The 85,481-nt window shown below is 29.6% G+C and carries 95 protein-coding genes, 1 tRNA gene and 5 pseudogenes; 62 read left to right on the top strand and 39 right to left on the bottom strand.

Annotation, left to right across the window (positions count from 1 at the left end; all coding sequences use genetic code 11):
* Together ELQ05_RS08570 and ELQ05_RS06530 are read left to right on the top strand one after the other, a co-directional pair.
* Positions 1-76, top strand: a pseudogene (locus ELQ05_RS08570) (methyl-accepting chemotaxis protein); the annotation flags it as partial.
* A 79-nt stretch (positions 77-155) separates the two neighbouring features.
* A complete protein-coding gene (locus tag ELQ05_RS06530; RefSeq protein WP_070316631.1) occupies positions 156-866 on the top strand; it encodes a class I SAM-dependent methyltransferase in 711 nt (236 codons plus the stop codon).
* A 6-nt stretch (positions 867-872) separates the two neighbouring features.
* Here the strand turns inward: ELQ05_RS06530 and ELQ05_RS06525 are convergent, their stop codons facing one another.
* The 5 genes from ELQ05_RS06525 to eptC are packed head-to-tail and all read right to left on the bottom strand — an operon-like array spanning position 873 to position 7,282.
* On the bottom strand, positions 873-4,157 hold the full coding sequence (locus ELQ05_RS06525) for a type ISP restriction/modification enzyme (protein ID WP_134240031.1): 3,285 nt from the start codon (positions 4,155-4,157) through the stop codon (positions 873-875).
* Positions 4,158-4,166: 9 nt separating this feature from the next.
* Positions 4,167-5,162: a dihydroorotase gene (gene pyrC, locus ELQ05_RS06520; protein ID WP_096702692.1), complete on the bottom strand. Its 996-nt coding sequence runs from the start codon at positions 5,160-5,162 to the stop codon at positions 4,167-4,169.
* The gene (locus ELQ05_RS06515; RefSeq protein WP_134240030.1) at positions 5,152-5,397 is read right to left on the bottom strand and encodes a replication/maintenance protein RepL; all 246 of its coding nucleotides are present in this window, start codon (positions 5,395-5,397) and stop codon (positions 5,152-5,154) included. The genes pyrC and ELQ05_RS06515 overlap by 11 nt, the downstream gene beginning before the upstream one ends.
* Positions 5,394-5,750, bottom strand: coding sequence for a diacylglycerol kinase (locus ELQ05_RS06510; protein ID WP_002933902.1), 357 nt, complete (start codon positions 5,748-5,750; stop codon positions 5,394-5,396). The genes ELQ05_RS06515 and ELQ05_RS06510 overlap by 4 nt, the downstream gene beginning before the upstream one ends.
* Positions 5,747-7,282, bottom strand: a complete 1,536-nt coding sequence (eptC, locus tag ELQ05_RS06505; protein WP_134240029.1) for a lipid A/FlgG phosphoethanolamine transferase EptC — start codon at positions 7,280-7,282, stop codon at positions 5,747-5,749. The genes ELQ05_RS06510 and eptC overlap by 4 nt, the downstream gene beginning before the upstream one ends.
* A 117-nt stretch (positions 7,283-7,399) precedes the next feature.
* Here eptC and ELQ05_RS06500 point away from each other — a divergent pair, with 117 nt between their 5' ends.
* Positions 7,400-8,158 carry an exodeoxyribonuclease III gene (locus ELQ05_RS06500; RefSeq protein ID WP_052791911.1) on the top strand — a complete coding sequence of 253 codons (759 nt, stop codon included), beginning with the start codon at positions 7,400-7,402 and terminating at the stop codon, positions 8,156-8,158.
* 19 nt (positions 8,159-8,177) lie between these two features.
* On the opposite strand, the gene ELQ05_RS06495 is transcribed toward ELQ05_RS06500, so the two are convergent.
* The 3 genes from ELQ05_RS06495 to moaC are packed head-to-tail and all read right to left on the bottom strand — an operon-like array spanning position 8,178 to position 10,042.
* Positions 8,178-9,338, bottom strand: coding sequence for a hypothetical protein (locus tag ELQ05_RS06495; RefSeq protein ID WP_010891847.1), 1,161 nt, complete (start codon positions 9,336-9,338; stop codon positions 8,178-8,180).
* Complete coding sequence (locus tag ELQ05_RS06490; protein ID WP_002889304.1) at positions 9,328-9,591, bottom strand: DUF493 family protein; 264 nt, start codon at positions 9,589-9,591, stop codon at positions 9,328-9,330. Before ELQ05_RS06490 ends, ELQ05_RS06495 begins: the two co-directional genes overlap by 11 nt.
* Positions 9,569-10,042 carry a cyclic pyranopterin monophosphate synthase MoaC gene (gene moaC / locus ELQ05_RS06485; protein WP_070316637.1) on the bottom strand — a complete coding sequence of 158 codons (474 nt, stop codon included), beginning with the start codon at positions 10,040-10,042 and terminating at the stop codon, positions 9,569-9,571. Before moaC ends, ELQ05_RS06490 begins: the two co-directional genes overlap by 23 nt.
* Positions 10,043-10,134: 92 nt before the next feature.
* Here moaC and ELQ05_RS06480 point away from each other — a divergent pair, with 92 nt between their 5' ends.
* Entirely contained in the window at positions 10,135-10,290 is a 156-nt protein-coding gene (locus ELQ05_RS06480; RefSeq protein WP_002851965.1) for a highly acidic protein, read from the top strand.
* 2 nt (positions 10,291-10,292) lie between these two features.
* The gene (locus ELQ05_RS06475) at positions 10,293-11,603 is read left to right on the top strand and encodes an MFS transporter (RefSeq protein WP_070316638.1); all 1,311 of its coding nucleotides are present in this window, start codon (positions 10,293-10,295) and stop codon (positions 11,601-11,603) included.
* On the opposite strand, the gene cheQ is transcribed toward ELQ05_RS06475, so the two are convergent.
* Positions 11,572-12,051, bottom strand: coding sequence for a cheVAW transcriptional regulator CheQ (gene cheQ, locus ELQ05_RS06470; RefSeq protein WP_079264939.1), 480 nt, complete (start codon positions 12,049-12,051; stop codon positions 11,572-11,574). The genes ELQ05_RS06475 and cheQ overlap by 32 nt on opposite strands.
* A 24-nt stretch (positions 12,052-12,075) precedes the next feature.
* The gene (gene cheP / locus ELQ05_RS06465; RefSeq protein WP_002933722.1) at positions 12,076-12,933 is read right to left on the bottom strand and encodes a cheVAW transcriptional regulator CheP; all 858 of its coding nucleotides are present in this window, start codon (positions 12,931-12,933) and stop codon (positions 12,076-12,078) included.
* A gap of 193 nt (positions 12,934-13,126) precedes the next feature.
* Between cheP and ELQ05_RS08565 the strand changes: the two genes are divergently transcribed.
* Positions 13,127-15,103, top strand: coding sequence for a methyl-accepting chemotaxis protein (locus tag ELQ05_RS08565; RefSeq protein ID WP_079862125.1), 1,977 nt, complete (start codon positions 13,127-13,129; stop codon positions 15,101-15,103).
* A gap of 53 nt (positions 15,104-15,156) precedes the next feature.
* Here the strand turns inward: ELQ05_RS08565 and rplT are convergent, their stop codons facing one another.
* Complete coding sequence (gene rplT, locus ELQ05_RS06455; protein ID WP_002880898.1) at positions 15,157-15,510, bottom strand: 50S ribosomal protein L20; 354 nt, start codon at positions 15,508-15,510, stop codon at positions 15,157-15,159.
* 93 nt (positions 15,511-15,603) lie between these two features.
* Complete coding sequence (gene rpmI / locus ELQ05_RS06450; protein ID WP_070233469.1) at positions 15,604-15,795, bottom strand: 50S ribosomal protein L35; 192 nt, start codon at positions 15,793-15,795, stop codon at positions 15,604-15,606.
* Positions 15,796-15,953: 158 nt separating this feature from the next.
* Here rpmI and ELQ05_RS06445 point away from each other — a divergent pair, with 158 nt between their 5' ends.
* From ELQ05_RS06445 to ELQ05_RS06430, 4 genes are all read left to right on the top strand, one after another.
* On the top strand, positions 15,954-17,120 hold the full coding sequence (locus ELQ05_RS06445; protein ID WP_070316640.1) for a hypothetical protein: 1,167 nt from the start codon (positions 15,954-15,956) through the stop codon (positions 17,118-17,120).
* 136 nt (positions 17,121-17,256) lie between these two features.
* Positions 17,257-17,658, top strand: coding sequence for a hemerythrin domain-containing protein (locus ELQ05_RS06440; protein ID WP_002851900.1), 402 nt, complete (start codon positions 17,257-17,259; stop codon positions 17,656-17,658).
* A 177-nt stretch (positions 17,659-17,835) separates the two neighbouring features.
* A complete protein-coding gene (locus tag ELQ05_RS06435; protein ID WP_002858709.1) occupies positions 17,836-19,017 on the top strand; it encodes a NifS family cysteine desulfurase in 1,182 nt (393 codons plus the stop codon).
* A 9-nt stretch (positions 19,018-19,026) separates the two neighbouring features.
* On the top strand, positions 19,027-19,998 hold the full coding sequence (locus ELQ05_RS06430) for an iron-sulfur cluster assembly scaffold protein (RefSeq protein ID WP_070316642.1): 972 nt from the start codon (positions 19,027-19,029) through the stop codon (positions 19,996-19,998).
* Between the two features lie 22 nt (positions 19,999-20,020).
* Here the strand turns inward: ELQ05_RS06430 and ELQ05_RS06425 are convergent, their stop codons facing one another.
* Together ELQ05_RS06425 and ELQ05_RS06420 are read right to left on the bottom strand one after the other, a co-directional pair.
* Positions 20,021-21,904, bottom strand: coding sequence for a mechanosensitive ion channel family protein (locus ELQ05_RS06425; RefSeq protein WP_002861027.1), 1,884 nt, complete (start codon positions 21,902-21,904; stop codon positions 20,021-20,023).
* Entirely contained in the window at positions 21,901-22,536 is a 636-nt protein-coding gene (locus ELQ05_RS06420) for a carbonic anhydrase (protein ID WP_002851887.1), read from the bottom strand. The genes ELQ05_RS06425 and ELQ05_RS06420 overlap by 4 nt, the downstream gene beginning before the upstream one ends.
* 159 nt (positions 22,537-22,695) lie before the next feature.
* Here ELQ05_RS06420 and ELQ05_RS06415 point away from each other — a divergent pair, with 159 nt between their 5' ends.
* The 7 genes from ELQ05_RS06415 (at position 22,696) to ELQ05_RS06385 (ending at position 27,858) form a co-directional block, all read left to right on the top strand.
* Entirely contained in the window at positions 22,696-23,391 is a 696-nt protein-coding gene (locus tag ELQ05_RS06415; RefSeq protein WP_002851668.1) for a Bax inhibitor-1/YccA family protein, read from the top strand.
* 104 nt (positions 23,392-23,495) lie between these two features.
* Positions 23,496-23,867: a preprotein translocase subunit SecG gene (gene secG, locus ELQ05_RS06410; RefSeq protein ID WP_070316644.1), complete on the top strand. Its 372-nt coding sequence runs from the start codon at positions 23,496-23,498 to the stop codon at positions 23,865-23,867.
* Positions 23,868-23,876: 9 nt separating this feature from the next.
* Entirely contained in the window at positions 23,877-24,440 is a 564-nt protein-coding gene (frr, locus tag ELQ05_RS06405) for a ribosome recycling factor (RefSeq protein ID WP_079460285.1), read from the top strand.
* 2 nt (positions 24,441-24,442) lie between these two features.
* The gene (gene pyrE / locus ELQ05_RS06400) at positions 24,443-25,051 is read left to right on the top strand and encodes an orotate phosphoribosyltransferase (protein ID WP_070316645.1); all 609 of its coding nucleotides are present in this window, start codon (positions 24,443-24,445) and stop codon (positions 25,049-25,051) included.
* On the top strand, positions 25,052-25,462 hold the full coding sequence (locus ELQ05_RS06395) for an RDD family protein (protein ID WP_070316646.1): 411 nt from the start codon (positions 25,052-25,054) through the stop codon (positions 25,460-25,462).
* 13 nt (positions 25,463-25,475) lie between these two features.
* Complete coding sequence (locus tag ELQ05_RS06390) at positions 25,476-26,498, top strand: ribonucleotide-diphosphate reductase subunit beta (protein WP_002851758.1); 1,023 nt, start codon at positions 25,476-25,478, stop codon at positions 26,496-26,498.
* The gene (locus ELQ05_RS06385; RefSeq protein ID WP_079862126.1) at positions 26,485-27,858 is read left to right on the top strand and encodes a nicotinate phosphoribosyltransferase; all 1,374 of its coding nucleotides are present in this window, start codon (positions 26,485-26,487) and stop codon (positions 27,856-27,858) included. Before ELQ05_RS06390 ends, ELQ05_RS06385 begins: the two co-directional genes overlap by 14 nt.
* Here ELQ05_RS06385 and ELQ05_RS06380 read toward each other — a convergent pair.
* Positions 27,827-28,375, bottom strand: coding sequence for a gamma carbonic anhydrase family protein (locus tag ELQ05_RS06380; RefSeq protein ID WP_070316648.1), 549 nt, complete (start codon positions 28,373-28,375; stop codon positions 27,827-27,829). The two genes, ELQ05_RS06385 and ELQ05_RS06380, sit on opposite strands and share 32 nt — an antisense overlap.
* Before the next feature lie 88 nt (positions 28,376-28,463).
* Between ELQ05_RS06380 and ELQ05_RS06375 the strand changes: the two genes are divergently transcribed.
* Positions 28,464-29,093 carry a protein-L-isoaspartate(D-aspartate) O-methyltransferase gene (locus tag ELQ05_RS06375; RefSeq protein WP_070316649.1) on the top strand — a complete coding sequence of 210 codons (630 nt, stop codon included), beginning with the start codon at positions 28,464-28,466 and terminating at the stop codon, positions 29,091-29,093.
* A 19-nt stretch (positions 29,094-29,112) separates the two neighbouring features.
* Here the strand turns inward: ELQ05_RS06375 and ELQ05_RS06370 are convergent, their stop codons facing one another.
* From ELQ05_RS06370 to ELQ05_RS06325, 10 genes are all read right to left on the bottom strand, one after another.
* Positions 29,113-30,294 (bottom strand): aspartate aminotransferase family protein, encoded by a 1,182-nt coding sequence (locus ELQ05_RS06370; protein WP_070316650.1) that lies wholly within the window; start codon positions 30,292-30,294, stop codon positions 29,113-29,115.
* Between the two features lie 10 nt (positions 30,295-30,304).
* Positions 30,305-31,150, bottom strand: coding sequence for an acetylglutamate kinase (argB, locus tag ELQ05_RS06365; RefSeq protein ID WP_079862127.1), 846 nt, complete (start codon positions 31,148-31,150; stop codon positions 30,305-30,307).
* A gap of 3 nt (positions 31,151-31,153) precedes the next feature.
* Positions 31,154-31,600: a GNAT family N-acetyltransferase gene (locus ELQ05_RS06360; protein WP_070316652.1), complete on the bottom strand. Its 447-nt coding sequence runs from the start codon at positions 31,598-31,600 to the stop codon at positions 31,154-31,156.
* Positions 31,601-31,609: 9 nt separating this feature from the next.
* Complete coding sequence (gene argC, locus ELQ05_RS06355; protein ID WP_134240028.1) at positions 31,610-32,638, bottom strand: N-acetyl-gamma-glutamyl-phosphate reductase; 1,029 nt, start codon at positions 32,636-32,638, stop codon at positions 31,610-31,612.
* A 164-nt stretch (positions 32,639-32,802) separates the two neighbouring features.
* Positions 32,803-33,894 (bottom strand): DNA adenine methylase, encoded by a 1,092-nt coding sequence (locus tag ELQ05_RS06350; protein ID WP_070316654.1) that lies wholly within the window; start codon positions 33,892-33,894, stop codon positions 32,803-32,805.
* A 38-nt stretch (positions 33,895-33,932) separates the two neighbouring features.
* Positions 33,933-34,451, bottom strand: a complete 519-nt coding sequence (gene infC / locus ELQ05_RS06345) for a translation initiation factor IF-3 (protein WP_002861015.1) — start codon at positions 34,449-34,451, stop codon at positions 33,933-33,935.
* Complete coding sequence (thrS, locus tag ELQ05_RS06340; RefSeq protein ID WP_134240027.1) at positions 34,448-36,256, bottom strand: threonine--tRNA ligase; 1,809 nt, start codon at positions 36,254-36,256, stop codon at positions 34,448-34,450. The genes infC and thrS overlap by 4 nt, the downstream gene beginning before the upstream one ends.
* 130 nt (positions 36,257-36,386) lie before the next feature.
* Positions 36,387-37,190: an undecaprenyl-diphosphate phosphatase gene (locus ELQ05_RS06335; RefSeq protein ID WP_002854708.1), complete on the bottom strand. Its 804-nt coding sequence runs from the start codon at positions 37,188-37,190 to the stop codon at positions 36,387-36,389.
* A gap of 73 nt (positions 37,191-37,263) precedes the next feature.
* A complete protein-coding gene (locus ELQ05_RS06330; protein ID WP_134240026.1) occupies positions 37,264-39,261 on the bottom strand; it encodes an OPT family oligopeptide transporter in 1,998 nt (665 codons plus the stop codon).
* Between the two features lie 182 nt (positions 39,262-39,443).
* On the bottom strand, positions 39,444-40,790 hold the full coding sequence (locus ELQ05_RS06325; protein ID WP_134240025.1) for a CitMHS family transporter: 1,347 nt from the start codon (positions 40,788-40,790) through the stop codon (positions 39,444-39,446).
* Positions 40,791-41,108: 318 nt separating this feature from the next.
* Here ELQ05_RS06325 and ELQ05_RS06320 point away from each other — a divergent pair, with 318 nt between their 5' ends.
* From ELQ05_RS06320 to purF, 5 genes are all read left to right on the top strand, one after another.
* Positions 41,109-41,456 (top strand): hypothetical protein, encoded by a 348-nt coding sequence (locus ELQ05_RS06320; RefSeq protein WP_002851849.1) that lies wholly within the window; start codon positions 41,109-41,111, stop codon positions 41,454-41,456.
* A gap of 134 nt (positions 41,457-41,590) precedes the next feature.
* Positions 41,591-42,718, top strand: coding sequence for a hypothetical protein (locus tag ELQ05_RS06315; RefSeq protein ID WP_134240024.1), 1,128 nt, complete (start codon positions 41,591-41,593; stop codon positions 42,716-42,718).
* Complete coding sequence (locus ELQ05_RS06310) at positions 42,718-43,899, top strand: replication-associated recombination protein A (protein WP_134240023.1); 1,182 nt, start codon at positions 42,718-42,720, stop codon at positions 43,897-43,899. The genes ELQ05_RS06315 and ELQ05_RS06310 overlap by 1 nt, the downstream gene beginning before the upstream one ends.
* A gap of 62 nt (positions 43,900-43,961) precedes the next feature.
* Positions 43,962-44,690, top strand: coding sequence for a 4-hydroxy-tetrahydrodipicolinate reductase (gene dapB / locus ELQ05_RS06305; RefSeq protein ID WP_044260750.1), 729 nt, complete (start codon positions 43,962-43,964; stop codon positions 44,688-44,690).
* A gap of 1 nt (position 44,691) precedes the next feature.
* The gene (gene purF / locus ELQ05_RS06300) at positions 44,692-46,029 is read left to right on the top strand and encodes an amidophosphoribosyltransferase (RefSeq protein WP_070316662.1); all 1,338 of its coding nucleotides are present in this window, start codon (positions 44,692-44,694) and stop codon (positions 46,027-46,029) included.
* Positions 46,030-46,031: 2 nt separating this feature from the next.
* Here the strand turns inward: purF and fliI are convergent, their stop codons facing one another.
* Positions 46,032-47,417 carry a flagellar protein export ATPase FliI gene (fliI, locus tag ELQ05_RS06295; protein WP_134240022.1) on the bottom strand — a complete coding sequence of 462 codons (1,386 nt, stop codon included), beginning with the start codon at positions 47,415-47,417 and terminating at the stop codon, positions 46,032-46,034.
* Positions 47,417-47,989, bottom strand: coding sequence for a GTP cyclohydrolase I FolE (gene folE, locus ELQ05_RS06290; protein ID WP_002880936.1), 573 nt, complete (start codon positions 47,987-47,989; stop codon positions 47,417-47,419). The genes fliI and folE overlap by 1 nt, the downstream gene beginning before the upstream one ends.
* Before the next feature lie 143 nt (positions 47,990-48,132).
* On the opposite strand from folE, the gene tig reads away from it, so the two are divergent.
* From tig to ELQ05_RS06240, 10 genes are all read left to right on the top strand, one after another.
* Positions 48,133-49,485 carry a trigger factor gene (tig, locus tag ELQ05_RS06285; RefSeq protein ID WP_134240032.1) on the top strand — a complete coding sequence of 451 codons (1,353 nt, stop codon included), beginning with the start codon at positions 48,133-48,135 and terminating at the stop codon, positions 49,483-49,485.
* Positions 49,485-50,069: an ATP-dependent Clp endopeptidase proteolytic subunit ClpP gene (gene clpP / locus ELQ05_RS06280; protein WP_002861003.1), complete on the top strand. Its 585-nt coding sequence runs from the start codon at positions 49,485-49,487 to the stop codon at positions 50,067-50,069. The genes tig and clpP overlap by 1 nt, the downstream gene beginning before the upstream one ends.
* A 35-nt stretch (positions 50,070-50,104) precedes the next feature.
* Positions 50,105-50,632: a peptide deformylase gene (gene def, locus ELQ05_RS06275; protein ID WP_002861002.1), complete on the top strand. Its 528-nt coding sequence runs from the start codon at positions 50,105-50,107 to the stop codon at positions 50,630-50,632.
* On the top strand, positions 50,629-52,134 hold the full coding sequence (locus ELQ05_RS06270; protein WP_134240021.1) for a YifB family Mg chelatase-like AAA ATPase: 1,506 nt from the start codon (positions 50,629-50,631) through the stop codon (positions 52,132-52,134). Before def ends, ELQ05_RS06270 begins: the two co-directional genes overlap by 4 nt.
* Before the next feature lies 1 nt (position 52,135).
* A complete protein-coding gene (locus ELQ05_RS06265; RefSeq protein ID WP_002937165.1) occupies positions 52,136-52,834 on the top strand; it encodes an NYN domain-containing protein in 699 nt (232 codons plus the stop codon).
* Entirely contained in the window at positions 52,818-54,188 is a 1,371-nt protein-coding gene (locus ELQ05_RS06260; RefSeq protein ID WP_070316666.1) for a bifunctional ADP-dependent NAD(P)H-hydrate dehydratase/NAD(P)H-hydrate epimerase, read from the top strand. The genes ELQ05_RS06265 and ELQ05_RS06260 overlap by 17 nt, the downstream gene beginning before the upstream one ends.
* Complete coding sequence (purN, locus tag ELQ05_RS06255) at positions 54,179-54,745, top strand: phosphoribosylglycinamide formyltransferase (protein WP_070316667.1); 567 nt, start codon at positions 54,179-54,181, stop codon at positions 54,743-54,745. Before ELQ05_RS06260 ends, purN begins: the two co-directional genes overlap by 10 nt.
* Before the next feature lie 71 nt (positions 54,746-54,816).
* Positions 54,817-55,536 (top strand): TerC family protein, encoded by a 720-nt coding sequence (locus ELQ05_RS06250; protein ID WP_070316668.1) that lies wholly within the window; start codon positions 54,817-54,819, stop codon positions 55,534-55,536.
* Positions 55,529-55,738, top strand: coding sequence for an alkylphosphonate utilization protein (locus ELQ05_RS06245; RefSeq protein ID WP_070316669.1), 210 nt, complete (start codon positions 55,529-55,531; stop codon positions 55,736-55,738). The genes ELQ05_RS06250 and ELQ05_RS06245 overlap by 8 nt, the downstream gene beginning before the upstream one ends.
* Positions 55,739-55,747: 9 nt before the next feature.
* Positions 55,748-56,932 (top strand): metallophosphoesterase, encoded by a 1,185-nt coding sequence (locus ELQ05_RS06240; RefSeq protein WP_002922713.1) that lies wholly within the window; start codon positions 55,748-55,750, stop codon positions 56,930-56,932.
* Between the two features lie 12 nt (positions 56,933-56,944).
* On the opposite strand, the gene ELQ05_RS06235 is transcribed toward ELQ05_RS06240, so the two are convergent.
* Entirely contained in the window at positions 56,945-58,303 is a 1,359-nt protein-coding gene (locus tag ELQ05_RS06235) for a hemolysin family protein (protein ID WP_002860995.1), read from the bottom strand.
* 98 nt (positions 58,304-58,401) lie between these two features.
* Positions 58,402-59,601, bottom strand: coding sequence for a putative transporter (locus tag ELQ05_RS06230; RefSeq protein WP_044305710.1), 1,200 nt, complete (start codon positions 59,599-59,601; stop codon positions 58,402-58,404).
* A 192-nt stretch (positions 59,602-59,793) separates the two neighbouring features.
* Between ELQ05_RS06230 and ELQ05_RS06225 the strand changes: the two are divergent.
* From ELQ05_RS06225 to ELQ05_RS06205, 5 genes and pseudogenes are all read left to right on the top strand, one after another.
* Positions 59,794-59,924: pseudogene (locus ELQ05_RS06225) on the top strand (hypothetical protein).
* On the top strand, positions 59,921-60,925 hold the full coding sequence (locus tag ELQ05_RS06220; RefSeq protein WP_134240020.1) for a Fe(3+) ABC transporter substrate-binding protein: 1,005 nt from the start codon (positions 59,921-59,923) through the stop codon (positions 60,923-60,925). The pseudogene ELQ05_RS06225 and the gene ELQ05_RS06220 overlap by 4 nt, the downstream one beginning before the upstream one ends.
* Complete coding sequence (locus ELQ05_RS06215; protein WP_002866338.1) at positions 60,925-62,541, top strand: iron ABC transporter permease; 1,617 nt, start codon at positions 60,925-60,927, stop codon at positions 62,539-62,541. The genes ELQ05_RS06220 and ELQ05_RS06215 overlap by 1 nt, the downstream gene beginning before the upstream one ends.
* The gene (locus tag ELQ05_RS06210) at positions 62,525-63,433 is read left to right on the top strand and encodes an ABC transporter ATP-binding protein (RefSeq protein WP_072238660.1); all 909 of its coding nucleotides are present in this window, start codon (positions 62,525-62,527) and stop codon (positions 63,431-63,433) included. The genes ELQ05_RS06215 and ELQ05_RS06210 overlap by 17 nt, the downstream gene beginning before the upstream one ends.
* 35 nt (positions 63,434-63,468) lie before the next feature.
* On the top strand, positions 63,469-64,674 hold the full coding sequence (locus ELQ05_RS06205; protein ID WP_134240019.1) for a saccharopine dehydrogenase family protein: 1,206 nt from the start codon (positions 63,469-63,471) through the stop codon (positions 64,672-64,674).
* Between the two features lie 12 nt (positions 64,675-64,686).
* Here the strand turns inward: ELQ05_RS06205 and ELQ05_RS08430 are convergent, their stop codons facing one another.
* The 3 genes from ELQ05_RS08430 to sodB all read right to left on the bottom strand — a co-directional run bounded on the left by ELQ05_RS08430 (position 64,687) and on the right by sodB (position 66,107).
* A complete protein-coding gene (locus ELQ05_RS08430; protein WP_052825526.1) occupies positions 64,687-65,049 on the bottom strand; it encodes a hypothetical protein in 363 nt (120 codons plus the stop codon).
* 109 nt (positions 65,050-65,158) lie between these two features.
* Positions 65,159-65,377, bottom strand: coding sequence for a hypothetical protein (locus ELQ05_RS08425; RefSeq protein WP_052825527.1), 219 nt, complete (start codon positions 65,375-65,377; stop codon positions 65,159-65,161).
* Between the two features lie 67 nt (positions 65,378-65,444).
* Positions 65,445-66,107, bottom strand: coding sequence for a superoxide dismutase [Fe] (gene sodB / locus ELQ05_RS06190; RefSeq protein WP_052825528.1), 663 nt, complete (start codon positions 66,105-66,107; stop codon positions 65,445-65,447).
* 268 nt (positions 66,108-66,375) lie between these two features.
* On the opposite strand from sodB, the gene ELQ05_RS06185 reads away from it, so the two are divergent.
* Positions 66,376-66,558, top strand: coding sequence for a hypothetical protein (locus tag ELQ05_RS06185; protein ID WP_052825529.1), 183 nt, complete (start codon positions 66,376-66,378; stop codon positions 66,556-66,558).
* A 136-nt stretch (positions 66,559-66,694) separates the two neighbouring features.
* Here ELQ05_RS06185 and ELQ05_RS06180 read toward each other — a convergent pair.
* Positions 66,695-66,769, bottom strand: a tRNA-Glu gene (locus tag ELQ05_RS06180).
* 149 nt (positions 66,770-66,918) lie between these two features.
* Between ELQ05_RS06180 and ELQ05_RS06175 the strand changes: the two genes are divergently transcribed.
* Positions 66,919-67,482, top strand: coding sequence for a manganese efflux pump MntP family protein (locus tag ELQ05_RS06175; RefSeq protein ID WP_052825530.1), 564 nt, complete (start codon positions 66,919-66,921; stop codon positions 67,480-67,482).
* On the opposite strand, the gene miaA is transcribed toward ELQ05_RS06175, so the two are convergent.
* Positions 67,468-68,337, bottom strand: a complete 870-nt coding sequence (gene miaA, locus ELQ05_RS06170; RefSeq protein ID WP_052825531.1) for a tRNA (adenosine(37)-N6)-dimethylallyltransferase MiaA — start codon at positions 68,335-68,337, stop codon at positions 67,468-67,470. The genes ELQ05_RS06175 and miaA overlap by 15 nt on opposite strands.
* A gap of 70 nt (positions 68,338-68,407) precedes the next feature.
* Here miaA and mqnP point away from each other — a divergent pair, with 70 nt between their 5' ends.
* The 22 genes and pseudogenes from mqnP to ELQ05_RS08560 all read left to right on the top strand — a co-directional run bounded on the left by mqnP (position 68,408) and on the right by ELQ05_RS08560 (position 84,488).
* A complete protein-coding gene (gene mqnP, locus ELQ05_RS06165; RefSeq protein ID WP_070316674.1) occupies positions 68,408-69,292 on the top strand; it encodes a menaquinone biosynthesis prenyltransferase MqnP in 885 nt (294 codons plus the stop codon).
* Positions 69,283-69,780: a hypothetical protein gene (locus tag ELQ05_RS06160; RefSeq protein ID WP_002854663.1), complete on the top strand. Its 498-nt coding sequence runs from the start codon at positions 69,283-69,285 to the stop codon at positions 69,778-69,780. The genes mqnP and ELQ05_RS06160 overlap by 10 nt, the downstream gene beginning before the upstream one ends.
* Entirely contained in the window at positions 69,777-70,292 is a 516-nt protein-coding gene (locus tag ELQ05_RS06155) for a DUF6115 domain-containing protein (protein ID WP_002851715.1), read from the top strand. The genes ELQ05_RS06160 and ELQ05_RS06155 overlap by 4 nt, the downstream gene beginning before the upstream one ends.
* 12 nt (positions 70,293-70,304) lie before the next feature.
* On the top strand, positions 70,305-71,267 hold the full coding sequence (gene moaA, locus ELQ05_RS06150; protein ID WP_052776106.1) for a GTP 3',8-cyclase MoaA: 963 nt from the start codon (positions 70,305-70,307) through the stop codon (positions 71,265-71,267).
* A 2-nt stretch (positions 71,268-71,269) separates the two neighbouring features.
* Positions 71,270-72,013, top strand: a complete 744-nt coding sequence (locus ELQ05_RS06145) for a 7-carboxy-7-deazaguanine synthase QueE (protein ID WP_052776107.1) — start codon at positions 71,270-71,272, stop codon at positions 72,011-72,013.
* Positions 72,010-72,591 carry a 6-carboxytetrahydropterin synthase gene (locus tag ELQ05_RS06140; RefSeq protein WP_002858675.1) on the top strand — a complete coding sequence of 194 codons (582 nt, stop codon included), beginning with the start codon at positions 72,010-72,012 and terminating at the stop codon, positions 72,589-72,591. The genes ELQ05_RS06145 and ELQ05_RS06140 overlap by 4 nt, the downstream gene beginning before the upstream one ends.
* Positions 72,591-73,016: a cytochrome c gene (locus tag ELQ05_RS06135; RefSeq protein ID WP_070316675.1), complete on the top strand. Its 426-nt coding sequence runs from the start codon at positions 72,591-72,593 to the stop codon at positions 73,014-73,016. The genes ELQ05_RS06140 and ELQ05_RS06135 overlap by 1 nt, the downstream gene beginning before the upstream one ends.
* Positions 73,016-73,423, top strand: coding sequence for a hypothetical protein (locus ELQ05_RS06130; protein WP_070316676.1), 408 nt, complete (start codon positions 73,016-73,018; stop codon positions 73,421-73,423). The genes ELQ05_RS06135 and ELQ05_RS06130 overlap by 1 nt, the downstream gene beginning before the upstream one ends.
* A 1-nt stretch (position 73,424) precedes the next feature.
* Complete coding sequence (locus tag ELQ05_RS06125; RefSeq protein WP_070316677.1) at positions 73,425-74,081, top strand: 16S rRNA (uracil(1498)-N(3))-methyltransferase; 657 nt, start codon at positions 73,425-73,427, stop codon at positions 74,079-74,081.
* Between the two features lie 78 nt (positions 74,082-74,159).
* Positions 74,160-74,360, top strand: a complete 201-nt coding sequence (gene rpmE, locus ELQ05_RS06120) for a 50S ribosomal protein L31 (protein ID WP_002851603.1) — start codon at positions 74,160-74,162, stop codon at positions 74,358-74,360.
* 2 nt (positions 74,361-74,362) lie between these two features.
* Positions 74,363-75,187 (top strand): 16S rRNA (cytidine(1402)-2'-O)-methyltransferase, encoded by an 825-nt coding sequence (gene rsmI / locus ELQ05_RS06115; RefSeq protein WP_070316678.1) that lies wholly within the window; start codon positions 74,363-74,365, stop codon positions 75,185-75,187.
* Positions 75,188-75,200: 13 nt separating this feature from the next.
* Positions 75,201-75,884, top strand: coding sequence for a 23S rRNA (guanosine(2251)-2'-O)-methyltransferase RlmB (gene rlmB, locus ELQ05_RS06110; protein WP_002866330.1), 684 nt, complete (start codon positions 75,201-75,203; stop codon positions 75,882-75,884).
* On the top strand, positions 75,877-76,815 hold the full coding sequence (locus ELQ05_RS06105; RefSeq protein ID WP_070316679.1) for a hypothetical protein: 939 nt from the start codon (positions 75,877-75,879) through the stop codon (positions 76,813-76,815). Before rlmB ends, ELQ05_RS06105 begins: the two co-directional genes overlap by 8 nt.
* Positions 76,809-77,615: a hypothetical protein gene (locus ELQ05_RS06100; protein WP_070316680.1), complete on the top strand. Its 807-nt coding sequence runs from the start codon at positions 76,809-76,811 to the stop codon at positions 77,613-77,615. The genes ELQ05_RS06105 and ELQ05_RS06100 overlap by 7 nt, the downstream gene beginning before the upstream one ends.
* A 10-nt stretch (positions 77,616-77,625) precedes the next feature.
* The gene (locus ELQ05_RS06095; protein ID WP_096702712.1) at positions 77,626-78,828 is read left to right on the top strand and encodes an LL-diaminopimelate aminotransferase; all 1,203 of its coding nucleotides are present in this window, start codon (positions 77,626-77,628) and stop codon (positions 78,826-78,828) included.
* Positions 78,829-78,831: 3 nt separating this feature from the next.
* Positions 78,832-80,079, top strand: a complete 1,248-nt coding sequence (locus ELQ05_RS06090; protein WP_002896293.1) for a homoserine dehydrogenase — start codon at positions 78,832-78,834, stop codon at positions 80,077-80,079.
* Positions 80,079-80,417 (top strand): YraN family protein, encoded by a 339-nt coding sequence (locus tag ELQ05_RS06085; RefSeq protein ID WP_070316682.1) that lies wholly within the window; start codon positions 80,079-80,081, stop codon positions 80,415-80,417. Before ELQ05_RS06090 ends, ELQ05_RS06085 begins: the two co-directional genes overlap by 1 nt.
* A 56-nt stretch (positions 80,418-80,473) precedes the next feature.
* The gene (trxA, locus tag ELQ05_RS06080) at positions 80,474-80,788 is read left to right on the top strand and encodes a thioredoxin (RefSeq protein WP_002825604.1); all 315 of its coding nucleotides are present in this window, start codon (positions 80,474-80,476) and stop codon (positions 80,786-80,788) included.
* 133 nt (positions 80,789-80,921) lie between these two features.
* Positions 80,922-81,860, top strand: coding sequence for a thioredoxin-disulfide reductase (trxB, locus tag ELQ05_RS06075; protein WP_070316683.1), 939 nt, complete (start codon positions 80,922-80,924; stop codon positions 81,858-81,860).
* 279 nt (positions 81,861-82,139) lie between these two features.
* Positions 82,140-82,373, top strand: a complete 234-nt coding sequence (locus tag ELQ05_RS08320) for a gluconate 2-dehydrogenase subunit 3 family protein (protein WP_180752893.1) — start codon at positions 82,140-82,142, stop codon at positions 82,371-82,373.
* Entirely contained in the window at positions 82,370-82,774 is a 405-nt protein-coding gene (locus tag ELQ05_RS08315) for a gluconate 2-dehydrogenase subunit 3 family protein (RefSeq protein ID WP_180381620.1), read from the top strand. The genes ELQ05_RS08320 and ELQ05_RS08315 overlap by 4 nt, the downstream gene beginning before the upstream one ends.
* Before the next feature lie 10 nt (positions 82,775-82,784).
* Positions 82,785-84,488 (top strand): annotated as a pseudogene (locus tag ELQ05_RS08560) (GMC family oxidoreductase).
* A 40-nt stretch (positions 84,489-84,528) separates the two neighbouring features.
* Here ELQ05_RS08560 and ELQ05_RS08555 read toward each other — a convergent pair.
* The 5 genes and pseudogenes from ELQ05_RS08555 to ELQ05_RS08540 all read right to left on the bottom strand — a co-directional run.
* Positions 84,529-84,651, bottom strand: a complete 123-nt coding sequence (locus ELQ05_RS08555) for a hypothetical protein (RefSeq protein WP_350308248.1) — start codon at positions 84,649-84,651, stop codon at positions 84,529-84,531.
* Positions 84,652-84,684: 33 nt separating this feature from the next.
* Positions 84,685-84,931: pseudogene (locus ELQ05_RS08550) on the bottom strand (alkaline phosphatase PhoX); the annotation flags it as partial.
* Entirely contained in the window at positions 84,864-85,055 is a 192-nt protein-coding gene (locus ELQ05_RS08545) for an alkaline phosphatase PhoX (RefSeq protein WP_350308247.1), read from the bottom strand. The gene ELQ05_RS08545 and the pseudogene ELQ05_RS08550, both read right to left, overlap by 68 nt.
* On the bottom strand, positions 85,015-85,173 hold the full coding sequence (locus ELQ05_RS06055) for an alkaline phosphatase PhoX (RefSeq protein ID WP_166738669.1): 159 nt from the start codon (positions 85,171-85,173) through the stop codon (positions 85,015-85,017). Before ELQ05_RS06055 ends, ELQ05_RS08545 begins: the two co-directional genes overlap by 41 nt.
* Before the next feature lie 231 nt (positions 85,174-85,404).
* A pseudogene (locus ELQ05_RS08540) lies at positions 85,405-85,481 on the bottom strand (methyl-accepting chemotaxis protein); the annotation flags it as partial.

Raw genomic sequence — 85,481 nt, 5'->3', positions numbered from 1 at the left:
ATCAGCTATTATTTCTAGTACAGTAAGTGATATAGCTAATAATATCTTAGAAGATGTTAAGAAGAAGAGGTTTTAATTAGTCATTCAAGCCCAAAAAAGGGCTTGAATTTTAAAAATTTATGCTATGATTTTATATATTTTATCAAGGAAAATATATGAATCTATGGGATAAAAAAGCCAAAACTTACACAAGATATCAAAACACTTTAAACACCATACAAAAGCAAACTTTTGAATATTTGCAAAATTTAAAGATTTCCTTTCAAGATAAAAGCGTTATAGATATAGGATGTGGAACTGGGGTTTGGACTTTACATTTAGCCAAAGAAGCTAAAGAAATTTTAGCTCTAGATAGTGCAAATGTTATGCTTGAAATTTTACAAGAAGATGCAAAAACTCATGCTATATCAAATGTAAAAACTTTAAATTTAGATTTTGAAAACTTTTATAAAAATAATAACGCAAAATTTGACTTAGCCTTTTTGAGTATGTCTCCCGCTTTACAAAATGAAAAAGACTATAAAGCTTTTTTAAGCTTGGCTTCTAAAAAGGTGTATTTAGGCTGGGCAAGTAGGCGTAAAAGTAGCTTTTTAGATCCTATATTTGAACATTTTAACACACATTTTAAAGGTTTTTATGAAAGTGATTTGCAAAGTTTTTTAAATGCACAAAATATCCCTTATGAGTATGAAATTTTTAACGAAACTAGAGTTGTAAAAAGAGACAAACAAAGTGCGATAGAAAATGCTTTGTGGCATTTAAGTATGAATGGTATTAATATAAACAAACAAGAATTAGAAAGCTTTGTAAAAGATGAAGTAGAAGAGATTATAGAGGCTAAGATAAAACTTTTAATCATTAGCTAGTATATACTAGCTAAGATTGATTTTTGAAATTTCATCTTGTATTTTTAAAGTCTCATTTAAAGTTTGTATGATTAAGGTAAAATGATTATGATCTATGTCTTCTTCTTTGTGGCTTTTTAAGTATTTATCTAGCACAGCATAACCGCCTATTTTAAACTCATAAATTTCAAGACTTACTTTAGTAAAATACAAGCTTTCGTTTATGAAAAGTTCTTTTGTGTCTTTGTTGTATTTGATTTTTTGTATTTTTAAATTTTTATTTTTAATGTCTTTAAACAAGGCTTCACCTACATTAAAATCTAACTCATCATTTTTTAATAAATGTAAATTTACAAGTTTTAAGCCTAGTTTGCTTAAATTTTTAAAAGTATTTTTATCTTTTGTAAAAAGAATTTTTGGAAAATCAGTTTTTAAAAAATCAAGATATTTTTCTCTATAAAATTTATGAAAAAGCACAGCATAGATATAGCCTAGTATGTCTTCTGGTGAGAATTTTTCTTTGTAAAGCTCATCTATGAAAGCTCTAAAGCTTTCTTTGAAATTTTCTATTTTTGAGGTGAAATTTTCTTCATTAAAATTTGGATTTTCTTTTTTTAGGAATTTTTTACTTCTAGTTGTAGGGTAAAGATAGAGTGGGAAGATATTGTTTGGGCCATTACCTCCAGATGCTAATGCTTGATCTGTAATTGTTGTTGTTAAAAAACAATGATTCCATTCTGTTTTAGAATCTTTTAATTGTCTAGGAATGCTTAATCCTAAATTTTTTCCTTCTAAAAAATGTTCCATTACTTCTCTCCTAGGCATACAATGAAAACCCTTTGATTGTCCTGTATAATAAGTCCAACGAATATCAAATGGACGATAGTAAATTTTCTTATAATTAAATGAATTATTTTGAGTATCTTTTAGTTCTTTTTGTGCGTATTCTATTTTCCAATCTCTAGAATCTTGTCCTAAATCAAATTCCTTTCTTGCACTTTCTATATCTAATGATAAAAATCTTTTAATTCTTGTTTTAAGATTTTCTAAAGATTCTAAATTATCGGAATTTGATATTACAAATTTATCTCTACCGCTAACAATTCCTACACTTGAAAGCATAAAAATATCTTTTACGCTTATGCCTTTGTTGTATTCTTCTAACAAGTCATTATTTTGTGGTAAGAAAAGATAAAAAGGCTCGTTGTTTTTAACTAAAGTCCATTTTATAGAATTTAAGTTATTTTCATATAAAAATTCGTATTTATCTTTTCTTTTGCCGTATAAATCATGATAATAAATCTTTGTATTTTTGACTTTTGAATTTTGTTTTATAAAGATATTTATACTCACACCTTGCATTATGTCAAAGACATTGTCATCTTTGCTTCCATCTGGAGCTTTTTCTTTTTTATTGGTATCGCCGTGTAAGTTAAGTATATAAATTTTATCAAAGCTTTGCATTAGCGAATATCTCATACCTCTAAAGGTAGGATTATCTAAAAAGCCATTATTTGAAATAAAAGCAAAAATTCCACTTTCTTGAGAGTCGATTTTACTTTGTGCAAAGCGTATAAATTTTACATAATCATCTAAAAGCCATTTTGGATTTTTTTCATTTTCTAGTTTGTGTTTTTCATATATAGCTTTAAAAGTGCTTGTGTTTTGTTTGGATTTTTCTTTAAGATACGAGCTTATCCACTTTTTTTGTTCATCATTAAGATTTGCTTTGCTTGGTTCTAAACCATAGCTTATTTTGATCTCATCTTCATATAAACCTTTGTTACTACTTGCTCCACTATAAGGTGGATTGCCTGTGATGATTAGAATTTGTTCTTCTTTTATTTTTTGCGCTTTTTTGAATTCTTTTGTTAGATCAATGAGAGTAAAAAGCGTGTTTTGATCATTTTGTTCTTTGGATATGCTTTTAGAATATAAAGTATTTGTTAGTGCTATTTTAAGACTTTCATTATCATTTAACGGGGAGTTAAATTCTTCTTTGAAGCTTTGAGAAAGTTTTAAGTGCGCTATGGTGTAAGGTGCTATTAAAAATTCAAAACCACAAAATTTGTCTATCAAAGCTTTTGGATTGTAATTAACGCTATTTTTGCTTATAGGTTCTAAGGCTTTTCTAAAAGCTTCAAGTAAAAAGGTGCCAGTGCCTGTGGCAAAATCAAGCAAAGTTATATTTTTATCCAAAGCTTCACTTAATCCTTTTTTGTGATTGAAATCTTGTTTTAAAACTTCATCAATAGCATTGATGATGAAAATTACTACAGGCGCAGGAGTATAATACACTCCCCTTACTTCTCTAAGTTTTGGATCATAGCTTGCTAAAAATGTTTCATAAAAGTGCAAATAAGGATCTTTGTGAGTAGATAAAATAGTAGGACGATTAAATAAGTCTTTCTCGCCTGTTTTGTTTAATTCTTTTATAATGCTTGTAATGTCTATGTGATTTATAATGTTTATGATTTCTTCTAAAAGCCATTTTATATTTTCTAAATTTTCAAAACTATCATCTAAAAATCCACTCATGGTACGGATTAATGGAAATGATTTTGGTATGAATTTTTTAGCATTGTTTAAATCTATTTCTTTTGCGGTATCGTTATTTAATTTTGCTAAGAATAAGCTATAAGTTAAAGTTTGTGCAAAAGAATCGCAAAATTCTTCATAGGATAATTCTTTATAAAGTGTTTCTTTGAAAGTATTAAATAAACTTATCAATGCTTCATTTTCAATTGATAATAAAAGCTCATCTTTTAAAATTCTTGTTCTTAGGCTTAGATGATTTGCAAAATCTAAAGCTGAATTTATGGGATTTGGGATTTTAGAAAAAAAGATAGCAAAAAGCTCGTTTAGTTCTTTTGTTTTTGTTTCTAGCAAAGATTGATTTTTAATAATGCTTTTAATCTCATCAAGAGAGCAAATTTTTACTTCTTTGCAAATGATAATTTCATTTTTCTCATTTAAGCTTAATAATACAAATCTTAAATAATCTGTGAGAATGATATTTGGGCTTAATTTTGTGTATTTTAAAATTTGATCACTTGTTATGATGTTATCAAGATTTGCATTTACTCTTTTGTTTTCTATGTAGCCTAGTGTTAGAAAATCTTTTGTAATTAAAAAATCCGGAGCACCTCTACCTTCTTTGTCGTTATTTGGTTCTTGTTTGATAGAGATTTTATTTTGCTTGTCTTGATTGTCTTTTATAGCTTGTAATAAATTTTGCAAAGCTGTTCTATGTGTATGTTCCTTATCATTGATAGAAATATCTTTTATGTTTTCTAAATAAGTTTTTAGCATTAATTTCCTTTAATTTGCGACTTTGAAATTTAAAGTTTTCCCTGCCATAAATGGCACTACATCGCCGTATTTTTGTGCTACTTGCCATTCTTGTTTTTCTAAAGTGATAATTTTATCATTTTCAAATTTAAGATTATGGATTTTACAAGCATTATCTGAAATAAATTTTTGTAAATTTGTTTCATTTGAATGTTTGTCAAATAATTCAGCTAATACAGGTAAAATCACCGGTGCGCTAAAAACCCCTGCGGCACAACCACAACATTCTTTAGTGTGCAATGGATGAGGCGCGCTATCGCTTCCAAACATAGCCTTTTCATAGCCACTAAAAGCAAGCTCACATAAAGCGTCTTTATCTTCATAGCGTTTTGCAATAGGCTTGCAAAATAAATGTGGATCCATCTTACCACCCACTACATCATCAAGCGTTATCATTAAATGATGCAAAGTAATAGTTGCGTATAAATTTTCATAATCTTTTAAAAGTTCACATAAAGTTTTAGTGGTAATATGCTCCATAACAATCTTAAGTCGTGGAAAATGTTTGGCTAATTTTTCATAAATTTTAGCAAAATTACTTTCCCTGTCCATTACAAAATCATTGGTTTCTCCATGCACTAACAAAGGAATATTTAAATCACTCATAGCCTCTAAAGTAGGTTTTAAATACTCTATATCAAAACTTGAAACTCCACCATTTGAATTTGTTGTAATTCCTGCTGGATAAAGCTTAATGCCAAAAATTTCATCTTTAGCACTGTAAAGAAATTTCTCATCATAATTTTTAAAAAAAAGTGTCATTAAAGGAGTGAAATTTTCATCTTTACAAGCCTTAAGGATACGCATTTTATAAGCTTTTAAATCTTCTAAATTGCAAAGCGGAGGGATTAAATTTGGCATAATCACAGCTGCACAAAAATCTCTTGCGCTAAAAGGTGCGATAAGTTCTAACATTTGATTATCTCTTAAATGCAAATGCATATCTAAAGGATTTTTAAGTATCATTTTTATCTCCTATATTTAGCTGATAAAATCCATTCTTAAGGCGCTTAAAAAGCTTTTTTTCTTCTAAAAATTTAAAAGTAGTGATGATAGTAGGTTTACTTTGATGTAATTTTTCTTCAAGCTCACTGATTTTAATCATAATAAAACCATTTTCATCAGCATTTTCACATAAAAATTTTAACAATTCAAAACGCTTTTTTCCTAAAATTTCTCGTATTAAATTTTCAAATTTCATAAGCAAATGCTATATAAAATAAAGCCCCAAACAAAAAGAGCTAAAAGCACACTAAAAAACACTGCCGCACTCGCACAATCTTTAGCGATTTTTGCCTTTTCATGCCATTCATTAGTAACTAAATCAACACAAGCTTCAATAGCCGAATTTAAAGCTTCTATAATTAAGATAAGCATTAAGACACTTACCAATAACAAATGCTCCAAAAAACTAACTTTTAAGAAAAAACTAAAAACTATCGCAGGGATAATAATGCAAAGTTCAATTCTAAACGCCATTTCATTTTTAAATAAAGCAAAAATCCCTTCTAAAGCATATCTTGCGTTATTTAAAAAATGATATTTAGGCTTCATGGATTTGCCTTAAGTTTAGGATTTAATAAATCATATTCTGGTTCATAAACACTTGTTTTTACATCAAAATATCCTAAAAGAGTGCTAAAAAGATTATCTTGAGAAAGTTTTAAACCTTTATGCTCTTTAGCTAAATTCATTAAATTTTCATCATTACTCCAAAAAATAGCAGGAATATGAGTTTGATAACTTGGCGCTATAGCATAAGGCATACCATGAAGATAAATATCATTTTCGCCCAAACTTTCACCATGATCTGAAAGATAAAACAAAGAACTTTCATAATCTTTTTGTTCTTTTAATAGTTTTATAATCTCACTTAAAAGATAGTCTGTGTAAAGTAAAGTATTGTCATAAGTATTGATTAAAGCCTTACTATCACATTTTGAAAGTTCATTGGTATCACAAGTTGGAGTAAATTTTTTAAACTCATTTGGATAGCGTTTATAATAAGTTGGCCCGTGAGAACCTTGCAAATGAAGAACTATTATATTTTGATCACTCAAATGATTTAATTTTTCTTTAAAAGGAGTGAGTAAATTTTCATCCAAATCACTAGAAAGCTTTTGTTTATAAGCCAATCTATCACAAACCCCTTTACAACCACCAGAATTATTATCAAACCATGTAGCATCTACACCTGTTTTATAAAGTATATCCATAGCATTTTCTTGAAATTCTGAACTCGAATAATCTCTACGCTTGGATATAGAAAACATACAAGGTAAACTTACCGCTGTTGCTGTTCCGCATGATGAAAAATTATCAAAAAAGACTACATTATCTTTTTTAGTGTAGAAATTGGTATCATTTTTAGCATATCCACCCAAAGAGTAATTTGCCGCTCTAGCGGTTTCACCTACTACCAAAACCAAAATTTTTTTAGTGTGATTGTTTTCTCTATAAGCATCATTAGCTATGGTTTTAAATTCTGGCTTAACTTTTACAAAACGAATATAATAACGATATACGGCATAAAATTGATAAAAAGGTGTATTGTACATCCTTATTTCATTATAATTTCTAAAAAAAGGCAAGAAAGTTTTGCTTAAAGGAATTAAAACCGCACTAACCACAATCAAAGCCGATATTATATTGATAATTTTAATTTTCATATGAGATTTAAAACTACTATAATCAATTTTTACTTTAACAACATAAAAAACCAATAATAAAGCCAAAACAACAAATAAGATCAATTTTAAATTTAACAAATCTTTTACTTCTTTGATATCTGTTTGAACAACATTTTGTATCATATCAGAGTCTATAAGCACTCCATAAAAACTAATGAAATAAACACTTAAAAAAGATGATATTATAAACAGTATAGAAAAAAATTTGGTAAAAAATTTCACAAAAAATAAAGAAAAAATCGCATGAACCAATGCCAAATAAGCTATAATGAAAACAAAAGTTATAAACCAATTTTGATTATTTTTTTCATACACAAACTCAAATAAATTAAAATTTAATATTGCAATCATTAAAGAATTTAAAAAAGTAAACCAAAACCAAGTTAATCTAAGCATATAAATCCCTCCTTCAAATTTAAGGTTTTAATTTTATTGAATTTTTTTAAATGGATTGTAGTTTTAAATCTTTTTATGTTATGATTTACACTTTTAATGAAAATTTTAAGGAAAACAATGAAACTACTTTCATGGAATGTAAATGGCTTAAGAGCCATTTGTGATAAAAATGCACTTGATTGGATAGCACAAGAAAAGATTGATTTTATAGGTTTTCAAGAAATCAAAGCACATGAAGATAAATTTCCTAAAAAAATTTATGAATATCCTTTTAAACACATGTATTTTAATTCTGCTAAAAGAGCAGGATATTCTGGAGTAATGAGTCTTTGTAATTTTGATAGTGAAGTAAAAAAATGCGAATTTTTTGATGATGAAGAAGGTAGGGTTTTAGAACACCGCTTTAAAAATATCGCACTTTTTAATATCTATTTTCCAAATGGTCAAAAAGATGAAGAGCGTTTAAATTTTAAGATGAAATTTTATGCAGATTTTTTAGTATATTTGGATAAGCTTTTAAAAGATGGGTTTGAAATTATCATTTGTGGTGATGTCAATACCGCTCACAAAGAAATCGATCTTACCCACCCAAAAGTCAATGCCAACACTTCAGGTTTTTTACCTATAGAAAGAGCTTGGATTGATGATTTGCTAAAACTTGGTTTTATAGATACTTTTAGAGAAATTAATGGTGAAATCAAAGAAAAATACTCGTGGTGGAGCTATAGAATGAAAGCAAGAGAAAGAAATGTAGGCTGGAGGATTGATTATTTTTTCATTTCAAAGGGGTTAAAAGATAAACTTAAAAACGCTTTCATAAGAGATGATATTTTTGGCTCTGATCACGCACCTGTAGGTATAGAAATAGATATTTAATATCCCAAAAAATGGGATATTATTTTTTAACAAATTTTTTTGCTTTTTCCCAAAGTCTTACACCGAGCTTTTTAGCTTTTTTAGAATTTAAATCTTTGTATTTTTCACTAGCAATTTTTTCTAATTCAAAAATTTCTTGTTTAAAACGATTTAATTTTCTTTGAGTAAGTTTGTTAAAATCATTAATCTTTGGATTTTTCTTAATATCATTTAAAACTAATATTAGTTGCTCTCTGCTTTCACCTGCAAGACGTCTAAATTTAGCAAAAAGATTATCAAGTTCATGTTCTAGCAAATTCTCAACTATACTCTTACAAGGATCATTTTGTAATTGAATCTCTTTTTTTAAAAGAGCAATAAAATCATCTTCTATACCTATTAGTTCTTTACTTTTTAAACTAACATCTTCTTCAAAATTTGCATAAGTTAATGAAGCTTTAAATTTTTCCATTGCTAAAACAATACCATCTCTTGTGCCTTTAATCACACCTAAACAAAGATCTTTTGCATAAGCCATAGATTCATTAGCTATTTCAAAAGCGGTATTTAAAATAATACTTGAAATTTTTAAAATTCTTTCTTTTTCAAAATGAGCTTCACAAATGGCATTATATACGAGATTTTTAGCTATTTCACTACTTGTAAGTTCTATATCTTCAGCCTTTTCTAATGTAGTTAAAAAAGCACTTTCAGCGGTTTCTTTTAAAATTCCAAGCATTTCTATATCAAATAAAATAGCATCATTTAAACCGCCACTAAATTCATCGCAAAAAGAACATTCTTGTAAAATATTCTCGAATTCAAAAAAATTATCGCTGATTTGATTTTTAATCAAATTCTTTTGATTTTCAATCTGTTTGTTTAATAATTCAGCTTCGCTAATATACTCATAAAGTGAATTTTGAGCATCTACAATACTCGCCTTAACCAAAGCTTTGATAACCTTTGTAACATTTTCATCATCAAAAAAATCAAGTTTTTTCAAAATAGTTAAAAATTCAACCAAAAGAGAATTTAAAACTTTTTTTGTTTCATGAGGATTATGTGAAATTTGCTTATACGCAAGATTAAAACTCAAGTCTTCGAGTAAATCACTTGCTTCATCTTTACCGAGATTTGATAAAGAATTTTCAAAAATAATTAAAGTATTTTTCATTTTTCCTTCTTTCTTAAAGTACAAATTTTGCTTTAGCTTTTAATTTATCAAATATATCCAAACGATCTTTTTTGCTATCAACATAAACATTTAATAAATAACTTTGATATTTTCCACTCGCACTTGAATTCGAATGTTCAAATTTATATTCTCTTTGACCTAAAATTTCTTGAAAAATTTCACTTGCCTTAATATGCACCTCAAAAATCACCTTATAATCCCAAAAAGTAGGATAATTGATCTGAGGTTCTTTTTTAAGATCGCACAAATTTACCACTTTTACCTCCTTCTTTGCTTTCAAGCACTATATCCGTAATCCTCATTGATTTATCTATAGCCTTGATCATATCATATATAGTTAAAAGTCCTATACTAACCCCACTTAAAGCTTCCATTTCAACCCCTGTTTTACCTTCACACTTAACTGTTACAATAAGCTTAAATGCACATTCTTTAAAAAATTCCACAATATCAGTTTCAACTTTAGAAAGCATTAAAGGATGGCACATAGGAATAATTTCACTTGTTTTTTTAGCCCCCATTATAGCCGCAACAATAGCTGTTTGAAGAACAGGACCTTTTTTTGCAGTATTGTTTTTAATTACATCAAAAGCTTCTTGACTCACATATATCATACCGCTAGCTGTGGCTATTCTTGAAGTAATATTTTTATCGCTTACATCTACCATTTTAGGATGATTTTTTTCATCTAAATGACTTAATTTCATAAATTCACCTTTTAAAAAATTATAAAAATTATAGCAAAACCAAACAAATTTAAGATAAAATAAGCTTTGTATTTTTATTTAAGGAGAAAACAATGGCTTATGAAGATGAAGAAGATTTAAATTACGATGATTATGAAAACGAAGATGAAGAATATCCACAAAATCACCATAAAAATTATAATTACGATGATGATGATTATGAATACGATGATGATAACAATGATGATGATTTTTATGAGATGGATTAAGAATGAGCAAAACCCTTAATCAAAAAGATATAAAAGTTTTAGGACTTTCATCATTAGGTGGAACTTTAGAATTTTATGATTTTATTATTTTTGTATTTTTTGCAAATTATATTTCAACAAACTTTTTTCCAAAAGATTTAAGTAGTTTTTGGCAAATGTTTAATACTTATGGAATATTTGCGGCTGGATATTTAGCGCGTCCCTTGGGAGGTGTGATACTGGCGCATTTTGGAGATAAATTTGGACGCAAAAGAATGTTTATGATTAGTATTTTGTTAATGGTTATTCCAACTTTTACTCTAGCTTTTATTCCAAATTATGAAAGCATAGGTTTTCTTTGTATTGTGCTTTTAGTTTTTATACGCATTTGTCAAGGCATTGCTATAGGCGGGGAACTTCCTGGAGCTTGGGTTTTTGTATACGAACACGCACCACAAGGTCAAAAAAGAACTTATTTGGGAATTTTAACCGCTTCGGTTGTAGGTGGAATTTTATTAGGTAGTTTAGTTTTTTTAATTATGAATAAAATTTATACCCAAGAAGAACTTCATGAATGGGCTTGGAGAATTCCATTCTTTTTAGGTGGAATTTTTGGGATTATTTCTGCTTATTTGAGAAAATTTTTAAGAGAAACTCCTGTTTTTGAACAAATGAAAAAAGACAAGGCTTTAGAAAAATTTCCTTTAAAAGAAGTGTTTAAAAAAGCTAAAATGGGAATTGTTCTTTCTATAATGATTGCTTGGGTTTTGACAGGTTGCATTGTTGTAATGATTTTGCTTATGCCTAGCTATATGGCAAAAATACTTCAAATTAACACTTCTATACAAACCTATCTTCAAATAGGTGGAATTTTACTTATTTGCCTAGGGTGTATTATAAGTGGAATTTTAGCGGATAAAATAGGCATTATCAAATCTTGTGTATTTTTTAGTGTTTTTTTTGGAATTGTAAGCTTGCTTTATTTTAATACTCTATATAGACAAAATGCTGATTTTAACCTAGTAGCTTGCTTATATTTACTTGTATGTTTTTTTAGCGGAGTGATGAATTTTTGTCCTTTAATAATGAGTGAAGTATTTGATGCAAAAATTAAATTTTCAGGACTTTCTTTTTCATATAATATTGCTTATGCTATAGCTGGAGGTTTAACTCCGCAACTTGCTTTTTTCTTGCATAGTTTTGCCTTAGATAATTTAAGTAATTTTTGGCGTTTTTCTTTGGGAATTTATGTTTTCTTTTTGGCTATTATAGCTTTGCTATGTGCATTTATTTTTTCTTATCTTAATAATACCCAACGCACATACTCTCAGTGATTTTGATACGCTTTTCAAAAGGAGCTGGGCTAAAAAAATGGCATTTTTCTATATAAATATGCTGATGATAATTTAGCCCTAAAAAATCATAAAATTTTTTTAGGTTAACAAATTTAATCCCGCAAATCTCCTTAAGCTCTAAAAGTTTATAAATAGAAGAATTATTTTTTTCCACTAAATGAGAGGGAGCTAATCCAGTAAAAGAGCAAAAAGCACTTGCCAATACAAAACCATTTAAACCATTACACTGCCTTAAAGCTTGCTGATGTTTTTCTAAAATGCAATTTCTATGCAAAAATACAATTCTTGTTCCTTGATATCTACCTATTTCTACATTTTTCCAAAATTTATAAGCATTTTTTGAAATTCCAGCAAAACGATGAAATTCAGCGTTTAAAATATAATGATCTAAAAATTCATTAGGAGGTAAGATTAAACTTTTCATCACTATAATTTAGAATCTAAAGGCTCTTTAATCTTCTTTATCTAAATTTTCCTTAGCTTTGCTAGGAAGCTTGGATAAAAGATTATTTAAATCAAAATTAATTCCCTGAGTTTTTGCCTCTTCAAGTAAAGCAACTGCAGCTTTTGCATTAAATGGAGAAGAGCCATCATGTGGAGTAAAAAGATGATCTGTTATTGCTAGAGCATAAGCGGATTTTTTCACTTCTTCACGAGCAGCATGAGGAGTGCGAACAAAACATATACTTTCAATCAAAACATCATCAAAATTCCAACGATGCAACAAAAATCCTAAGAAAGAAATATGATCTACACCTAAAAATTCATTCTCTGCTAAAGCAAGATTTTCATTTTTATTTAAAAAAGCTAAAAAATCCTTATCCTTATGATTTTGTATAAGAAAATTTGAAAAAATAACAATACCAAATCTTAAAAGCATTGCACAAGGAACTAAAAGATGAGAAAGTTTTTTATCTTCATCATTAAGCCAATTTGTGATAAAAGTTGCCTCTTCGTTGCAATTTCTTAAAAAAACTTGAGTATCCAAACCATATGGCGAAACATCTATTTTAAAACTATCCCTAATGGAATCAGCGGTAACTATATTGATGATATTACTAACACCTAATAAAGTAATCACTTGATTTATGGTTGTAATTTCTCTTGTAAAACCATAATAAGGAGAATTTGCTAATTGCAAAAGCTTAGCCGTCATCAACGGATCGCTTGAAATAATTTCAGCAACTTTCATGGTTTCTATATTTGAATTAGCCTCACTTACATATTTTCTTAACTTACTTACAGTATCAGGCAAAGGTGGCAAAACTTCGACGCTTTTTAATAAAAGCTCGTTCATATCTCCGATCATATTTAATACATCCTTATTTAATATTCAATGTTGTTCATAGATTTACAATTATATCTAAAATTTAATTTACTTATTGCATTTTTTTATTGCTTAAGGTATAATAAAAATTACAAATAAATGTAAATGCTTGAATTTATGACATTTTGATTTAGTTAACTAGTAATTAAAAAATAGTTTTAATGGAGTTAAATTGATGTTTTTTAATTTTAAAAATAAAAGCTCAACAAAAAAAGAAGAAAGTAAAAAAGTTTTAGAAGCTCTATATCTTCAAGAAAATGAACTTGAAGAAAAATTGAAAAAAATAAATATCAAGCCAAAATTAATCATAGGCTTTGTGTCGTATCAACTTAATCTAGCGATCATAGGAAATAAGATTCAAAATTCTATAAATGAACAATGTGATATCATCTTAAGCAGTGCTACTGATTTATTATGCAACCTTGATTCTAACTCAAACATTGAAAATAGTCCCTATAAACAAAATATCCAAGGAATAAGTTTGATGCTTTTTAGTGAAGATATGGTAGAAAATCTTTGTGCAAATAAAATCAAGCTTTTTAGCAATATAAAAGATTATACAGAAAGAAAAAAACTGATAGAAAAAGAAGTTTTATCTATAAATATACCTTTTGAAGCACACTGCACAAATACTTTGCATTATTTAATTTATGACGGTTTAAGTCAAAGCGAAAGTTCTCTTTTAGAACTTTTATACAAACACAACCCCTATCCTTGTGCTTTAGTAGGAGGTGGATCTAGTGGAAATATGGACTTTAGCGGAACATTTATATTTTATAATGGAGAAATATTAAAAAATCAAGCTTTAAGCATACATGTTCAATTTAAACCTAAGTATCGTTTTGATTTAATGAAGTCTCAAAATTTCAATCCTCAAAGCAACATTACCTTTACTATACTTGATGCAAGCTTATATGATAGGACAGTACGTGAATTTATTGATAAAAAAACCTTTCAATCCATCAACGCGGTTGAAGCTTTATGTAATTATTTTAACTGTACTTTTGAAGAACTTAAAAATAAAATGCAAGAATATACTTTTGCTTTAAAAATTGGAGAAGACTATCTTATTTCCCCTATGGAAATCAACCCAGATAAAACATTATTTAGTTATTGTGATATAGAAAGCGCTCAAGAATTAAGCTTGCTTAAAAAAACAAATTTTATTGAAGCCATAAAAAAAGATTACGAAAAATTTTCTCTTAATAAACCAAAACCACTAGGAGCAATTTTTAATGATTGTATCTTAAGAAGACTTCACAACAAAGAATATTTAAATCAAATCCATTTTAATGATTTTCCTATAGTTGGTTTTTCTAGTTTTGGGGAAATTTATGGAGTGGGAATTGCAAAAAGTTTAGTGGCAATATTTTTTTATGAAGTTGAAAATTTTAATGATTTCAAACCTAGATATTTAAAAACTTTCATACAAAAATACAGCGATTTTAAATACTATTATCTTAATATAAGAGCTCAAAAACTAGAAATGACAAATGAGATTAATAAAATAATTTTAAATCAACTCAAACAAAATACATCAGAAATTGATAAAAATACAAGTATATTTAAAGAAATTTTTGAAGAACTTGAAAATATAAGAAGAAGTCTTACAACTATTAGTGAAAGTTTTACCAATTTCACTAACTACCTAGAATACAACCTTTACCAAAGCGAAGAAAAAATGAATTTAGAAAAAGAAGTGCAATCTTCTTTGAAAAATATAGATCAATTAAATAGTATTTTAGATCTTATTTCAGGGATTGCTGAACAAACTAGCCTTTTATCTTTAAATGCAGGTATAGAAGCTGCTAGAGCTGGAAAACTTGGTCGTGGATTTGCAGTTGTAGCTGATGAAGTTAGAAAACTTTCAGAAAATACCCAAATGGGTCTAGGTGAAATGGAAGGAGCTATTAAATTAGTTATTCAGACCATACAATCCATTGCAAAAAGTTCCAATTCTAGCACTCAAGAAATGAATTTTATAAGGGATAAATCCAATGAATTTTCCAAAATCATTTCAAATCTTATAAATTCAGGTAAAGAAATTTCAGATAAATTAGAACAAAGAAGCAATGTCAGCGAAGATTTTGAAAAAAATGTAAATCAACTCAAATGTTATGAAGATGTTCTAGCTAAATTAAATCAATACTAAAAAATTAAGAATTTCAAGAAATCGAAAATCTTGAAATTCTTACACTAAAAAAATTAAAGTGCTTTTTTTGCGGCCTCTGCAATTTTTGCAAAAGCAGCAGCATCATTCATAGCTAAATCTGCTAGAATTTTTCTATCAAGTTCAATGCCTGCTTTTTTAAGACCATTAATAAATCTTGAATAACTTAAATTATTAAGCCTACAAGCAGCATTGATACGCACAATCCAAAGACGACGGAAGTCTCTTTTTTTACGGCGTCTATCACGATAAGCATAGACTAGACTTCTTTCTAATTGTTCTTTTGCTTTTCTAAAATGTTTGCGGCGTCCACTATAAAAACCACGCGCTAATTTTAAAACTTTTTTATGTCTACGGCGTCTAACAACACCTGTTTTTACTCTTGCCATTTTTATTTCCTTTCATAAAGTGGCGTCCAAATTTGGAGCTTGCCCTTGAAATTTTATTTCAAAGGGGAGTTTGAATGACTTTTAGTCAAAAACTTAAATTCCTAGCATTTTTTCAACAGCTTTTACATTTGTGTTATGCACATATTTAGCTGTGCGAAGATCACGCATTCTTTTTGCAGGTTTTTTAGTCAAAATATGACTTCTAAAAGCTGAGCCTCTTTTGATTTTATTTTTACCTACTTTGAAGCGTTTAACTGCGCTTTTAACGCTTTTCATCTTTGGCATACGCTTTCCTTATTTAGATAAATTTTTATTTTTCAAATTAAAAGAAAAGCTAAATACTATCAAATTTTTTCTAATTTTTGACTGAATTTAATTTTTAAAAAAAACTTGGCACACCTTTTGCTTATAAAAAAATCAGCAATATTTTGGAAAGATTTAAAATGACTATAAATTCGGCAAATCCGTATCAAAATTTAACCTTATCTAATCCTTTACAGAATAGCTCTGCTTTAAATTTGATTAAAGATAACAAAGCTTTAGAACAAGAAGGAAATGAAAATAGCTTAGAACAATTAAGTTATATTTTTAATAATACCACTTATGCCAGTGAATTTGGATTTAGAATCAATGAAGAAGGTTTTTTTGATAAAGATTTAAATAAAATTGCAAATATACCAGAATCTTATAATATCAACATTAAAAGCGTTAGAAGCATAGCAAAAGAACTCACAAAACAAGATGAAAATTTAAACTACAATAAAATTGATCTACCTTATCTTTTAAATAGCTATCATAGTTCATTAAAATCTATAAATTCAGAATTTTTACAAGATGATAATGCTTATTTAAGTCGCGATCTTATTTCAAAACTATCATCAGGTTTTTCAACAGATAATGGAGAATTTTTAGGCCAAATTTCAAGAATTTACAACAATCAAGAAGAAATTGATTTGGCATTAAGCAATATCACAAATTTAAATACTTTAATGTTAGATAATAAAATAACTAATTTTCATTTTGATAAAGCCATAGAAAACACTTCTTCTAATGAAATTTTAAAACCTTATTTAACTAAAAATGCAGAAGTATCAAAATCTGGTCTTTTAATGAATTTTATCTACCATGATATAAAAACTCAAAACGAAAAAGAATTTAACTTTTTTATGAAACCTGCCACTTTAGAACTAAGCTCTCATCAAAATTTACAAAAAATTCTCAAGGGCGAAACAGATATAGAAGATTACATCAAAAAAGAAAATGAAAAAAAGATGAGTTTTGATCTTTATCTTTATGTTAATGGCGTAGATAAAAAAACAAGCACTCAAGACAAACTATCTGTATTTTTTCAACAATATATTAACTACCAAAAAGATATGGATTTAAGAGAATTTGCAAATTCAAGTTCAATATTTCAAATTTATATCGATCAAAATCGCAATGATTTTGATGCTCTTAAAAAACAATATCAAAACCAAAGTCAAGATACGCAAAGATTAGAAGAAGCAAATCAACTACGTTCTAGCTCTATAGAAAATTTTTTAGATCGTCGTCAAAAACAAGCAAATATAAATAAAATTCTAAACTCTTATATGTCTGTGATGGTTTAAAATAATTTTTTAAAAAATATATAAATTATAAATACTTTAATAATAATAATTTTTATATAATTAATTAATAAAATTTTAAGTATTATAGCATTATAATCCGCTCTCGAAAAATATAAATATAAAAGTACTCAAAACCATGACTTATAATGAAAAAATTATTTCGATGAATAATGATCTTTTAGATCATCAACATAAAGAACTTTTTGAAATTTCTAAAAAACTCTCTTTAATGAACCAACGTCATGTTGGAACAAAAGAGTTAAAAATTGTCTTAAGAGAGTTGTTGATAATGATCAATAGACATTTTTCAGATGAAGAAGCCTTTATGAGAGAAATAGAATATCCTTATATCAACCATCATACAAGAATTCATAGAAAAATTATCTTAGAAATTGAAGAAATTATCATCAGTGAAGCTAAATTTGTAAATATAATGACCGAAAAATTAAATCTCGTTGTTCAAGATTTTATCTTTAAACATACAGCCAAAGAAGATTCAAAGATAGTAAAGTATTACGAAGAAAAATTTAAGAAATAGTATTTCTCATTTTTGCTATATAAAATTCACAAAATATTTCACTTTAAAATTTTACTTTAGCATTTTATTTTTGTTATAATTTTTAACCTAATTTTTATAAATTTTTGTTATTATCCGTTTTCAAATAAAGATAAAAAATATCCTAATTAAAATTAAGGATAAATTAAGGATTTTAAAGTGAAAGTATATTTAGATAACAACGCAACGACAATGCTTGATCCTAATGCTTATGAGTTGATGCTACCTTTTTTAAAGGATATGTATGGAAATCCAAATAGCCTTCATCAATATGGTAGCGCAACACATCCTGCCTTAAGAGAAGCTTTGGATAAACTTTATGCAGGACTTGGAGCAAATGACCTAGATGACATAGTTGTAACCTCCTGTGCGACAGAAAGCATTAACTGGGTGCTTAAGGGTGTGTATTTTGATCATATTTTAGATAAAGAACGCAATGAAGTGATTATTTCTAGTGTAGAACACCCTGCTGTTACTGCTGCTGCTTATTTTTTAAAAAGTCTTGGAGTAAAAGTCATAGAACTTCCTGTAAATGAAGAAGGGGTTTCTACTGTAGAAGATTTGCGTAAAGTGATTAGCGATAAAACAGCACTTGTAAGTGTTATGTGGGCAAATAATGAAACAGGTATGATTTTTGATATTAAAGCGATGGCAGAACTTGCGCATGAATTTGGTGCTCTTTTTCATACAGATGCTACTCAAGCAGTAGGTAAAATAAAGGTTAATTTAACTCAAGTAGGAGTTGATTTTGCTTCATTTTCAGCACATAAATTTCATGGACCAAAGGGTGTGGGTGGACTTTTTATAAAAAAAGGACTTAAACTTACTCCACTTTTACACGGTGGAGAACACATGGGTGGTCGTAGAAGTGGAACTTTAAATGTACCTTACATAGTGGCTATGGGCGAGGCTTTGCGTATTGCAAATACTATGCTTGATTTTGAAGATTCTCATATACGCCGTTTAAGAGATAAACTAGAAGATCAAATTTTGGCCTTGCCTGATACAACAGTGGTTGGAAAAAGGGAACACCGTGTGCCTAATACAATCTTAGCAAGTATTAAAGGTGTTGAAGGCGAAGCAATGCTTTGGGATTTAAATAAAAATGGTATAGCTGCAAGTACGGGCTCAGCCTGTGCAAGTGAAGCTTTAGAAAGCAATCCTATTATGGAAGCTATCGGTGCGGAGCATGATTTAGCGCATACAGCTTTAAGGCTTTCTTTGTCACGTTTTAACACTGAAGAAGAAATTGATTATGCAGCAAAACAAATTAAAAATGCAACACAGAGATTAAGAGCAATTTCTTGCACTTATGCTTATAATCCAAATAATTACAAATAAGGATGAAAAATGGGAAAAAATAGTTTAATTGGTGGATCCATTTGGGATGAGTATTCACAAAAAGTTCAAGATAGAATGAATAATCCTCAACATATGGGAGAATTTAGTGAAGAAGATGCTAAAGCACGCAATGCAAAATTGATCGTAGCTGATTTTGGTGCAGAAAGTTGCGGCGATGCGGTAAGACTTTTTTGGCTTGTAGATGAAAAAACTGATAAAATTATCGATGCAAAATTTAAAAGTTTTGGTTGTGGTACAGCTATAGCAAGTAGTGATACTATGGTGGATCTTTGTATAGGAAAAACTGTAGATGAAGCAGTAAAAATCACAAATTTAGATGTGGAATTTGCCATGAGAGATAATCCAGAAATTCCAGCTGTTCCACCTCAAAAAATGCACTGTTCAGTTATGGCTTATGATGTAATCAAACAAGCAGCAGCGCATTATAAAGGTATAAGTCCTGAAGATTTTGAAGATCAAATTATAGTTTGTGAGTGCGCTAGAGTAAGTCTTGGAACCATTAAAGAAGTGATTAAACTTAATGATTTGCATAGTGTAGAAGAAATCACACAATATACTAAAGCAGGTGCTTTTTGCAAGTCCTGTATCAAACCAGGCGGACATGAAAAAAGAGATTATTACCTTGTAGATATTTTAGCTGAAACCAGAGCCGAGATGGATAGAGAAAAACTCAAAAATACAACGAAAAGTGATGTGGCTTTTGATGAAATGACCGTAGTAGGACAATTAAAAGCAGTTGAAAGTGTTTTAGATGCTGAAATTCGCCCTATGCTTCATAATGATGGTGGAGATTTGGAAGTGATTGATATACAAAAGGCTGAAGGTGCAGCAATTGACGTTTATATTCGTTATCTTGGTGCTTGTAGTGGTTGTTCTAGTGGAAGTGGTGCGACACTTTATGCTATTGAAACAATTTTACAAGAAGAATTAAGTCCAAATATACGCGTTATGCCGGTTTAAAAAATAGCAAGATAAAATCTTGCTATTTTATAGCTTTTGCTTGCAAATCAAGAGGTGGTAAATTTTCTATATAAATACTGCGACTTGGGAAAGCAAAAGTTAAGCCATTTTTTTCGATTATACGCATAAACTCAAGCATTAAGCTTTGTCTAGCTTCCCTGAAATCTTTTGCTCCTATTTTTTTGGTATAAAAATAAAGCTCTATATTAATACTACTATCTGCAAATTCGCTTAAAGCCACATAACAAGCATTTTTATAGCCTTCTAAATCGTTAATAGATACAAGATTTTGACGATATTTTGTCGTATGATCACCATATTTTAATGCACTATCCTCATCGTGAGCTACCAAATCACTTGTATCCAAAAATTCTTTCAAATCTTTTACACATTGATCTAATTTTTCAGGAGTAGCATCATAACCAACACCCAAATACATTCTAACATGGCGACCCATGCGTCTTTTACTCCAATTTTTGATATTAGCTCCCATAATAGTTGAATTTGGTAAAAATACGAGACAATTATCAAAAGTTCTAATAGTAGTTTTTCTAAGTCCTATTTCAACTACTGTTCCTTCTATACCTGAAACCTCTACCCAATCTCCTTGATTAAAACTATTATCAAAAAGTAAGAGTATAGAAGCAAAGAAATTTGCAATTATATCTTTCGCTGCTAAAGCAACAGCTAAACCACCAATTCCCAAAGATGCAATAATAGCTGAAATATTAAAACCAAGCTGAGCAAGGATATATAATAAAGCTATGATAATAATAACAAAATATAAAATTTTAATAATTAAATTTACAACTTCTTTTTTTCCGCTTTTTTGAGCAAGCTTAGAAACTAGTACCATTCCATAACCATCAAGCATTTTTAAAATAAGCCATGCAATCAAAACCGCATAAATTATGTGGAAAAAATTACTCAAATTAATACTTAAAGGTGCAGGATAAGTTGCTATAGTAAGACAAATCGAAATAGCATAAACAATCAGAAAAAAACTCACTGGTTTTTTAATATTCTCAATAAAAATAACTTTAATATCATCTACATCATTTTTATTTCTATAAAAAAGCCGAACAAGGAAAAAATATACTATATTTGCAAAAAAACGTCTTAAAGATATAAAAAATACTAAAACCAAAGCAGAAATTACTATTTTTCCGATATTAACAAAACTTACCCCAATTGCCTCATTTATACGATCTATCCAAACTTGAAGCTCAAGTAGTGAAAAAATATAATTACTTTCAAGCAAATCTGCATTTGATCGTAAATACTTAAGAATTTCAGAATAAGAATCTAGAGCGTTACCAATATATCTTTCTTTTAGGGTAATTTTTTCCAATTCTTCTGGATTTGTAATTTTGCTTTTAAAACTATCTAAATTTACACTAGAAGAATTTTGTAAATTTTCCATTGCCTTATCAACAGTAGCAATTAAATCTTCACTACTTGCTGTATTTTTAAAAAGTTTTTCCACTTCAAACAAAGAAGAATAAAAACTTTCCACAATGTTAAAATAAACTAGATTAAGAGTGGCATCTGTATAAATGTAAGGCTTATTAATATTCTTTTTTTGAACATCTAGTAATTTTTCTTTTGCTTTTAAAAATCTAGCCACTGCCTCTTCATTAATCTTTTGTCCTACTATCATATCGGGTATTTTTGCTAAAATAGTCTTTTTGTCTTTTTCAAATTCACTTAAAATACCATTAAAAGTGCTTGAATTTTCATCATTGTTTTTCTTAAATTCTTTAATTTGATTGTTAAGATCAACATATTTTTCAACTAAAGCATAAATTCCTTCATCTTCTTTACTAATATTCGCATCAATAAATTTAAATTCTTGTGCTCCAAGGTATAAAATAAAAAAACATAAACTAAAAATAATTTTTTTCATTGAACTTTCCTATCCTGTATTAAAGTAAAAATTTTTGCTTTAAAATCATACTCATAAATTTCACCTGTCTCTATAATATAATACCAAGCATGTACTTCTATTTTTCCTTCATCTAAAGCTTCTTGCACACCTGGATAAGTAAGTATATTTTGCAAAGAATTTACTAAATTTAATTTTTCTGTAAGCCATGAACGCATAGCCAAATCGTCTCTTGCAAAAATCATCACATCTTTTTTTATCGGATCTAACATGGTAAGCCATTTTTTCACGTTAGGAATTTTATTTAATTCTTCATCAGAATAATAAAGAGCATTACAACCTCCACAATTACTATGGCCACAAACGACGATATTTTTAATATGCAATGAATTTAAAGCATACTCTATTGCTGAAGTTGTCGCCAAGTAATCTTCTCCAACGCGATAAGGTGGAACTATATTTGCAATATTTCGTATTACAAAAAGCTCACCTGGACCCGTATTAGTGATCAAATTTGGAATTACTCTAGAATCAGAACAACCTATAAAAAGAGTATGGGGATTTTGCTTATTTTTTAGACTTTCAAAAAGTTCTTCATGCTCCTTAAAGTCTTCTTGCATAAACTTAATCGCACCGCTAATAAGATTTTCCATAGAACCAACCTGAAACTAAAATCTTGAAATTATAACAAAATTTCAGCAAAGATTTCATTTAAGTATAAGATATTATATAAATTAACTTTTTATTTAGTCTAATATGTTAGATTTCGCTCAAGATTTTAAAAAATCTAACAATTTTGCAAGGAGAATTTTATGAGTCTTTATGATAGAGACTACTCAAGATCAAAAGAATTTGAAAATACACGCTCAAGCGAATTAAGTATTTTTATTAAACAAACTTATCAACTTTTTGCTGCTTCATTATTAGCTGCAACAGTAGGTGCGTATGTAGGAATTTTTGCTTTAGCATCATTTTTTATACAATCACAAGTAACTTTTTGGATCCTTTTTGCTGTTGAAATCGGACTTTTATTTGCTTTGCAATGGAAAAAAAGAGAAGCTCCATTAAATCTTGTTTTACTTTTTGGTTTTACTTTCTGCTCAGGTTTAACGCTTACACCTTTACTTATTTCAGTTTTAGCTCTACCAGCTGGAGGAATTATCATCGCTCAAGCTTTTGCTTTAACAACAGTTGCTTTTGCAGGACTTAGTGTATTTGCTATGAATACAAAAAAAGATTTTACTGTTATGGGTAAAGCTTTATTTATAGTATTGATCGTTATTGTAGCAGCATCTTTACTAAACCTTTTCTTCCAAAGCAGTATAGTTAATCTAGCTATTTCAGCAGTAGCTGCAATATTATTTTCATTTTACATTCTTTATGATACGCAAAATATTATCCGCGGAAATTATGAAACTCCAATCGAAGGTGCAGTAGCACTTTATCTTGATTTTGTTAATCTTTTCGTATCTTTACTTAATATCTTAAGAAGCTTCAATAGCAGATAAGTTTTTGTGGGATTTTTCTCACAAAAACTTTTCAAGTTTCAAAACTTTTCAAGTTTTATTTAGTTAAAATAATCATTTAAAAATTAACTTTATAGGAATTTTCAATGATCACTCTTTTAATCATTTTACAATTTATCATCGTTGTAGTTATTTGTATAGCAGTTTTACTTCAAAAAAGTTCAAGTATAGGACTTGGAGCTTATAGTGGAAGCAATGAAAGTTTATTTGGCGCCAAAGGACCGGCTGGATTTTTGGCAAAATTTACCTTTGTCATGGGAATTTTACTTATTGCAAATACTATTAGTCTTGGTTATTTATACAATAAAGCTAGCAAGGACTCTTTAGCAGAGAAAATTAAAGTAGAAAACAACAACACTACTATTCCAAGTGCTCCTATTGTGCCTGCTACCCCAAACACAAATTCTATCGCTCCAAGTGCACCACAACTTCCAAGCGATGTTAATTCAAGTAAATAATTAAAGGAAATGATAATGCTAAGTGAAATTTTTAACAAACAAAAAACCCAAAGTGAAAAATCTTTAGAAGCCTTAAAAAAAGACTTCACCACTTTAAGAACTGGAAAAGTTAATACCCATATTTTAGATCATATTACAGTGGATTATTATGGAACTCAAACTCCTTTAAATCAAGTAGCAACTGTTTTAGCAAGTGATGCTTCAACTATTAGCATCACTCCTTGGGAAAAACCTTTACTAAAAACCATAGAAAGCGCTATTGCAGCTGCAAATATCGGTGTAAATCCAAATAATGACGGCGAAAGTGTAAAATTATTTTTCCCTCCGATGACTAGAGAGCAAAGAGAAGAAAACGTAAAACAAGCTAAAGCTATGGGTGAAAAGGCAAAAGTTTCTATAAGAAATATACGCAAAGATGCCAACGATGCAGTTAAAAAACTAGAAAAAGATAAGGCAATAAGCGAAGATGAAGCAAAAAAAGCTTATGATGAAGTACAAAAACTTACCGACACCTACACAACAAAAATTGATGAGAGTGTAAAAAGCAAAGAAAGTGAACTTTTAAAGGTTTAACGATGAATTTAGAGCAAATTTATAAAGATTATGGTGCTTATTTAGAAGGGCATTTTTTACTAAGTTCAGGTAAACATTCGCAGTTTTATCTTCAAAGTGCAAAAGTTTTAGAGGACCCAAAATTAGCAGCAAAACTTTGTGATGAACTTGCAAAGATTATTGCAAACTATAAGATAGAATTTGATAGCATTTGTTCTCCTGCTTTAGGTGGAATTTTAGCAGGTTATGAGCTTGCAAGAGCTTGTAGTAAACGTTTTATCTTCACTGAAAGAGTAAATAAAGAAATGACTTTAAGACGTGGTTTTGAGGTAAAAAAGGGTGAAAAATTTATAATTTGTGAAGATATCATTACTACAGGTGGTAGTGCTTTAGAGAGTGCAAAAATCATTGAAAGTTTAGGTGGAATTGTTGTAGGTTTTGCAGCATTGGCAAATCGTGGTTTTTGTGCGGTAGAAAATTTAAAATCTCCAAGAAAAGATAATGCGAAATTACCTGAAAATTTACCACTCTTTACTCTAGGGAATTTTGAATTTGAAATTTACGATGAAACAAATTGTCCGCTTTGTAAAAAAGGGAGTAAGGCTATAAAACCAGGAAGTCGTGGAAATTAAATGAAAACTAAAGCAAAAATTAGCTCTAGATGGCTAAGATTTAGAGCTTTGCTTATAGATATTTTTCTTATTTATGTTCCTATTTTGTATTTATTTTATTTTCTATTGGGCTCTAAAGAAGCTTTTTTAAACAACCATTTTATCACAACTTTATGTACTTTTTTATTTGGTTTGATTCAAGCTATTTTTTTAACAAAAAAGGCACAAAGCCCAGGTCTTAAAGCATATGATTTATATCTTATTGATATAAAAACGGGAAAGAAACTAAGTTTTCTTAGAATTTTACTAAGATATGTGATATTTATTATAAGTTTTGGCTTACTCTTTGGTTTATTTGTCAGTTTTGCAAGAAAAGATCGTTTAAATTTACACGATATTTTAACTCAAAGTTGTATAGCTACCAAAGCATAAAGAAAGGTTAAAAATGCAAAGAAAAAGAATTTACAATCCAAGTTCAAACGAAACTCTAGGAGATCGTAAAGTTTTTGATGGTAACCCACATGGAATTTTAAATTTCACTAAGGCAAAATATACTTGGGCTTTAAAACTTTGGGATTTAATGGAAGCAAATACTTGGTTTCCAAAAGAAGTAGATACAACCAAAGATGCACTTGATTATCGCTGTAATTTAACTGCAGGTGAAAAAAGAATGTATGATTTGGTTTGGAGTCAGCTTATTTCTATGGATAGTTTTCAAACCAATAATTTAGCAGATAATATCAACCCTTACATCACAGCTCCTGAAATCAATGCGGTTTTAGCACGCCAAGCTTATGAAGAGGCAAACCATTCAAAATCTTACGCTGTTATGGTAGAAGCGATTTGCGATAATACAGATTTGATTTATGAAATGGAAAAGCATGATGAAACTTTGCGTGAAAAAAATGACTTTATTTCAAGCATTTATGAAGAATTAGCAGGCGATGTAGATGATAATAAACTTCTTTTAGCTATGGTGGCAAATCAAATTTTAGAAGGAGTATATTTTTATAGCGGTTTTACTGCTATTTACGCACTTGCACGTGCAGGAAAAATGCTAGGTTCAGCACAAATGATCCGCTTTATCCAAAGAGATGAAATCACACATCTTTTATTATTTCAAAATATGATCAATTCAGTACGCAAAGAAAGACCTGATTTGTTCCATGATGAAAATATCAATAAAATTTATGATATGTTTAAAAAAGCCGGAGATCTTGAGATCAAATGGGGTAAATACATCACTCAAAATCAAATCATGGGCTTTACTGATGATATCATAGAAGAATATATCCATTATCTTGTAGATCAAAGATTAAGTGCGATCAATTTAGATAAATTATACAATGCAAAACATCCTATTAAATGGGTAGATGATTTTTCAAAATTTAACGATCAAAAGAGCAATTTCTTTGAAAGTAAAGTAACGAATTATTCTAAGGGTAGCATAAGCTTTGATGACTTCTAAAACTTCTTTAGCCTTGCTTTGTGATTTTTATGAATTTACAATGTCTCAAGGCTATTTCAAAAACAATAAAAAAGATCAAATTTGTTATTTTGATATATTTTTTAGAAAAATTCCAGATTCAGGATCTTTTGCTATTTTTGCAGGTCTTGAAGATATTTTAGACTTTATTGAAAATTTGAGTTTTGATGTAGAAGATATAGAATTTTTAAGAAAACAAGGTATTTTTGATACAGAATTTTTAGATTTTTTAGCTAACTTTAAATTTAAAGGCGAAATTTATGCTATGCGCGAAGGAGAAGTAATTTTTCCAAACGAACCTTTGCTTTGTATTAAAGCTACAACTATAGAAGCACAGCTTTTAGAAACTTTTTTACTTTTAAGTTTAAACCACCAAAGCCTTATTGCTACCAAAACCAATCGTATCGTGCGTGCAGCTAAAGACAGTAAAATTTTAGAATTTGGTTCACGCAGAGCACAAGGAAGTGAAGCAGCCTTGAAAGGAGCAAGAGCAGCTTTTATAGGAGGTTGCATAGGAAGTGCTTGTACTTTAGCAGGAAAAATTTATAATATCCCTATCAATGGGACTATGGCACATTCTTGGGTGCAAATGTTTAAAAATGAATTTGAAGCTTTTAAAGCTTATGTGAAAATTTATCCAAAAAATCCTGTTTTTTTGATCGATACTTATGATTGTTTAAATAGTGGACTTAAAAATGCAATTAAAGTTTTTAAAGAATTTGGTATCCAAGAAGGCGGTGTGAGAATAGATTCTGGAAATTTACTTGAGTTGAGTTTGAAAATCAGACAAGAACTTGATCAAGCAGGACTTCAGAAATGTAAAATCATAGTTTCTAACGCCCTTGATGAATGGAGCATTAAAAAACTCAAAGAACAAAATGCACCTATTGATATCTTTGGTGTAGGCGAAAGATTGATCACTGCTTCAAGCGATCCTATTTTTAGTTGCGTTTATAAACTCGCAGCCTTAGAAGATCAAGGCATAAAACCTAAAATCAAAATCAGCGAAAATAACGAAAAATCAACCCTACCTCATTTTAAAAAGCTTTTTAGGGTTTATGATAAAAACACGCAAAAAATCCTTTTTGATGAGCTTTATGTTTTTGACGAAAACCCAAATCAAGATGAAAATTTAGAACGCAAAGAACTTTTAGAATTAGTCTACAAAGAAAAAAGACTTCTTAAAAAGTCATCTTTAAATACTATTCAAGATTATACAAAAGAGCAAATTTCAAAACTCGATGAGAGTTTTTTAGATCTTGATCGTTTTGTGAAATTTGAAGTAAAACTCTCGCCTAAACTTCAAAATATCACTGAAGATCTTTTAAAAACTCGTTTTTAAAATCCACATAATTTAAAGCGGATTGTTTTAGAAAGCTGACTTCTTCATCGTTTAATTCACGCACAAATTTTGCAGGATTTCCAAGTATTAAAGAGCGTGGCGGAAATTTTTTACCCTTTGTTACAACGCTTCCAGCACCCACTATGCTATCTTCTTCTATCAAAGCATTATCCATGACAACAGCATTCATTCCGATTAAAACACGATTTTTTATCACACAAGCATGGATAACGCAATTATGTCCTATAGTTACATCATCTCCTATTATCGTAGGAAAACCAACGTCTTTTAACTTTCCTTTTTCATCAAACTCCCTATGCCAAACATGTACCGTGCTAAGATCTTGAATATTGGTTCTTTTGCCAATTTTTATAAAATTAACATCGGCTCTTAAAACACAATTAAACCAAATGCTACTTTCATCTCCTATTTCTATTTCTCCTATGATTTTAGCACCCTCTGCAACAAAAACATTTTGACCTAGTTTGGGACTGTGATTTTTAAATTTTATAAGCATTTTTTTCCTTTTTATTTAAGTATAGCTAAGTTTAACTCTATTTCAACTTTTTTAGTTACAATTTTTATTTAAATTTATAGGAGAAGTAATGAACACATTTGAACAAAAAAGATGTCAAAATATGACTGAAGAAATTGCACAAAAAGTTTTTATCAATGAAGAACTTTTTAATGCTTTTTGTCAAATTCCACGTGAAATTTTTTCTCCTTTAAAAGCCCATGCTTATCGCCTTGATGCTTTGCCTTTGGCAAATTCTCAATGGATTAGTTCACCTTTAACTGTAGCTAAAATGACTATGGCTTTAGATTTTAAAAATGCTGATAATATTTTAGAGATAGGTTGTGGAAGCGGCTATCAAGCTGCGATTTTAAGCAAAGTCATAAGGCGTGTTTTTACCATAGAACGCATAGAAAATTTAGCCAAAAAAGCCGCTCAAACTTTCAGAGAATTAGAACTTTTTAATATCAATGTAAAATTTGATGATGGACAAAATGGTTGGAAAAATTATGCTCCTTATGACAGAATTTTATTTTCTGCTTATGCGACACAAATTCCTGAAATTTTACTTGATCAATTAAGCGATGGCGGGATTTTAGTTGCTCCTATTTTACACAATGGCAAACAATTCATCACACGCCTTAGAAAAAATGGCACAAATTTACAAAAAGAAATTTTAGAAGAATGTTTATTTGTGCCTATAGTAGATGGGAAAGAATAAACTTTTTGTACAAAATTTATCAAAAACTCTTTAGAGCCTTTCTTAACTTTTCACTCATTTCATCAATATGTTCTTTTTGCAAAATCAAAGGAGGTAAAAATCTCAAATCATTCTCCCCACAACTTATCAGCAAAAGTGCATTTTCTTGGCATTTTTGAATGACCTTAGCTACTTTTACACTTTTATCAAGACTAAGCCCTTGCATAAACCCTAAGCCTTTGCGTTTTTTACAAAAATCAAATTCTTTAATCAACTCATCTAAACTTTGCTCTAAATAAGGCGTGAGTTTATTGACATTTTCTAAAATTTTTTCTTCTTTAAAAATTTCAAAAACCGCATTCACCCCTGCACAAACCAAAGGATTTCCCCCATAAGTGCTACCATGATCGCCCACTTTTAAAGAATTGCTTGCTACTTTTTGATTTATTACAAAAGCACCTACACTAAGCCCACAACCTAAGGCCTTAGCCGAAGTCATGATATCAGGCAAAATTTGTGCGTGCTCATAGGCAAAAAATTTTCCACTTCTACCCATGCCACATTGAATTTCATCAGCGATTAATAATACATCTTTTTCATCGCAAAGCTTTCTTAAGGCTTTGTAAAAATCTTTATTTGCAGGATTTACTCCACCTTCTCCTTGCACGCTTTCTAAGATAATGGCACAAGTTTTTTCATTCGCCAGTTTTTCAACGCTTGAAATATCATTATATTTTGCAAATTTAACCCCTGAAATTAAAGGTTTAAAAGGCTTTTGATATTTTTCATTAGCAGTAAGCGATAAAGCCCCTAAAGTACGCCCATGAAAAGAATGCTTAAAAGCAATAAATTGTCCACCCTTGATACCTTTGTTAAAGGCGTACTTTCTAGCTGTTTTCATCGCTCCTTCTACGCTTTCTGTGCCAGAATTTGTAAAAAAAACACGCCCTAAAGCACTAGCTTTGGCTAAATTTTTAGCTGCAGCAGCTATGTTTTCATTATAATATAAATTGCTAGTATGTAAAAGTTTATCCACTTGAGCTTTGATTTTAGCATTAAATTTAGCATGATTATATCCTAAAGCACAAACACCTATACCACTTGAAAAATCAAGATATTTTTTAGCCTTATCATCAAAAAGATAAACTCCCTGTCCTTTTTCTAAAACTATATCAAAACGCTTATAAGTAGGGACAATATGACTTTTTTCTTTATAATCCATTTTTCATCCTTTAGCCCACCAAAGTGCCTATACCTTTATCGGTAAAAAACTCAAGCAATAAAGAATGCTTCACGCGTCCATCTAAAATATGCACCTTTGTAACTCCATTTTCACAAGCATCAATGCAAGATTTTAATTTTACATGCATGCCACCTTCTATTTTAGGCGCTAAAATTTTAGCTTGTTCAAGGCTGATTTTAGAAATCAAAGAATTTTTATCATTAAAATCCTCATAAAGCCCTGCAGTATCGGTTAAAAAAGCAAGTTTTTCAGCCCTTAAAGCCTTGGCAATCGCACAAGCTGCGTCATCAGCATTAATATTATAAGTATTAAAATCCTCATCCATGCCAATAGGAGCAATGATAGGTAAAAAATCTTTGTCTAAAAGCTCTTCTAAAATTTTCGAATTTACCTTTTGTATCGTGCCGACAAAAGCTAAATTTTCATCTTTTTTCACACATTCTAAAAGTGCGCCATCTTTACCACAAAGCCCTATGGCTTTAACTCCTAAATTTTGCAAACTATGGACTAAATTTTTATTGATATGATTTAAAACCATGCTTGCTACTTCAGTAGTGGCTTTATCACTAACTCTAAGACCGTTTTTAAACTCACTCTTTACGCCTAATTTTTCACACATAGCAGAAATATCTTTTCCCCCACCATGTACAATGATAGGCTTTAAACCCACGAGTTTTAAAAGAACTATATCTTGCATCACGCAATGCTTTAGCTCTTCATTTTCCATAGCTGATCCGCCGTATTTTATAAGTATAATCTTAGAATTAAATTTGCGTATATAAGGCAAAGCTTCGATTAAGACATTGGCTTTTTCTAAATATTTTTGCATGATCATTCCTTAGGCATTAAAGCTAGTTTGATTATACTCATTTAAAGAAAGATCGTAATAATTCGCATCTTCTCTTAAAGTAAAACCATAATGTTTCCAAAACTCATTGCCTAAATCATTGTTTTTAAAAGCGATTAAGGCGATTTTATTGATTTTTTGAGCTTTTAAGGCCTCAAGACAAAATTTTGTCATCTCGTGTGCTATACCCTTTTTTCTATGATCTTTATGTACACATACATGATAAAATCCCCCTGTGCGCCCATCATGCCCACAAAGTATACTTCCTACAATTTCTTCACCAAGTACTGCTACAACACTAAGATCTGGGTTTCTATCTAAAAAATTTTCTATATTTTCTTTGCTATCATCAATGCTTCTTATCCCAAAACCTTTTATCTCGCACCAAAGCTTATAAACGGCTTCATAATCGTTTTTTTGCATAGCTCGTATTAACATTTTTATCCTTTACAAATTTGCAAAGAATTTAAGTCCTTCATCTTCATCAAAATCAAACATTAAATTCATATTTTGAACAGCTTGTCCTGCTGCACCTTTGATTAAATTATCAATAGCACCAAGCATAATAACACGCTTTGTGCGTTGATCTACACTAAAATTTATATCCGCAAAATTGCTTGATTTAACCCACCGAGTCTGCGGAAGCGACTGCGGCGGTAAAAGCCTTATGAATTTATTGTTTTGATAGTATTTTGTATAAATATCGCGTATATCTTGTTCTTGCAAATTCTCTTTTAAATTTGCATAAGCACTGATTAAAATTCCTCTTTGCATAGGTACAAGATGAGGGGTAAATTGTAGAGTGATTTTCTCTTTGGCCGCATAGCTTAAATGCTCTTCAATTTCAGGAGTATAACGGTGCGAAGCTAAACCATAAGCTTTGATATTTTCATTAACTTCACAAAAAAGATTTTCCACCTTTGCGCTTCTTCCTGCTCCACTTACTCCACTTTTTGCATCAATAATAACTGAGTTAAAATCAATGATCTTTTCTTTAAAAAGCGGATAAAGACTTAAGATAGAACAAGTGGTATAACAACCTGGATTTGCCACTAAACTTGCTTTTTTTATCTCTTCTTTATAAAGCTCACAAAGTCCATAAACCGCATTTTGCAAAAGCTCTTGATTAGGATGAGTGAATTTATACCAAAGCTCATAATCTTTAGGATTTTTAAGACGAAAATCCGCACTTAAATCAATGATTTTCATCTTTTTTAACAAATTCTCATTTAAAAGCTTGGCGCTAAATTCATGCGGAGTAGCCAAAAATAAAAGATCAAGCTCAAGTTCATCTAAATTTTTGTTTTCAAAACATAAATTTAAAAAAGTGTTAGGATAAAGATCTTGATAATTTTGCCCCACGCTAGAACTCGAACCCAAATAAGAAATTTCAACTTTGGGATGATTAAGCAAAATGCGAACAAGCTCATTGCCTGCATAACCACTCGCTCCTAAAATCCCAACTTTTATTTTCATCTTTATCCTTCAAATGTAAAAGCAAGTATTATAAACAAAAAAAGTTAAAATTTTTAACTATTATTCTCTTCAACCTTATCTTTATTGCTCGAAAATCAAAACATCTGAAAAAATAAAATTAATTTAATCATGTAAAAATAAAAAATAATTTTAGCAACAAAAATTTAATTTTTAACTAAAATATAAAGTTGTTCATGAAGATGGATATTACGATTTTTAAGATTGCGAGAAGCTCTAAAAGTATTATATTTTTGCTCTAAAATCCGACATTTTCCAAGAGTACTTAAGTGCTTTAAAAAAATTTCTTTTTTTACAAAACCTTCACAATTATAAGAAAGTAAAATCACTCTTGCTTTTAAATCATTAATAAGTTCAAATAAAGCATCTTGGGCAAATTTTGGCTTATTAAAAGTACTGCGATTCCAATCTTTTGGAATGCCACTAATTTTGGAAATTTCTTCAGGTTTTTTATAATTTGCGATTAAATTTAACATAAAATAATTAGAACTATAAGGGTGCTGATTATAAGGGGGGTCAAGATACACTACATCAAAAAAATCAAGTTCTTTTGCAAGCATGCTTGCATCCTTTTGCATCACTTCAAATTCACAAGAAAAATTTGAAAAAATAGGCATTTTAAGCTTTATTTCTCCTTTAATGCGTTTAAGTGCATTTTGTCCTTCACCACCAAATTTTCCGATACCATCCTTACCCTTATAAAAACCTTTAAAAACTCCACTAGTATTTGAATGCACGCTGGCTTCATAAATTAAAGGGGCTATAAAAAAATGCTTTAATTCTTTTGGAATTTCATTTTCGATTTTTTGCCTTATGGTATCAAGGTATAAAGCATTTTTAAAAGTATAAAAAACCCTTTCATTTTTTTTAATATCATCATCATCTTTTGGAGCATAAAGCTCACTGATAAAACCTTTTTGAAAATCTAAATTTTGGATTAAATTTTTATAATACTTTTTTATATTTTGAAGTAAATCTTTGTCTTTATTAGCAAGATAACATTCATTGATGAGTTTTGAATAATCCTCTAAATCATTGGCTAAAATATAATTTGAGTGCGCTTTTGCAAAACGACTTACAATACCTGAGCCACTAAATATATCACAAAAACTAAATTTATCTTTACCAAGTTCTTTTTTAGCTACCTTAAAGCCCTTATTTAAAAAACTTAAAAGTGCTCTTTTATTTCCAAGATAAGTTATAATTTGCTCTTTTAAAAAAGAAGGATTTTCTTTCAAAATTTAAAACCTTTAAAAGCCTTATCCACAAAAGTGGATTAAGCTTTTTTTGGAGTTACAAGCATATTTACATAACGACCTTCAAAATTCGGCTCTTTGTCACGATTAGCTTCATTTTCTATCATAGTCCAAATTTTTTCAAGCAAAACTACACCCGCTTCAGGAGTTGCCATTTCACGTCCTTTTAAGAACACACGAAATCTCACATGCTTACCTTGTTCTAAAAATTCTAAAGCATGTTTTACCTTGTAATTAATATCATTTTGAGCAATTTTTACAGAAAGTTTGATTTCTTTTATATCAATCACTTTTTGTTTTTTCTTTGCTTCTTTTTGTTTTTTCTCTTGTTGATAACGGAATTTACCATAGTCCATGATCTTGCAAACAGGTGGCTTAGCATCTGCGGCTATCATTACAAGATCAAGTCCTAAACGATTTGCAATTTCTAAAGCTTCATCACTACTGATAATACCATAAACTTTGCCATCATCGCCAACACATCTGATTTCATCCGCTCTTATTTCTTCATTGAGCAATACTTCTTTTTCTTTACTCAAAAGTGTACCTCACTCATTTTCTCCTTAACTAATTTAATAAATTCATCCAAGCTAAGATTTTTTTGTTCTTTAGCTCTTCTATCTCTTAAAGCAACGCTACGCTTTGCCACCTCATCATCACCTAAAACTAAAATCATAGGTAATTTTTGTTTTTCAGCAATACGAATTTTCTTACTTAAGCTCTCATTTTTTTCATACACCTCGCTATCGATATTAAGCTCTAATAATTCTTTTTGAATTTCTTTTGCATAAGCAATATGTGCTTCGCCTATTGGCACTATACCCACCGCAGTTGGTGCGATAAAAAATGGAAACTCACCCGCACAATGCTCGGTTAAAATTCCTATAAATCTTTCAAAAGAACCTAAAATCGCACGATGCAACATTACAGGTTGTTTTTTTTCATTATCACTATCAGTGTATTCAAGTTTAAAACGACTTGGCAGGTTAAAATCTACTTGTATGGTTCCGCATTGCCACTTTCTTTTTAAAGCATCAGTGATTTTAATATCAATCTTTGGCCCATAAAAAGCCCCTCCACCTTCGTCAATACCGTATTTTAAACCTTGTTCATCTAAAGCTTCTTTTAAAGCCTTAGTCGCTACTTCCCAAATTTCATCATCGCCTATGGCTTTTTCAGGTTTAGTTGAAATTTCCATTTCATAGCTAAAATCAAATAATTTCATCAAATTATCCACAAAAGCTAAAATTTCTAAAACCTGATCTTTAATCTGACTTGGCATACAAAAAATATGTGCATCATCTTGAGTGAATTCTCTCACTCTAAAAAGTCCGTGCAAAACCCCACTTTTTTCATGACGATGCACCACGCCATATTCAAAAAATTTCAAAGGCAAATCACGATAACTTCTTACATCACTTTGATAAATTTTAATATGCCCCACACAGTTCATAGGCTTAATGCCATATTCTTGTTCATCAATTTGTGTAAAATACATATTTTCTTTATAGTTTGCATAATGCCCACTGATTTTCCATGCATCTGCTTTTAAAAGTTCAGGCCCACGCACAGGCTCATAACCACGTAAACGATGGATCTTATAAAGCATATGTTCAAGTTTAGATCTAAGTCTTGCACCATTACTCAACCAAATAGGAAGACCTCCTCCAATCTCATCATCAAAAGTAAAAAGCTTAAGCTCTGTTCCAAGCTTTCTATGATCGCGTTTTTTAGCTTCTTCAATAATGGTTAAATACTCTTTTAAACTTTCCTTATCTGCAAAAGCAATTCCATAAATTCGAGTAAGCATTTCTCTTTTTTCATCGCCACCCAAATACGCTCCTGCAACACGAGTGAGTTTAAAAAAGCGTAAAAATTTCGTATTTGGCACATGAGGACCACGACACAAATCTTCAAATTCACCTTGTTTATAAATACTTACAGCTCCATCAGGAATACGCAATAAAACTTCTTGTTTTAAATCATCATTTTGAAATTTAGCCAAAGCTTCGCTTTTTGTGATTTCATATTTTGAAATTTCAATCTTTGCTTCAGCAAGCTCTTTCATCTTTTTTTCAATTTTTACTAAATCTTCTTCGCCGATCTTACTTTCTACACGAAAATCATAATAAAATCCATCTTCTATAACAGGACCAACGAAAAATTTAGCTTCAGGATACAAATTCTTAATCGCCTGTGCCATTAAATGCGCACAAGAATGACGGATTACCTCTAAACTTTCTTTAGAATTATCAAAATAAATTTCTTTTAAATTTGTATTTTTCACACTTTGAGAGTCAATTATTGTCTCATTGTCCAAATACGCAATAACTTCTTTTTCCATATTTTTAACCCTTTGTCGCTCACTTACCCTGTGAGTGTTTATAAAGTTCTAATTTTAACTTTCTAAGACTTAATTATTTTTGAAATTCAGCTTATTTTTAAAAAAATCTTAGAATAAATTTAATATTTATTTATAGCTTAAATTCACTTCCAGCATTTAAAATCCCACTATAATACAAATAAAAGAAAACAAATCCTAAAATAATACGATAAATTCCAAAAGGGATAAAGTCGAATTTAGAAATAAATTTTAAGAAAAATTTTATAACTAAAACTGCAACAATAAAAGCAGTGATAAAACCTATGCCTAAAGGAATTAAAGAATTTGCATTGCTAAGAAGCTCAGGCTCTTTATAAATGCTATAAGCTGTAGCGATAATCATCGTTGGAATGGCAAGCAAAAAACTAAACTCAGCCGCAACTTTTCTATTAAATCCTAGCAAAAGTCCACCAATAATACTTGCTCCACTTCTTGAAGTACCAGGAATCATGGCTAAAGATTGAAAAATACCTATGCAAAAAGCTTGTTTAAAACTTATTTCTTCTAAAGAATTGATACGATATTGTTTATTTTTATGTGCAAGTTCTATAAGAATAAACACAACACCGCCAAAAATGAGCATTCCAACCACAACCCAACCATTAAATAAAGCATTTAAGTATTTTGCCACAAAAAGCCCTATAACTCCAGTAGGAAAAAATCCAACTGCAAGTTTTAACCAAATATCAAGCCCTTGAAACAATTTACGCCAAAATACAAAAATGACCGCCAAAATAGAACCAAGCTGGATGATAATCAAAAAGCTTTTCCAAAACTCATCTATATCGATACCTAAAATAGTTGTACCTAAAATCATATGTCCTGTTGAAGAAATAGGTAAAAACTCAGTCAGACCTTCTATAATTCCAAGTATTAAAGCATATAAATTTTCCATTTTAATCCTTGAATGATAATTGCAAAAGAAAAATTATATCAGAATGGATTAAATGGGGTTTTAACCCCAAAAATTAAGCATCTTTTTTAACAATACGCTTAATGAAATATAATACAACTCCCACAAAAAAGATAAGTGCGAAAAGCTCGCTATCATGAAAATTTGCTAAATTTAAAGCTAAAGGATTTTCACTACCACCCATACTTACTGAAAATACAGTAATTCCTGCGATAATTACCCCAAAAATACTTTCACCCACTATAAGCCCTGAAGCAAAAAGCGTGCCTCTTTGCTCACAACTTGCAAGTTTTTCTTCTTTATGAGAATTTTTTGCATATTTTTTAGTCAAGTATTGCATTACAATATATTTTAAAATTCCGCCTATAACTAAAGGTATATTTATAGCAGGGGGAAGGTAAATACCTATTCCAACGGCTAAAGGCGGCAAAGACATTTTCTGTGTTCCTTTTAAAATTTTATCTATAATAATCATTAAAATTCCTACAAATACACCAAAAGCCATATAACCCCACTCTATATTGTGATGAAAAATTCCTTGGGCGATAGTGCTCATTAAATTTGCTTGCGGTGCTGCTAAAGCTGATGAAGCATCCATACCTTCTCTTGGCATTGCTCCGACAAAACCATAGGCTTGATAAAGCAAATTTAAAACAGGAACTATAGTCAAAGCACCAAAAACACAGCCTACAAGTAAAGCAACTTGTTGTTTCCAAGGAGTAGCTCCGACTAAATGTCCTGTCTTTAAATCTTGTAAATTATCATTCGAAATAGCAGCTGTAGCTAAAATAACACTAGTAGTAAAAATAGCTAATGCTACTGCAAATTTAGAAAGCATAGGATCTTGAAAAAGTTCCACACCTAAAACCAAAAAAACAATAGAAGAAATAATAACACCAATAAGTCCGATTCCAGAAATAGGACTAGAAGAAGATCCTACAAGTCCTGCCATATATCCGCAAGCTGCTGCAACAAAAAAACCTATTAAAACAGAAACTAAAGTTCCAAAAAATGAAAATAGCATTTGATAATAAATACTTAAGTTAGCATCTTCAACAAAACTATAAAAAGTAATAAATAAACCCACAACCATTAAAACAAAAAGTATAAAAATACTTTTTAAAGAAAGGTCTATATTTGTTCTTTCATTTTTTTCTTGATTGGTAATTTTAACATTTTTAACAATTTCTTTAATACCTTCAATAACGGGTTTTAAAAGTTCTATTAAAGTCCAAAGCGCTGCTATAGCAATAGCTCCTGTTCCTATAAGCCTTACTTTAGAACTCCATACACTAGAAGCTAAATCTACGGCATTTTTTGCACTATCGAATTCAAAATTTGAAAGATAGGGAGTAAAAATACCCCAAGCTAAAAACATACCTACAAAAAGAGCTATAGCACCTGCTAAACCAACTAAATAACCTGCCCCTAAAAGTGCCAAAGAATATCCCATAGAAAAACCAAAAGCCATTTTATTCCAAATAAAAGCAAAATTACTCTCACTTGCAGCGAGTTTAAAACCATTGCTTAACAAACTAAAAATAGCAGCTATAAAAGAGCCTAATGCTATTTCTTTAATGCCTTGTTTTCCTTTTTTACTACTCTGATCTTTATTGGCTACTTTTAAAATTTCAGCTGCAGCTCTACCTTCAGGATAAGCAAGCTTGCTTTCAACCACCATAGTCCTTCTTAATGGTATAGTAAAAAGCACTCCAAGTCCGCCACCACAAAGACATATCATAAAAGTTTGCCAAAGTGGAAATTCACTCCAATACCCACACATAAAAAGCCCTGGGATAACAAAAATAACTGATGATAAAGTTCCTGCTGCTGAAGCTTGAGTTTGAACCATATTATTTTCTAAAATATTTGAAGTCTTAAAAAGACTCAAAACCGCCATGGAGATGACCACAGCTGGAATTGATGATGAAAAAGTAAGTCCCACTTTTAACCCCAAATATACATTTGAAGCTGTAAAAATAATAGTTAAAATACTTCCCAAAATCAAACCCCTTAAGGTAAGTTCTGGTAAATTTTGTTTTTTGTACATCATTTCTCCGTTTTAAAATTTACTTTCAACTTAAAAAATATTCTTATAAGTTTAAATTTATAATTTTTCTCTAAAGCAAAATAAAATAATACAAAAAAACGCTTATATTTTTATAAATTTTTGACTCAAAAATATCATAAAACAATGAACCAATCATTGAAAAATCAAAAGTTCTTTTATTTTAATTATATTATCCCAGCTACCTCAGCAAAAATCAAGCAAATAATACTTATACCCCATATATAAAAAAAGCTTCTTTTGATATGATCTTTAATATTAACCTCTGCTAAACCACAACCTAGCAAAGTTGCAGGCACAACAGGAGAAATAAATGTCGCACAATTTCTTGCTATCACCATGATAATAGCTATAGTCAAAGGTTCAGCGCCAAAAGCCTTAGTTACACTCAAAACTATAGGCATCACTCCATAAAAATAAGAATCTGTACAAAAAATAATTGCCATTGGAACAGCCAATATCCCTACCATCAAAGGAATATAAGCGCCTAAATAATCTGGAACAAAATTTAAAATCAAAACACCCATTTTCTCCATAATACCACTTTTATCAAATACGCCTATTAATATCCCAGCACCAATTAAAGTAATATACATAAGCATTGCACCAGCACTTGCACGATCTAAAACTTTTTTAGCTGTTTTTAAATTAGGATAATTAAGCGGTAAAATTATTGCAAGTCCTATCATAAAGCAAATATAACTAGGAATAATACCGCTAATTAAAAGCCCAATAACTCCAATAGCTACAAGTAAATTTAACCAAAACCATTTTTCATTATGGTGTTCGCTTTTTTCTATATTTAAATTTATTCCAGACAAGTTACCTGCGCCTGCACCTCTTTTTATTTCTATCTTAGCAATCCAAATTGCCAAAAGAAGGGATAATACCAAACCTACAATCTGAATAGGTATAATATGGTGCCAAAGCAAATTTGCATCCATTCCTATATTAGTAGCCGCTCTTAAAGTAGGACCACCCCAAGGAATAACATTCATAACCCCCATAGCCGAAGTAATAATCAATAACATTGAAGTCTTTCTTATACCTAAACGCTCATAAATAGGTAATAATGCAGGTATTACAATAAGAAAAGTAGAAGCACCTGAACCATCTAAATGCACAGCAGCAGCAATAAAAACAGTAAGAATGCAAACTTGATATACATTAGCTTTCATTTTTGATAAAAACGCATTTAAAATTTTAGTAAAAAAACCACTTGCATTTAAAACACTAAAAAAGAGTATAGAAAAAACAAACAAAGCTGCCGTATCCGTTACACTTTTGACTCCATCTTTAATAAAAGCAACCAATGTCTTAATATCAAAAACATCCCCTTTAACCTCTAAAGCTGCACCCACGCCAAAACCAAGCTGTTCAAGAATAAGTAAAATACAAGCTACACTAATACTTACACTTATAAAAGCTAATGCCGGAGTAGTATAATCTTTTAGCAAAAGCCAAACCATCAATCCTAATGAGAAAAAACCCAATAAAGCTAAAAAAATTTCCATATCCTATCCTTTTGTATCATTTTTATTCGATAATAAAATAGGATATTTTAAGTCCAACTTATATGTGTTTAATTTATAGCTTTTTGAAAAAAATATATTTTCTAATTGTAACCATTTTAAACAAGAATAAAAAAATAATTTTGAATTATCTTTGATAAAGTATTCACTCTTTTAAATTTACAACTAGAAGTAACGATGGTCAAAATATAATAAGTTGCATAATATTATCAAAACTAAAAAATCAAAATTTTTAACTTCACATTCACTTCACTTAAAAAGTTTATAATGTTATCACTTTACACTGAAGGAGAAATAATTATGAAAAAAAGTATTTTATTTGCATCAGCACTTTTAGCTAGCTCAATGCTTTTTGCAGATAGTCTAAAACTTGAAGGTACTATTGCACAAATTTATGATAACAATAAAACCTTGCTTATTGACTCTATTTATGGCGGACAAATGGCTATAAAAGTTCTACCAAATACCGAAATAGAAATGGATGATTGTGGTATTTTTGGAACAGATAAAGATGGAACTTTTAAAGATTTACAGGTTGGAAATTTTTTAGAAAGTAAAATTTCTTATGGAACACCTGCTACACCAAATACTCAAGCTATTCCAGTAGCTAGAAAAATTGAAATTCAATGTTATAAAAAAGCTTATTAATATAAATCCCTTAACAAGGGATTTATAAAATCATTCTTTGCTAAACTACATTCATTGCTCTTAAATAAAAATTTAAACTCTTTTTTAACAAGCAATTTATAAAATAACACTTATATTTTCATCTAAGGCAAATAATGAAAAAATCGATTTTTATTGTTTTTTGTTTTATATTAGGTTTTATTACTCATATATTTTATATAGGATACACTAACGAACTTTTATTTAATAAATTTATTAAAAATTGCAATCCTGATTATACAATTACAGATATTTACTTCAAAAAAGGTTTTTTAACCTCTAAAGGAAGTTTTACTTTAAATCACTCTCATACACAGCTTTCAACCAAAATCAACCTTAAATTTAATAATTATTTTTTCTTAAATAAAATTATAAAAGGAAATTTTACAAATCCTTTTGATTTTTTAGATGAAGTGTTAAAAAACAATAAATTAGGAACTTTTACTCTCAAATTACACGATAACAACTCTAAAATATTTCTAAATATTAAAGATATAAATTTAAGCAATGAAGGCGGAGATACCATCATAAACGGCGGATATATTGAAGCTTTAATGAGTAAAAATTTAGAAATTAAAAACATTAAAATACATTTTGATATGATTGATTTTTCTCAATTTTATACTAAATTTGTATTACAAAATTTAAATTACGAACAATTTTTTAACAATCCTGTACAATTTTATGAGTTAAATTTATTTAGCGATAGCCAACAAGAGATCAACTTTGATTATCTTGTGCTAGATAACAATAAAATCAATTCTTTTTATAGCAAAAACCAAGTAAATTTTAATGAAGAAAATTCAACAATAAACTTAAACATACAAGGAAAATCCAATGAAATTGATATTGATCTTAAATCTTTATTGGGTCAGAATTTAAATTTTGACAAAACAAAATTTAATATAACCATAAATAAATTTCTTAACTCAAATTTCAATATCTCTCATTTTATTCAAAAAAATCTTGATCTAAAAATACAAAATTTAATTCTTGAAAAAAATAAACAAAATATCAGTCTACAAGGCAATTTAAATATTAACAACTCTTATCAAGTAAAATTACAAGTTATCAGTTCAGATGAGCCTGATGAAATTTTTCCTTGGACAAAGGATTATGGAGGTTTAAATCAATATTTTTTAAAAGAAAATAATAACTTTTTTCTAAATTTATCTTATGATAGCTTAGCCAATCCTCAGCTAAAAATTAATGGTAGTAAATTTTCAAATATGGATTTAAATTAATGAGCCTAGCTTTGACCTTTCGCCCTAAAAATTTTGATGATATTTTAGGACAATACGAGCTTATAGAAATTTTCAAAAAATTTACTGCTTTACAAAAACTTCCTCATAGTATTTTTTTTGGAACAGCAGGTTCTGGAAAAACAACTTTTGCTAGAGTTGTAGCAAAAGAATTTGGCTTAGATTTTTATGAATTTGATGGAGGAAATTTTAAACTCGAAGAACTAAGAAAAATTTTAGACAATTATAAAAATAGTCTTTATAAGCCTTTAATTTTTATTGATGAAATTCACCGCCTTAGCAAAACCCAACAAGAAATGCTTTTAATTCCTATGGAAAATTACCGTTTAATTTTAATCGGTGCAAGCACTGAAAATCCCTATTTTGTTTTAAGTTCTGGTATAAGAAGTCGTTCCATGCTTTTCGAATTTAAATCTTTAGGGGTAAAGGAACTTGAAACTTTACTCTTGCGTGTACAAGAAAAAATGAAATTTAGTATTGATAAAGAAGCTAAAGATTTTCTACTTAAAAGCGCTGATGCAAGAGCTATGCTAAATTTGCTTGAATTTGTCTTGGTTTTAGATGAAAAACATATCAGTCTTGAAAATCTTAAAAAACTTCGCAACAGCATAAATAGTGAAGGTGTTAGCTCAAAAGATACACATTATATTTTAGCAAGTGCAATGATAAAAAGTTTGCGCGGAAGTGACGTTGATGCAGCTATTTATTATCTTGCAAGACTTATTGATGCAGGAGAAAGTGCGGATTTTATCGCTAGGCGTTTAGTGATTTTTTCAAGTGAAGATATCGGAAATGCCGATCCAAATGCTTTAAATTTAGCAGTTTCGACTCTAGAAGCTGTTAAAAATATAGGTTATCCTGAAGCAAGAATTATCCTAGCCCAATGCGTAGTTTATTTAGCAAGCACAATCAAATCCAATGCAAGCTACAAAGCTATCAATGAAGCTTTAAACTATGTAAAAAATAATGAAGCTTTAGAAATACCTAATTATCTTAACAACAATCATCAAGAAAAACAAAACTATCTTTATCCACATGATTTTGGTGGCTGGGTAGAGCAAAAATATCTTAGTAAAAATTTAAAATTTTATCATAGCAAGGGCTTAGGAGAAGAAGCAAAATTGTTAGATAATTTATATAAATTAAAAAACTATAAAGCTTAATTTTATTATTTAAAATTTACAAAATAAATGCTAAAATCAATATTTTATTTTCAAGGAAAAAGATGATTAAAATAGGAATTTATGGCGCTAAAGGACGAATGGGAAAACAGATTGAAGAATGTTTAAAAAGCGAAACACAAGTACAAATTTCGATACTTTATGATAAGGGTGGAAATTTAGAAGAGCTTTTTGAAAAAAGCGATGTGATTATTGATTTTTCTTCCCCAAGTGGAACTCATGAGCTTTTAAATTATGCAAGAACTATGCCTAAACCTTTGGTAATAGGTACAACAGGCCTTGATGAGAAAATTTTACATTTAATGCAAAGTGCTAGTGAAGTAATGCCGATTTTTTACGCGACCAATATGTCTTTAGGTGTTGCGGTTTTAAACTATCTTGCTAGTAAAGCCAGTCAAATGCTAAGAAATTTTGATATAGAAATTTTAGAAATGCATCATCGCCATAAAAAAGATGCACCAAGTGGTACAGCTATGACTTTAGCTCAAAGTGTAGCAAAAGCTAGAAATTTAGAACTTGAAAAAGTAAGAGTAAGTGGAAGAGATGGCATCATAGGTGAAAGAAGTAAAGATGAGATTGCCGTGATGAGTTTAAGAGGTGGCGATATAGTAGGACGCCATACAGTAGGTTTTTATGAAGATGGTGAGTTTTTAGAACTTAATCATACCGCTACTTCAAGGGCAACTTTTGCTAAAGGTGCGATTAAAATCGCTATTTGGCTTAGTAAGCAAGAAGCAAAAATGTATTCAATCAATGATTTTTTAGGAATTTAAAATGTGTGCAGTTGTAGGAGTTATCAATTCAAAAAATGCTAGCACTTATGCGTATTATGCGCTTTTTGCTATGCAACACCGTGGACAAGAGGCAAGTGGTATTAGTGTGAGTAATGGTAAAAATATTAAGACTATTAAAGCTAAAGGTGAAGTGAGTCAAATTTTTAATCCCGATAATTTAAAAACTTTAGAAGGTGAAATCGCTATAGGGCATAATCGCTATTCTACAGCAGGAAATTCAAGTTTAAATGACGCTCAGCCCATAGCAGCCACTTCGGTTTTAGGTGATATTGCTTTAGCGCATAATGGAAATTTGGTCAATAAAGAAGAAGTAAGATCAAGACTTATTCAAGATGGGGCTATTTTTCAAACCAATATGGACACAGAAAATGTTGTTCATCTTATCGCAAGAAGTAAGCAAGAAAGTCTAAAAGATAGATTTATTGAGAGTTTAAAAGAATGTATAGGAGCTTATTGTTTTGTTTTAGCAAGCAAAGATAAACTTTATATTGTAAGAGATCCTCATGGGGTACGTCCTTTGTCTTTAGGACGTTTAAAAGATGGAGGCTATATAGTTGCTAGTGAAACTTGTGCTTTTGATCTTATAGAGGCTGAATTTATTCGCGATGTTAAACCAGGGGAAATGCTTATTTTTACTCAGGGAAATGATAAATTTGAAAGCATAGAACTTTTTTTTCAAACTCCTAGAATTTGCGCTTTTGAATACATTTATTTTGCTAGACCTGATAGCATAGTAGAAGGTAAAAGCGTGTATGAAGTGCGTAAAAAAATGGGCGAAGCTTTAGCTAAAAAATTTGCTTATAAAGCAGACTTTGTCGTGCCTGTGCCAGATAGTGGAGTAAGTGCAGCTATAGGTTTTGCTCAATATTTACAAATCCCTCTTGAAATGGCAATAGTAAGAAATCATTATGTAGGAAGAACTTTTATAGAGCCAACTCAAGAGCTTAGAAATTTAAAAGTAAAATTAAAGCTTAATCCCATGCGTAAAGTTTTAGAAGGCAAAGAAATCGTAGTCATTGATGATAGCTTGGTGCGTGGTACTACTTCTAAAAAAATAATTTCCTTACTTCGTGCTGCAGGAGCGAGCAAAATCCATCTTGCCATAGCTTGTCCTGAGATCAAATTTCCTGATACTTACGGTATAGATACTCCAACTTTTGAAGAACTTATCAGCGCAAATAAAAATGCTGAAGAAGTGCGTGAATATGTAGAAGCTGATACGCTAAGTTTTTTAAGCATAGAAGAGCTAACTCAAAGCATAGGCAATGAAAGAAAATATTCTTTAATCAGTTTTGATGGAGATTATTTTATCAAATAATTTTATTTTAAATTAGGATTAGGCAAGGTTGCACTTGCACTTCCTACATTTATATTTTGAGTTGGTGGCAAAGGAGTATTTGGCGTATCAATTTGACTCAAGAGCTCTAAAGTTTGGTTAAATTCAAAGCTTTCCTCAGGGTTTTGTCCTAAGAATTTTTGCATAAATTCTTTTTTAGAAATAGCTTCATCAAGTTCTTTATCACTTCCTTTTTGATAAGCACCAATGCGAAGCAGTACTTCATTTTCTTTTAAAAGCGAGTTTAAACGCTTAAATTTTCTTGCCCAAAGTTTGTGTTCAGGACTTATAATATCACTCATTACCCTTGAAGCAGAGTTTTGTATATTAATAGGAGGATAAATTCCAAAGTCTGTTAATTCACGACTTAAAACAATGTGTCCATCTAAGATAGAACGACTTTGATCGGCGATTGGATCGCTCATATCATCTCCATCTACTAAAACGGTAAAAAAGGCTGTTATAGTGCCTTTACCTTCTTCTTTACCCGTTCTTTCCATGAGTTGAGGCAAAAGACTTAAAACGCTTGGCGGATAACCTTTGGTTGTAGGAGGCTCCCCAAGAGCTAGTCCAATTTCTCTTTGCGCCATAGCAAAACGCGTTACACTATCCATGATAAAAAGTACATCTTTACCTTGTTCTTTAAAATATTCTGCCACACTCATTGCACAAAAAGCACCGTATTTACGCATCAAAGCACTATCATCACTTGTAGCAACAATAATCACTGTATCATCGAGCTTTCCGCCTAAATTTTTTTGTATAAATTCAGGAATTTCACGCCCCCTTTCTCCTATGAGTGCCACTACCTTTATAGGAGCTTTGGAATTTTTAACTATCATTCCCATAAGAGTGGATTTTCCTACCCCGCTTCCTGCAAAAATACCAAGTTTTTGCCCTACACCACAAGTTAAAAGTGCGTCTATGGTTTTAACACCCACGGGAAAAACTTCTTCTATAAGCCCTCTTTTCATCGCATCAATAGGTGCACGCATTATAGGCATATATTTACTTACTTCTATAGCTCCTTTACCATCTTTTGGACGCATAAAAGGATCTACTACTCTGCCTAAAAGTTCATCGCTAACGCCTATTTGCATACCTGCATCACTTATGAAAGCACGATCGCCTATCTTAAAACCTTCTATAAAAGAAAATGGGCTTAAATAGCTAAATTGTTCTTTGATTTCTACGACCATAGCTAGAGTGTTTAAATTTTCATCTTCATTGGAAACTAACTTCACTATATCTCCAACCCCTGTTTTAAGCCCACGAATTTCTATACTTGTAGCAGAAATTTTTGTAATCTCTCCAAAAATAGCACTTAAATTTTCTTTACCAAGTTTGGAACGTAGTTTTTCAAGATTCATTAAAATCTTACCTGTTTAGCAGAGTTTATGAGAGAAAAAAATTCCTCTCTAGTTTTTTCATTTTTCAAGAAAATTCCACGCAAAGCTGAAGTTGTAGTGGTGGAATTAGCTTTTTGTACTCCACGCATTTCAACACACATATGTCTTGCTTCTATGACTACACCCACACCTTTTGCATCGACATTTTCCATTAAAGCTTGTGCGATTTGTTCGGTAAGTTGTTCTTGAATTTGAAGTCTTCTTGCAAACACTTCTACAAGGCGTGGAATTTTGCTTAAACCTACTACTTTTTTATTAGGGATATAGGCTACATGAGCACGCCCAAAAAAAGGTAAAAGATGATGTTCGCAAAGACTGTAAAATTCTATATCACGCACCAAAACCATTTCATTATTAGAGCTTTCAAATAAAGCATTATTTAAAATATCTTTGACATTTTGCGTATAACCACTAGTAAGAAATTCATAAGCTTTAAAAACACGATTTGGTGTTTTAATCAGTCCTTCACGATTTGGATTTTCTCCTATAATTTCAAGCATAGTTTTAACACAATCTTCAAATTTTTTTTGCAAATTTTTCTCCAAAAATATTTTTATTATTTTAATAATAATGTAATATTGCAATTTTATCATAAATTACTTTAAAATTTTATGCAAGTAATAAGGAAAAATTTGCTATGATTGAAAGCAAATTTTATTTTATAAGGAAAAAAACTATGGAAGTAAAGGCAAAGCAACTAGATTCTGTTAATGCGACTGCTAGTGTAAAAATTCCTTCAGGAATGATCAAAAGTGAAGTAGAAAATTTAGCAAAAAAAGCTTCTAAAAGTGTAAAAATGGATGGGTTTAGACCAGGAAAAGTTCCTGTAAGTGCTGTACTTAAAAGATATGAAAGAGAACTCACTCAAGACGCGGAACAAAATCTTTTTAAATCTGCTGTAAATAGTGCTTTACAAGAACTTAAAAAAGAAAGTAAAGAGCTTGTAGGTGAGCCATATTTTGAAAAATTTGATCGTAAAGATGGAGAAATTATTGCTGAGTTAATACTTTCTTTTAAACCTGAAATCAAACTTGAGGGTTATGAAAAACTTATCCCTGAATACCAAACTCCAAAAGTAGGTAAAAAAGAAATTGATGAGAAAAAAGATGAACTTTTAAAGCGTTTTGCTACTCCTGAAGCTATAAAAACAAAAAGAGCTTTAAAAGAAGGTGATTTTGCAAAATTTGATTTTGAAGGTTTTGTAGATGATAAAGCTTTTGAAGGTGGTAAAGCTGAAAATTATGTTTTAGAAATTGGTTCTAAGCAATTTATTCCAGGTTTTGAAGATGGTATGGTAGGAATGAAAATAGGTGAAGAAAAAGATATCAAAGTAACTTTCCCTAAAGAATACGGTGCAGCGCATTTAGCGGGTAAAGATGCCGTATTTAAAGTAAAACTACATGAAATTCAAGAGCTTAAAATTCCAGAACTTGATGAAGAAATGCTTAAAAAACTTTTACCAGGAGAAGAAAAAACTAGTGTTGAAGTTTTAGATGAAAAATTAAAAGAGCAAATCAAAAACGAAAAGCTTTTTAAACTTGTAAATGACGAATTAAAAGGTAAATTTGCAGATGCTTTGATTGAAAAATATAATTTTGATTTACCTAAAGGCATAGTAGAACAAGAAACTGATATGCAAATGCGTGCAGCTTTTAATACTTTTAGCGAAAAAGAAATTGAAGAGCTTAAAGCAAGTAAAGAAAAATATCAAGAAAAACGTGATTCTTTTAAAGAAGAAGCGCAAAAAAGTGTAAAACTTACTTTTATTATTGATGAGCTTGCAAAATTGCGTAAGATTGAAGTAAATGATCAAGAATTGATTCAAGCGATTTATTTTGAAGCATATCGCTATGGTATGAATCCAAAAGAGCATTTAGAAAACTATAAAAAACAAGGAGCTTTACCTGCTGTGAAAATGGCTTTAATTGAAGAAAAACTTTTTAATGATATTTTTATGCCAAAAACAGAAAAATCGGAAAAATCGGAAAAATCGGAAAAAGCGAGCAAAAAAGAGAAAGAAGATAAATAATGTTTATTCCTTATGTTATTGAAAAATCCAGTCGTGGTGAAAGAAGTTATGACATTTATTCACGCCTTTTAAAAGATAGAATTATTATGCTAAGTGGCGAAATTCATGATGAACTTGCTGCTTCTATCGTAGCACAACTTCTTTTTTTAGAAGCTGAAGATCCTACAAAAGATATTTATCTTTATATCAATTCTCCAGGCGGTGTCATTACAAGTGGTTTTAGTATTTATGATACTATGAACTATATCAAACCTGATGTTTGTACGATTTGCATAGGACAAGCTGCTTCTATGGGAGCATTTTTGCTTAGTTGTGGCGCAGAAGGAAAACGTTTTGCTTTGCCTAATTCACGCATTATGATTCATCAACCTTTAGGTGGAGCTAGAGGTCAAGCCACAGATATTGAAATTCAAGCTAAAGAAATTTTAAGACTTAAAACTATACTTAATGATATTTTGGCAAAAAATACTAAGCAAAAAGTTACAAAAATAGCAAAAGATACAGAAAGAGATTTTTTCATGTCAGCACAAGAAGCTAAAGAATATGGACTGATTGATAAGGTTTTGGAAAAAAGTTTTAAATGATTTCTTTGGAGATCATTTAAAACAAAGGTTTTTTAATGGTTAGAAAAATTATCACTTATCCTAATCCTAGACTTTTTTTAAACTCTGAAATTGTAAATAAATTTGATACAGAACTTCACACCTTGCTTGATGATATGTATGAAACTATGATAGCAAGTAATGGAGTAGGTTTAGCAGCTATTCAAGTGGATATTCCTTTGCGTGCTTTACTTGTGAATATTTTTGATGAAAATGATGAACAAAAAAAAGAAGATTTGCTAGAGATTATTAATCCTGAAATTATTCCTTTAGATGAAGAAATGATCACTTGTACCGAAGGGTGTTTGAGTGTGCCAGATTTTTTCGAAGAAGTAAAACGCTATAATCATATCTTACTTAAATATCAAGATCGCTTTGGAGAATTTAAAGAACTTGAAGCAAAAGGTTTTTTAGCTGTGGCTATTCAACACGAAAATGATCATTTGAATGGACATTTATTTATAGAAAAAATTTCTTTTGCTAAGCGTCAAAAATTCGATAAAGAATTTAAGAAAAAGAAGAAAAATCATAAAAAAGAGAAATGAAAAAACTAAAGTGCATAAGCTTTCATGAAGGCTTAGACATTATAGAGGTAGAATCCACTTTTACAAGAGGTTTGCCAAATTTAAGCATAGTAGGACTTGCAAGTGTAGCGATTAAGGAAAGTGTCGAACGCATCAAAGCCATGCTTTTAAGTTGTGATTTTGCTTTTCCTGCTAAAAAAATTACTATCAATCTTAGTCCTTCAGGCATCCCAAAAAAGGGGTCTCATTTTGATTTGGCCATTGCTTTATTAATCCTTTTACAAAATGAAGAATTAGATGACTTTTTTGTAGTAGGAGAATTAGGACTTGATGGAAGTATTAAAAGCACAAATGAGCTTTTTTCTTTGCTTTTGTTTCTTTCTGCTAAAATTAAAAAAGCTAAAATCGTTGTTCCAAAAAGTATAGCACAAAAAGCTTCCATGATACCGAATTTAGAGGTTTATGGACTTGAAAATTTAAATGAAGCAATAGAGTTTTTTAAAGAAAAAAATTATGAAAATTTTCACTTCTCGCACAATCATCCTTTATTTACAAACCCTTTGCAAATAGAAAATGAAATTTTTTTACAAAATATGGATTTTAAACTTGATTTTAAAGACATCAAAGGGCAAGAAAAAGCTAAAAGAGCTTGTATGATAGCTGCTTTAGGTATGCATAATATCTTATTTGAAGGAAGTCCAGGAAGTGGTAAAAGTATGTGTGCTAAACGTCTTGTTTATATCATGCCTCCTCAAAGTTTAAGTGAAATTTTAATGCAAAATGCTTATATGTCTTTAGATTCAAAAGATTGTGAATTTACTAAAATTCGTGCTTTTCGTCATCCTCATCATACTTCTACAAGAGCAAGTATTTTTGGCGGAGGAACAAAAAATGCTAGAATTGGAGAAGTCGCACTTGCAAATGGTGGAGTATTGTTTTTTGATGAATTTCCACATTTTAACAAGCAAATCATAGAGAGTTTAAGAGAACCTTTGGAGGATCATAAAATTCATATTTCAAGAGTAAATTCTAAAATCACTTATGAAACAAAATTTAGCTTTATAGCTGCCCAAAATCCTTGTCCTTGCGGAAATTTATTTTCTAAAAATCTTTCTTGTGTTTGTAGTGAAAATGAGATTAAAAAATACAAAAATCACATTTCAGCTCCTATTATGGATAGGATTGATCTTTATGTAGCTATGGATGAGATCAGCAAGGATGATAAAACAAGTATAAGTTCTAAAGAAATGAGTGAAAAAATTTTACAAGCTTTTATTTTTGGTAAAAAACGAAGGCAAAAAGAATTTAATGGGAAATTAAAAGATGAAGATTTAAGTCGTTTTTGTGTATTGGAAAAAGATGCTAAAGATACGCTAGATTTAGCAATTTCACGTTATAATCTTTCTTTGCGATCGCTTAATAAAATTTTAAAAGTTTCAAGAAGTATAGCAGATTTAGAACAAAGTCTTAATATTAACAAAACCCATATTTTAGAAGCTTTAAGCTTTAGAGCAAGGAATTAAAATGGAAAATAAAAGTATAGCTATCTTTATAGATGCAGAAAATATCCCTGCAAAATACGCTAAAAGTATTTTTGATATCGCTTCAGATTATGGAGAGGTTATCATTAAACGCATTTATGGGGATTGGACTCAAAAAAATATACAAGGTTGGAGAGAGCAAATTGCTGAATATTCTTTAATCGCTATGCAACAATTTAATTTTGCAGCCAACAAAAACTCAAGCGATATGTATTTAATCACTGAAATCATGTCCATATTTTATGAAAAAAATATAGATATTTTTGTTATTGTTTCAAGCGATAGTGATTATACTTCACTCATTCAAAAATTAAGAGAAAATAAAAAACAAGTTATAGGAATGGGGCTTGAAAAGTCTATAAAATCTTATATAAATGCTTTTAGTGAATTTTTTTATTTAGATAAAGATGAGAGTAAAAAAGAAGATATTTTAAGTAAGGATTATTTAAGAGCTTTAATCAATATCACCGAACAGCTTATCGATGAAAAAGGGCGTGCCGAATACGCACAAATCCGCACTAATATGAACCGCAAATACTCGGATTTTCATCCACAAAATTATGGTTTTAAGAATTTTCGTGCTTTGATCCAGAAATTTTTACCCAAAATGAAAAAATTTGAAGAAGAAAGAGAAAAAAATATATATTTTTTGGTGAAAAAAGATTATGAAAGCTATTATTGATAATATAAAAATTTTAGAACAAAATGCTATAAATAAAGGCTTAGATGAGCTTATTTTAATGGAAAATGCGGGATTAAATTTAGCTAAGCTAATTAAAAAAGAAGCTAAAAAAATTCGCATTCAACGCAAGATTAAAAAAGTAAAAATACTTTTTTTATTAGGTGGGGGTAACAACGCTTCAGATGGCTTGGTGGCTTTAAGAAATTTAAAACACGCTAAAGCTTATAAAATAGGCTTTAAAGAAAATACGCTTTTTAAAAAACAAGAGCAAATTTTACAAAATTATGCTTTTAAATTTTGTAAAAAAGAACCCGATTTTAAGAAATTTCATATTATTGTTGATTGTATTTTAGGCACAGGTTCAAATCGTTGTTTAGATGAAAAAACAAGTTTAATCATTCAAAAAGTTAATCAAAGCAAGGCTTTAAAAATAGCTTGTGATATACCTACAAATTTGGGATTTTATCCTTGTTTTAAAGCTGATATTACACTTTGCATGGGAGCTTTAAAGGAAATTTTACTTGAAGATTTTGCTAAGGAATTTGTAGGAAGGATTAAAATAGCCAATTTAGGCATTAACTCTAAGCAATTTTACCCTAATTCTCAAGCTTTTTTGCTTGAAAAAAAAGATTTAAAAACTATAGATAGAAAAATCAACGCCAATAAAGGAAATTTTGGCCATATTTATATAGTTGCCAATGCAAGTGCTGGAACTTTAGCAGGACTTGGAGCCTTAAATTTTGGAGCAGGTCTTGTTTCTTTAGTAGCACAAAAAAGTTTCTCGCCTCTTTTGATGTTAAAAGAAAAAATTGAAAATAATGCAAGTGCTATTGCTTTAGGTATGGGGCTTGAAAATTTGGATTTTCTAAAAGATGAAATTTTGCAAAACACTCCTTTGATCTTGGATGCAAACTGCTTTTTAAGTGAGGCTTTGCTTTGGTATTTAAACAGAAAAGATGTCGTTATAACCCCTCATCCAAAAGAATTTATAAAACTTTATAAAATGTGCTTTGATGAGGATTTAGATATAGAAACATTGCAAAAAAATCGCTTTTTCTATGCTAGAAAATTTTCACAAAATTATGATTGTGTTCTTGTTTTAAAAGGAGCAAATCCTATTATTGTGCAAAAAGAAAAATTATTTGTTGTAAATTTAGGAAATCAAGCCTTAGCTAAAGGTGGGAGCGGAGATGTTTTAAGTGGAATGATTGCTGCACATTTAGGTTTTGGTTTTAGCGCTTTAGAAGCAGTAAAAAATGCTACTTTAGCTCATGGACTTGTTGCAAAAAAATATAAATTTAATAAAAATAGCTTTGACGCTTTAAAACTTATCAAAGGATTAAAATGCTTGTAAAATTAGCTGTACTTTTTAGTGGAAATGGAAGTAATTTAGAAAATATTTTAGAAAAACTTCATAAAAAAACCATAAGGGAAAATACCTATGAAGTAGTACTTTGCCTTTGCAATAAAAAAGACGCTTTTGGTATACAAAGAGCAAAAAAATTTGGTCTTGATACTGTCATTGTTGATCATAAGGCTTATAATACTCGTGAAGAATTTGATGCAATTTTGGTACAAAAAATCAAAGAAAGTGGAGCAAATCTTACTGTATTAGCAGGTTTTATGAGAATTTTAAGCCCTGTTTTTACAAAAAATATTAAGGCAATTAACCTTCATCCTTCTTTATTGCCACTTTTTAAAGGAGCACATGCGATTAAAGAAAGTTATGAAAGTGATATGAAAGTGGCTGGTGTGAGTGTGCATTGGGTCAGTGAAGAACTTGATGGTGGAATGATTATAGCTCAAAAAGCTTTTGAAAAAAGAAATTTGAGTTTTGAAGAATTTGAAGAAAAAATTCATAGTCTAGAACATGAAATTTTACCCTTAAGTGTGATTGAAATTTTTTCTTAAAGAATTAAAGGTATTTGCTTTAAAACTATAAAATATCGCTTTAAAAAATTTTAAAATTTTCAAGGAAATTTATGTTTGAATGGATATTTAGTATTGATGCTTGGATTACTTTAGCTACTTTAAGTGCTCTTGAAATTGTACTAGGGATAGATAATATCATTTTTTTAGCTATTTTAGTAAGTAAACTACCCCCTAAACATCGTGATAAAGGACGTATTTTAGGTTTAGCTTTTGCAATGATTACAAGAATTTTACTTCTTTTATCTCTTTTTTGGGTGATGAAACTTGTAACGCCTTTGTTTAGTGTATTGGACAATGAAATTTCAGGAAGAGATCTGGTTCTTTTACTAGGTGGGCTTTTCTTGATTGTAAAGTCTATTAAAGAAATTAAAGAGCAAATTTCTCATCAAGAAGAAAGTCAAAGTCATTTTAAAGCAAGCAATAAACTTTGGATAGTTGTAGCTGAAATTGCTGTGATTGACATAGTGTTTTCGCTTGATAGTGTTATTACCGCAGTAGGAATTGCTCAAGATGTAACCATCATGATTATCGCTGTTATTATCGCAGTAGCTGTGATGCTTTTTGCTTCTAAACCTATAGCAAATTTCGTTGAAAAATATCCAAGCATTAAAATTTTAGCCTTAGCTTTTTTGGTGTTAATAGGCGTAGTTTTAGTTGCTGAAAGTTTTGATATTCATATTGATAAGGCATATATTTATACTGCTATGGTTTTTGCTTTAGTGGTGCAAATTTTAAATATTTTAGATCAAAGAAAGGAAAAAAATGGCTAAAGACGCTAATGGAACAGAACTTAACGCAGGTGATAGCGTGAGTGCAATAAAAGATCTTAAGGTTAAAGGTGCAAGTACAACTTTAAAACGTGGAACTACTATAAAAAATATTAAGCTCACTTCTAAAGAAGGTGAAATTGAGGCTAGAGTAGATAAATTTGGCGTTATTGTTTTAAAAACTGAATTTTTAAAGAAAATCTAGGCAAAGAATGTGAGAATCTTACTTGTTTTAAGAGGGAATTATTACGCAGGACAAGAAGAATTTATCAAAAATAATAAACTTCAAAATTATACACTTGATTTAAATGCTTTGCGTCTTTTATCAGGAAGCGTTAAAAATATAGTCAGTGAATATAAAATTTTAAATGTTAAAAATGATGAAGATTTGAGTAAAATTTTACTCAAACTTCTAGAAATGCGTATGCAAAAAGGTGAGTTTTGCATCATAAACGCTTACAATGAAACATTAAAAATTTATAAAGACTTAGCTAAACAATATCGCTATAAAATGTATGTTATTGTTTTTGATAGCTCTTTAAAACAATGTCAAGAAAAAAATCTTTTAGAAGCTAAAAAAAATGGATATATCATCCCTTATGCTCTTTTGGAAAAAACTCAAGATTTACTCAAAAAAAATCCAAAAAAATACCCAATTTTAGACTCGAGCGACTGGAAAAAATGTCTTTACCAAATGCCAAATTTAAGCAAATATAAAAAAATTCATCATATAGGAGATTTACAAGGTTGTTATAGTGTTTTAAAAGAATACATTAAAACAATCAAAGAAGATGAATTTTATATATTTTTAGGAGATTATATCAACAGAGGTATAGAAAATGGCAAAGTAATAAAATTTCTTTTAAAAATTTGTGAAAAAGAAAATGTATGCTTACTAGAAGGAAATCACGAAAGACATCTTATAAAATGGGCTAATGGAGAATTGTCAAATTCCAAAGAATTTAATGAAAATACTTTAAAGGATTTTAGAAAAGAAAAACTTACTCCAAGAGATGCTAGAAAACTCTATCCTCATCTAAAAGAATGTTTATACTACAAATTCCAAAATAAATTCATATTTTGTTCACATGGAGGAGTAAATTTTATACCCTCCAAACCTGAAAAAATAAGTTTTATACCAAGCCATGATTTTATTTATGGTGTAGGTGGATATGAAGACAGTCAAAAAATAGCAAATCAATTTTGTAATTTCACCTCGGACAATCTTTATCAAATCTTTGGACACAGAAATAAAGAAAAACTTCCTATGAAAATAGCCAAAAGAGTATTTTTATGCGAGGGTAAAATAGATGATGGTGGATATTTACGCGTAGTTACACTAGATAAAAAAGGTTTTGAGTGTATAGAAATTAAAAACCAAATTTACAAAAAGAAATAAGCCTAAAGAGGCTTATTCTTCATCTTTATTTGTTTTTTTAACCACCTTAACACGCTCTATAGAATTCCCATCCATTTTTTTAACTTCATAGTAACAAAGTTCATCTTCAATGCGATCTCCTACTATAGGCAAGCGTCCTAAAAGATTAAATACATATCCACCTATAGTAACTTGTTCTAAATCCTCATCATAGTTTATTACAAGCATTTCTTCAACAGTTTCTATATCGCATCGTCCTTGAAATTCATAGATATTTTCAGCAAGTTTTTTATAGCTGTCTTCTTCATGCTCGCTTTTAATTTCGCCAATAATTTCTTCCATGATATCTTCCATGGTTAAAATTCCAGCAGTTCCACCATACTCATCAACTACTAATGCAGTATGAGAGCGTTCTTTATTCATCATTACAAGTACTTTTGAAATGCTGATATTTTCAGGAACTAAAATCAAAGGTTTAACAAAAGTATCTAAATTTTGACTTTTATGGCTTAATTCATTTTGTATTATATCTCGTATGTGTATCATCCCTAAAATAGTATCTTTAGAACCGTCAATATAAGGAAAGCGAGTATGTTTATGTTCACAAATGATTTGCATATTTTCTTCGTAACTTTTTTGTTTATTTAGACAAATCATATCTTTTCTAGGAGTCATAATCTCTTTAGCAACAGTATCTGAAAAATCAACAGCATTGCGTATGATCTCTGTTTCAAATTCATCTAAAACTCCACCTTTTTGACTCTCACTTGCTATGATTTTAATTTCTTCTTCGCTATGAGTTAGCTCGCTTTCTTTAGCAGGTTTTATTCCAAAAAGTTTCAAACTTATAGCTGCTAAAAAATCGAAAATTTTAATACAAGGCAAAAAGAGTATCCAAAACCAATGAAGAGGTCTAGCTATAAATAAAACCGCTTTATCTGCAACTGCAATAGCTATACTTTTTGGCACAAGTTCTCCTAAAACCACATGTAAAAGAGTAATAATACTAAAAGCAATAATAAAAGCTATAGTATGGATAATAACAGTGCTAAAACCAAGATTAATAAGCGGAATTTCTAGCATTTTTGCAATAGCAGGCTCACCTATCCAACCAAGAGCTAGAGAACTTAAAGTGATTCCTAATTGACAAGCACTAAGATAAGTATCAAGTCTTGAAGTAACCTCCAAAGCTTTCTTGGCACCAGCTTTTTTTTCTTTTACCATCTCTTCAAGCTTGGAACGACGTACTTTAACAATACTAAATTCAGACAAAACAAAAAAACCATTTAAAAACACTAGAGCAAGTGCAACAACAACCATAAGTATAGAATATCCTGCATCAAAAGATGCTGTAGAAGTTTGGTTTAAATCCAAAACCTGACTGGGGTCCAATGAAGCTCCTTAAGAAATAAAATATTATTAAACCTTATTATACACAATTAAAAGTAAATTTAATATTTGAATTTTTTCTTGTATTTTATAAGAAAAAACTAAGACTTATAAGAAATATTTTTCTCAAATTCTTTTAAACGCTTATATATACTTCTAAGTTGAGTGATAGTTGTCCAGTTTGTGATAAAAACACTAAAAGAGCTTCGTACTTGATCAAAAGCATTGTTAATCTGCATTACAATACCAAGTCCTATAGCTCCAGCAAAAAGCCCTGGTGCCATGATTAAAAATGGCACTATAACTATCATTTGCTCAAATAAAATGAGCCAAATATTAAAATATCCATAATGTAAAAAAAGTCTTTTATAGTTAAATTTAAGCCCTGTAAAAAGCTCTATCATAGTCTCATTTTTAGCGTATTCTTTGCGATTATCCTCAGCATAAACAAGCTCTTTTCTTAAAGCTGCTTCAGCTTTTTGATTGTTATATTCAAGTCCAGGAAGCTTAATACCTACAAACCATGACACAACCAAGCCTCCTAAAGAAATCAAAAGTGCAATATAAACAAGCAAACCATCAATGTTTTTTAAAAAATAAAAAGAAGAATTTTCGCTTAAATTTGCAAATAAAGCTTTACTCACAACATCACTTAAACTCCATAAAATCGGAATAAATGCTACAAGGGTCATCAAAGCTTTTATAAAACTAAGTCCTAAACTCTCTACGATTTTAGAAAAATTATAAGTATCTTCTTGAATTCTTTGCGAACTTCCTTCTATATTATCATCTTTATTTTTCCAAAATTTTAAATAAGAAAAAGTCATAGCCTCACGCCACTTAAAAGCATAGACGCTAGCAAAATAGATATTAATCGTAGCGATTAAAACATAAGGAATAGCAATAGCCAAAAAAACTAAAATCAAAGCATAAAAATCATTTGCTGAATAATTTGGCTTTTCAATCATAGCCCTAGAGTTGAAAAAATATTCTAATAAATTTTGATAATAATACAATGCGCCTTTATTGATAAAATTAGCTTTTTGGAAATTTTGCTCAGCTCTTTGATTAGCCTCTTGGATTAAAGTGGTATTATTTTCAAGATTTTCTTCTATTTTTTGCGTAGAATTAGAATCCAAAAGTTCTATTTTTGGCTTTTGTAAAACATTGTAAAAATCACTATACCATGAATTGATTGCAACGTTTAAGCTTGTTTGTATATATAAGAAAAATAACAGTAAAAAAAGTCCCAAATAAGCCCATAAAGCCCATTTTTTACTTGCAAAAAATGAAGAAAACATGCTACCACCTTTTAAAAGAAAAATTTTAATCAACTTTATTTAATCAAGAGTTTATTAAAAATCATAAATTTATCAACACATGTGTCAAAAATAAACCTCTTTATTCTTTAAAGAAATATAAAAATATAAAGATTACGTCATATTTACTTTTTAATATTAATATTTCTTATCAAAATATCTAAAAAGGAATTAATGTCTATGAAAAAAATAATTTTATTTTTACTATGCGTTGGCTTTGCTTTTGCTTGCTCTGAACATTCTCATACTGATTTTAAAGATCTTAATAAAACCGAGTATAATTCTCAATAAAGGATAAAATATGAAAAAAATCTTCTTTATGTTTTTAACGGCTGTTTCATTTTTAGGTGCTAGTGAGCTTAATATTTACTCAGCAAGACATTATGATGCTGATTTTCAGATTATTAAGAAATTTGAAGAAAAAACGGGCATTAAGGTCAATCATACTCAAGCTAAAGCTTCAGAACTTATTAAAAGACTTTCTCTTGAAGGAAGTAATTCTCCTGCTGATATTTTCATCACAGCTGATATTTCAAATCTTACAGAAGCTAAGAATTTAGGACTTTTATCCCCTGTTTCATCAAAATATTTAGAAGAATTTATACCCGCTCATTTAAGAGATAAGGATAAAGAATGGTTTGCGATTACAAAAAGAGCAAGAATTATTGCTTACAACAAAAACGCAAATATTGACATTAGCAAAATGAAAAATTATGAAGATTTAGCAAAAGCTGAATTTAAAGGAGAAATTGTTATGAGAAGTGCTACAGCTCCTTATAGCAAAACTCTTTTAGCATCTATTATAGCTAATGACGGAAATAAAGAGGCTAAAGCATGGGCTAAAGGTGTGCTTGACAATCTTGCGACAAATCCAAAGGGTGGAGATAGAGATCAAGCCAGACAAGTATTTGCAGGCGAAGCTAAATTTGCAGTTATGAATACTTATTATATAGGGCTTTTAAAGAATTCTAAAAATCCAAAAGATGTAGAAGTGGGGAATTCTTTGGGTATTATTTTTCCTAATCAAGACAATAGAGGAACGCATATTAACATTAGCGGTATTGCTATGACAAAATCAAGTAAAAATCAAGATGCGGCTAAAAAATTTATGGAATTTATGTTAAGTCCTGAAATTCAAAAAATTCTTACTGATAGTAATTATGAATTTCCTATAAGAAATGATGTAGAATTAAGCCAAACGGTAAAAGATTTTGGAACTTTCAAAGAAGATCAAATTCCTGTGAGTAAGATAGCAGAAAATATTAAAGAAGCTGTTAAAATTTACGATGAAGTCGGTTTTAGATAATGTATAAAACCCTAAAATACTATAAACTCGGGGCAATTTTACTTGCCCTTTTTCTTGTTTTGCCTATTTTTGGTATTTTTGCTGAACTTTTTTATATTTTATTTCAAAATTTTAATACAAGTGATTTAACCCAATTTTCATCTATTAAAGAAAATTTGAGTCATTTTTTTGATTATTTATTTTTAAAATTCATCAAAGATACTTTTATAATTAGCGTGGGAGTATTGTGTTTAAGCTTGATTTTGGGTGTGAGTTCTGCTTATTTGATCGCAAATTATGATTTTTATTTCTGTAAAATTTTAGAAAAATTACTCATTTTACCCTTGGCCATACCTGCTTATATTTTAGCCTTTGTTTATGTGGGAATTATGGATTTTCAAGGATTTTTTCATGAAAATTTTGGCTTTAGGATAGATTTTTTCAATCATTATGGTGTTATTTTTGTTTTGGCTATTTCTTTATATCCTTATATTTATTTATTTGCTAAAACAGCTTTTAAAAGTGAAGCTAAAGAGGCTTATGAAGTAGCTAAAATCATGAAATATTCCGAATTTAGAATTTTTACACGCGTGGCACTTTTGAGTGCAAGACCTGCCATTTTTTCTGGAGCTTTATTGGTTTTAATGGAAACTTTGAGTGATTATGGTGCAAGTGCTTATTTGGGAGTAGATACTTTTTCGGCTGGAATTTTTAAACTCTGGTATGATTTGAATGATTCTTATTCTTCTAGTGTTTTATCGGGTATTTTAATGCTTTTTGTATTTTTGATTATGTATGTGGATTATTATTATAAAAATAAACATCATTATAGTTTTAATCAAAATTTAGCTCTTTTTATCAAAAAAAGAAAATTAAATCCTATTAAACAAATTCTATCCTGTATTTATTGTTTTATGATTGCTTTTGTAGGTTTTATTTTACCTTTTATTTGGCTAGTTTATTGGGGGTTAAAAGATCATAAGCTTTTTGAATCACAATTTTATATTATCAGTTTTCAAACTATAATCTTAGCTTTAGTCACTGCTTTAATTACCACTTTTTTAGCTTATTTTTTGATGTTTAGTTCTAGGATAGTTAAAAATCATTTTTTTAATTTATTTATTTTAAAAATAAGTTCTTTGGGTTATTCTATACCTGCTGCTGCTTTAGGGATTAGCATTATAGTGCTTTTTGTATTTTTGGATAAAATTTTTCATATGAGTTTATTAGGAAATTCTTTACTTGTTCTTGTTTTTGCTTATGTAATTCGTTTTTTAGCGAGTGCAATTTATTCTTTAGAAGGAGGTTATAATAAAATTCATCTAAATATTGATGAGGCAAGTTTAAATTTAAGAACGAGTTATTTTATTTTATTTTTTAAAATTCACACACCTTTAATGAAACATTTTTTATTTTTGGCTTTTATTATTGTTTTTATTGATACGATTAAAGAACTTCCTTTAAGTAGAATTTTAGCGCCTTTTGGCTTTGAAACTTTAAGTGTTAAAGCTTTCTGGTTTGCAAGTGATGAAAGAATTTATGATGCAGCTTTGCCTTCCTTGTTTATCGTTTTTCTTTCTTTAATGGTTGTTGTTTGGATGGATAAAATCACAAGGAAAGATGATGTTAGAAATTAAAAATTTATCTAAAAATTTTGGAAAAATACAAGCTTTAGAAAATATCAATCTTCATGTCAAAGAAGGAGAATTTTTAAGCATTTTAGGAGGTAGTGGAAGCGGAAAAAGCACGCTTTTAAGGATTATTGCTAAGCTTGAACAAGCTAGTTCTTATGATTTGTTTTCTTGCAAAGGTGAAGTGGCTTTGATGTTTCAAAATTATGCTTTATTTCCTCATTTAAATGTTGAGAAAAACATACTTTTTGCACTTTACGATAAAAAAGATAAAAATCAAATTTTAAATCATTTGCTTAAAACTTTTGAAATTGAAGATTTAAGATATAAAAAAATCGATGAAATTTCAGGAGGGCAAGCGCAAAGAGTGGCTTTTGCTAGAGCTATAGCAAGAGGATGTAAGCTTTTGCTTTTAGATGAACCTTTTTCTAATTTGGATCAAAATTTAAAACAGGATTTAAGAAGAGAATTGAAAAAAATAATAGAAAATCAAGGCATTACGGCTATTATGGTAACTCATGATATTGAAGATGCTTATTGTATGTCTGATCAAATCGCTTTTTTAGAAAAAGGAAAAATTTTAGCTCATGCAAATCCTAAAGAGCTTTATTTTAAGCCTGATTTTAAAAGTGCGCAAATTTTACCTGATTTAAATATCATAGAAAAAAAACTTGATTTAGAAGATGAATTTTTTGCTTGGATAGCTTCAAAAAATTATATTTTTGGTTATGCAGAACTTAAAATAGGAAATCGCTTTGAGGCTAAAATTTTACAAAAAGAATTTTTAGGGGCTTTTTATAGACTTAAGTTAAGATATAAAAATATAGAATTTTTTATGTTATTAAGCTCAAATTATAACTTAGAAGAAAAAATAAATTTTGATATTATCAATTTTTAGCTAAAATTCCTAAAAATCTTTTAAGGACAAATTTCATGAAAAATCTTTTAATCATAGGCGCAGGTGGGGTAAGTCGTGTGGCTACTGCAAAATGCGCAATGAATTCTGATACTTTTAGCAAAATCACTTTAGCTAGTAGAACAAAAAGCAAATGTGATGAAATCGCTGCTTTTATCAAAGAGCGTTTAGGGGTTCAAATTGAAACGGCGCAAATTGATGCTGATGATAGCAATGCGGTTGTAGAACTTATCAAGAAAACAGGAGCGCAAATTTTACTCAATGTTGCTTTGCCTTATCAAGATTTGAGTTTAATGGATGCTTGTATAAAAGCAGGGATTGATTATATAGATACGGCAAATTATGAACATCCTGATTTGGCTAAATTTGAATACAAAGAGCAATGGGCGAGAAATGATGAGTTTAAACAAGCAGGAATTTTAGGACTTTTAGGAAGTGGATTTGATCCTGGTGTAACTAATGTTTTTTGTGCTTATGCACAGCAAAATTTATTTGATGAAATTTCTTATATAGATATTTTAGATTGCAATGCAGGTGATCATGGCTATGCTTTTGCGACGAATTTTAACCCTGAAATCAATCTGCGTGAGGTTTCTGCTAAAGGGCGTTATTGGGAAAATGGCAAGTGGATAGAAACAGAACCGATGGAAATAAAAATGGAATGGGATTACCCAGAAGTAGGTGTGAAAGATAGCTATTTGCTTTATCACGAAGAGCTTGAGAGTTTGGTAAAAAATATCAAAGGTTTAAAAAGAATACGCTTTTTTATGACCTTTGGACAAAGTTATTTAACTCACATGAAATGTCTTGAAAATGTTGGAATGCTAGGGATTAAACCTGTAATGCACCAAGGAAAAGAAATCATTCCTATAGAATTTTTAAAAACCTTACTTCCTGATCCTGCAAGTTTGGGACCACGCACTAAAGGTTATACCAATATAGGTTGTGTAATTCGTGGTAAAAAAGATGGAAAAGACAAACAAGTTTATATTTATAATGTTTGCAATCACGAAGAATGCTATAAAGAAACTGGTGCACAAGCTGTGAGCTATACTACAGGTGTTCCCGCTATGATAGGCACGAAATTAATCGCTAAAGGAATTTGGCAAGGAAAAGGCGTATTTAATATGGAAGAATTTGACGCTAAGCCTTTTATGGAAGAGCTGAATTCTCAAGGACTTCCTTGGAAGATTATCGAAATGACTCCGAGTTTAGGAGAGTAAGTGCTAAAGCACTTACTTTTGTCCTATATAAATAAAGTGATCCACACTGCCTTCAAAATTATACAGATTAATTAATTCATAATCTCCCCAAAATAAAGGTTTAAAAGGTTTAAAATCTTCTTTTAATTCTTCTATGTCTTTAGTAAAGCGTATATATGAAGAACCGCTTAATCTACCACTTGGACATCCTTTTACTTCACGCAAGCCATTATCCATAAGTTCTCCTCTTTCATACATACTATAGCCTTTATCGCTCATCATGGTTGCAAATATAACAGCCCCTTCATTGCATAATTCATAAAATTCTTGCACAGCTTCTTTAAAAGCTTGTTTTGTAAGATAATATAAGCTTTGATTCGCAAATATAAAATCCATTTTTGTATTGAAGAGTTTTTTAAAACTAGAATTAGGAGATATGATGTGAAAATTTTTAGAATCTAAGCAAGGATCTTTTTCCCAAACTTTTTTTAAACTAGGAACTATATCAATGCCATAAGGCTCTATACCCCCCCCCTGTTATATTTTTAAAATACCCAGAATGCACTCCATTTCCACAACCAAAATCAAGCAATTTTCCGCTTGTTTTGTTTAGTTTGTATTTTAAGATCCTCTCATAAAATCTTATAACATGACCATCAGGATATTGAAGTCCATAACCTTCTTTGTCATATTTTTGAGTATATGCAGATAAAGAATTATCCATTTTCAGCCTTTTTATATAGAATTTTGACTTAATGTCAAAATCCATTCTAGCACAAAAAGGATTAAAATTATTTTACAGGATGAAGTTCATTTGCGTAAAAGCTAACCGATCCCATACCTTCTTTTAAAGCCCATTCATAAGCTTTTGCAACAAATTCCCAATTGATATGAGCATAGAATTTCTCTAAATAAGCAGGGCGTGCATTGCGATGATCTACATAATAAGCATGTTCCCAAACATCTACAACAAGTAAAGGAACTTTATCTTCAGTAATTGGTGTAGCTGCGTTTGAAGTACCTACAAATTCTAGTTTTTGATTTTTAGTATTATAAACTAACCAAAACCATCCTGAACCAAAAACTCCTGTAGCACCTTTGATAAATTCAGCTTTGAAATTTTCTAAAGATCCAAATTCTTTTTCTAGTGCCGCTTGTAAATTAGCATCCATACTTTGACATGAACCACCACAGCCACAGCCTGCACTTGGCTTAATACAATCAAAATAAAAATCATGATTATAAACTTGAGCTGCGTTATTAAATACGCTCCCATTTGAAGTTTTAATAATACTTACAAGATCTTTGCCTGCAAATTCAGTATCTTTAATAAGATTATTTAGATTTGTAACATAAGTATTGTGATGTTTTCCATGATGATAGCTAAAAGTTTCAGCACTCAAAAAATCACCAAAAGCATTAGTATCATAAGGTAATTTTCTTAATTCAAACATAATTTCTCCTTTATTTTTAGTTTGATATTGAAAATATTACCATAATAATATTAAAAAGAGTAAAAACATCTTAAAAGCTTGGTGGGTAAAATTTCTATTTGTTTAACCTATAATAAAATAAGATATATTTATAATATATTTTAATAAAAATTTAAATATATATAAAAAATTATATTTTTTTGAAATATTTTTACAAAAAATATCTATTTGTTGATTTTTAATAATTACAATTAATTTGCAACTAAAAATTATTCATAAGGAGGAAAATATGAAAAAAGTTGTACTAATCTCAGCATTACTAGGTGCTTTCGCAGTTAATGTTTTTGCAGCTAATACTCCAAGCAATGTGAATCAAACACATACAAAAGCTCATCATTCAAAAGCTAAAGCTGATAAAAAACATGAAGCTAAAACTCACAAAAAAACAAAAGAGCAAACATCAGCTCAATAATGCCCAGCCTTGATATAAGTCTATAATAGACTTATATCAAAAGCTATTCGTATTCTACAAAATAAATTATTAATATTTATTAAATTTTTAACAGAAAAAATGAAAAAATCATTATTTTAAAAGAAAAATTAAAAAGTGGTGACCCATACGAGACTCGAACTCGTGTTACCGCCGTGAAAGGGCGATGTCCTAACCGCTAGACGAATGGGCCACTTTTAAGGAGTAAAAAATAAAAATGAAATTGAATTATATATATTTATTTCTTAAAATTTAATTAAATATATCAAAATTATGTGATTTTTATTTTTGTTTGATTATAATTTCATCTTCAATTTTTTATAAAATTTTTTAGGATTTATTATGGATTTTTATAGTCTTATTTTTTTATCCTGTGCTTTAGGAATGGATGCTTTCGCTGTATCGCTATGCAAAGGTTTTAGTGTTAAAAAACTACATTTAAAACATTATCTTATTGTTGGGATTTATTTTGGTGGATTTCAAGCCTTGATGCCAACTATTGGTTATTTTATAGGCATAACTTTTATATCTTTTATTGCGAGCATTGATCATTGGATAGCTTTTATTTTACTTTCTTTAATAGGATTAAAAATGATCAAAGAGTCATTGGAAAATGAAAATTGCGATAGTAATGCCAACCAATTTGGCTTTAAAACCATGCTAGCTTTAGCAATTGCTACGAGTATCGATGCATTAGCAGTTGGTGTGAGTTTTGCATTTTTAAATGTAAATTTATTATTAGCTATATTTTTAATAGGTATTATCACCTTCATTTTATGCATCATTGCTCTAAAAATAGGAAATAAATTTGGAATTTATCTTAAAAATAAAGCTGAACTTTTAGGCGGATTGGTTTTAATTATACTAGGAGTAAAAATTCTAATAGAACATTTATTTTTCGATTGAAAATTTCATTCTTAAAGTAGCTAAAGCTTTATCAAATTCCAAGGCTTTACTTTGAAATTTTTTATTAAAAGTTCTTTGTCTTTTGGCAAGCTGCGTAGTATGTATCGTGATTAAATTTTCAAGCTCTTTAAAGGAAATTTCTCCATCTAAATACTCTTTACACTCTTTCAAACCTATAGAATTTAATGCTTTAAGTTTATGATCAAATTTAGAAAAAAGAATTTTTGCTTCATCTAAAAGCCCATTATCAAGCATTTCTTTTGTTCTAGTTTTAATACGTTTTTTTAAAATTTCTTTATCCCACGCAAGCTCATAAATTTCTATATCTTTAAGCACCCCAGTTTTTTGTGTTCTTTTTAAAAATTCACTAGGAATTTCTCTTGTTTGTTCATAAATACCCAGCCATTTTTTTAATCTATAAGTATCATTTTTTTCTATTTTATAGTTTGGATCAATATTTAATAAAAGAGCATAAATTTCATCATTATTTAAAGAACTATGTGGCTCTAAAGTTTTTTCACTTAAACCATCTATCATAGTTTTTAAATAAAATCCAGTTCCACCTACTATAATCAGAGGCAAATTTCTAGCTAAAGCAAATTCTTTTGCTTTTTGGTATTCCCTTATGAATAACTCAACATTAAAATGTTCATTCACACTCAATAAATTTACCCCGAAGTATTTTATACTCGCAAGATCATCTTGTGAAGGCTTGGCACTTGCTATATTAATCTCTTTATAAACACAAAGACTATCAAGACTTAAAACAACAGCATCAAATTCTCTTGCTAAAGTATTGGCTATGTATGTTTTTCCACTCGCGGTTGTTCCTATTAATGCTATTTCAAAAAACATTTTAATATTTATCCTAAAATTTATAAAAATTTTAGTAAAATCATAGCAAAAAATATTTTAAAGTAGAAAAATGAACACATTCTGGATAAAATTTAAAGATATTTTAGAACTTGTAGTATTTAAGCATTCTATTTTTGCTTTGCCTTTTTTATTTTCCTCTATGATTGTAGCATCAAAACTTGCAAATGACACTGCTTGGTTTGGTTTTAAGGCATTGATTTTAGGCATTATTTGTGCGGTAAGTGCAAGAAATTTTGCGATGGCTACAAATCGTTTAATGGATGAAGATATAGATAAGGATAATCCTCGTTGTGCAAATCGCCCTAATGTCAGTGGAAAAATAGGTAGAAAAAGTGTATGGATTTTTATTATTATTAATGCACTTATTTTTATATCATGTTCTTATTTTATTAATACCTTGGCCTTTTATTTGTCTTTTCCTGTGCTTTTTGTATTGGCTATTTATTCAGCTTTTAAACGCTTTAGTTCTTTAGCGCATTTAGTTTTGGGATTTTGTTTAGGACTTGCGCCTATTGCAGGAAGTGTTATAATTATGGGTGAAATTCACATTTATAGCGTTATTTTATGTTTAGGTGTAACTTTTTGGACAGCTGGGTTTGATCTGCTTTATTCTTTACAAGATATGGAGTATGATAAAAAAATAGGACTTCACTCTATTCCTGCTAAATTTGGTTCAAAGACTACTTTATTTATATCAGCTTTTTGCCATATTTTAGCGGTATTATTTTGGCTTCTTTTTGTGTGGGAAGTTTGGGGTGTAGCACTTGGAAAAATAGCACTTATTGGAGTAATTATAAGCGGTATTATTTTAGCCTTGGAACATAAAATTGTTCACAAGAATTTTGCTCATATTGATAGAGCATTTTTTACTCTAAATGGTTATTTAAGTATTATCTTTTTTATTTTTATTTGGATTGATTTATTATGGAATTAACACTTTTTAAAGCAGGATTTGAAGCTCATTTAGAATGTTGTGAAATAGAAAATAACCGTTTTCTTGGAGAATACCTAAAACTTGGAGCAATTTCTCAAATTTTAAAATGGAAAAAACTTGCTTTACGCATTGATTTTGATGAGGGTGAAAAAATTATTTTTGATCTTCTTTTAAGTCTAAAAGAAGATATTTTAAGGCTTGAAAATTCTTTAGATAAAAATAAAGAACTTATACCACTTAAACAAAAAGGGGTAATAGAATCTTTAAATTTTGAATATCTAAATTTTTTGGATACTATTTTAGAAGAAGATAAAGAATATTATTTAAGATTTGATTTAAATAATCAAAAAATAGCTATTTTTATCAAAGCTCAAAGTCAAACATTGGCAAAAATTATCAAAATTAAGCCTGAAGACAAAATGGCTTTTGATGCTTTTGTTGTTGAAATTCAAAGAAATATGATAAGAAATAAGAAAGGCCAAGAATGAGTGATGATGTACTTTATTTAGTTTTTATAATTGTGCTTTTAATTGCAATGCTAGCCTACATGAATATCAAAGAAAGAGAAAATAATGCAAAAATAGCAAAACTTCAAAATGTGATAGAAGATATTACCAAAGAACTTCATTATTTTCGTAAAGAATTAGGAGTTAAAGATGATAGTGAAGAGGATGAAGACTATAAAACCTCTCTTTTAAAAGAAGAAATTATGATTGAACTTGATAAACAAATCAGTTCAAAAATCACTCCTGTTTTAAGAACACTAAAAACTATGGAACATATCATAGAAGATTTTCAAAATGAACAACAAAATCGTCTTTTAAATTTAGAACAAAAAGCACAAAGCATGGCTAAACTTACACCAAATTACGATACAGAAGAACAAAAAATAGAAAATCTTTTCAAAGAAGGAAAAAGCATAGAACAAATCGCTAAAGATTTACGCATTGGCACTGGAAATGTAGAACTTGTCTTAAAATTTAAGAAATTAATAAAATAGAATGGAAAATAAATGCTTATAGATCAATTCGGTAGAAAGATAAATTATCTTAGAATTTCAGTTACACAAAGATGTAACTTTCGCTGCCTTTATTGTATGCCAAAAATTCCTTTCGATTATCAGCCAAAAGAAAATTTATTAAGCTTCGAAGAACTTTTTTTATTTGTTAAAGCAGCTATAGACGAAGGAATTGAAAAAATCCGTATAACAGGTGGGGAACCTTTATTAAGAAAAGATTTAAGTATTTTTATAAAAATGATTAGCGATTATAAAAGAGATATTGACCTTGCTATAACTACAAATGGATTTTTACTAAAAGACTTCGCTAAAGACCTAAAAAATGCTGGACTTAAACGACTTAATATTTCACTTGATACCCTAGATCACAAAAAAGCAAAAACTCTTGCGCAAAAAGATATATTAGATAGTGTTTTATCTGGAATTGATGAAGCTTTAAATCTAGATTTGAAAGTAAAACTTAATACTGTAGCTCTTAAAAATTTAAACGATGATGAACTGATATCTCTTTTGGAATTTGCAAAATCAAAAAAAGCTCAAATTCGCTTTATAGAATTTATGGAAAACACTCATGCTTATGGTAAATTACAAGGATTAAAAAGAGATGAAATTATACAAATTTTGAGTCAAAAATATCAAATTCAACTTATAAAAAAAGATGAAAAAGCACCTGTGAGTATTTATAAGGCAGATGATTATGAATTTGGAATTATAGATCCTCATAGCCATGAATTTTGCGATTCTTGCAATCGCATACGCTTAAGTGCTGAAGGCTTGTTAATACCTTGCCTTTATTTTGATGAAGCATTAAGCATAAAAGAAGCGGTTCGAAAAGGTGATATTAAAGCCGCTGTAGAAATATTACAAGAAGTATTAAGAAATAAACCAGAAAAAAATAAATGGAGTGTTGTTGATAATGAAACCTCATCTCGTGCTTTTTATCAAACTGGAGGTTAATTTTGCAACTTGTTGAAAGTTTCTTAAGCATTCAAGGAGAAGGAAAATATAATGGAAAATTAGCTATTTTTATGCGTTTTGCTGGTTGTAATTTCAATTGTTTAGGTTTTAATGTAAAAATATCAAAAAACGATAAAACTCTCATCGGATGCGATACAATAAGGGCTGTTTTCACAAAAGATTTTAAAGAAAGTTATGAAACTTTAAATGCTAATGAACTTTTAAAAAGAGTAACAAAATTAAAACAAGACTTTGATCCTATAGTTGTTATCACAGGTGGAGAGCCATTAATCCATTATGAAAATCCTGAATTTATAGAATTTATTCAAATGTTATTAAAAAATAAATTCGAAATACACTTTGAAAGCAATGGAAGCATAGAAATTGATTTTGATAGATATCCTTTTTACAAAGAATGTATTTTTGCTTTAAGCGTTAAACTCCAAAATAGTGGGATAAAAAAAGATAAACGATTAAATTTTAAAGCTTTAAAAGCATTTAAAAATTACGCAAAAGATAGTTTTTATAAATTTGTTTTAGATGCCAATACCCTTGATAATTCATTTTTAGAAATCAATGAAATTCTAAAAGAAGCTCCAAATCAAATTTTTTGTATGCCTATGGGTGAAAATGAGCAAAACCTTAAAAAAAATGCTCAAAAAATTGCTGAATTTTGTATTAAGAATGGTTATAATTATTCTGATAGAATTCATATTCGTCTTTGGAACGATAAAGAGGGTGTATGATTATAAGAAAATTATTTGAATTTGAAAACGCACACATTGTTAGATTTTGTTCTTCTAAGCGTTGCAAAAGTAGCATTCATGGACATTCTTACAAAGTTGAAGTTTTACTTGAAAGCAAATATTTAGATAATGCTGGAATGGTCTATGATTTTGGACTTTTAAAAACCTATATACGCCAAATTATTGATAGTTTTGATCATGCTATCACTCTTTTTAAATATGATGATGCAAAATATTTAGAAGAAATGAAAAAATATTCAAGTCGTTGGATTTGCCTGCCTGTTAATGTAAGTGCTGAAAATTTTTGTCGTGTATTTTTCATACTTATAGACGCTTTATTAAAACAAACAAAAATGGTAAATGGAGAACAAGGAGTGACTTTACAAAGCATCATTGTTCATGAAACAAGAACAGGCTATGCACAAGGTTTTAGAGAAGATGCCTATAGTGAACTAATGCCAAAAATTTCACTTCAAGACATAGAATTTTCCAATGGCATTAAAGCAGAATGGAATGATATAGATTTTTACAACAAATTAAAAAATGAAGAAATTTTTATAAATCCAAAGGAGATTTAATGCAAAAAGCTAAAATTTTAATTGCCTTAAGTTTTTTTTTATTAGTTTTATCTGCCTGTTCTAATGATGAAAAAAATATTTCCAAGACTCAAAATACAGATCAAGAAGTAGTCCAAATAGAACAAAACGATGAAAAAACAGAATTAAGTGACTCCAACCTGCCTTTACCTGTGGATGATGAAGTACAAAGTTCAGATGATGAACATGAAGTCAATCCTAGCATTATCAACTCTTTATATAAACAAAAATGTGCCACTTGTCATGGAGAAAAAGGGGAATTAAAACCTAAAAACAGCACGGCCATTAAAACCTTAGGCAATAAAATTTTTATACAAAAAATAAAAATGAAAAAAGATAAAAATCACAGTTTTTTAAGTGATGAACAAATTCAAAATTTAGCTGATTTTATAAATAAAGGAAAATAATGGATCAAAGTTATGAATTCTTTTTAGCTTTACATCTTTATAGTCTTTATGCGAGCGGTTTTTTAATGCTTTTTTATCTTATATTAACACAAGGGAATTTTAAAACCGAATTCATTTTTATTCGTAGAATACGATTGTTTTTACCAATTTATTATTTATTTTTAGCTTTGATTATTTTTACAGGTTGTTTATTATCAGCAATGAAACAATTTCAAATAAATTTTAATATCTGGGTAATGATTTTTTCTTGGATCTTGATTTTTGCTTTAGCAATTTTTCATTTTATTTGTTTTAAAAGAGCAAGAAGATTTAGAAAATATGCCACTTTTAGATGGATTAGTTGTTTGATTTTACCTTTTGAAATTTTTTTATTGTTTTTGCCTTTTTTAATAGAAAGATATCTATAAAATGCAATTTTTGTATAACAAGCAGGCTGGAGAAGAGTTTATACAACTTCAAGGTGAAAACTTTAACCATTTAAAAGCAAGAAGAGTAAAGGAAAATTCGGAGCTAAATCTTAGAAATTTACAAGATAATTTTCTTTATAACTATACAATCTTGAATTTAACAAGAAATTCTTGCACTTTAAAATTTTTAAACAAAAAATCACAAAATATAAAACAAAGTGAATTAAACTTAGCCTTAGCCATTATAGATACTAAAATTTTAGAAAAAACTCTACCTTTCTTAAATGAACTTGGAGTCAAAAAGCTACATTTGGTTTTTACAAATTTTTCACAAAGAAATTTTAAAATTGATTTAGAAAGATTTGAAAAAATCATTATTTCCTCTTGTGAACAATGCGGTAGAAATACTAAAATGGATTTAATTATCCACCAAAGCACTCAAGAATTTGTTCAAAAATTTCCGAATGCAATTATGGTTGATTTTCAAGGAAAACAACAAAGTCATTTCGATGAAAAAGAATTATATTTTATAGGTCCTGAAGGTGGATTTAACAATGATGAGAGATTATTGTTTAACCGGAAAATCTCTCTTAAAAGCTCTAATATTCTAAAAAGTCAAACAGCTATTATAGCCATAGCTTCAAAAATTTTGCTTTAACTTTTCTTAAATTAATCTCTTTTTTATGTTAAATAATTTATAATCACGGCTTATTGTTTTAATTTTTAAGGAAAACTAATGAAAAAAGAAATTCACCCAGAATATGTAGAATGCAAAGTAAGTTGTGCTTGTGGAAATACTTTTACAACAAAGTCAAACAAAGCAGAATTAAGAGTAGATATTTGTTCAAATTGCCATCCTTTTTTTACAGGTAGTGAAAAAATTGTAGATGCTGCAGGTCGTGTAGAGAAATTTAAGAAAAAATACGCAATGCAATAATTATGCTTTATTTTATTCCTACCCCCATAGGAAATTTAAGCGATATTTCTTTTAGAGCCTTAGAACTTTTAAAGACTTGCAATCTTGTGTTTTGTGAAGATACAAGAGTAAGCAAGTCTTTGATTTCACTATTAAATGCGAAATTTCACACTGATATACATATTTCTAAATTTATAGCCTTACACTCTCATAATGAAAAAGAAGTTTTAGCAAGTATTGATTTAAAGATATTTGAAAAAAATGTAGCTTATTTAAGCGATGCAGGAATGCCAGGAATTAGTGATCCTGGTAGGACTTTGGTAGAATTTGCACAAGAAAATAATATCACCTATGAAATTTTACCAGGTGCAAATGCAGCCTTAGTTGCTCTTGTAAGCTCAGCATTTTGTCAAAAAGAATTTATCTTTATCGGTTTTTTAGCAAATAAAGGCAATGAAAGACAAAAAGACATAGAAAAAATTTTAAATCTTCCTTATCCAAGTATTATTTACGAATCCCCCAAGCGTATTTTATCTTTGATAGAACAAATTATGATTCTAGATAGTCAAAGAGAAATTTTTTTAATTAAAGAAATCAGTAAAAAATTTGAAAATAAATTTAAAGGCAATGCTAAAGAGCTTTTTGAAATTTTAAAAAAGTCTAATTTAAACGGCGAATGGGTTGTAGTACTACAATCAAAAGAACAAAATTTTTTGCAAAATACTCTTTGTGAAAAAGATATTATGGATTTAGAGCTGCCTTTAAAAGCAAAAGCAAAATTATTATCAAAGTTCAATGGAAAAAATGCAAAAGAAATTTATCAAAAACTGCTTTTAAGTCAAAATTAGGTAAAATTTCAATATGATAGTTTATGGGAAGCAAATATTTTTTTATATTTTAGAATATCATAAAGACTGTATCAATGAGCTTTATTTAGCAAAAGAATGTGATAAAACTACTTTTTCCAAAATTGCAAAATCAGGTTTTAAAATCAAAAAACTTGATTTTAAAACTGCTCAAGCTTATGCAAAAGGTGGAAATCATCAAGGTTTTTTGCTAGATATTAAAGAAAGTTCTTTTGCAAATTTAAATGAGATCAAAAAAAATGATTTTATTGTTATGCTTTATGGAATTAGTGATGTAGGAAATATAGGGGCTATCACCCGTACAGCTTATGCTTTAGGGGTTGGGGCTTTAATTTTTATTGGTGAAAAATTAGCCATGGAAGGAGTAATTCGCACAAGCAGCGGAGCGGCTCTTGATTTACCTATTGTGATAAGCAACGATGCTTTAAGTGTAATAAACGAACTAAAACAAGTAGGTTTTTATTTTTATGCGAGCGATGGCTCGGGAAAAGAAATTCACAGTGTAAAAATAAGCAATGGTAAAAAAGTTTTAGTTTTGGGTAGTGAGGGTTTTGGTTTAAGCTCTAAAATTGTAAAAAAATGCGATGAATGTGTGGGCATTGCGATGAAAAATAATTTTGATAGTCTTAATGTCAGCGCTGCTTTTGCAATACTTTGTGATAGGATGTTAAATGCTTAATTGGAAAAAAATACAAGAATTAAATTTAAAAGAAGTTGCAACAAAAACGCAAATTGAACTTGATTTTCTTGAAGCTTTAGTAGAAAAGAATTTTGCTGTTTTAAGTCGTTTTAATGTTAAAGGTTTTGTTAAAATTTTAAGCAGAGAATACGAACTCGACTTTAGTGATTTTAACGAAGAGTATGAAGCTTATCTTAACGAAAACAATCCTACTCCACAAACAAAATCAAAAATGATAACCCCCAAACTAGATGCTTATAGTCAAAAATCCTCTAACACTTGGCCTTTTTTGATTGTTCTTATTGTTTTAGTGATTATAGGAAGTGGAATTTATTATTTTGATACACTTAAAACTTTTTTCAAAGATGAACAAAATAATACTAGCGCAACAGTTATAGATATCATAGGACAAGCACAAGAAAATTTAAAATTTTTAGATGAAAACAGTGTTGTTGTTATAGACAACAATAAAGCACAAGAAACAAATCAAACAGAGAGCGTTTTACCAAGCCAAAACATCTCATTACAAGAAAATGATAAAAACATAAGCATAGAAAATAACATCAGTGAAAATAACACAACCCTACTTGATGAAGAAAAAAATACCCAAATCCAAGAAGACACAAATGCACCAAAAACTGATTCTTTAAAAGAAGCACATTTTAAAACTTCTTCCAAAATATGGATAGGTTTGATAGATTTAAAAAACCTTAAAAAAACAAGCTTTGTTAAAGAAAAAGATTTTAACATTTCTTTAGATAAAGATCAGTTAATTTTAACAGGGGCTGCAGCTTTAACAATGTTTAATCAAGAAAATAAAGAACAAAAATTTCCTGCAGGAATTTCAAAACGTTTCTTGATTAAAGATGGAAAAATTACAAGTATTTCACCTGCTGAATTTGCAAAATTAAATAAAGGTAAAGAATGGTAAAAAAAATTATTATTCTTACTCTTTGGGTTAATATATCTTTTGCAATCTCAAGTCTTGATTTGGCAAAAAATTTAGTAAACAATCCTAGTAAAAATTCTCAACTAGAATTATTATTTTCAAATAATTCTTACATAGATAATAATGGAAATTGTGATATTGCAAAAATATCTCAAATATTAAAAACCAATTCTTTAATCGCCTTAACACTATCAAATCCTCAAAGTCTAAGATTAAATTTTAAAGCAAAAGCTGATGAAGTTATGTTTTTTAAAATTTTATCTGATGTTTTAACAGATGCTGGATACATATATTTTATCCCCACAGATTTGATTTTAAGAGAAGGAAATATTGACTATACCATACAAGTAGAATCTCAATATGTTTTAGATCCTGGAACGCTTTATAATCTCTTAAAAGAAAATTCTGTCTATATAGATAATATTAAGCGTATTGGGACATATGATTATGAATATGATTTAAATTTTTCCAATGCTGTATTAAAAACCAACACAAATGTTAATTTAAATACTCCAAAATCATTAGAAAAGCCCCTTAAAGACTATGTGCTTAATTTAAAAAATGCTACAAATTTGATTATTGATGCAAATGATTTAGATAATTGGTTTCCTAAAATCTTCTTTTTAGATAAAAATCTAAATCTAATTAAAGCAGTAAAAAGTGAAAATAAAAATAATCATTTTTCAGAACTTATTCCAAATGGTGCTATATACGCTATTGTAAGCGATATGTATAGTTTAGATAATATACGCAGGGGTTTAAAAATCACACTTAAAAAATAAGGATTAAGAAATGTTTGATGAAATCCGTTTTAATACCATAGAAAGACTTCCAAATTATGTTTTCGCAGAAGTAAATGCGATAAAAATGGCAGCAAGACATGCTGGAGAGGATATCATCGACTTTTCAATGGGGAATCCCGATGGTAAAACTCCTCAACACATTATAGATAAACTTTGCGAAAGTGCTAACAAAGATAAAACCTCAGGATATTCTACATCCATGGGGATTTATAAACTTCGTTTAGCAATTTGTAATTGGTATAAAAGAAAATATAATGTTAATCTAGATCCTGAAAATGAAGTTGTAGCTACCATGGGTTCAAAAGAAGGTTTTGTAAATCTTGCAAGAGCGATTATAAATCCTGGAGATGTTGCTATTGTACCTACTCCTGCTTATCCTATACATACTCAAGCTTTTATTATAGCAGGGGGTAATGTAGCAAAAATGCCTTTAGCTTATAATGAAAAATTTGAACTTGATGAAAATCATTTTTTTGAAAATTTGCATAAAACTTTAAATGAAAGCATCCCACGTCCAAAATATGTCGTTGTTAATTTCCCACATAATCCAACAACAGTAACTTGTGAAAAAAGTTTTTATGAAAGATTGATAGCAACGGCAAAAAAAGAAAGGTTTTATATTATTTCAGATATTGCATATGCAGATTTAACTTATGATGACTATAAAACTCCTTCTATTTTAGAAATTGAAGGCGCAAAAGATGTAGCGGTAGAAACTTACACTCTTTCAAAATCTTACAATATGGCGGGCTGGCGTGTGGGTTTTGTAGTAGGAAATAAACGCTTAGTCAGTGCACTTAAAAAAATAAAATCTTGGTTTGATTATGGTATGTACACACCTATTCAAGTAGCAGCTACCATAGCTTTAGATGGAGATCAAACTTGCGTGGATGAAATTCGTGCAACTTATGATAAAAGAATGCACATTTTACTTGAAGCTTTTGAAAATGCAGGTTGGAAACTTCAAAAACCAAGAGCAAGTATGTTTGTTTGGGCAAAACTCCCTGAAAGCAAAAGACATTTAAAAAGTTTAGAATTTTCAAAGCAACTTTTACAACGTGCTAGTGTTGCAGTAAGTCCTGGGGTAGGTTTTGGCGAAGCAGGTGATGAGTATGTAAGAATTGCTTTAATTGAAAATGAAAATCGTATACGTCAAGCTGCACGCAATATCAAAAAATATTTAAAAGAGTAAGTTATGAAAGTAGCGATTCTTGGTTATGGCACTGTTGGAAGTGCGGTGGTTAAATTTCTTTTAGAAAATGATAAACTCATTCGTGCAAGGTGCGGTCAAAGCATAACTCCTGTGATCGCTCTTGCTAGAAGTCCTAAAAAAAATGCTTTAATTCCAATTACTCATAGCGTTGAAGAAATTTTAAATGCTGATGTAGATGTTTTTGTGGAGTTAATGGGTGGAGTGGATGAAGCTTTTAAAATAGTGAGTGAAATTTTAAAAAAGAAAAAAGCTGTTGTTACTGCAAATAAAGCTATGCTTGCTTATCATCGTTATGAACTTGAAAATTTGGCTAAAAATTTAGCCTTTGGTTATGAAGCAAGTGTGGCTGGAGGAATTCCTATTATCAAGGTTTTAAAAGAAGGTTTAAGTGCAAATAATATTTTGGCTATAAAAGGGATTTTAAATGGCACGAGTAATTATATTTTAAGTTCTATGAGTCAAAAAAATATGAGTTTTGAACAAGCCTTACAAATAGCTCAAAATTTAGGTTATGCAGAGGCTGATCCAACTTTTGACATAGAAGGACAAGATGCAGCACATAAACTGCTTGTTTTATCAAGTATCGCTTATAATCTTAAAGCTAAACCTGAAGATATTTTGATCGAGGGTATTAGTGAAATTGCGCCTGAAGATATGTATTTTGCTAATGAGTTTGAATTTACCATAAAACTTTTAGGTATAGCTAAGGTGCGTGAAAATAAAGTAGAATTAAGAGTGCATCCTACTATGATAGATAAAGAAAAAATGCTTGCAAAAGTTGATGGAGTGATGAATGCTATAAGCATTAATGGAGATTTGTTGGGTGAAAGTTTGTATTATGGAGCAGGAGCAGGAGGAGAGGCCACTGCAAGTGCTGTGATTTCAGATCTTATGGATATAGCAAGAGATCAGGTAAAAGCACCAATGCTTGGTTTTGTGAATACTTTAGAATACGAGCTTTTAAGCAAAGATGAAATTTATACAAAATATTATTTAAGGGTGAAAGTTGAAGATAAAATAGGGGTTTTATCTAAAATCACACAATTGATGAGTGAAAATAATATTTCTATTGATAGTTTTTTACAAAAACCTAAAAAAAATGATGAAAATTACAGTACTTTGTTTTTTACTACGCATTTAACTTATGAAAAAAGCATACAAAATTTGCTTGAAATTTTACGCAAACAAGATTTTATAAAAACCAAGCCTTTTATGATGCGTATAGAATAATGGGTTTAAAAGCTTATTTAGATGGAATTTTAGGTGAAGATAAGGCTTGTAAATTTTTAAAAAAACAAGGCTTTGAAATTTTAAAAAGAAATTTCCATTCTAAATTTGGAGAAATCGATATAATAGCCAAAAAAGATGAAATTTTACATTTTATAGAGGTTAAATTTACTCAAAATAACTATGAAGTTTCTGAGCGTTTGGATAGAAAAAAACTTGAAAAAATTTTAAAAACTATAGAATTTTATCATCTTAAAAATGGAATTTCATCGGATTTTCAGATTGATCTGATTTGCATTAAAAATGATGTGATACAATTTTGCGAAAATATAAGTTTTTAAGCTGATATTTAAAAAAATAAAATACAATTAGACAAAAATTAAAGAAAGGAAAAATTATGGGAAAATATATTGAATTAACAAGTGATAATTTTGCTCAAGCAAAAGAAGGTGTAGCTTTAGTTGATTTTTGGGCTCCATGGTGCGGACCTTGTAGAATGCTTGCTCCAGTTATTGATGAACTTGCAAATGACTTCGATGGTAAAGCTAAAATTTGCAAAGTAAATACAGATGAACAAGGTGATTTAGCAGCTGAATTTGGTGTTCGCTCTATTCCTACACTTATTTTCTTTAAAAATGGTGAAGTTATAGATCAACTCGTTGGTGCACAATCTAAACAAGCAATTAGCGATAAACTAAACTCTTTACTATAAACTAAAGGCTAGTATAACTAGCCTTCTTCTTAAAAATTTCAAATTTATACTAAATAATAATTTTTATTAACTACTATTAAGAATAATTTTTATATCATTATTAATAATAAAATTCAATATAAAGGAAATATAAATGTTAGATGTAGCAATCATAGGTGGAGGTCCTGCTGGACTTAGTGCCGGACTTTATGCAACTAGAGGTGGTCTTAAGAATGTAGTAATGTTTGAAAAAGGTATGCCTGGTGGACAAATTACCTCAAGTTCTGAAATAGAAAATTATCCAGGTGTAGCCCAAGTTATGGATGGAATTTCTTTTATGGCTCCTTGGAATGAACAATGTATGCGTTTTGGTTTAAAACATGAAATGGTTGGAGTAGAGCAAATTTTAAAAAATAGTGATGGAAGTTTTACCATCAAATTAGAAGGTGGCAAAACAGAACTTGCTAAAGCTGTGATAGTTTGTACAGGTTCAGCTCCAAAAAGAGCAGGTTTTAAAGGCGAAGATGAATTTTTTGGAAAAGGTGTAAGCACTTGTGCAACTTGTGATGGATTTTTTTATAAAAATAAAGAAGTTGCAGTTTTAGGTGGTGGAGATACAGCTTTAGAAGAAGCTTTGTATCTAGCAAATATTTGTTCTAAAGTTTATCTTATCCACCGCAGAGATGAATTTAGAGCAGCTCCATCTACAGTAGAAAAAGTTAAGAAAAATGAAAAAATAGAACTCATTACTAGTGCAAGCGTAGATGAAGTATATGGTGATAAAATGGGTGTTACTGGTGTAAAAGTAAAATTAAAAGATGGTAGTATTAGAGATTTAAATGTTCCAGGAATTTTTACTTTTGTTGGTCTTAATGTAAGAAATGAAATTTTAAAACAAGACGATGGTAAGTTTTTATGCAATATGGAAGGAGCTGGGCAAGTAAGTGTTGATCTTAAAATGCAAACTAGCGTTGCTGGACTTTTTGCCGCAGGAGATCTTAGAAAAGATGCACCTAAGCAAGTTATTTGTGCTGCAGGTGATGGAGCTGTAGCTGCATTAAGTGCTATGGCTTATATAGAAAGCTTGCATTGATTTTTTCTTATTAGGCTAGAATTCCTAGCCTAAATCTTTATATCAACACTCCTTAAAAATATAAAATATTTTTCATAATGTTTTATAAATATTATTAAATATAATTTAAATTATATTTAATAATATTACATAATTATATATTTAAAAAAATATAAAAATATTATTTTTTAAATTAATATTTTTATATTAAAAGCTATAACTTACTTATGTTAAAAAAATAAGGAAGGAATAAACATAGACAAAAAACAAAGTCACAGAAATTTTCTTAAAGCCTCATCTTTGTTTGCTTTAGTAGGTGCTAGCGCACCAAGTATGGTTTTTGCTCATACGCACAATCAAAACAATTTGAATTCTATTCAAATTGATATTCTGAGTGAAGCAGTAGAAAGAATTTTTCCCAAAGATGATTTAGGACCAGGTGCTAAAAAATTAGGTATAGCTATTTTTATAGATAATGAACTTGCAGGAAATTACACGGAAGTGGAGCAAAAGATTATCGCTTTGGACCTTTGATACAAGGAAAGAAAAATCAAGGTTATCAATATCCTTTAACTAGAGCTGAACTTTTTAAAATGGGAATTAATGCTTTAGATGAAGAAGTAAAACTTCATTATAAAAAAGGCTTTGTAAAGCTTAGCGCAAAACAAAAAGATGAAGTCTTAAGAGCTTTTGAGCAAGATAAAACCAAGGTTTCTTTTGAAGATAAGATAAAGGCGAGTGATTTTTTCACAGAATTAAGAAACATAACTATAGCAGGAGTTTATGCTGATCCAATTTATAGTGGCAATGCAAATATACAAGCTTGGCGTATGAAAAAATTCCCGGGGGCACAAATGACTTACGCAGCTCAAGTTTTAGATGGAGATAAATTTGAAGTGATAGAGCCTATTTCTTTGGCTGATATGTCGCATTAAAGGAATACAAATGGCAAAAATACTTAAAAAACAGATATTGTTGTTATAGGTTTAGGTTGGAGTTCGTCTATTGTTGCAAATGAGCGCGCTAAAGCAGGACTTAAAGTTGTCACCTTAGAAAGGGATGGACATCAAGATACTTCTGATTTTTTGGGTGCACACGATGAATATAAATATGTCAATAATGTTGCAATGAAACAGGATTTAAGCAAAGAAACTCAAAGTTTTAGGAATTCAGGCGATAAAATGGCTTTGCCTATGAGAAAAATTACTATACTTTTGATGTGGGAAATAATGTAGGTGGAGCAGGAGTTCATTGGAATGGTATGAGCTATCGTTTTTTACCTTATGATTTTGAAATAAAAAGCAAAACCGAAGAACGCTATAGTAAAAATAAAAATTTCTAAAGATTATCCTATACAGGATTGGGGTGTAACTTATGTGAAATGGAACCTTATTATGATAAAGTTGAAAAATTGGGGTTTCTGGAGAAGATAAAAGTCCTTTCTTAGAAAAAAGAAGCAATCCTTATCCTAATCCACCTTTGGAAAAATACTATGCTTAAAAAATTTAGAGAAGCGGCTAAAAAATTAGGGTATCATACTTGCATGGTTCCTGCTTCAAATTCTTCTCAAAGTTATACAAATCCTGACAAACAAAGCTTGGGAGCCTGTCAGTATTGTGCTTTTTGTGAGTATTTTGGTTGCGAATATGGAGCTAAAGCTTTTCCTATAGTAACAACCATACCTTCAGCTTTAGCAACAAAAAATTTAGATATTAAAACTTATGCTAATGTGTTAGAAATTTTGCATAAAGATGGTAAAGACAGGGGTAAAATTTATCAATACTTTAACTTTAGAAGAATTTATCCAGCCTGCAGAAGTGGTTATGCTAGGCTCTTATGTTTTCAACAATGCTAATTTAATGGTTTCTAATATAGGCGAAATTTATAATCCAAAAACAGGCAAAGGAACTTTAGGAAAAAATTATAGCTATCAAATCACACCTAGTGTTAATGGTTTTTTAAAAGATCCATTTAATCTTATCTTGGAGCTGGGGCACTTTGCAATTGGATGGATGATTTTAATGGGGATAATTTCGATCATTCCAAACTTGATTTTATCCACGGTGCAAGTTTTAGACTTTCTCAAAACTGGGATCGTCCTATAGCTTCAAACTCTACAGAACCTAACACACCTTCATGGGGAGTCGAATTTAAAAAAGCTTCTATTTATAATTATACTCGATTTACTTATATTGGAGCTCAGGGTGCATCTATTCCTTATATAGGTAATTATTTATCCCTTGATCCAACTTATAAAGATACTTATGGACTACCACTTATCCGCGTAACCTATAATTTTACCAAGCAAGATAAAAATCTTTATAATTTTATGCTTCCAAAACTAAAAAGCATCATGCAAGAAATGGGAGCGCAAAATATTTACACTTCGCCAAAATTAGGAGATTATGGAGTAGTTTCAAATAGTTGGTATACTTTTACACATATTGCCGGCGGAACTATAATGGGTACAGATAAAAACACAAGTGTAGTTAATCCTTATTTACAACATTGGGATGTTAATAATCTTTTTGTCGTAGGTGCAGGAATTTTCCACATAATCTAGGCTACAACCCTACCTTAACCTTAAATGCTTTAGCCTATCGTGCTAGCAAAGCTATTATAAAATATTTAAAAACTGGTAATTGCTAATACAGTAATTAAATTCCAAGCCTTAAGTTTTTGGAATTTATTAGCTTCCTATCACTCCACCATCAAGTTTTCTTATCATCATTACACTCGATCTTGGCGTTTTTCCATAAGGAAAAGTACTACCTTTTAAATCTTCTCCTGGATGTTGTATGCCTACAAACATTGTAGTATAATCCTCACTAAAAGCAATCCCTGTTAATTCACAAGCAATAGGCCCTGTTAAAAAACATTTCCCCTGTTTTTGGATTTGCTGCTAGCATGCAGTTATTTCCTATACCTTCGTATTCATCTTTATTAGAATAAGATCCATCTGTTTGTATCCAAAGTCTTCCATCTCTATCAAATTTAAGTCCATCAGGAGAATTAAATTTATTTTCACTTATAATAACTTGTAATATTATTTGAGCCTTTATATAAGCCTTGTTGGTTATCAGGATTTCCAACAAAAGTAAAAATTTCCCAAGTAAAATCATCGTCTTTATGAGAATTTTTTGGCATCCATTTTAAAATTTGTCCATAAACATTTTTAGTCCTTGGATTTACTGCATATGATTTTATTTTCATCATAAAGTTTTGCTTTACTAAAAAGTGAATCACCCCAAGAAATTAAAACCTTTGCCTCATAACCTTGTGGTACTATAACTTTATCTTGTGTGCTTACACTAACAGCTTTAAAACCTAACAAATCCTTATCCTTAAGCATAAAAAGCACTTAAATTTGAACTTAAAAAAAGCCACCATAGAACCTAAAGCTAAACTTTTTAAAAACAATATTCTTTCCATTTATTTTTACTCCATATTAAAATTTAAAACAATGGAAATATAGAAATATTTGGAAACTTTTTAGAAATTTTGATGAAAATTTAAATCGAAGGAAAAATTTATACCTAGTTTTTCACTAGGTATAAATGACTAATTAAAACCTCTTCTTCTTAACATCTTCTAAGATATTATTAGCTATATCACTTACTGTGCTAGAAATAATAGCTGATT

Origin of the sequence: Campylobacter sp. US53, from assembly GCF_004378995.1 — a bacterium.
Taxonomy (GTDB): Bacteria; Campylobacterota; Campylobacteria; order Campylobacterales; family Campylobacteraceae; genus Campylobacter_D; species Campylobacter_D jejuni.
The sequence above is the reverse complement of the archived record's forward strand: the minus strand, read 5'-3'. Positions and strand labels throughout refer to the sequence as shown.

Coding starts and splice junctions, on each gene's coding strand:
- ELQ05_RS06530 (WP_070316631.1), top strand. CDS start 156: ATGAATCTATGGGATAAAAAAGCCAAAACTTACACAAGATATCAAAAC.
- ELQ05_RS06525 (WP_134240031.1), bottom strand. CDS start 4,157: ATGCTAAAAACTTATTTAGAAAACATAAAAGATATTTCTATCAATGAT.
- pyrC (WP_096702692.1), bottom strand. CDS start 5,162: ATGATACTTAAAAATCCTTTAGATATGCATTTGCATTTAAGAGATAAT.
- ELQ05_RS06515 (WP_134240030.1), bottom strand. CDS start 5,397: ATGAAATTTGAAAATTTAATACGAGAAATTTTAGGAAAAAAGCGTTTT.
- ELQ05_RS06510 (WP_002933902.1), bottom strand. CDS start 5,750: ATGAAGCCTAAATATCATTTTTTAAATAACGCAAGATATGCTTTAGAA.
- eptC (WP_134240029.1), bottom strand. CDS start 7,282: ATGCTTAGATTAACTTGGTTTTGGTTTACTTTTTTAAATTCTTTAATG.
- ELQ05_RS06500 (WP_052791911.1), top strand. CDS start 7,400: ATGAAACTACTTTCATGGAATGTAAATGGCTTAAGAGCCATTTGTGAT.
- moaC (WP_070316637.1), bottom strand. CDS start 10,042: ATGAAATTAAGTCATTTAGATGAAAAAAATCATCCTAAAATGGTAGAT.
- ELQ05_RS06480 (WP_002851965.1), top strand. CDS start 10,135: ATGGCTTATGAAGATGAAGAAGATTTAAATTACGATGATTATGAAAAC.
- ELQ05_RS06475 (WP_070316638.1), top strand. CDS start 10,293: ATGAGCAAAACCCTTAATCAAAAAGATATAAAAGTTTTAGGACTTTCA.
- cheP (WP_002933722.1), bottom strand. CDS start 12,933: ATGATCGGAGATATGAACGAGCTTTTATTAAAAAGCGTCGAAGTTTTG.
- ELQ05_RS08565 (WP_079862125.1), top strand. CDS start 13,127: ATGTTTTTTAATTTTAAAAATAAAAGCTCAACAAAAAAAGAAGAAAGT.
- rplT (WP_002880898.1), bottom strand. CDS start 15,510: ATGGCAAGAGTAAAAACAGGTGTTGTTAGACGCCGTAGACATAAAAAA.
- rpmI (WP_070233469.1), bottom strand. CDS start 15,795: ATGCCAAAGATGAAAAGCGTTAAAAGCGCAGTTAAACGCTTCAAAGTA.
- ELQ05_RS06445 (WP_070316640.1), top strand. CDS start 15,954: ATGACTATAAATTCGGCAAATCCGTATCAAAATTTAACCTTATCTAAT.
- ELQ05_RS06440 (WP_002851900.1), top strand. CDS start 17,257: ATGACTTATAATGAAAAAATTATTTCGATGAATAATGATCTTTTAGAT.
- ELQ05_RS06430 (WP_070316642.1), top strand. CDS start 19,027: ATGGGAAAAAATAGTTTAATTGGTGGATCCATTTGGGATGAGTATTCA.
- ELQ05_RS06425 (WP_002861027.1), bottom strand. CDS start 21,904: ATGAAAAAAATTATTTTTAGTTTATGTTTTTTTATTTTATACCTTGGA.
- ELQ05_RS06420 (WP_002851887.1), bottom strand. CDS start 22,536: ATGGAAAATCTTATTAGCGGTGCGATTAAGTTTATGCAAGAAGACTTT.
- ELQ05_RS06415 (WP_002851668.1), top strand. CDS start 22,696: ATGAGTCTTTATGATAGAGACTACTCAAGATCAAAAGAATTTGAAAAT.
- secG (WP_070316644.1), top strand. CDS start 23,496: ATGATCACTCTTTTAATCATTTTACAATTTATCATCGTTGTAGTTATT.
- frr (WP_079460285.1), top strand. CDS start 23,877: ATGATAATGCTAAGTGAAATTTTTAACAAACAAAAAACCCAAAGTGAA.
- pyrE (WP_070316645.1), top strand. CDS start 24,443: ATGAATTTAGAGCAAATTTATAAAGATTATGGTGCTTATTTAGAAGGG.
- ELQ05_RS06395 (WP_070316646.1), top strand. CDS start 25,052: ATGAAAACTAAAGCAAAAATTAGCTCTAGATGGCTAAGATTTAGAGCT.
- ELQ05_RS06390 (WP_002851758.1), top strand. CDS start 25,476: ATGCAAAGAAAAAGAATTTACAATCCAAGTTCAAACGAAACTCTAGGA.
- ELQ05_RS06380 (WP_070316648.1), bottom strand. CDS start 28,375: ATGCTTATAAAATTTAAAAATCACAGTCCCAAACTAGGTCAAAATGTT.
- ELQ05_RS06375 (WP_070316649.1), top strand. CDS start 28,464: ATGAACACATTTGAACAAAAAAGATGTCAAAATATGACTGAAGAAATT.
- ELQ05_RS06370 (WP_070316650.1), bottom strand. CDS start 30,294: ATGGATTATAAAGAAAAAAGTCATATTGTCCCTACTTATAAGCGTTTT.
- argB (WP_079862127.1), bottom strand. CDS start 31,150: ATGATCATGCAAAAATATTTAGAAAAAGCCAATGTCTTAATCGAAGCT.
- ELQ05_RS06360 (WP_070316652.1), bottom strand. CDS start 31,600: ATGTTAATACGAGCTATGCAAAAAAACGATTATGAAGCCGTTTATAAG.
- argC (WP_134240028.1), bottom strand. CDS start 32,638: ATGAAAATAAAAGTTGGGATTTTAGGAGCGAGTGGTTATGCAGGCAAT.
- thrS (WP_134240027.1), bottom strand. CDS start 36,256: ATGGAAAAAGAAGTTATTGCGTATTTGGACAATGAGACAATAATTGAC.
- ELQ05_RS06335 (WP_002854708.1), bottom strand. CDS start 37,190: ATGGAAAATTTATATGCTTTAATACTTGGAATTATAGAAGGTCTGACT.
- ELQ05_RS06330 (WP_134240026.1), bottom strand. CDS start 39,261: ATGATGTACAAAAAACAAAATTTACCAGAACTTACCTTAAGGGGTTTG.
- ELQ05_RS06325 (WP_134240025.1), bottom strand. CDS start 40,790: ATGGAAATTTTTTTAGCTTTATTGGGTTTTTTCTCATTAGGATTGATG.
- ELQ05_RS06320 (WP_002851849.1), top strand. CDS start 41,109: ATGAAAAAAAGTATTTTATTTGCATCAGCACTTTTAGCTAGCTCAATG.
- ELQ05_RS06315 (WP_134240024.1), top strand. CDS start 41,591: ATGAAAAAATCGATTTTTATTGTTTTTTGTTTTATATTAGGTTTTATT.
- ELQ05_RS06310 (WP_134240023.1), top strand. CDS start 42,718: ATGAGCCTAGCTTTGACCTTTCGCCCTAAAAATTTTGATGATATTTTA.
- dapB (WP_044260750.1), top strand. CDS start 43,962: ATGATTAAAATAGGAATTTATGGCGCTAAAGGACGAATGGGAAAACAG.
- purF (WP_070316662.1), top strand. CDS start 44,692: ATGTGTGCAGTTGTAGGAGTTATCAATTCAAAAAATGCTAGCACTTAT.
- fliI (WP_134240022.1), bottom strand. CDS start 47,417: ATGAATCTTGAAAAACTACGTTCCAAACTTGGTAAAGAAAATTTAAGT.
- tig (WP_134240032.1), top strand. CDS start 48,133: ATGGAAGTAAAGGCAAAGCAACTAGATTCTGTTAATGCGACTGCTAGT.
- clpP (WP_002861003.1), top strand. CDS start 49,485: ATGTTTATTCCTTATGTTATTGAAAAATCCAGTCGTGGTGAAAGAAGT.
- def (WP_002861002.1), top strand. CDS start 50,105: ATGGTTAGAAAAATTATCACTTATCCTAATCCTAGACTTTTTTTAAAC.
- ELQ05_RS06270 (WP_134240021.1), top strand. CDS start 50,629: ATGAAAAAACTAAAGTGCATAAGCTTTCATGAAGGCTTAGACATTATA.
- ELQ05_RS06265 (WP_002937165.1), top strand. CDS start 52,136: ATGGAAAATAAAAGTATAGCTATCTTTATAGATGCAGAAAATATCCCT.
- ELQ05_RS06260 (WP_070316666.1), top strand. CDS start 52,818: ATGAAAGCTATTATTGATAATATAAAAATTTTAGAACAAAATGCTATA.
- purN (WP_070316667.1), top strand. CDS start 54,179: ATGCTTGTAAAATTAGCTGTACTTTTTAGTGGAAATGGAAGTAATTTA.
- ELQ05_RS06250 (WP_070316668.1), top strand. CDS start 54,817: ATGTTTGAATGGATATTTAGTATTGATGCTTGGATTACTTTAGCTACT.
- ELQ05_RS06245 (WP_070316669.1), top strand. CDS start 55,529: ATGGCTAAAGACGCTAATGGAACAGAACTTAACGCAGGTGATAGCGTG.
- ELQ05_RS06230 (WP_044305710.1), bottom strand. CDS start 59,601: ATGTTTTCTTCATTTTTTGCAAGTAAAAAATGGGCTTTATGGGCTTAT.
- ELQ05_RS06220 (WP_134240020.1), top strand. CDS start 59,921: ATGAAAAAAATCTTCTTTATGTTTTTAACGGCTGTTTCATTTTTAGGT.
- ELQ05_RS06215 (WP_002866338.1), top strand. CDS start 60,925: ATGTATAAAACCCTAAAATACTATAAACTCGGGGCAATTTTACTTGCC.
- ELQ05_RS06210 (WP_072238660.1), top strand. CDS start 62,525: ATGATGTTAGAAATTAAAAATTTATCTAAAAATTTTGGAAAAATACAA.
- ELQ05_RS06205 (WP_134240019.1), top strand. CDS start 63,469: ATGAAAAATCTTTTAATCATAGGCGCAGGTGGGGTAAGTCGTGTGGCT.
- ELQ05_RS08430 (WP_052825526.1), bottom strand. CDS start 65,049: ATGGATTTTATATTTGCGAATCAAAGCTTATATTATCTTACAAAACAA.
- ELQ05_RS08425 (WP_052825527.1), bottom strand. CDS start 65,377: ATGGATAATTCTTTATCTGCATATACTCAAAAATATGACAAAGAAGGT.
- sodB (WP_052825528.1), bottom strand. CDS start 66,107: ATGTTTGAATTAAGAAAATTACCTTATGATACTAATGCTTTTGGTGAT.
- ELQ05_RS06185 (WP_052825529.1), top strand. CDS start 66,376: ATGAAAAAAGTTGTACTAATCTCAGCATTACTAGGTGCTTTCGCAGTT.
- ELQ05_RS06175 (WP_052825530.1), top strand. CDS start 66,919: ATGGATTTTTATAGTCTTATTTTTTTATCCTGTGCTTTAGGAATGGAT.
- miaA (WP_052825531.1), bottom strand. CDS start 68,337: ATGTTTTTTGAAATAGCATTAATAGGAACAACCGCGAGTGGAAAAACA.
- mqnP (WP_070316674.1), top strand. CDS start 68,408: ATGAACACATTCTGGATAAAATTTAAAGATATTTTAGAACTTGTAGTA.
- ELQ05_RS06160 (WP_002854663.1), top strand. CDS start 69,283: ATGGAATTAACACTTTTTAAAGCAGGATTTGAAGCTCATTTAGAATGT.
- ELQ05_RS06155 (WP_002851715.1), top strand. CDS start 69,777: ATGAGTGATGATGTACTTTATTTAGTTTTTATAATTGTGCTTTTAATT.
- moaA (WP_052776106.1), top strand. CDS start 70,305: ATGCTTATAGATCAATTCGGTAGAAAGATAAATTATCTTAGAATTTCA.
- ELQ05_RS06140 (WP_002858675.1), top strand. CDS start 72,010: ATGATTATAAGAAAATTATTTGAATTTGAAAACGCACACATTGTTAGA.
- ELQ05_RS06135 (WP_070316675.1), top strand. CDS start 72,591: ATGCAAAAAGCTAAAATTTTAATTGCCTTAAGTTTTTTTTTATTAGTT.
- ELQ05_RS06130 (WP_070316676.1), top strand. CDS start 73,016: ATGGATCAAAGTTATGAATTCTTTTTAGCTTTACATCTTTATAGTCTT.
- ELQ05_RS06125 (WP_070316677.1), top strand. CDS start 73,425: ATGCAATTTTTGTATAACAAGCAGGCTGGAGAAGAGTTTATACAACTT.
- rpmE (WP_002851603.1), top strand. CDS start 74,160: ATGAAAAAAGAAATTCACCCAGAATATGTAGAATGCAAAGTAAGTTGT.
- rsmI (WP_070316678.1), top strand. CDS start 74,363: ATGCTTTATTTTATTCCTACCCCCATAGGAAATTTAAGCGATATTTCT.
- rlmB (WP_002866330.1), top strand. CDS start 75,201: ATGATAGTTTATGGGAAGCAAATATTTTTTTATATTTTAGAATATCAT.
- ELQ05_RS06105 (WP_070316679.1), top strand. CDS start 75,877: ATGCTTAATTGGAAAAAAATACAAGAATTAAATTTAAAAGAAGTTGCA.
- ELQ05_RS06100 (WP_070316680.1), top strand. CDS start 76,809: ATGGTAAAAAAAATTATTATTCTTACTCTTTGGGTTAATATATCTTTT.
- ELQ05_RS06095 (WP_096702712.1), top strand. CDS start 77,626: ATGTTTGATGAAATCCGTTTTAATACCATAGAAAGACTTCCAAATTAT.
- ELQ05_RS06090 (WP_002896293.1), top strand. CDS start 78,832: ATGAAAGTAGCGATTCTTGGTTATGGCACTGTTGGAAGTGCGGTGGTT.
- ELQ05_RS06085 (WP_070316682.1), top strand. CDS start 80,079: ATGGGTTTAAAAGCTTATTTAGATGGAATTTTAGGTGAAGATAAGGCT.
- trxA (WP_002825604.1), top strand. CDS start 80,474: ATGGGAAAATATATTGAATTAACAAGTGATAATTTTGCTCAAGCAAAA.
- trxB (WP_070316683.1), top strand. CDS start 80,922: ATGTTAGATGTAGCAATCATAGGTGGAGGTCCTGCTGGACTTAGTGCC.
- ELQ05_RS08555 (WP_350308248.1), bottom strand. CDS start 84,651: ATGTTTGTAGGCATACAACATCCAGGAGAAGATTTAAAAGGTAGTACT.
- ELQ05_RS08545 (WP_350308247.1), bottom strand. CDS start 85,055: ATGATGAAAATAAAATCATATGCAGTAAATCCAAGGACTAAAAATGTT.